We start from the raw sequence: 115,343 nt of genomic DNA on the forward strand, positions 1-115,343 counted from the left end.
CAGTGATAGGCTTTCTTCATAGTGTTTGCTAAGGGTCTGATAAAAGAGTTGCAATAGGTCTCTACCCGTTTTACCTTGTGCAAAATAATCGGATATATCTTTATCCTTTTTAGTACCTGAAAGAGGTAAAACTAAACGAAATACTTCTAAAGGTGCTAATTGGGCTTGTTGCTCTAAGGAGGCTCTTTTACCTGTTTCGTCGCTATCAAACAAAAGGACTAAATGTCGGAATCGCATTTTTAGCTTTTGGAGTTTTTGTAAAGGAATGTGGGCTGTTTCGCTATTGAAACAGATAGCCGAAAAGCCTCTACTGGATAAACTCATTACATCTTTTTCACCTGCGGTGATAAAGAGAATGTCGCCTTGTAGAGGTAGCTGAGACTCACCAAAACAATAGTTTTCGGGATTACCTCCATAGAGAAAACGCAGTTTAGAAAAGGGACGATAGACCTTTAAATGCTTTTTAAAAAGGTAAGCAAACATCCACTCATTATAGGTGGAGGCAATAGTGTAAGGTTTGCCGTCTTTATTGGTGCTTGAATAGCTTTGCAGAGAGATCACGTTGTATTTTTTTAGGATTTCTTGGGTGATGCCGTATTTCTGCCAATAGGCTAACTCTTCTTGGGTAAAAGGTTTTTGGGTGAATTGGTAAGAGATAGATTTTTTGGTTTCTGGGGTAGTACTTTCTATGGTGATAGTGGGAGGTATTTGAGGTTTTTGTGTAATTATAGAGGTGGATTCCTCTAAACCCAGATGTAAATCTCGATTGATAATTTTTAGGATTTCGATAAAGTCAGAGGCATTTTGGCAGTCCAATTGATAGAGGTAACCTACCAAGAAAAAACAGTCACCCCTGAAAGTATCGTTGCCAAAATCTTTCATTTTATAAATGCCTTGTTTGTCCTTATAGATATTGCAGGAAGCATTTTTATCGTCATAGAAAGGGTTTTTAAAGTTTTTACCTACTCGCCAGTTGCCTTGTAGATAGTGCTGGAAGACCTGTAGTCCTCCTTCGGTTCTACTTAAAATATCTTGCTTTTTCAACATAACCTTTGGCTTTTTGAGTGAGAGATTGCAAGTAGCTTTCAGTGTTTTCTACCGATTGACTGATAAGGAGTTTGCGAATGCTTCCCAAAGTATAGAAATATTGTCCATAGATTTTGGAGTAGGTGATTTCATTGCGTTTGCGCATTCGCCATAGGGTTTTCTCACTTAGGTGGAGATATTGACAGATTTCTTTTTGGTTGAGCCACAAACTATCCCACTCAATAGGCTCTTGCTTGAGTTGGTTTTCAATGCTTTGGAGTTGCTCCATAAGGGCTTTCCAAGCGGATTCTTCAATGGTGATTAAATTCATTGCGTATAGGGTTAAATTCTCGGCGGCAAAGTTCTGACAAATACAAAACATAAACTGCCAAGTACTACCCATTGAAATGTGCATTTTAACGCAGTTGAAGTGATTTTTATTTATTACGTTGATTGTAAAGAGATTAATAGGTGTTTTGGAAGATATTAGAGATGTTTATAGGAAGAAATGTCTAAAAAATGCCAATGGGCTATAATGGGCTTTTTTTGAGAAATGGAGGTAAAAGTGTGTAGGGAGTTTCTATAGAAGAGTTAAATTGAAAATAATGAATATAATATTTGATTATAAATCCTTCTCCCTAAAAAAGGGAAACTGTCTATTTCCCTAAAAAACTGATTAAATAATGGTTTAAACGTTTTTATTTGAAGTTAGCAAAACTACTTTTGGTCGGAGTTGTTCATATAAACCAGTAAAGAGGCTTTTACTTCATCAAGGAAAGGGGTGAGACTTTTTGAACGTCCTTTCATACGATGGAAAACATGGTACTGCTCTACTAATTCTACGTTAAAGAGCTTCTCGAAGACTTTGGTAATCTGACTAATAGGGAGTTTTCCATAAGAGATACATCCAACAGAATGCAATCCATAGATGAGTTCTACTAGTTGGCTTTTTTTGCCTGTCCACTGAAGATTTAGTGCTTCTAAAAGTAGTTTTTCTTCTTTAACTTCAGTACGAAAAAAAAAGATAATCGGAGAGTTCCTTGACAGCCCCTATCTTAGCAACTTCAAAGCTACGACAGGTAGAAAAGGCTCCATCAAAAGAAAACAAATACCCCTCATTGCTTTGAGGAAGGTAATCATAATTGCGAGTAAAATACTCTACATCGCGATTAGTTCTTCCTAAAGCAATATAACTAAAGAAATCGGTTGCTTCTAAAGTCTCTGACTCTTTAAACCATTGGGTTTCTTTGTCTTTTAGAAACTTTTTAGCAGCCTCAGTAGAGAGCAAAGTTGCTTTACTTTCTATCTGGTAAACCTCATTGTAGAAAATGAGTCTGCTAACAATTTGAGGTTGTACCTCGCGGAAGAAATGTATCTCTTCTGCTTGGTCCGTAAAACCTCGTTGCTGTACCTCTTCCTTGACCTTCCTTAAGAGGTCTTTTAGGAATTGTACCATTTCTAAAGATTCTTTAACCACGGCGGATCCTTCCAGCGTGGTTTGGCGTTCTCTTACAGCCAACTGATTCAAAATTTGTTGAAACATAGAATCAAATATTTAAATGATTTATTGCGCTATATTACAAAAAAACAATGATATACGCAAACTAAAAAAAATCTTCATTTTTTAAACAGTTGGTTTGCAGAATATTTACAATTAGCTCCACGCAAACGTGCGCTGCTGCATAGGCTTCTACAGAAGCCTATGCAGCAGCGCACGTTTGCGGGTGCAAAGGTAAAATTTTTTGTTTATATTGTCAAGATGTTGTACCTTTGCACCCAGAAGTTACTGAGAAAATAGGTATAATCAAATGAAATAAGAACCATTACTAAATCGTTACCTACTCTTATTGTAATCCCTGTATCTTCTTTATTTTGAATAGATTATAAAAGTAGTTTCAATTTTGGCTAAAAATAACTATTTCACAAATCGAGATATTGTAAAGCAATACCTTCAGGCTTTGTTAAACCCTTGGAAGAAAAACATCCTCAATGCCTATTGCCGTTGGATAGAAGCTATCAACCCTACTGCTGACGAAGTAATTGAAAACCAGCATATTCTATTTTCAATACTCAGCTTAGGCAATACAGCCCTCATCAACTTTGCGATGAAGCAACTGCAAAAAGCTGCTAATGCTTCTGCTTTTGATTTTCAGTCCTTTGCGGATAACTTTACCTTGTGTTTTGCTATCCCTAAGATAGCCAAATCACAGCTTATAGGTTTGGATATTTTAGAAGAATACTATAAAAAACAAGCGCCCACTAATACTGAATACCGTGAGCAACTGGCTGTACTCTTTACTGTGCCTGAGGTGATATTACAAGAGAAAGTAGCAGGACTTTTAACTACTTACTTTGCAGAAGAAGGATTGGCGGAAGTAGTGGCACCCTATAGAGATTATTTGAAGATTCCTACCCCTGTTTCTCTCCCCCAAGAGGAGGAGCCCCTTAATAAGGAGGCTTGCCAAGATAATATTTCATCTTCATTTGAGAATCATTTTCCTTTGGAGGTTGACAAACTTGAAGTACCTACTACTGCTGATGCCTTGTTGTTCTTATTAGGGGATTGCCTTCGTGAGCGTACTGCGGGGACTATAGACCTCTTTTTTGAGGGGCTTGTACAGCTGCAAGAGAGCCTTCCTGCTAATTACACTAAAGAGTTGGCTCCTTACCTTAAAAAACTGATGAAAAATCATTATTTGGATAGTGTAACAACCATAATAAAGGGCTTTTTGTACTGCTACTCACATCAAAAACCTCTTGAAATACCTTCTTATCAATACACTTATGAGGAGAGTAATGCTTTGAGAGAAAAACTTGATGAAGCCGCTTTTGAGGAGTATCTTCTTTGGGGTAGGCTGTATAATCATAAAACTTTTATGCCATTCCTCTTTCACAAGGCACAACTCACCTTGAAATATCTTAATGAAAAAGAGGTATTGCTATTCCTTTCGACCCCTACGCACGAGCCTTTTTATATAGAAGCCGAAATATTTGTAGATAAACTACTACAATATGAAGCTGTGAATAAGCAGCCAGACCTTCACGACCTTATAGTGGCTTGTAATAGACTGTTATTTAGAAATGTTTCGGCAGCAGCCAAAGCAAAAGCCCAAAAACTCAAAGGTATGTATGCCCCTGCTATTCAGTATTATTTAGGTATTACTGATAAAATACAACCAACTGAAGAATTCTTACCACTTTGGACGCAAATCACTCGTATCAAGCACCCCGATAGAGAATTTCCAGAATTTGAAACCACTTCAGCTAAAGAGATTCCCAGTGTAGTAAAACCTTATTACATAGGTTATGGATGGACAAAATGGAGAGACAGAGATATATTTACCTTTCATAATTACGATATAGGTTATGATGAGAAAAGCGAAAAAGGCTATTGGATAGAGCACTATCGGAACTCTTTTTCGCCCCTTTACTACAATGCTTGTGGAGGTAGTACCCCCCTATCGACAGAGGTGAATTACCTATTGAGTTTGAACCCTCATTACCCTGATGCTATTCTGTGCGGTTATATAGCCAATAATGCTTGTGGGGCAGAAGAAATACGCAATATGCAGCTACCATTAGAAGCTATTTTGCGTTATGATTTGCGCATGCGCCACAGTGGTTGGCTGTATATAGGTGCGTGTTTGTTATACGACAAACGTCCGTCGCGAGATTTGGCTTATGAATATATACTTCAAGCCCTTACAAGAGGTGAGGATTTACATTATGTAGCACGCTATTTAAGTGATGCGTTGGCTATGCATTTTAGTCCAATCAATCGGTTTGTAGAGTTTTTAGACCGACCTACCCGCGACCCTAAAGTAAAGGCTTTCCAAAAGAAAGTTGTCGCCCTTTATTTAGAAGAAGCGAAAAAGCAGAACAAACTCCCTCGCAATCACAAAAAATTAGTAGAATTTAGTCATTAGTCATTGGTCACTTAATTATGAATAAAGAATTAATCTCAGCCATTAGAGAAGAAAATTGGGCAGAAATCCGTCGCATCGCCTTTGCTTTACCCGAAGAAGAAAAAGCTTTTTTCAAGGATAAGTTCACCTATCACAATGTTCAGGAGATTTATCCAGAGACACCCAAAACTCATCGTTATGGAGCAAACAAGGAGTTCGCTGTAAGCTATGCAATGATGTGTATTTGTACTAACCTCAAAGAATTGGCTGAAGTAGAAAACCGCTTAGACTTTGGTTTCTATGGGCGTCGTTATTATCAGCAAAAATACCTATTCTTATTTCTGATTTCTCAGCAAGCTCAAGCCTTTATAGACTTTCTACACACACCACAAGGTGCTTATATGGCAGAAGGCGCCCAAAAGATGTATATAGAATACCCTAACTACCTCTCTTTTGAGATGCTTTTAGCACTCTACAAAGAAGGATTGCTCCCTTTCAATGAAGAAATATTTGTAAAAAGAATGTATGCTATGGAATATCATCGTACCCAAGAGGAGCTTGTTGTACAATTGCTTAGTCAAAATCCTGAGCTGGCAACGCGCGTGATTCCTCATACGGCTAAGTATATAGATTATACACTTGGATCCAACTTGGAATGGAAAAAAGTCTTTACCCTGCTTTGTAAGAAAAATTATTTCCCTGATAAGAGCTTTATAACCAGCTTTGTAGAAGTACTACTCAACCCTTGGAAAAAGAATGTATTGGATATGTACTGCCGATGGATTGAAGGACTTGCCCCCACCGAGAAGGAGTTGCTCCCAAGCCAGCACACGCTCTTTGCCTTGCTAACCTTGGACAAGTCCTCGCTTATCAACTTTGCGATGAAGTGTATTGCTCAAATAAGTACCCATCCTGCCTTTGATTTCCAAGCCTTTGCCGACAATTTTGCACTTTGCTTTACCGTGCCTAAAATCGCTAAATCCCAACTCATAGGAGTTGAAATCTTAGAAAAATACTACCAAAAGCAAGCCCCTACTAATCGGGATTACCGCGAGCAATTAGCGGTACTTTTCACTGTGCCCGATACCAAACTTCAAGAGAAAGTCGCCAGTCTCCTCACCACTTATTTCAGTGGAGAGGGCTTAGCGGAAGTGGTAGCACCCTATCAGGATTACCTAAAAATTCCTACCCCCGTTCCCCCTTCCGAAGGAAGGGGGGCAAGCCTCAACAGCACTCAAGAAACAGCCACTACCCCACCTACGTTGTCTCCCTATTCCGAAGAGAAGGAAGTAGCCACTACGCTACTTGCGTTGTGTCCCCCTTCGGGAAAGTCTGCGAGAGCAGAGTATGTGGAGGGGATGCTCTTCCTCCTCGGCGACTGCCTACGCGAGCCTGCTGCTCATACAATAGATGTCTTCTTGGAGGGACTGATCACTTTGCAAGACGACTTCCCCGCCGATTGGGCAAAGTCTCTTTCACCCTATATCAAACAGCTTACCAAGCGAAAGGGCAATGAAATCCCTACAGATACTATTCTCTTAGGAGTCTTATGTGCGTTGATTGACCAACGTCCCTTAACTCTTGACCCCAAATGTAGCTATACATGGGAGGAGATGAATCAAAAGCGCAAAAAGCTCTCCGAAAAAGAGTTTGAAACCTATACAAGGGATTATTACTTAGACAAGGCTCGCCAAGTCCTGCCGTTTCTTTTCCGTAAGGGGCAAATGGTCATTGATGCTATCCTTGAGCACTGCCACTTGCCATTGCTCTCTACCCCTACTCATCTGCCTTTCTATATAGAGGCGGAGGTACTGGTAGATAAGCTCTTGCAATACGAAGCGCAAAGCAAAGCCCCTGACCTTGACGACCTCATTGTAGCTTGCAATCGTTTGCTCTTTAAGGAGGTTTCAGCAGCAGCGAAGGAAAAAGCAAAACAACTCAAAGGGGATTATGCTAAAGCTATTCAGTATTATTTAGGTATTACAGATGACATACAACTAACCGAAGAGCTTCTCCCGCTTTGGGCACAAATCACCCGTATCAAGTACCCCGATAGAGAATTTCCAGAGTTTGCTACCACTTCAGCTAAGGATATTCTGGGGGTAGTAAAACCTTATCTTATTGACTATGGTTGGCAGGAAGATGATGGCCATAAAGAATTTACTTTTGGACACCACACCAAGTGGGTAGGGATAAGTTATACAGACCTAAAGAATGCTTTCCCATATCGCTATTACAATGCCAATGGAGGGTGCTCGCCTATCAGTACTATTTTTGAATATAAGCTAAGCCTCAATCCTCACTACCCCGATGCGATGTTGTGTGACTATATTAGCACTTGGGTTACGGGCAACGAGGTGCGCGAAGTACGCAATATGTCTCTTCCTTTGGAAGTGCTTTTGCACTACGACATTAGGGTACGCCATAGCGGTTGGCTCTATATAGGAACTGCTTTGTTGTTTGAGAAACGTCCCTCTCGGGATTTGGCGTATGAATATATCTGTCAGGCCATCGCCCACGGGGAAGACCTCAGCTACCTAAAGACCTATCTCGCTCAAGTATTGGCTTGGGACTACCTGCCTATCCCCCGCTTTATAGAGTTCTTGGATCGCCCCAATCCACCAGCGGTAAAAGCCTTTGGAAAGGAAGTAGTAGCGCTCTACTTAGAGGAAGTGAAGAAGCAGGAAAAACTCCCTCGCTATCATAAGAAATTAGCAGCTTTTGGTGATTAGATTTCAAAATCAAAATAAAATCGCTATCTTTGCCAACTAATCCGATTACTTGGTCTATATTCAAAACTTAAAACCCTAAAAGAAAAATGAATCAACCCCTCATTACCGCCATTGCCGAAGGGGATTTCTCGGCTATTCTCAATATTACGAGCCAGCTCACCGATAGTGAGCGTTACGAAACCATCGCTGCTATCAAGGGTTTAAGCCCTTATTCAGAAACAGATTTCCCACAAAAGAACGTGGATAAAAAGGATACTTATCGCCATAAAGATAGAGTTTTTCACGCGCTTAACTACGCTCTTATCACTATGGTGCGCGAAGAAAGCGATATCGCCAAAGTGATGATTGATAAAGAGAATTATTTTGGTGAACCTTATCAGAAAAACCCTTATGCCATCTTAGGTTCTTTCTATTTTGAACCTGTAATCAACTACTTTACACAATTTCCGCCAGATAACTATATCAAAAAAGTACTTAAAGAACGATATAATAAAGAGATCGATGGATTGTCCTTTGGTTTCCAATGGTATTTCTATAAAAAAGGCTGGATTCCTTTTGATGAAGAACGCTTTGTAAAAAACCTTCTTGAGGTCTCTATGTTCAACCGATATGTAACCGCCGATGTAAACTTCCTCTTACAAAACCCCGAAGCCATTGAAAAGGTACTCCTACAACTCTACCGTATTGAGACGAAAGTACTCGACCTTTCCAAGTGGAAAAGTGATAACCCCTCAAGCAAAATCAGTACCTCTGGTGTTGCCAAAGTAACTACCTATTGGGATGAGGTATTTGAATTATTGGTGCATTATGGCTACCAAATTCCTCGTAGTTTTGTAGGGCAACTCTTGGAGTCACTACTTAACCAATGGAAGAAACCCCACCTTGATTGGCATTGTCGTTTGCTCAAATGGCTTGCCCCTACCCAAGAGGAACTTTTGGCTCATCAACAAACGCTCTTTGCCGTTTTAGGCACTGGAGTAGGTAGTGTAGTGAAGATCGTTATGGAATACATCGTCTCTATTGCTAATGCGCCAAAGTTTGATTTTGAGAGCTTTATGCAACAATTCCCACTTGCCTTCACCATAGAGAAGCAACCTAAAACACTCCTTCAAGGAGTAGAGATTTTGGCAAAGGAGTTCAAAAAACATGCTCCTACTGACCTGAGCTACCGCGAACAATTAGCGGTACTCTTTACCCAACCCGATGTGAAGCTACAAGAAGCTGTAGCTGAACTACTCACCACTTATTTCGCTGATGAGGGCTTAGCGGAAGTGGTAGCACCCTATAAGGACTATCTAAAAGGCAAAGCCCAAGAACTTCTTGTCACCCTAAGTCCTTCAGAAAATTCTGAGAACTCCCAAACTGCTTGTGCGGCTCGCACCCTAACACCTATAACCCATAATCTAACACCTGAAAAACTTCTTTTCTTCCTTGGCGATTGTATCCGTGAGAAATCAGCCGCTACTATTGATGTTTTCTTTGATGCGCTGGTACGCTTACAAGACCAAATCCCTGTGGATTACCCAGAGCAAGTAAAGCCCTATCTCAAGCAGCTCCTCGCTCGCGAATGGTCTATGGGTACAATGCCCTTACTATACTTATTTTTAGACTCGTGGAGTAACCAAAGTATCGAACCCCTTATCTATGATATAGATAAGGAATGGAAGGAGATTCGTAGGCTCTACAAAGAGGAAAAATATTCACAAGCCGACAAACTCGATAGAATAAGAGATATACACGAAGGTGCTAATCAAGCAAAAGAAACCTTCCCCTATCTCTTTAATAAAATAGCACGTACGTTCGAAAAACTCAAAGAAAAAGATACCCTACCGTTCCTCGCGACTCCTACACACGAACCCTTCTATATAGAGGCGGAGGTATTGGTAGATAAGCTCTTGCAATACGAAGTGCAAAGCAAAGCCCCTGACCTCGACGACCTGATTGTGGCTTGCAACCGTCTGCTCTTTTGGGAGGTTTCGGCAGCAGCCAAAGAAAAAGCTCAACAGCTCAAAGGCGACTATGCGCCTGCTATTCAGTATTACTTAGATCTTACTGATAAAATACAATTAAACGAAGCACTTTTACCATTATGGACGCAAATCACCCGCCTAAAACACCCCGATGAGGAGTTCAAAGTATTTGAAACTACTAAAGCAAAGGATATCCTTAGTGTAGTAAAGCCTTTCTATATCCGTTATGGTTGGGAGAAAAGAACTTATGCCAATGGTGAAGTAGGCGAAGAGTTCACCTATCACTGCAATCATTATTACAAATATGGCAAAGATAAAAGCCGTCCTGCCCTTTACAACTATTACAATGCCAATGAAGGGAAATGTACTTCGGCTCAAGAGGCAGAATATAAACTAAGCCTCAACCCCCACTATCCTGATGCGATATTATGTGCTTACATAGCGCTCTGGGCAACAATGAATGAGGCTGACCAAGTGCGCGATATGACCCTACCCTTGGAGGCTGTACTGCGTTACGACCTACGGGTACGCCACAGCGGTTGGCTGTATATAGGGGCATGCTTGCTCTTTGAAAAACGTCCGTCACGGGATTTGGCGTATGAATATATCTGTCAGGCCATTACTCGTGGGGAAGATCTCACTTACTTAAAGACTTACCTTTCCCAAGTACTGGCTTGGGACTTTCTGCCTATTCCTCGCTTTATAGAGTTCTTAGACCGCCCCAATCCACCAGCAGTGAAAGCCTTTGGGAAGGAAGTAGTAGCACTCTACTTGGAGGAAGTGAAGAAGCAAGACAAGTTACCGAGAAATCACAAGAAAATGACAAGTATAGTGACTAACGACTAATAACTAATGACTAATGACAAGTAACTAATAATTAGTTACTTATCACTAGTCATCGGTCATTGGTCTCTGATTACTAATTACTCGTTTTGTATCATATTAGGATTGGATTCCATTTCGGCTTTAGGAATTTGGTAAATCCATTTTTCACTTTCTGCGGGTACTTCTACCTTGAGCAAGTGGTTAGAGCCTGCCTCATAGCGGTTAATACCTGTCTTCCAGCGTTTCCAATCGAAGAAAGATGTACCCTCTCCCCATAGCTCTATACGACGTTGTAGGCGTACTTCCTGGCGAAGTTGTTCTTGAGTGGTAAGAGCAGAAAGGTCATAGGCTGCATCGTCTCGGTTGTCCTTTACCAAATATTCCAATGCTCCTTTTGCTTCATCTAAGAGGTTGTTTTCTACCAAGGCCTCTATATAGAGTAGGTAAGGATCTTCCCTACGAAGGTAGCAATAGTCGCTGGTAAAGTCGGTATTGGTTACATACTTCACATTGGCATACTTAGGCAAGTGCGGATTCATGGCTCGGTACTTAGCTGCTATATCAGGAAACAAGGTTTCGTTGATATACAACTTTTTACGTACATCTTGGTCGCCTATTTTTGCATAGAGATTGCTATAGATAAGCTTGAAAGCACCCCCACCTGCATAACTACTAGGTATACTGTTGTCCATGTGTGCATAGAAAGAATTCCAATAGGTTCTTGTCTCTTGGGTGATGTCAAATCCCCATAACCAAGAGTTCATACTGATATCCCATTTCCCAGCTTGTACGTCCGCGCTGGAGGTAAGCGAAGGAGTTGGCCCTTCGGTAGCAATAAGGGCATAGCGCTGTACCTCTGTCCAATTTCCTTGGCAGGCATAGATTTTGGCCAAATAGGCAGCCCCTACTGCCTTGTCTGCATCTGCTTTATTGTCAGGGGTAATCTGAAAGCGAGCATCATCCACCACCGTTAAGTCTGCTATCATTTGGTCATAGACCTGTTGCACCGTAGCACGAGGAAGCTTGTCGTCCCCAGGGTTAAGCATAAGGGGCACTCCTAAACTTCCCTGATTCCCTACATAGGTCTTGGCAAAGGTATTTACCAAATAGTAATAAAAGATAGCGCGCATGGTCTTAAGCTCTGCATATTTTTGGTATACCTCTTGCTCTGTATTTGTATCAGGAGCTGTAGGAAAATAGTCGGCCAAAACGGTATTGATAGAACTGATCTGCTTGTATAAGAAATTCCAGACAAAGGCAGGACGACGGAAATTGGCTTTCTTATTATCAAAATTATAGTCAAAGATAAACCAGCTACGAGAAGCCTGTACAAGGTCTAAGCCTGTATGGTCAAAACCTGCATCTACCGCCTTGAGACCAAAACCATCGTGGTTGGAATTCTGTGTGGCAGCATTGTTATTATAAATCCCTCTGAGTTCTATCTCCAAGAGTTGTTTTTTATTTTTTGCATTGCCTTGGAGTTCTTTTTTCCTTTGGTCGGTCAAATATTCATTCACCTCTGGGTCAAAAAAGTCCTTAGCACACCCTACAAACAAAACAGAGAGTAGGGCCATGGAAGCTATTTTCTTTATTTCTTTTTTCATAGGTCAAAATTTTAAAAACTAACAGATAATCCCATAGAAACAGTACGAATAGGGCTATATACTGCATAGGTATTGGTTCCTCCTATACTTGCACGAGGATCTAAGCCTTGGCGCTTACTCCACAAATACACATTATCGGCAGTGATATAGTAGCGCAATCTGCTTAATTTGAGTTTTTCAGTCACCTCAGGACCAAAATTATAGCCCAAACTCAAGTTTCTTAAAGAGAGATAAGAAGCATCTATAAGGAAACGATCGGAAGTTGCTACTATATTTTGGCTATTGAATTGTAGGCGAGGCACATCGGTATTGCGGTTCTCCGGTGTCCAACGCTTGCGAATATCGGTATGCCAACCTCTACCATTCCCACCTGTCTGCATAAGTCCTAAATACTGAGAATCATAGAACTTACCACCCAACTGGTAAGAGAATTGCAAGGCCAAATCAAAGTTATAGAAATGTAGCGTAGTACCGAAACCTCCTTGCAAATCAGGTATGGCGCTACCTGCATACTGCAAGCTATTGACAGACTCATAATCAGCACTTTGCTTTAATTCAAATTGTCCTGTTGCTTGATTCTTTATCCAATATTGAGCATCTCCATTATCAGGATTTACCCCTGCCCATTTGACCATATAGAAGTCGTAGATACTTCCTCCTTCTTTCATAATCTGGTTGCCACGAGTAAAGCCCTTTTCTCTGAGTTCGTCAGGAAGTCTTGTAACTGTATTCTTATAGTGCAAACCGTTGAAATTGACAGTCCAAGTAACCCTATCGGTCTTCACTGGAGTTAGCCCTATGGAGAACTCAACCCCTTGATTCTTCATATCCGCCACATTGCGAGGCTCAGAGGTAAAACCAGTGGAAGCTGGTACAGGCATATTGAATAACAAATCATTGGTCTTTTTATAGAAAAAGTCAGCTTCTATAGTTAGGCGGTTATCCCATAGGGCAGCTTCCACCCCTGTATTGAAGTTGCCACTCTCTTCCCAAGTAATATTTCTATTACCTTTGTAGAGTGCCTTAAGCCCCGGATTTTTACCATCAGAACTCACACTGTACAAGGACATATAAGGAGTATAAGAACGAGTACTGGTTCCAGGCAAATAAATATAGTCATTACCCTGTACCCCATAGCTGGCTTTAAGTTTCAAGCTATTGATAAAGCTTACCTTTTCCAAGAATTTCTCATTGCTCAAGAGCCATGAGCCACCCACTGACCAGAACGTACCCCAGCGATTTTCAGGCGCAAATACGGAAGAAGCATCGCGACGTAAACTGGCAGAGAGGAAATACTTCTGTTTGTAGTTTCCGTTGAGCTGTCCAAAATAACCTTCCACTGCATAAGTACGGTCATAGGACGAAAGACCTGTAGTTACTGCCGCATTGTCAAAGGCGGAATTGCTCGGATCCACGAAATTATTCTTGGTTCCTTCCATAGTACCCAAGCGTTTTTTATAGGTTTCGTGTCCTAAGAGAGCTTCTAGGGCATAATCAGTCCAATCCTTGTTATACCTTAGGAGTTGGTTGAAGGTCATCACTATATCATTAGAACTCTTCTTAGTAGAAGACCCGTTATAAGTCTTTCCTGCACCTCCTATAGGGGTCGTATATTCGTTGGAATTATAGAAATCCCCATAGAAATTTCCTGTTGTGGAGAACTTCAATCCCTGCACAATACTCATATCCAAGGAAAGTGCTTGGTTGAAATAGTAGTCCTTATATAGGTCAATGTCCTCATTCTGGGTAGCCACAGGGTTGGTATTTTCGTTATACTTACGTGATTCCCCAAAGTCATACTCTCCTGTAGGATTGCCATTGGCATCATGCTTATATACAGGATAGATAGGAGCTATATTACGTGTCCAAGAGAAAGGATTGGAATAAGAGTTTTGTTTCTCAGTCCCTTGTTGTTGCGTATGAGAGAGCATAGAAGAGGTATTAACCTTGAGCCATGGAGCTATTTCTCCTTTGTAAGAAAAGCGCATGGTATATCGATTAAAATAAGAGTTCATATTGTAGCCCTCATCACCTAAATAACCAAGGGAGAAATAGAAACTATTGAACTCTGTTCCTTTGGTTAGGCTTAGGTTATGTTCCTTACGTACGCGAGTGTTGAACAAGGCTTTTTCCCAGTTGTTAAAATCAGCATCTTTGTAGCGCAGTGTAGCCTGTGGGTTGAGCTTTCCGTCGGCTCCCACTAGTTGGTTATCTGGCACATTATAGATATTGTAGCCCCTTCCCACATTAGGAATAAGGTTTTTAGAGGCAAAAGCAGCCGCTGCAGCCGCATCTCCTCCCCCTCTAACTTGGAAATAGCTTTGGTTATAGAGTGCATTCCAAAGGGTCTGGTAATATTCGGCAGGAGACTTGATGATGTCATACTCAGGAATACCGCGATAGTTGAACCCTACACGTGTATCCACTTGTATGGAGAGCTTGCCTCGTGCTCCTGATTTGGTCGTGATGATCACCACTCCGTTGGCACCACGTGCCCCATATAGAGCAGAAGAAGCCGCATCCTTGAGCACATTAACCGACTCAATATCGTTGTTGTTAATAGCACTCAAGCTCCCTGCGAAAGGCACCCCATCTACAATAATGAGAGGGTTACTGTTGGCATTGATAGAGCCAATCCCACGGATACGGATACTACTGCTGGAACCAGGTTGTCCTGTAGAAGTAGAGATCTGCACCCCAGAGACACTCCCTTCGAGCGCCTTGGCCACGTCGGTAGTTTGTTTGTTTTGTATCTCTTCGGCTTTCACGGTAGCCATAGAACCTGTAAAGGATTTCTTATCGGCAGTACCATAGGCTACAGCTACCTTCTCAAATCCTACCAGTTCCTCTACATCGGGAAACATCACCACTTTTAGATGGGTGTTTTTCCCTACTTTCACCTCCTGTGTTGTGTAACCCACACTTGAGAACACAAGCACATCGTTTCGGTTCACTTTTAGTTCAAAGTTACCGTCATTATCCGTGGCCACTCCCTTGGTAGTCCCTTTGACTACCACAGAAACGCCCAACATACCTGAGCCTTCATCGTCCTTGACATTCCCTTTTATTTTCATCTCTTGGCCTAAAAGCCATAAAGGGAAGAAGACTAAAATCAATAGTAATCCTTTTTTGTTGTTCATATTCCAGTTGTTTAACAATTAAAAAATGCTTTGGTAGTGCTTTTTAAATAGGTTATTGATAAATATTTGTTTGTTATTAGCGTTTTTATAACTTATTCAAAAATCCACAAAACCTATTTAGGAGATAAAAATACGTATTTATGCCACAAAAATACGTTTTTTCTTGGATAAAACAAACAAAATACTACTTTTTTTTATATCTAAGACAAAAATATTTTTGTCAAACATATTAACTTATTGATTTTCTTATGTCTATCTTTTGATGTTAATAATTCAATAAGTTAATTTATTTGTTTACTAATTTGCTATTTTGCCAATTATATCCTATATTTGCACTCAAAACCAAAAAATCAACACTCAAAACTAAATCATGCTTGTACTCTCTTTCCTCTTGTCCTATATAGCACCCTTACTGCCTGGGGAATATATCCTCCCCTCCGAGCAGATCAATGTGATTGCCTTGGACACTACCGATGGAAAAACCTCCTTCTACAAGCAGCAAGGAAAGGCTTTTATTGCGTATGAGTTGGCATTTAGGACTGAAAAAACCTATACAGAACACAATGCTTTTAACCGACCTTATAAGACCTATAGTGCTTTTTGGAAATCACAAAACAAACCTCTCTCCTTAAAAACAATTTCAAAGAACAAAATTCTTATCTATACCAAAGATATCCGCCCTACCTTATATAGTGATTTTCAAGGGAAGGTATGGACCATCAAAACCGAGAAATCAAACCTTACAGATATTTTTCGCTTCTTAAACCCCTCTACTATTGCGTGGCAAGCGCTAAGAGAAGGTAAGGAAAAAGGAGCCTTTAGCTATGAGATACCAACAACTCAGGGTACAAAATACTTCTTCAGTAATCCCACTATAAGTAGAAAGCGTGAATACTACCTCTATGACTTTGGCGTACTTACCATGGACTTTGGCGCTGGCAAAAGAGCCTATTTCTATTGTCCTCTGATAGAAAACCCTGATGTGGAGAGAGATCCGCCTATCTATAGCTTTATTCCACTTGAGGAGCAAACCCTCACTTTTCCCTATTATGGCCGTTTGGAAGCGGTCGCTACGGAGGTTAATTATTGCATTGATTTAGACCATAATCCCATCAATTCCTTTCTGAGGGTCTGTGAGGGAGGCAGGTGCAATCTTATCAATCACTTTGGACAAAGGTTACTCCCTAAGTCCTACCCTTATATATCTACAAATGACTATATCATCATAGCTAAAGATAGCAAGGATATAGACCTCTATAATGGGTATCATCAAAAAATGAATGTAGGGACAGTGAAAGCTGCTCACTTCTATGACAAAGGAGTGGAAGTGCTTAACGAACATGGGGTCAATTATTACAATGTCTTTAGCCAAGCGGTAAAAGAATTCCCCGATACTAATATCCCCATGTGTGGTACAGGAAGTTGGGACTATTCTCTTATAAAGTACAAGGATACAGGCTATAGCCTTGAAAGAACTTTTGGAGCTTATAAGCACCTGCTTACTGACCGCTCCCCCGATGAGGAGGTACAAAAATTAGAAGCTATCAAAGGGAATGACAACACGGCTCAAGTCTATCTTCCTGTTGAGAAAAATGGCTGTAAAGGCCTTTATATATACAACTTCACTGAAGGGAAAGATGAAAAAATTACTGGCCGCGAGCTACTCCCTATGGCTTATGATGCGATATACTACCATGCTACTTTTAACCATCAGCCTTTCTTCTATATAGAAAAAGAGGGTAAAAAGGGTTTCTATCCTCCCCAAAAAGACCCTATCTATGACCATTTAGAGCAAGTAAGCGCTTCTTTCTACCGCTTTGAAAGAGATGGAATAAAAGGCTACTTAGATGGCACTTCCTTTAATGAGATAATGACCAATGACTAACGACTAATGACTAATGATTAACGATTAATGATTAACGACTAACAATTAAAAATGAATGATTTTCAATACGCTTATCCGTTTGCCTCTGTGATAGAAGAGGGGACGGCACACCAAAAGAATTTTATTTTTTCTCACTGTTCGGAACTGAAAGAAGACAATGCGGTGCCTTGCTTTTTTTGGGGTAATATCACTCAACCTTTTGTCGTGGCTAAGTGCTTGGCTACACTCGCCAAGACGGTAGCCTCCCAGTTTGCTATCGCCCCAGGGGTGTTGGCCAAGCTGCGCGACCCTATCATATCGGTAGGGAACCAACAGCTGCTTTTTGAGGCTTTTTCCTCCTGCAATAGCGTATATGCACGTGTATCGCTTCATAATGAGGTACTCGATGGGGAGTTTCTCAAAAGTGGCTGTACCAATATTGACTTCAATGATGCTACTGTACGTGCTTTCAATGCCGTAACCGCCTCAGAGCAAATGATCTTGGGCGTGGGACAAAAACAAACCCACTTTATCACTGACAAGCATAAAACAGTAGAAAAGAAAGTAACCCTTCCCAACCGATGGATTAAAGGATTGGGCAATGTACAGGTGTATCTTTCAGAAATGGAACTAGCCTATCGCCTGAATAAGGCCGAGGCTATACAGCTCTTCCGCTCCTTGCCCAAACAAGCAGTAAAGACTGATTATTATTTAGTCAAGCGGGGTGTCAGCTATGCCTTTGCCCCTACCCCTACTGCTGGAGCTATTAAGATAGGAGGCGCACACCGCCTGAACCTCTTACAGGGCTTACTACTGCTTGCCGATAGCCTTTTTATCTACCGCAATCCCAGTGAGCAAACAGTAGCTTTTGTGCTCAACTTCAAGGGGGTAGAGATGCTTTTCTTACTTTCGGACAATGTATATCGCGGTTTTTCAGGAGATGGGCGCTATTTAGAAAATATGATAGAGGATGTACCTATGGAGTGGCTGGTAGGTATCAACAACTTCTTCAAAACCAATGAGGTATTCTCCCCTACTATGGTTTCTATTGAGAACGATATTAATTTGGGAACCATGAATACGCTGCAAGCTTCCTTATCTAGTATTGGGCTATTAGGCTATAATCTTTTGGATAGGAATTATTTCTACCGTCGCCTGCCTTTCAAGCCAGAGCGCTTGGCAAGCCTCAATCCACGTTTGGAAAATGCTAAGAAACTCACTAAGAACAACGAGGTACAAATCATAGAACAGCACGATGATTTTGTCAAAGCCCATGTAAAAGGTACAGGAGGTGTTACCCATACGGTCATCATAGATGGCGACCATGCCCAATGTACCTGCAATTGGTATACCAATCACCAGACAAATCGCGGTCTGTGCAAGCATATCCTAGCCACTAAAATGATTGTCAATGAGACAGTAAGCTGATTGGCTAATGAGTATTATTTGTTAGGTGTTGTAATATGAGGGTGCGTACCTCTTCGCGTAGTACTTCTTTGTCCTCAAGGGTTTTGCCCTGAGTGTAGATAGGAGCTAATACATCTACCCGCATAACACCCATACTACCTGCAAAGCAACGAAAAGGGAAACGCTTTTTAGCATCATAGAAGACCATAGGTACTATGGGAATTTGGCACTCAATAGCAATGCGGAAAGCCCCGTCCTTAAAACTATCCAAGACGATCGACTCATCATCGGGAACACCCCCTTCGGGAAAAATGCAAATGCTCAGCTTATCAACTATACGCTCCTTAGCCTGCACATATACCTGCTTTCTACTCTGTGGGCTTTTCCTATCCACTAATATAGCCACTCGCCTGTAGAAGTAGCCAAACAAAGGCAAGGCAGCTAATTCCTTTTTCCCTACAAATACAAAAGGATTCTCACTACAATAGAACATCAGCATAATATCCATCATACTACAATGATTGGCCACGAGCATATAGCTATTATGGTCATTAGCTACCTTATATTCCCTTCTGATCTTGGGCAAAAAGCCCATGCCATAAAGGATAGGAGTTGCCCATAGGTGTCGCATAACCCAATACAAGGCACGATACCACTGCCTATGTGCAGTAAGCAGGAACAAGAGTGGCAATAGAAGTACTATAAGAGTGGTTACCAATATATAAAACCAAGCTCTCCAAAGTAGCCAAAAGAGGTATTTAGGCATTAGGGGGTAGGTTAGTGATTAGTGATTAGTGGTTAGTGATTAGTGGACTTTTTTAGGTAACGGTTAAAGAGGTATATAAAAAAGGCGGTAAGTATACCCATTGCGAAGATTATATACCAAAACTTATTAGGGTGATATGTGTTCCATAATAGGTCTGAAAGCTCCGTAGCGGAGAGGTGTAACTTTTCTTGGGCTTGTTCAAAGTATTCCTTTTTGTTGAGGCCTTCAGGTAAGGTGATCGCCCGTTTGTCCAATTCCATTTTAAGCAAAGAATGCTTATCTGACCACTTATCATATAAGTTTCCTGAGAAAAAACCTGTAATATAGCTGCCCACCGCTATAGGTAAGAAATAGGTTCCTTGGTAGAGCGCTTCCTTTCCCTTAGGGGTGATTTTTGCTATAAAGGCAGAAATAGTAGGCCCTACGGCTATTTCCCCTATGGCAAAAATAGCTGTTCCCAATACTGTAAAAGTAACTTCCTTAAACATAAAAGTAAGGGTAACCCCTATGGTCATCACTATAGTTCCGCGAATCATGGCTGAGACCTGATCCATTTTCATTACAAAATAGGAGATAGACATCTGGGTTAGGATAATCATTATACAGTCTATATTGCCAAACCATTCCGCTTTTATCCGTCCGTTTTCGGTAAAAGTAGTTCCCAAAAAAGATATATTACGATTGATCCAATCACTTTGCTTAGAGGAATCCACCCAATCTTCTATAAAATTGGGCAAAGTATAGAACAATTGATTAAAAACCGTCCAAAACCCTACCATAAGAAGCAACAGTATTGTTAGTTTCTTATCTTTTAAGGCTCCAACTATGTTCTGTACAGAGCCTTTTATCTCGGTTAGTAAGGGGATATTGTATTTTCTTTCCGCTTTGGGTTCCTTATAGAAGAAGAGAATCACAATAAGATTAAAGATAATTACCACCACTGCCTGTATAAAAATCACCTTCCACCCCATAGTAGTACGCAGGTAGGACGACATGGCAGGCCCTAATAGACCTCCTATATTACCCATCATATAGAAAAAACCGAACCCTAAGGTGCTATTACCCTCATCGGTATGGCGTGCTATGATCCCTTGTACTACAGGACGAAAAAAGCTACACCCCACAGAAGCTAAGAGAAAAGCAAAATAGGTATCCCAATAGCTACTGGCAACACTCATCAGATAATAGCCTCCTCCCATGATGACACAAGAAATAAGCAAAGAGAGTTTGTAACCAATCCTATCGGCAATTACCCCAAAGAACAATGGTAAGAGATACAGAATAGCGGTAATATGCGCCATGATATTCCCCTTCTGGGTATGGGTAAGGCCTAAGCCCCCCTCATCAGTACCTGCTACCAGATAGAGAGCAAGCAGTGAAAAGATACTAAAATAAGCCCAACGCTCCGTTAGTTGTAGTAAATTCCCTACCCAAAAGGTAGAGGAAAATGATTTGAGAGTTTGTGTATAAGATCTTTTTTGTTCAGTCATCAAAATTAATGTTTAGGGTTTAGGGGGTAGTGGGTAGTGGTTAGTGGTTAGTAACTGACTGCTGACTACTGACCACTGACTGCTGACTACTGTTTTTTCACGACGATTTTATTATAGATAAAAACAGAGATAGCGGTAAAGGCACCCATAGCCAGTGTTATATACCACAACTTATTGGGCTGATAGGTATTCCAGAGATAATCCGTAAGCTGAGTATGGGTCATTTGGAGTTTTTCTTGTGCTTGTTCAAAGAACTGTCGCTTACTCAAGCCCTCAGGAAGAGTTATCTGGCGAGAGGTAAGTTCCCGCTGAAGGAGAGAATACTTATCCGACCAAAGCTGGTAGAGGTTGCCTGTAACAAAGCCTATGAGGTAATTGGCCACTGCCACAGGTAAAAACAAGGTACCCTGATAGAGCGCTTCTTTTCCCTTAGGGGTAATCTGTGCTACATAGGCATAGAGGGTAGGACCTGCCATCATCTCCCCAGTGGCAAAAATTGCCGTACCTATAATGGTAAACCATACATTGTTAAAAACAAAAGTAAGCACCACCCCAAGTGTTGCAATCACTGTACCACGAATTAGGGCGCTGACCTGCTTCATTCGCATAATTATATAAGAGATAAGCACTTGGAAAATGATAATCATCACCGAGTCCAAATTACCAAACCATTCGGCTTTGATCTGTCCATTCTCAGTAAGGGTTGTCCCTAAGAAAGGAATATACTTATTGATCCAAGCACTCTGAGTGGAGGAATCCACCCAGTCCTCTATAAAGTTGGGCAAGGTATAAAAAAGCTGGTTATAGACCAACCAATAACCCACCATCAGAATCAGAAGTACCGAAAGCTTGGTATCCTTGAGCGCCTCGATGATATTGTGGAAAGATCCCTTTATTTCGTCCAAAATAGGGACATTGTATTCTCTATTAACTTTTTTCTCTTTATAGAAAAAGAGCACTACTAAGAGATTGACTAAGATCATCGCAGCCCCCTGTAGGAAAATGATACGCCAACCCATAGTGGTACGCAAGTAAGAGGAAAAAGCAGGGCCGAAGAAGCCCCCTATGTTGGCCATCAGATAAAAGAGACCAAAACCCATAGTGCTCGTCTTCTCATCGGTAGTGCGAGCGATAATTCCAGAGGCCACAGGCTTGAAGAAGCTCCCTCCCATAGCAGCAAACAAAAACGCTAAATAGATTGCCCAATAGCTATCAACCGTACCCATGAGGTAATAGCCTACTCCTATAATCACAAAGGCTATTATAAGAGAGAGCTTGTAACCAATACGGTCGGCTATTACCCCAAAGAAAAGTGGTAGAAAGAACTGTATCGCTGTTACATTGGCCAATATGTTTCCTTTCTGTATATGGCTTAGTCCTAATCCCCCCTCATCAGTGGAGGCTACTAAGTAAAGACCCAAGAGGGAAAAAACACCAAACCATGCGCCACGCTCGATGATTTGTAAGAAATTTGCCACCCAAAAAGTAGGGTTGTAAGACTTAATGGTCTGTATGAAAGACATCTTTTTTAATTGTTAATTGTTAATTGTCAATTGTTAATGATTAGTGGTTAGTGATTAGTGGTTAGTGATTAGTGGTTAGTGATTAGTGGTTAGTGATTAGTGGTTAGTGATTAGTGATTAGTGATTAGCTGCTGACCGCTGACTACTGACTACTAACCGTTGACTACTGACCGCTGACTACTGACCGCTGACTACCGACTGCTGAACATTGAGTACCTGGCGGGTGATCTTCTTATAGAAAAACGGATAGGTAAGCCAATAGAATAGCCAGACAATAGGCATGAGTATCCATATAGCAAAATATAGATAGACATGAAAGCACTTGAGAAGGAACTTTCGGCGGGGACTTCCGTAAATGAGCCTTGCCCATATACCAAAGAGACGATTGGCTTTCTTCTCGGCTGAGAGTAGGAAGGGTTTTACTTGCACTCCTCCTTGAGCGACTATCTCTTTTTGTAAAGCAGGGCTGTAATCTGCTATTTGCTTGTGCTTTAATACAATTTCTCCATATTGGGTAGCGCTGGCAATATCTCTGTCAGATACCCCAGGAAGGGGGAAAATACGCAAATACCTATCTTTTTCCCCTGTAAAGAGCCAATGAACGATGGTCAGCACGCTGATATGGTTATGATGCCTATCCGTCAGAGCGATATTAGCCACTATAGGTGCGTTGTACTTTTGAAGCATCTGTCCTATTTTCTCTTGGGCCTTGATCCACATATTGCGCGTACCAGAGAGGGTAACCACGGGCTTTCCACTAAGCAAGTGCGCAGCCTGCTCACTCTTGAGGAAGGAGGTTATCGGGATAGAGGGTGAAAGGTACCACACCTGATAAGCCAAGACGACAAGACTATACTGCTGCTCCATTATAGCGGCAGGTAGAGGCTTTATTGGCTGGGGAATCTGGAGGAAAGACTCAGGGAAAGCCCCAAAGAAAGCCTCGTTGTTCCATGGAAAGGGAAAGGGAGTTTCCATTTCTATCTCATAGTAGTCCACTGATATACCTGCCCCTATGAAGGGAGCCACAAAGTGATCCACTATCTGTTTGAGCTGACCCGATTGGGAGTAATATACCACTAATATCCGTTCCATCGGCTATTGCTGTTGCGCATTCTGAGCTTCTATCCACTTACGAGCATTGACAAAGGCTTCGAGCCATGGGGTTACCGCTCCTCTTAGCCCTACATAATAAGGCCATTGCCAAGGGAATATGGAGCGCTCTATATGGGGCATAGTTACCAAGTGTCGGCCTGTCTTATCACAGAGCATAGCCGCCTGATAGTCAGAGCCATTCGGATTGGCAGGGTAGCCCTCGTAGGTATATTTACCCACTATATTATAATCCTTTTCTTCCATAGGTAGGTAGAACTTACCCTCACCATGGGAGATCCATACCCCTAAGGTAGTACCTGCCAAAGTAGAAAGCATCACCGAGTTATTCTCGGGAATCGTTACTGAGACAAAGCCCGTTTCGTGCTTATGGCTATCGTTGTGCTTCATTTTGCCGTGCTCGCTATGTTCGGGGTTAATCAGTTCCAATTCCATAAATAGCTGGCAGCCATTGCAAATCCCCACAGAAAGCGTGTCGGGGCGCGCAAAGAAATTGTCCAGCGCCTTCTTTGCCTTTTCGTTATAGAGCAAGGCACCAGCCCAACCCTTGGCACTACCCAGTACATCGGAGTTAGAGAAGCCCCCTACGGCACCTATAAACTGTACCTCTTCGAGGGTCTCACGGCCAGAGGTCAGGTCGGTTGTATGTACGTCCTTCACATCAAAGCCTGCCAAATAGAGCGCATTGGCCATTTCGCGTTCGGAGTTGCTACCCTTTTCACGGATAACAGCAGCCACAGGTCGCTTGCCCTGAGGTCTCACTGGTTTTTCCCCTGTAAAATGCGCAGGGAAAGTATATTGCAAAGGCTGTTCTGAGTAGTTTTGGTAACGCTCAGTTGCCTTGTCATTAGCCGTTTGTTGTTTGTCTAACAGATAAGAGGTCAAGTACCATACATCACGGCACTCGGCTATATTGAACCTATAGGTTTGTCCCTGATGTGTAAGGATAAGCTCCTCGCCTTGGGTCACTGTTCCTATCTTAGCATAGCGAACCCCTTGAGCCTTGAGATCGTCCTCTATGGATTGATCCGCTTGGAGTACCACGGCTACATTCTCGGCAAAGAGCACTTTGAGAAGATCCTCTTCCGCTAAAGCCGTTAGGTCAATCTCGGGAGCCAACTCATTGTCGGCAAAGCACATCTCCAAGAGAGTAGTAATGAGTCCCCCACTTCCTACATCATGTCCTGCCTGTATCTTCCCTTCGCTGATGAGCGCTTGTACGGCATTGAAAACCTTTTTAAACTCAGCGGCATCCTTCACAGTAGGTGCTGTAGCTCCTACTTTACCTAATATCTGTGCAAAGGCCGAACCACCCAACTGATAGTTATCACCAGAGAAATTGATATAATAGAGCGCACCGCCGTCCTTTTTCAATACAGGTTCCACTACCTTCTGTATATCAGTACAATGGGCAGCAGCCGAAATGATCACCGTACCAGGGGCCATCACATCGCCCCCATCAGGATATTTTTGTTTCATAGAAAGGGAATCCTTACCTGTAGGAATATTGATACCCAGCTCTATAGCAAAGTCAGAAGCTGCTTGTACAGCCTCGTACAACCGAGCGTCTTCGCCAGGATTGCGACAAGGCCACATCCAATTGGCTGAAAGAGAAACTCCCGCCAGTCCATTTTCCAAAGGAGCAAAGAGGATATTGGTCAAAGCCTCCGCTATAGCGTTGCGGCTACCTGCGGTAGGGCTGATAAGGGCAGTTAAGGGCGAATGACCAATACTGGTAGCAATACCCTCTTTGCCCTGATAGTCGAGTGCCATTACCCCCACATTGTTCAGCGGTAGTTGAAGCGCTCCTACGCATTGTTGCTTGGCTACCTTGCCTCCCACACAACGATCCACCTTGTTGGTCAGCCAGTCCTTACAAGCTACACTTTCGAGCTGTAGCACTTGGCTTAGATAGGTGTATACTTGGCTGGGGTAATAGGTAAGATCCTCGTACTGAACAGACACTTTTTTGTCCGTCATTACCGTTTTGGGCGAACTACCAAAAAGGGCAGAGAGATCTAAGTCCATAGGACGAGAACCTTTCTTTTGGGAGGTGATACTAAAGTGCTTATCGGCGGTTACCTCTCCCACCTCATACATAGGGGCACGTTCTCGCTCGGCAATAGCCTTAAGCTCATTCAAAGCCTTTTCGGGCAATACCAAGCCCATACGTTCTTGGGATTCGTTGCCGATGATCTCCTTATCCGAGAGTGTCGGGTCACCTATAGGAAGTGCATCCAAGTCGATACGCCCCCCTGTCTCTTCTATCAGTTCGGAAAGACAATTGAGGTGTCCGCCAGCCCCATGGTCATGGATAGAGACAATCGGGTTTTCTTTGGATTCCACAAGGGCACGAATGGCGTTGGCCACACGCTTTTGCATCTCAGGGTTGGAACGCTGAATAGCGTTCAGCTCAATCCCAGAGCCGAAAGCCCCTGTATTGGCTGAGGAGACAGCTGCGCCTCCCATACCAATACGATAGTTATCCCCACCAAGAATCACAATTTTGTCCCCTTCGTGGGGAGTATGTTTGATAGCTTGGGAAGCCTTGGCATAGCCCACGCCCCCGGCCTGCATGATTACCTTGTCAAACCCTAATTTGCGTCCGTCCTCCTCATGCTCAAAAGTAAAGACAGAACCAGCGATGAGTGGCTGACCAAATTTGTTACCAAAATCACTTGCTCCGTTGGAAGCCTTAATCAGTATATCCATAGGTGTTTGGTAGAGCCAAGCGCGCTCGGCCATACCCTTTTCCCAAGGGCGATCTTCCTCCAAGCGAGGGTAAGCTGTCATATAGACTGCTGTTCCTGCCAGCGGCAACGACCCCTGTCCGCCTGCCAATCGGTCACGAATCTCTCCTCCTGAACCTGTAGCCGCTCCATTGAAAGGCTCCACTGTAGTGGGGAAGTTATGCGTTTCCGCCTTGAGAGAGAGCACCGCCTCGAAGGGCTGTACTTGGTAGAAATCAGGCTTATCCGCGCTCTTAGGTGCCAACTGTTCCACGGTAGCCCCTTTGATAAAAGCCACATTGTCCTTATAGGCAGAGACGATACCATTGGGGTGAGTCTGGGAGGTTTTTTTGATCAGCTTAAAAAGCGAAGAAGGCTGCTGCTCTCCGTCTATGATAAAAGTACCATTGAATATCTTATGGCGACAGTGTTCGGAGTTGATTTGTGAGAAGCCAAACACCTCAGAATCGGTGAGCTTACGCCCCAACTGCTCGGAGAGTTTTTCCAAATATGCCACCTCTTCAGAACTAAGGGAGAGCCCCTCCTGCTGGTTGTAGGCAGCAATATCATCAATCTCAATCGTGGAGAGCGGTTCTATAGCTATAGTAAATATATCTTGCCCCAAGCCCTTATATTTTTCAAAGAGCATGGGGTCAAAGTCGGTAAAATCGGCCGCTACCTCGTGGAATTCCTCTATACGGCTGATGCCCTGAATATCCATATTCTGGGTAATCTCCACCGCATTGGTACTCCAAGGAGTAACCATGGCGGCACGAGGGCCTATGAAAGTCCCTTCAAGGGTCTTACTTGTGAGTTGCTCGGCATTGCCAAAGAGCCATTGGAGTCTTTCCTTATGACTTTCGGTAAGTGTAGTTTCTGCCGCTACGGCATAAATAGTATTTTGTGTGTTTTTAAAAAAGAAAAGCATTTTGATAATGATTAATGATTAATGATTAATGACTAATGATTAATGGTTAATGATTAATTAACTATTGTTAGTATTAATCATTACTGGCATTAATCATTGATTACTGTTTGTACGCTACTTTTCCGTCCACGGAAAGTTCTTTAGTTTGAGCGTTGTAGGTGTATTTACCATTCTTGAAAGTGCCGTCGGCTTCCTTTTTTAGAATAGGGTTCTGGTCTTCACCTGTGATAAATAGCTCTACTTGGCTGTTGTCACCCTCTTTGCAGACAATAAAAGCACTGATTACAGCCTCTTCCTGCTCCACATCCACAGGATTAAGACGGGTACCTACTTCAAAGACTTGGATACACTCCCCACGGAGGGCACTCCACGAGTAGCCTGCACTGCCTATACAACCATGCTCATCTCTGTCACCCCCTTCCAACGTTTCCTGCTGTGGTGTTGTAGGCTCTTCAGCTGCATTGTCTGTCTGCTGTGGTGTGCTGTTGTTACATGCAGCAAAGGCTAAGGCTACTACTGACAAAGTAAAGGTCTTTTTCATATGGATTATACTTGGTATTAAAACGCAAAGGTAATAAATAAATATCAAATAGCTGCGATAAAAAAGTTTTTTTTAATTTTTTCACTAAGCAAAAAATATGTATATTTGTAAAATTTTTCACCTCATGAATTTTCTCTACACTCTTGCCATTCGCTGGGTGGCTTGTATGTTGCCCTTATTGACTGTATTCAACCGAAAAATCAGACTCTTCTACAAAGGACGCCGAGAGAGCTTTCGGATCTTGCAAACTCACATAGGTGCTGACGATCAAGTGATTTGGCTACATGCAGCTTCGTTAGGCGAATACGAACAAGGACTGCCTATACTCAAGCGCCTCAGGGAGCTATATCCTGAGAAAAAACTCGTGGTTACTTTCTTTTCTCCCTCAGGCTACGAAGCCAAGAAGCATAGCAAAGAGGCCGATGTGATCCTCTACCTACCGCTCGACCTACCTAGGCGAGTGGATCGTTTTCTACATCTGTTGCACCCTCAGATGGCTATCTTTGTCAAATATGAGTTTTGGCCGAACTATTTGCTAGCCTTAAAAGATAGAGGCATCCCTACCTATTTGGTCTCAGGCGTATTCCGCAAAGATCAGTTGTTCTTCAGGAAAAGGAGCTGGGGTATGCGTGCGGTACTTCCTTGCTTTACACACTTTTTTGTACAGAATGAAAGCGCCAAACTTCTTTTACAATCCATAGGAATTACCAATATTACTGTAAGTGGTGATACCCGTTTTGATCGTGTGATGGAGATTCTCTCTCGTGACAACAAGCTGCCTTTTGTAGAGCGCTTTCTCTCTGGGGCGCCTTGTATGGTTTTTGGCAGCTCATGGCGGGAAGACGAACAGGTATACATACCTTTCCTAAACGCTTATAAAGGCAATATGAAATTCATCATTGCTCCCCATGAGGTACATGACAAGGAGAAAATACATGCACTAAGAGATAGTCTACGCAAGCATGTGGCTATACTCTCCGAGGTAGAAGGCAAAGATCTCTCCCCTTATGAAGTACTTATAGTGGATAAAATCGGGCTACTTACCAAGATTTACAGTTATGCAGCGATTGCGTACGTAGGTGGAGGCATGGGAAACAAAGGTTTGCATAACATTTTGGAACCTGCTGTGTTCAGTATTCCTGTTGTTATCGGTAAAAATTACGATAAGTTCAACGAAGCCAAAGAACTTATTCGTCGTGAAGGTGTTTTTTCTATCAAAAACACTGAAGAATTCACCCAAATTGCTACTTTTCTCTTCACAGACGTTATTCAACGAAAGAAAGCCGGCATACTTAACTACAATTATATAGTTTCTAATACTGGAGCAACAGAGAAATTTATATCAATGATTAATGCCAATAATGATTAATGATTAACAACCACTAAGACGCTACAAGATTACAACATTTAGGACGGGGAAGTCAAGGAAAAGAGAGAGGAGAAGTAAGAATTTATACAATAAAAAATGGTATTAAGTATTTAACAGTGGTTAGTGGTTAGTGGTCAGTTGTTAGTCACAATAGACTGACCTCTGACTACTAACAACTAACCACTGACGACTAACAACTAACCACTGACGACTGACTACTGACCACTATTTCAGTATTTTACGTATATAGTTAGCTTCTTTGATATCTTGGGTAATACTGTCTGCTTGGTCGGTCTCGAGCAGGTGTTTGAAGTTTTCTAAGTTTTTAATGTATTCGGTGAGGGCTTTAAGGACATTGACCTTATTTTCCAAGAAGATAGGTGTCCACATCTGTGGGTGACTCTTGGCCAAACGGACGGTAGAGGCAAAACCTGTGCTGGCCAAATCAAAGATCTGAGCTTCATCCTTTTCTATCTCCAATACGGTCTTTCCCAACATAAAGGAACTCACATGAGAGAGGTGGGAGACATAAGCGGTGTGAAGGTCATGGTCGGTGGGCGACATCATCTTTACCCGCATATTGAGTGCTTTGCTAATATCCAAAGCCCTATCCAAGAGCTTCCAATTGCTCTTCTCCACCTCGCACAAGGCCATTACCTTGCCATCAAAAAGGTCGTATAGGGCTGCCTGTGGCCCAGAGTGTTCAGTTCCCGCCATAGGGTGAGCGGCCACAAACTGGCTGCGACGAGGGTGCTCAGCAAGTTCGGCACAGATAGGCGCCTTGACCGAACCTGCATCCATGACCAAGGTGTTCTCGCCCACATGATCTAAGACCTTATGGACTACCTCAGCGGTGCGATCCACAGGGACTGCTACCAATACCACATCGGCATCGGATAGCGCTGTGTAATCCACCGCTTGGGAAATAATCCCTAAATCAAGTGCCTCTTGCACATGTTCGGGATTTTTATCTATGCCTACCACGGTGTATTGTAGGCGTTTTTTGAGTTCTAAGGCAAAGGAACCTCCAATGAGTCCTAAACCAATAATCACTGCTTTTTTCATGGTTAGAAACAAAAAAGACTACTCATCTGGCATGAATAGTCTGCTGTGTTATGATCTTTATAACAGGAAACAACAAGAAAGCCCTTATAAAGGGCTTACTTATTTCTTTTTTAAGAATTCTTCTGCTAATTCAGGAGCCATTACACCTTCTACGAAAGTATAAGCACCTGTTTTGGGTGATTTCACCATTTTGATTACTTTGGTCAATCGCTTAGATTTACCCTGTAAAGTTGCTACTGTCTTCTTTGCCATAATATTACTTATTTAATTTCTTTATGCACGGTAACTCTCTTTAGGATAGGGTTGTATTTCTTAAGCTCCAACCTATCTGGAGTATTTTTTTTGTTTTTAGTAGTGATATATCTTGAAGTTCCTGGAAGTCCAGAATCCTTATGTTCAGTACATTCTAAGATTACTTGTATTCTATTTCCTTTTTTAGCCATGGTATATAATTTTTATAGGTTATTTAATAAATCCTTGCTTTTTAGCTTCTTTGATTACCTCAGAAATTCCCTTTTTGTTGATGGTTTTGATAGCGTTTGTAGAAACGCGAAGGGTTACCCAACGATCTTCTTCAGGAATATAGAAACGCTTGGTTGTCAAATTCGCTTTAAATTTTCTCTTTGTTTTGTTCATGGCGTGAGAAACATTGTTTCCACCCATTGCTTTTTTACCTGTCAATTCACAAACTTGTGCCATTTTATCACTTTTTAGTTCATTATTTTATCGGGGTGCAAAGTAACGAACTTTTATTGAAACTACCAAATTTTTTTCGTTATTTTTTTTGTTAGCCATCAGTGGTTAGTGGTCAGTGGTTAGTCACTAGTCATTTGTCACTAGTCACTAGTCATTAACCTTCCGTCTTGCATGGTAAAGGTCTTATCGGCCATTTGTGCCAACTGGGTATTGTGGGTTACAATAACGAAGGTTTGGGCAAAGGCATCACGCAGGGAGAAGAAGAGCTGATGCAATTGTTGGGCGCTCTCCGAGTCAAGGTTACCACTGGGTTCGTCGGCAAAGATCACCGCGGGCTGATTCATCAGTGCACGGGCTACTGCTACACGCTGTTGCTCCCCTCCTGAGAGTGCATCGGGCTTATGAGAGAGCCTATGGGAAAGCCCCAAATAGTCCAGTAGCTCCTTTCCTCTACGCTCGGCCGCTTGGCGTGAAGTACCCTTAATAAAGGCAGGAATACAAACGTTTTCCAAAGCGGTAAACTCTGGCAGTAGCTGATGAAACTGGAATATAAATCCTATATGCTCATTGCGGAATTGTGCCAGCTTCTTAGCTGAGAGCTTCTTAACATCTATTCCATTGATAATAAGACTACTCCCCTCAGCCTCGGTCATCGTATCGAGCGTGCCGAGGATGTGTAGCAGGGTTGTCTTCCCCGCTCCAGAAGCACCCACGATAGAGACCACTTGAGCTTTCTCCACATGGATATCCACCCCTTTGAGAATCTCTACTTGGCCGAATTTCTTATGTATGTTGGTTGCTGCTATCAAAATTAATGAAAAGTGAAAAGTGAAAAATGAAAAGTGAAAAAGTTGTCATAAACTAACAACTAACCACTAATAACTGACCACTAAAACTTTATTTAGGTACTTTAATTACATAGGTTTTTCCTGACTTGTTTTGGAGGGAGAAATCTCGTATCCAAGGGTTGAGCAGGCGTATGGTCTTGTAATTGGTCTTATAAAGTTTGGCGAAAGAAGCTAAGTTGTTTATAGTAGAATCCACAGTGATGTACTGCACGGGTTCTAAGTTATATAACTGGTCTTGCTTATAGTAAAAGCCATACTTCTTTGGGTTTTTCATAATCTCCTTAACGGCCAAGATACGGAAGACATAGCGGCTGGTCTCATTGTTCAAGTGCAGGTCATAGTAGCTACTAACCTCCTGCTTATTTAGTTGGTTACGAATACCCGCTTTACCTGCATTGTAAGCGGCTGCCGCCAGTGTCCAGCTGCCCATTTCTTCTTTGGCTTTTTTCAGATATAAACAGGCCGCTTCGGTAGCCTTTTCTAAGTGAAAGCGCTCATCTACTGTATCTTCCATCTCCAAGTCATATTCCTTGGCGGTGTTCTTCATAAACTGCCAAAAGCCTGCCGCTCCTGAGGGAGAAACCACATTCATCAGGCCGCTCTCTATCAGGGCTAAGTACTTGAAATCGTTGGGAATATCGTATTTGTGTAAGATCGGTTCTATAATCGGGAAGAACTTATGTGCTCGCTTGATGAGCAACAGTCCATTGGACTGCCAATATACATTGACCAAGAGTTCTCTATCGAGCCGTTCTCTGACATCGGATAATTGCAAAGGTACTGCTTCACCTGCAAAATCCAGCTTTTTAGGCAGGTCAAAAGCACGAACCTGATACATAGGCAAGCTATCTCTTTCGGAAATCGCCTCCACCATGATAGGGTCATCCGCGCTGAGAGTCAGCACTTCCGATTCCGCTGGAGAAGCCACCGCATTGATCAATAACAAGGCTATGGCAAACACTCCTATCCAGCTGAATATCTTTTGACAAATAGAAAAAAACTTACTCATTTTCAATAGTTTATATTACACATAATCGCTCTTTCCTTGTAGGTAATAGACAAGAAATACAAGAGTTATTTCTGCGCACAAAGATAAAGAAAAAAGTAGAAAGTAAAAGTTTTTTTTATCTCAACTTTTTTCACTACCTTTGGCACTTGTAAAAATCACTAAAAAACCATTACTTCAGATGGATAACCGATATGCCATGCGTGGGGTCTCCGCTACCAAAGAGGAGGTTCACAACGCCATTAAGAATATTGATAAAGGACTCTTTCCCAAGGCTTTTTGTAAAATTATCCCCGATTACTTAAGTGGAGATAGTGAGTATTGCTTGGTCATGCATGCCGATGGGGCGGGCACTAAGTCCTCCCTCGCTTATATGTATTGGAAGGAAACGGGCGACCTCTCTGTATGGAAAGGCATCGCTCAGGACGCCCTAATTATGAATATTGATGACCTGCTCTGTGTAGGAATTACTGACCATATACTGCTCTCCTCTACCATTGGCCGTAACAAAAGGCTCATTCCAGGGGAGGTGATTGCCGCTATTATCAACGGTACAGAGGAACTCATTGAGGAACTAGGCCAGCATGGAGTTACTATCCACTCCACTGGGGGGGAAACAGCTGATGTGGGTGATTTGGTACGTACCATTATTGTAGATTCCACCGTTACAGCACGTATTAAGCGCAGCCAAGTAATCGACAATGCACGTATTGAGGCAGGAGATGTTATTGTAGGCTTGGCCTCTTTCGGGCAGGCTACTTACGAAAAGAGCTATAATGGCGGCATGGGCAGCAATGGCCTTACTTCGGCACGGCACGATGTGTTCTCCAAGGCCTTGGCCGAGAAATACCCTGAAAGCTATGATGGCGGGCTTCCTAAAGAAGTTATCTATACAGGTAGCAAAGCCCTGAGTGATGCTGTTGAGGGGAGTCCTCTCAATGCAGGCCTATTGGTGCTCTCCCCTACCCGTACCTATGCCCCTGTGATTAAGCAAATCCTCTCCCAATACAGTCCCACTGACATTCATGGTATGGTACACTGTAGCGGAGGCGCCCAAACGAAAATCCTACATTTCATAGATAAGCTGCACGTAATCAAAGACAACCTCTTCCCCGTACCCCCTCTCTTCCAACTCATTCAAGAAGAGTCTAAGACCAATTGGAAAGAAATGTATCAGGTGTTCAACTGTGGCCATCGTATGGAACTCTATGTACCTGAAGCTATTGCTGCTGATATTATCCGTATCTCCCAATCTTTCAATATAGACGCCCAAATCGTAGGCCGTGTGGAGAAATCAGACCACAAAAAGGTTACTATACAAAGCGAATATGGCACTTTTAATTACTAATGACTAGTGACAAGTGACTAATTTGTTGTTAAAAAGATTTGTCACTTGTCATTTGTCACTTGTCATTATTTTCGTACTTTTGCAGCTGTTTTTAATTTAAGATGTGTCCATAACCATGGCAAAAACCAAATCCCCAGAGACTGAGAAAGAGAAAGAAAAAGGAAAAGAGAAAGAAAACAAAGGCAAACGAAACACCCTACTAGAGCGAAGAGTCTCTATAGGTGTGGTTCTTTTGTTCATATGCGTTGGCCTATGTGCTGCTTTTATGTCGTTTATTTTTTCCTGGCAAGCAGACCAAAGTCTTTTGAATGAGCTTTCTGACAGAAGTGTACAACCCCAGAATATTCTCAATAAAATAGGCGCTTATGTGGGCAACCTATTTATATACAGAGGGTTCGGCATTGCTACCTTTATTCCTCTTGCCCTTTTGGCACTTACTGCCCTAAAACTCATATTGGACACCAAGACCAAACTGCTCAACAAGTGGTTTTGGGGGATCTTATGGATGCTCTTCCTTTCGGTTTCCTTTGGCTTTTTCTCCTCCGATGCTACTATTCTCAGTGGTATAGGCGGATATGAGCTTAATTCCTTTTTGAGTGATTACATAGGCCACTTAGGAACTGCTTTGGTACTACTGGCTATACTTTGCGTATATCTGGTAGGAAGGCTTCATATCACCCCTGATAAAATCAAAAATTCGATAGATACAGGTAATAACTGGATTAAAAACCATAAAAAACCTTCCTTTTCCACTAAGGGCAGAATTGTCCCTCTAACCCCTACAGACACCCCTCCAGCTGGAGAAGAATCCTTTGTCCCTGATCCTACAGGCTTCGAGAGTGAAAGTGGACAAGCTGCCGACAAAAAGATAGATGTCTATACTCACCGAGATGATATTCCACTCTTGCACCCCGAAGAAGAGCGCCAACCTACAGGGAAGCCCTCTACCCTTGAAGGAGAAGAAGACAGTGATTTCAAGGTAGAGATCAAGCAAGAGGCCACTGTAGATCCTGCCGATGTTGCCCGCCGCTTGGTAGAAGACTTTGGGGAGTTTGACCCTACTTTAGAACTCAAGTCCTACCAGTTCCCTCCTATAGACCTCCTTCAGGAATACAAGAATGCAGGAGTGGTACGCAACGATGAGGAATTGGAGGAAAACAAGAACACCATTATCCAGACCCTACGTGACTTTAAAATAGAGATTTCCCGTATTACCGCTGTGATAGGCCCTGCGGTTACTCTCTATGAGATACAACCTGCCAAAGGTGTTAAGGTGTCCCGTATCAAGAACTTAGAGGACGATATAGCGCTTTCTTTGGCTGCTTTGGGGATTCGTATCATAGCCCCTATCCCCGGGAAAGGTACCATAGGTATAGAGGTGCCAAATAAGAATGCTACCATGGTACCTATGCGCTCGGTAATCAGTTCTGTTAATTTCCAAAAAGCAGAAATGGAGTTACCTATTGCCTTTGGAAAGACCATTAGCAATGAAACTTTCGTAGCCGATTTGGCCAAAATGCCACATATGCTTATGGCAGGGGCTACTGGTCAAGGGAAATCGGTAGGGCTTAACGCCGTACTTACCTCCCTACTCTACAAAAAACACCCTGCTGAACTGAAATTTGTCCTTGTAGACCCTAAAAAAGTAGAACTTACCCTCTACAACAAGATAGAAAAACATTACTTAGCCAAACTTCCTGACAGCGAAGAGGCTATTATCACCGATACCACCAAAGTAGTCAATACCCTCAACTCTCTTTGTATAGAGATGGACAATCGCTATTCGCTGCTTAAGGATGCGATGGTGCGCAATATCAAGGAATATAATGCAAAGTTCAAGGCACGACTGCTCAACCCCAACGATGGACATAGGTTCTTGCCTTATATTGTCCTAATTGTAGATGAGTTTGCCGACCTTATCATGACCGCAGGCAAGGACGTGGAGCTCCCTATAGCCCGCTTGGCACAGCTGGCACGTGCAGTAGGTATTCACTTGATTATCGCCACCCAACGTCCTTCGGTCAATGTCATTACAGGACTTATCAAGGCCAACTTCCCCGCCCGTGTAGCCTTCAAGGTGTCACAGTCTATTGACTCCAAAACCATCTTGGACGGCCCTGGTGCGCAACGCCTTATCGGTAAGGGAGATATGCTCTATACCCAAGGTAATGACCTGATACGTATCCAATGTGCTTTTGTGGATACCCCAGAGGTAGAGCGTATTGCCAACTTTATCGGTTCCCAACGTGGTTACCCCGATGCCTTCCTACTGCCCGAATATGTAGGTGAAGGAGGTGAAAACGGCCCTATTGAAGTAGATATGAGCAAGAAAGACCCACTACTGAAGGATGCCGCTGAACTGGTTGTAAGCAGTCAGCTGGGCTCTGCCTCCATGCTACAGCGCAAGTTGGAGATAGGTTTTGCTCGTGCAGGCCGTATCATGGATCAGCTCGAAGTACTCGGTGTGGTAGGTGCCAATAAGGGTAGTAAGGCACGTGATGTGAATTTCCCTGACCTTATCTCTCTACAACAATTTTTAGACGAAAAAGGTATATAATAGTATATTACAAACGCAATGAATCACCCAAAAATAGCGATTATCGGATTGGGATATGTAGGCCTCCCCTTGGCACGGCTCTTGGCTACTCGCTACCCCGTAGTGGGGTATGACAAAAAAGCCTCACGTGTGGAAGCCCTACAAAGAGGGGAAGATACCACCCTTGAGGTAGAAACAAACCTATTACGAGAAGTCCTAACCCCAACAAACCCTACTCTTGGACAAGGACAGGCAGGGCTTTTCTGCACCCATACCCCGGATAATTTAGCCCAGTGTAACTACTTTATCGTTACAGTACCCACCCCTGTGGATAAGCACCATCGCCCCTTACTCACACCCCTACAGTCGGCCAGTGAAGTGGTAGGAAAATACCTCAAAGCAGGTGATATCGTTATCTACGAATCTACCGTATATCCAGGCTGTACCGAGGAAGAGTGTGTGCCTATCTTAGAACAAGTCTCAGGCCTGAAGTTCAACCAAGACTTTTTCGTGGGCTACTCCCCTGAGCGTATCAATCCTGGGGATAAGCTCCATACGGTAGCGCAGATTCTTAAAATCACCTCAGGCTCCACCCCTGAGACCGCCCAAAAGGTCAATGCCCTCTACCAATCGGTCATAGAAGCAGGTACTCACTTAGCCCCCTCTATCAAGGTTGCTGAAGCCGCCAAGGTGATAGAGAACTCCCAACGGGATATTAATATTGCCTTTGTCAATGAATTGGCTAAAATATGTAACCTATTGGATATTAATGTACAAGCCGTATTGGAAGCAGCTGGAACCAAGTGGAACTTCTTGCGCTTTTCCCCAGGGCTTGTAGGAGGCCATTGCACAGGGGTAGATCCCTATTACTTAGCCCAAAAAGCCCAAGAGGTAGGCTACCACCCCGAAATCATCTTAGCGGGTCGCCGTATGAACGATTCTATGGGTAAGTATGTAGCCGATCAGGTGATCAAGCTGATGATTGCTCGTGAAATCCCTATTCATAGGGCACGCGTCTTAGTACTGGGAATTACTTTTAAGGAAAATTGCCCCGATGTACGCAATACCAAGGTTACCGATGTGGTGCGTCAGCTCGAATCCTTCCATACTGAAGTGACGGTATATGATCCTTGGGCACGCCCCGAAGATGTATGGGAAGAGCACCAAATCCGCTCACTCACTACCCTACCCGATACACAACCCTATGATGCTATTGTATTGGCCGTTGCTCACAAGGAGTTCCTCTCTTTACCATGGAAACAGCTAAGAAAGCCTCATAGTATCCTCTATGATGTAAAAGGCGTACTGCCAGAGGCAGACGGACATCTATAAAAAAAGCGTAGGAGACTACGCTTTTATTTTTTCTTTGGCCAAACGGACAATCTGAGAGACTACCTCATCAAGGGAGGTATAAGAGTTGTCTATCTCCACGGCATCGGAGGCTTTCTGTAAGGGCGATTCTTTGCGATGGGTATCTTGATAATCACGCTCTTGTATATTCTTAAGCACCTGCTCAAAAGTAACCTTTTCACCCTTCTGCTGGAGTTCCTCAAAGCGTCTTTGGGCACGTATCTGCTCGGAAGCAGTCATAAAGAGCTTTAGCTCCGCATTGGGGAATACGACCATACCTATATCACGCCCGTCCATAACCACGCCTTTCTCTTGTCCCATTTGGCGTTGTAAGGCTACCAAATAGGCGCGTACTTCGGGGATTTTGGCCACTTCGCTTACATGGTCTGCTACCGAGAGACTGCGTATTTCTTTCTCAATATTTTGCCCATTGAGGTAGATTTCAGAAGCCCCTACCTGAGGATTGTACTCAAAGCGAATGCTACTCTGCTCAAGGGCTGCCAGTAGGCCGTCCTTATCAATAGACGAGGAGACGAATCCTCTCTGGAGTGCTAAGAAGGTAACTGCCCTATACATAGCTCCCGTATCTATATATACATATTGTAAAGCCTTAGCTACACGCTTAGCAGTGGTACTTTTCCCTGTGGAAGAATGGCCATCTATGGCGATCATTATTTTTTTCATGATGTTTAAAAAAATAACTTACCAAAAAACAAGTGCTGCATTTCGGTAAGTTATGCTATAAAGTATGATTTTAATTATTGTTCACTATTTTACTAAAAAGGTTTGCTTTCTGCCTCAGTACGTATTTTCTTAATAAGAAGCTTAGCCATACCCACAATCGCTGTATCGTCCAAGATCACATGGTCTAAGACCTTTTTGCTCTGCAAAAGCCCAATCAGGTGTGTCTGCCCCTCATATACCAAGCATACATCATCTACTATTTTATTGGTTAGTCCCTCTGTATTTTCAAAAGAAAGTACTGCATTTCTAAAGATTTCTACCTGATAAGAACTAGCCAAACGGTTATCCACTCCAGGGCGTGCTTTGTAGGCTACAATAGAACCATCAAGGGTACTTACCAATGAAACAGAGATCACCCCTGGCACGTTTGCGAAGAGCTGTGCTGCGTATTCGTTTAGAAATTGTTCCATGGTTTTATACATTAGCTAAAAAATAATTTTCTGAAATGACTTTCCTTTTTAGGCGCTTCGGAGGTAACCTTTGTATAAAGTTCTGTTTGCAAGGTGTTAAAGGTAACCACTTGTGTCATAGCTGCATAGCATTGCTTATGGATTACACTCAAGACGCCATAGTTCACCTTGGTTGCATCTGTAATGATATGAATCAAGTAATCAAAATCTTTAGAGACATAGATCACATGGGTCTGCTCATTATTGGAAATCGTAATCTCGCGAAGAGAGTCCTCATTGATACTGTCTATGTACTTAATTTCCTGAAGCGCATTTTTGGCTATTTCAGCCTCAAATTTTGCTGTGGCCGAGTAATCCAATCCGCTAAAAGACTGATTGTATAAGATCTCGCCATGTTCTGTACCTATAAAGCTAACTGATAGGATACCAGAGAGTTGGGATCCCATTTGGTCAGTATATTTTTTAAATTCTTCTAAAATCATACTTTCAATTTTTAGTAGGTTACAACAATGCAAAGCTACGATGTTTTTCCCTAAATTGCAACTTTTACATCATAATATATTCAACAAAATCACTTTTCCTGTTGATATCTACACAAAACACTCTCACACAATACTTTATACAAAAACTCTATGTATCTTTTGTAAATAACTTTATCCTAAGTTAGAAACCAAAAATTTGAGCGTCTTCTTTATTCTGTTTGTCTCTGGCTTTTTTCTTTGCCTCGTACTCTATATCCTTATACCTATCATAAAAGCGATAAGATAAACCAATACCACCCATATAGCGAGTAGGAGTTGTCTTCCAGCTGGCGCCTATAGTAGCATTTATTTGAAAGTTTTCATCTATGAGATAGGAAACACCTCCTCTTAGGAGAGAATCCTTATAATAATCGCTTGTAATCCCCTCATTCTCCAGATAGATACTCCATCGGTCATCATAAAGGTTATGAGTAAGGGTAAAGATGTAGCTATATTGGGCGTGCTGTGAGGCAATATTACTTCCTATAATATTGAGAACCAAGGCTACTTCCTTGAGCGGGTGGCTCTGTAGGATAATCATTGCCTTGGGTGTCGCTATGGGATAGCTCTCATTCATCACCTCATAGAGGTAACGATTTTTCTCCAAAAAGATTAACCCCTGCATAGAGGGAGATAGCGGGAATGAGTTTTCTCCACTTGAACTCGGCATTGGCCTTCCAGCTATAGACATTGATATCGCTAAGAAAGACAGGGTCATAGAACATATATTTCACCCCAAAGGTCGTGCGCTGGAAGCCTATTTTCCCAGAGGAAACCTCATCGGTAGAACGATTGCTATAGAGCAGGGTACCGTCGCCTATGATTTCAAACTGGTCTCTCCATACTCCATAACGCACCATATAGTTCAGCCCCACATTCTCCTGAGAGAGTCCCAGCAGGTCATGCTTATTGGTTTCGTAATAGATATCCGACTCCACTTGTGCTACCTTTCGCCCTACTGCATAAGCCCCCATGGAGCGTCCTGGCTTGTTGGAATTGATAATATCAGTATATTGAGCCTTAGTGGTTATAGTGGATAATAACAAGAAAAAAAGTAGTGTTTTTTTCATAAAACAAACTTGTTTTTAGGTAATACATCTTATAATTGGCACTGCTCCCCTACTACTTTTTGTGCAACCAAAGTAACTTTTTTTCGGGAGGTTATAACTTAGTTTTATAAGGTACAAAATTAAAAAAAATATCATTAAAATCAAGGATTTACCTTAAAAAACTTTTTAGCAAAAACGGCAATAGGTTTCCCCATTGCCGTAAAAAATATAAACTATGAAAAAATTTTACATTTCTGTGATGATAAACTCACTACGTCTGTTTTGTTGGTGTTCTTCTTCTGTACAAGGAACGCCATTCTTACAGCCATTTACCAACTGTGTTTCTCCATATCCCTTAGCGGTAAGTCTGTTCTTAGCGATTCCTTGACTTACGATCCATGCCATAGTAGCTTTGGCACGTTTGTCAGAAAGGATAAGGTTATACTTATCAGAGCCACGGCTATCGGTGTGAGAACGAATAGCGATCTTCATAGTAGGATGATCCTTCATTGCCTCTACGATTTTAACCAATTCAGCAGCTGCATCAGGACGAATATTATATTTATTAAGGTCAAACTTGATTTCCTTTATCTGGAAGATCTTAGCTAAATCATCACCTTTCTTAAGTTTTTTCTTGGTGGTTTTCATCAAGATTTCTTTCTCAATAACAGTACCTTTTTCACGGATACTCACTTGTTCTTCTACCACTGCATAGTCCTCACGCTGAGCACGAAGGAAAACGAAAGTATCATCACAATTCACTGTCTTAACACCGAAGTCATAATCCCCGTTAGTCTTGTTCTCTATCTTGGCCATTTCTTTTTGGTCACTATCGGAAAGAGTAAGCGTTACGTGGCCAAGTACTTCTTTGGTATCTATATCCTTAACAATCCCCTTGATAGTCTTTTTACAATCAAATTCCAAAGGTCTATTTTGTACAAAGTAGTAGATATCATCTTTTCCTTTACCTCCTGGACGGTTAGAAGAAAGGAAGCCTATACTTCTGTCTTCGTCAAGTACGAAAGCAAAGTCATCATCAGGAGTATTACCTGGACGGCCTATGTTCTGTAGTCTCTTGAGAGAGCCATCTTGCTCTATCTTCACTGCAAAAATGTCTAAACCTCCCAAGCCTGGAAGGCCATCGGAAGAGAAGAACAATACATTCTTAGAAGAGATAAAAGGGAAAGTTTCTCTACCTTCGGTATTGATAAGATCACCTAAATTTTCAGGCTTTCCGTAGGTACCTTTCTTATGGTTGATACGTACTCTGAAGATATCGGACTTACCACGAGTTTCTTTAATATCGGCAGCGAAGTAGAGCCATTTTCCATCAGGCGTGATAGCTGGATGCGCTACGCTGTAGCCCGTTACGTTGAAAGGCAAACGCACTGGGTCTGTCCATTCATTATTCTTTCTAACAGAACGATAAAGTTCCAAGAGCACTTTCTCTTCAGCTTTCTTTTTCTTTTCTTCTTTAGAAAGAGGCACTTGGTAGTTACGAGTAAAGTAGATCGTATCCATAGTTCTTGTGAATACAGGGCTGGATTCGTTCAAGAGGGAGTTGAGCTTAGAAGAGAAAGGCTCTTCTTTGGAAAGTTGTCCATTGCTGAATTTAGCTCTGAAGAGGTCATAATAGCCCTCCCCAGTCCAGTTGGAGGTACCACGAGCCGATGTTTTACGGCTTGCTGTATATACTACCTCATCTTTTCCATAGAAAGCGGTACCATATTCAGAGAATTCGGTATTGATTTCTACAGGTTTAATTGTTAAGCGACCTGAATTATCTTTGATTACTTGCAAATAATCCGCATGTTCTTCCAATTTGCGAGCGCGTAGGTCGTCTTTGCCAGTTAGTTTCACGAATTGATCCAAAATAATCTTTGCTTCGTCGTAGCGCTCTACCGATTTAAGGCATTGTGCATAACGATAGTAGTATTCTGGAGTAATTTTGTAGTTTTCGCTATCTTTTTTAGCGTTTGCGAAGAGCTTGTCATACCATTTCAAAGCTGTTGTATAATCAGCATTGAAATAGTAAGAGTTTCCTAAGTTCTCTAAGATGTTTTGATCTACATATCCTTGTTCAGCTATACGTTCGTATATCTTGATGGCATCCACATAGGCGTATTTACCATAGAGATCATTAGCCTTTTTAATTTTACTTTCATTTTCTTTCTTCAGTTTCTCTTGGTCATCTACTTGAGCGAAAACGACAGAAGTGGAACAGAAGAGTAGAAAAATAGCGGTTATTTTCCTTATCATTTTTTATTTTTTTAATTGATTAGTTACACTATTAGAAGAAACGAGGAGAGATAATCTTTTGAATATCTCGAACGAACTCGTAACGCAAGAAGATTTCGTGAGAACCATTGTTATACTTGCTTAGTTTGGTAGTTTCCCAGTCAAAAGCATAGCCAATGAACCAGTTTCTATCTATCTGGAAACCAGCCATAGCACTCACAGCAGCACTCCAGCGATAAGCAGCTCCTAGGACAAAGCGATCGTCATACATAAAGTTAGCCGAAAGGTCTACCTGCAAGGGGCTACCAGATACCATTTTCATCAAAGCCGCAGGCTTGAACTTGAAGTCAGGTGAAAGGTCAAACACATACCCCCCCATAAGGTTGTAGTGTTGCTTTTCGTTGACATCAGTAATCTTTCGCTCATCTGTCTTGGAGAATGTTTTGGTATCCAAGAGGTAAGGAATAGAAAAACCTACATAGTATTTTTCTCCATAGTAGTATACCCCGGCTCCTATATTAGGTAAGAAGGTATTTGCCTTTCCTTCAAAAGCGGCATCATTAGGATAAAGCAAGTTAAGTTTGTTCCTATCAAAGTTATAGAAACCTGCTGCAGCCTTGAGACCGAAAGCCAGCTTAGATTCGTCAAATTCCAAAGTATAAGAGAAATCCACATCCACTACATTGGTAGATTGTGGCCCTATACTTTCGTGATAAATGCCTGCACCTATGCCTATATGTTTCTCCTCAAAAGGAGTGTGGAAGCTCAAAGAAGCCGTTTTAGGTGCTCCGTCCAAGCCTACCCACTGATTACGATAAAGAGCAAAGATGCTTGTACAATCACGAGAACCTGCATACGCAGGATTAATCATCATTGTGTTATACATGTACTGTGTATACTGGGAGTCCTGTTGTGCTGTTACCCGATCCCCAAGCAATACCAATCCTAATAACACAATTAGTCGCATTTCTTTTTTTAACATATTCTTTTCATTTAAGAGTGTGCAAAGATACAATAAAAACCAATGATTATACAAATATTTTCTTTTTATATTTCTTATATTCTTATTGATTTTTTTAATACGTATTGTAAATCAACCACTTAACCCTCAAAAAGTTATTAACAATGATAGTAATAATTATTAATTGTTAATTGTCATTTGTTAATTAGAAACTAACAACAAGTGACAAGTGACTAATCCTAATTGTGGATACTAATCACTTGTCACTCGTCGTTAGTCATTTGTCACTTGTCACTATCTAACGCCATGCATCATGCGTTCTATCACTTTGTTAAGGGATACCATAAGGATACCCAAGACCATTACAAAGGCAGAGATAGAGGCAAATACCGTACTTGCACCCAACTCTACTACATAAGAGGAGATAAGTCCTGCAAGCATATTGGCAAAGGCAGCAGCCATAATCCATACGCCCATGAATAGAGAAGCAAAACGTGCTGGAGAAAGTTTGGTTACAATAGAGAGTCCCACTGGTGAGAGGGAAAGCTCCCCTATGGTGTGTAATAAGTAAGTGAGAATCATCCAAATCATACTGGCTTTAACCATGCCATCAGGGTTATCTATGATGTTAAGGCCTCCTTGCCAAGTAGCACCTCTTTGGAAACCAGCAATGAGCATAAACCAGAAGCCTATACCAAGTACTATAAGTCCGAGACCCATTTTCAAAGGCGTGTTAAGCGCTTGTCCTAAACGAGTATTCCAGAAATAAGCAAATACAGGTGCTAAGACAATTACAAAGAATGGGTTAATCATCTGAAGCCAAGCGGTAGGTATCTCATGACCGAATATGGTTCTATCTATATATTTGTTAGCATATAGGTTAAAGGAAGCACCTGCCTGTTCCATACCAGCAAAGAAAAAGACAGCAAAGAAGAAGAAGATAAAGATCACCGCAATACGTTCTTTTTCTTGACGAGTAAGTGGTACTTTTACTTCCTCGGTAGAAGATTCTGCTAACTTGGCAGCACCCTTAGGCTCCATACCTATATTTCCTAAATACTTATTACTTAAAAATACGAACAAGAGTTGTCCCAAAAGCACCCCTACAGCAGCTGCTAAGAAGCCATAACGATAGCCATGTGTAATCTGAGTAACTCCATTGGCATCTACGAAAGTAGTAGCGAATACATTATCGGCCAAAAGTCCTACGATCAGTGGAGCGATTACCGCACCCAAGTTGATCCCCATATAGAAGATAGAGAAAGCTGAATCCAAGCGTCTGTCTCCTGGCTCATACAAATCCCCTACTATGGAAGAGATATTAGGCTTGAAGAAACCGTTCCCGATAATCAGTAAGAAAAGACCAGCAAAAAGGCCTACCCTACCAATAAACTCATTATGAGCCAACTGCTCAGGGGTCATATTGGGGGAAACAGTAGTGAAAAGCTCAGGTGCAAAGAGCAGGAACTGCGCCAATACCATAATAAAGCCCCCTATAAGAATGGACTTGCGTTGGCCTAAGTACCTGTCGGAAAGCCAACCTCCGAAGAGTGGTGTGAAATAACAAAGCCCTGTGGCCAAACCATAGACGGTTGTACTGAACTTTTCATCATAACCAAGCCCACCATTAAGCCAAGTAGCTGTTAGGTAAAGCACCAAGATACCGCGCATCGCATAGTAGCTGAAACGCTCCCACATTCCTGTAAAAAACACGAGGTAAAGCCCCGCAGGATGTCCTTTTTTTTCTGTATTCATTATCTGTCTAATTAAATTATGTTATGTATTATAAATTATTCAATATGAATTGGGTCATCTTCTCATATAGGTGATGACGTGTATTTCCTCCGTAGATACCATGATCCTTATCTGGATAGATTGCCCAGTCGAACTGCTTGTCATATTGTACTAAGGATTCTATCAGGCGCATGGAGTTCTGTACGTGTACATTGTCATCGGCTGTCCCATGTACCAAGAGGAATTTCTTATTGAGGTTCTTGGCATAGGTAAGAGGGGAATTGTTATCATATCCCTCAGGGTTTTCCTGTGGCGTCTGCATATAACGTTCGGTATAAACGGTGTCATAAAAACGCCAGTTAGTTACAGGTGCCACCGCTATGGACATCTTGAACACCTCGCCTCTTAAGATACAGTTGGAGGCCATAAATCCACCAAAACTCCAGCCCCAAATACCTATACGGTTCTTATCTATATACTTGTAATTGCCGACAATCTTAGCAGCTTCCACTTGGTCTTCCAATTCATATTTACCCAATTGTTTGTAAGTACATTTCTTAAAGGCGGCACCCTTATAGCCTGTACCACGTCCGTCTACACAGAGAACGATATAACCCTTTTGAGCCAACATATAATACCAAAAATCATCGAAGCCTGAGAAGGAGTTGCTCACTTGTTGAGAACCAGGACCTGAATATTGGCACATGAAGAGTGGATATTGCTTGTTTTCATCAAAATCGGCAGGCTTGATCATCCAAGCATTGAGTTTGTCTCCATTTTTGGTAGTAATCTCAAGAAATTCCTTAGTTGATTTCTTATAAGTAGCGATTTTCTGTTCTAACTCATTATTGTTGAGTATTTCCTTGACTACCTTTCCTGTTTTACTATCATTAAGGGTATAGAGGTTGGGCTTCTTCACGCTTGAAAACTCATTGATAAACAAGGAGAAATCGGGGCTAAAGGTAGCCTCATTAGTACCAGCCTCTACGGCCAAGGCTTGCTTATCCTTGCCTGAAAGCGCGATGCTATAGATACCACGATTAATAGAGCCAGGTTCAGTGGATTGGTAATAGATACGCTTAGCCTTAGGATTATAGCCATAGTACTCGGTTACCTCCCACTTTCCTTGGGTAATTTGTCTTAAAAGCTTACCTGTTTTGTCATAGTGGTAGAGGTGATTATAGCCATCTTTCTCAGAGGTAATGATAAAGCTATTGTCGTCCAAGAAAGTAAGGTCATCTGTAATACTTACATAGGCCTTATCCACTTCGTGGTATACGGACTTAAATTGCTTAGTGGCAGCATCTACAAAGAGGATATTGAAATCGTTCTGATGCCTATTGAGTGTTTGGATACTTAGCACATTAGCCTCATTTGTCCATTGGATACGAGGGATATAGTAAGCATCCACAGGGATTTGGGTGTCCTTCTGCCCATTTACATCATAAAGATAAAGGCTTACCACTGAATTCTTTTCCCCTGCTTTAGGATACTTGAAAGTATTTTGGGTAGGATAGAGTTTAGTGCCAAAGACATCCATAGAAAATTCAGGTACTTCGCGCTCATCAAAACGGATATAAGCTAAAAAAGTACCGTCAGCATTCCAATCAAAAGTTCTTACAATGCTGAACTCTTCTTCGTATACCCAGTCGCTAGTACCATTGATAATCTTGTTTTTCTCCCCATCAAAAGTTACTTGTTTTTCTTTTTTGGATTGGGTATCATATATATAGATATTGTTCTGATACACATAAGCCACCTTATCCCCCTTAGGAGAGAAGAGTGGTTCTTGGATCTTCTTATCAGTTAACTTAGAGAGTTCTTGTTTTTTAAGGTCAAAGACATAGAAATCTGCTGAAAAGGAACGCCTAAAGATAGATTCCTTATTGGTTGCAATTAGGATTTTATCCTCCTGTTGGTTAAAAGTATAGCTATTGATACGCTGGATTTGGGGATAGTTTTTGGTATCAAAAAGCGTTTTTTCCTTTTGCAAGGTCGCAAAATTATACAAATCAATAGTATAATTGAGGTTTGTATAATCATAATTGAGCACTGTATACTGGTTGGTATGCTTCAGTGCGGAGAGATTAGTCATTCCACTGGGATAGAAAGCATAATCTGTCCAAATGTCTTTTAAAGTAATCAGCTTGTTTTGTGCACTCATATTCAATGAGATAGCCAGCAAAAACAGCCAAAAATAATTCATTTTAGTTCTCATCTTTAATATATTTTTTGTAGCTACAATTTTACGTTTTTTTTCTGATATAACCACAACTTTTTTGTTTTTTTTAATTCTAACAAAAAAGCGACCTGTTTTCAAGTCGCTTGATAGAATAATTCAGTCCCTTATACTTATATACTTAGTTATTTAAAGAAAGAATGAGCGGTAACATCTACACGTTCGGTTCCTTCTTTTGAGAATTTAATCAATTGTTTTACCCAATAGAAGAAAAAGCCAAATAGCACTACGAGCATAATCCATGTAGCAATATTGGCTCCCCACCAAGAAGAAAGCTCTAAATGTCTTAGATAGTCATAAGGCGCAAAAGCAATTTCTTCAAAAAAATACTTGATTCCTTTAAAAAATGCTGTCATAATCTTTTCTTTTTTAATGGTGCAAATATACAACTTTTTTTATTAACTTTCTATCTTTAAGCAAACTTTTTTTTCTTTCTCTATTTTTTCAGTATGTTTTACATATACACGTCCCTCTACTGTCCTACACACTAGCAGGTAATACGCCCCCTGAAAGTAGCAACCCTCCACGGTTGCTTGCCATGGAGATTGAGCTACCACTCTTAGTTGGTGAGGGTAATACAATCGCCACTGTCCTGCTACTTGTACCTTATTGACCAAATCAAAAAGCGAAGCTACATATTCGTTTTGAGAATAATAAACCCTTTCAGGGGTATCTATCAGCAGCTGCTTGCCCTCTCTGAGGATCATAATCCTATCGGAAAAGCCTAAGGATTCTTGGCTCTCATGGGTAGCGACAAGAGTGGTAATCTGGTGTGCTTTGACGAAGGCAAATAGATTCTGGCGTATATTATTCTTAAGGAAACTATCGGTTTGGCTAAAAGGTTCGTCCAAGAGCAGCACCTCAGGCGCCTGTGCCAAGGCCTGCGCCAAGCCTACCCGCTGTTGTTGGCCTCCGCTGAGCAAAACAGGCTTTACCTTGGCATAGTCCTGCATCAGGGTCATCTCCAGCAGCTCTTGTACACGAGCGCGCTTTTTACGCAAGTCAAGGTTAGAGAGGTACTTCCCCACATTTTCCTCCACTGTCATATAAGGCATCAGACCGAAATCCTGCGCTAAGTACTTCATCTTGGCAAAACCAGGCACCAGATTGTGCGAAAGCCCTAAGACTGGTGTCCCTCTCCAAGAAATCTTACCTTGCTCAAGGTCAAATAAGCCATAGATAGCCTTGAGCAAGGTCGACTTGCCCGAACCACTTGCGCCCACTATGGAGAGTACCTCCCCTGGGGCAAGGGAGAAGTGAATACTGTCAAGTACCTTAGTATCGGTATAAGTATAAGATAGATTTTCAACAATAAGCATCGGCAGACTATTTGGTGGGGCAAAAATAAGAATTATTTTCAAGATAGCCACTTATTCATTTGTTTGTTGTATCTTTGCCAAAAATTTTTCTTTATGAAAGCATGGCTCAGTAGGCTCAAACCATTCTTGTATGTAGGTGGTTTGTATATAGTTATCTCTTTTATCCTTAGAATCATCTTTATGGGGCACCCCATTACCAGCACCTCCTTTTCGTGGGGTCAGGTCTTGGGTATGCTTCTGGTGGGCACCCTGAACGATGTGTTTATCATCATCTTGGCCAGTAGTATCTTAGTGCTTTACTTCCTTTTTATTGCCAATGTAAAGTACCAAAAGCCCTATGGCTATATTATCCTTGGGGCAATGCTCTTGCTCTTGGGCTATATAGAGTTTGTCCCCAACAATATTTTCTACCAATATGGAGGCTCGGTTGAGGAAATCGCCTTGTACTTCTTTGGGACAAAGACTCTTTGCTTTGCAGCGATGCTCTTTGCGGGCAAGTGGCGCAAGCAAGTGCGTAATGTACTCTATTTCATTACGTTATTTATCTATACCTTTGCCATAGTGATGAATGCTGTTAGCGAATATTTCTTTTGGAATGAGTTCGGCATACGGTACAACTTTATCGCGGTGGATTACCTCATCTACACCACGGAGGTCATCGGCAATATTATGGAGAGCTACCCTGTGGTACCGCTCTTTTCGGGTGTCTTTGTTGTGGTGCTTGCGCTAACTATTTTCTTTTATAAAAAGACAAAATCTACCCTTGAGACTATCCCTAACCTTAAAGAAAAAGGCTTGTTCTTGGGGGGCTACGTGGCATTGTTCCTCTTGAGCTTGTGGGCTACCCCCAAGTTTGACGAGATTAAGTCCAACAACGTATTCGTTCAGGAGATACGCGCCAACGGGGTGTATAAGTTCTATTACGCTTTTACCCATAGCGAGTTAGACTTCTTCCAGTTCTACCCTACCCTACCCGAAGAGGAGGCAAGGACAACCTTTTTGAAACATTTTAAGACATTGATGGGAGAGCCCCCTGTTCCAAGCTGTGGGGTACGAGACTATATTTCTGTTAAGCAGCTACCTTATTCCGTAGAAGGAAATGATATTGAAGAACATAAGAATGTGGTGCTTATCTCGGTAGAGAGCCTTTCGGCCGAATATATGGCGGCTTATGGCAATACTGAGGGCATTACTCCGTTCCTCGATAGCTTAGCACAAAAGAGTATTTTCCTGACCAACTTATACGCTACGGGCAACCGTACTGTACGCGGTTTGGAGGCTCTGACCCTTTGTGTACCTCCTACCCCTGGTGAGAGTATCGTTAAGCGCAAGGATAACAAGGACAAATTCACCACGGGGAGTGTCTTCAAGTCCAAAGGGTATAGTGTCAAATACCTCTATGGGGGGTATAGCTATTTTGACAATATGAAAGACTTCTTCGCTGGTAACGGCTACGATATTATAGATAGAGACAACTTTACTCCTGAGGAGATTACCTTTGCCAACATTTGGGGAGTAAGTGATGAGGATATGGCGCGCAAAGCCATTAAGGAGATGAATGCCCAAGCGAAAACAGGCAAACCGTTCTTTAACCACTGGATGACTGTGAGCAATCACCGTCCTTTTACCTATCCAGAAGGTCGCATTGATATCCCAGGTACGGCTAAGTCGCGTAGTGGTGGGGTCAAGTATACCGACTATGCACTCAAACTATTCTTTGAACTCGCTAAAAAAGAAGCGTGGTTCAAGGATACCGTATTTGTGATTGTCGCTGACCACTGCGCTTCAAGTGCTGGACGTACTGAATTGCCTTTGGATAGGTATCGTATTCCCTGCCTTATCTATGCTGATTTCTTAGAAGCCGAACAGATAGATAAACTCGCTTCTCAAATAGACGTAATGCCTACCGTAATGGGACTCTTAAACTTTTCTTATGAGAGCAAGTTCTTAGGTCAGAATATTCGCACATGGTATTACCAACCGCGTGCCTATATAGCTACCTACCGAGAGTTAGGCTACCTCACCCCTGACACTCTTTCTATCATCAAGCCTTTGCGGGAACAGATACAATATAAAATTGTTCCAGAGGCGGAGCAACCTAAAGCAGAGCTCCCTATCTTTTACCAACAGCTCAAAGTAGCTCAACCTGATGAAAAACTGATGAAAGAATGTATTTCCGCTTATGAGACTACCTATTTCTTGCTAAAGAAGGGGGAACTGAATAATTAATGAGTCGATTTGCCGATTTGGCAATGAGTTGATGAATTGAGACGTGATTTATTGCGTTTTAACTAACGTGTTAATGGATTTAGAACTGAGTACTTTTATCCCTATCATCAAGGAGATGGTATACCATATCTCTATTGATGATTATGCTTCCATAGAGCGCAAGGGTCAAAATGGAGATATCCTTGTAGAGGATTTGGCGTATGTGATCCATTTGTATCCTTATAAAATAATTCCTTTGCCTGATGAAGCCTTTGACCTAGCGGAAAGTTACTTTATAGAGGAGAAAAAGAGCCTTGATGTATATATTCCCTTCTGGACAAAAGAAGAGGGAAGAAGTGACCTAATACTTGCTCTTTCCTGTTATATGAACGATGGGATTAAGGAAGTTATTATCTATGATGTATTTGTACCTTAAGAAAGTCTTTGTATAACCATGTTACGAGTACTATGAGAAGGTAATGCCTCTTTACATGTTCCGACAACTCTAATTATAAAATATATGAGGTTCTTTATTTGTGCAGCACAAGTATATGCTTATAAAAAATACAAGGTCTTCCACGAAAGTATCCACTACATAAGGGATTATTTAGAGGGCGACTGGCAAGATGCTATAGGAGGTATCCTTATAAAAGAATGGAAAGATAAGGATAAGATACTCAGACCTGCTGCAGAATATCCTGATGAAATCTTTATACAATATCCCGATAAGGTATATGATATAATGAAATTTAATTACTTTGAGAAGGTAAGCCTAGTCATAAGGGTATTCCCTAGAGTTACCAAATGTAAGACTTATGCCCGTTATTACAAAAAGGAAGAAGTCATTGGGGAATATACCATAAAGAAAGAATACCTCCATATAGACCCTGTGTTCATAGCTGAAGACTATGAGGAACTGAGCAATGAGGAAATACACAAGAAATTCTGTGATGATCTTTACGACCTCTTAGCGTACTATCTGCTAAAGTATAAGAAACGTTTTACAGATTTTGATGCAGAAGCATTTCTCCCTTTTCTTAAGGAGAGACTTCTTTCTATCAAGGAACGTAAATTTCCTACTTGGGAAGAAAAAAAAGCCCTTAGAGCACAGCAACCTAAAGTAGAAGTAATCCCTGACAAAGGAAATATTTTCGAGAACAAAAAGAAAAAGAAGACCTCAAAACCTTGATACTTTTGAAGTTATAAAACCTTTTTTCCAGCTACCACTATGACAAAGGTAGCTCTGATATACTGAAGCCTATTGGGTTAAATATTCTTAATAAATTATCGTATCTTTGCCCCATAGATGTATTCCAAAAGAACTATCACTTAATGATTGATTTTGAACCCTTTATAAAAGAAGTACTTGAGAAGAAAATTCCCAAAGAGAACCTAAGGTTTTTCGGGGAGGATAACGAGGGCATAGTGGTAGATTTCGAAACCGAAACACACCTAAAAAGGTTCACGGTGTGGAGGGATTCCCAGCGTTGTGATTATGAGGCGTTGTGTATAGCTACTGATGCGCTAAGTGTATATAAGAGTCAGGAGTTTGATAGCGTAGGGCAGCTTATAGGTATCTTTAACCGATTCTATCATACCGCCTACTCGGAAATAGATACATTCATCAACCAACTTTATGAAGACTATCTAGCACACCTGATAGAGAGGGAGGAAATAGCAAACATTATACGAGAAGACCATTGTAGCAAGTACAAAGGGGAGAATTATCCGTATGAGAAATATCTGTCACTCCTTTGGAAAGAAGAATACCTGAACGAAAAGGATATAGACCTATTAGACCTTTGTTTATTTTACCAGTACATAGGTGAGGAGATAGAAATATTAGGCTATTGGGTAACCGGTCATGGAGGAGGTACCTATGAAAAATTTGAAGCAAAAGGCTCCTTTGAGGTACTGAAGCCTAAAATACAAGCCTTTGTAAATCGGTGCTACGAACGCTATGAGGAGGTAATGCAAGTATATCTCCAAACTCCAGAAAGATTTAAGAAGAAATAAACCATTTTATGCCCGCTTAGGCTTATGAGAGTTTAACAAAAAAATAATTTACTATGTTTGATATAGATGAGAGTAAAGCTATTAACAGCATTCTCTTTGTTTTAAATGAGTTAGGTGACAAAAAATCTGATGCACATAAGGTCTTCAAAATTCTGTATTTTGCTGACCAAAAACATTTGGTAACCTATGGGCGCCCTATCACAGGAGACACTTATTTGAAGATGACCTATGGTCCCGTACCGTCCTTTATCAGAGATGTTTCCGAGGGAAAGAAAAAGGAGGGATTTATCAATAAGACAAAAAAACACTTCCTTACGACTTCTTATCCTTACGATAAAGATGATTTGTCTGAGTCTGAAATAGAATGTCTAAAAGAGGCTATTGATGAGAATAAGGATCTGTCCTTCAATGACCTTACCGAAAAGTCTCACGATAGTGCTTGGCAGAAAGCACAACGGGATATTAGCTATATAGATATGGCTAAAGCCGTTACTAGTGACCCTGATATACTCAATTATATCAAGGTTAACGCTTTAAATGAACAAATTATCTTTTAGATTATGGATTTAGGTGATTTTTTCCCACAGGAAATAAAAGATGATTTTGCCAAACGAAATATAGAAATAGGAAAAACACTCCTTATAGAAATTCCTGATTTTAATATTCCTTATAAAAAATATCTAATTATAGTAGGTATTAACAAGTTGCGTCTTGCTGGGGTAATCATTAATACTGGGGTAAATCTTAATTTTGCTCGGAATGAAGCTCTTAGAAAGCTACATCTGCTGATAAAAAGTAACGAACATCCTTTTTTGAAATATGATAGTTATGTAGATTGTTCCAAGCTACACAAAAGACTTATATCAGAGATATGCGGTGCCATAAAGAAAAAACCAAGCATTGTAATCGGTAATGTTAGTGAAGATTTTTTAAGAGAAGTTACCTCCACTATTCTAGACGCTAAGACCATATCTATGAAAGATAAAAAAGATTTTGGTTTTCTACCAAACCAACACTAAAAACTACCATTTTATGCCTATCATCAGAGAAATTAGGGGAAAAGCCCCCATTATAGGAAAGAACGTATTTATAGCCGAGACAGCTGCCCTTATTGGCGAGGTTACCCTCGGTGAGGATTGTAGTATATGGTACAATGCCGTCCTTAGGGGCGATGTGAATGCTATTGTTATCGGCAACAAAGTGAATATACAGGACAATGTCATGGTACACTGTACCTACCAAAAGACCTCTACTACTATCGGTAACAATGTTTCCATAGGACACAACGCCATCATACATGGCTGTACCCTCAAGGATAATGTACTTATCGGTATGGGGGCAATTGTCTTGGATGGCTGTGTGGTAGAGAGCAACTCTATCGTAGCGGCAGGGGCAGTGGTTACCAAAGGTACTCATATAGGGTCAGGTGAGGTATGGGCAGGTGTCCCCGCTAAGAAGATTAAGGACATATCCCCTGAACTTACCGAAGGAGAAATAAACCGTATCGCCAATGCTTATGTGAAGTATGCACAGTGGTACCAAGAAAGTGAAGAGTGAAAAATGAATAGTGAAAAATGAATAGTGAAAAGTAAAAAAATGAAAGAAGAACAAATCCTTATCAAAGGAGCTAAATTACATAATCTTAAAAATATCAGTGTAGCTATTCCCAAGGGGAAATTAGTGGTAGTAACGGGGCTTTCAGGCTCTGGAAAATCTACATTGGCCTTCGATACTCTCTATGCGGAGGGACAACGGCGCTATGTGGAAAGCCTGAGTTCCTATGCCCGCCAGTTCTTGGGTAGGCTGGACAAGCCTAAGGTGGATTTCATTGAGAACATCTCCCCTGCTATTGCTATTGAACAGAAAGTCAATACCAGCAATCCTCGCTCCACTGTGGGTACCTCCACTGAAGTGTATGACTACCTAAAGCTACTCTTTGCACGAGTGGGGCATACCTTTTCCCCTATATCGGGCAGAGAGGTCAAGAAAGATACCGTCTCCGATGTGGTGGATTTTATCCTTTCTTTCCCCGATGAGCACAAGCTATTGCTCCTCTCTCCTATTATCCTTAGTGCTGGGCGTACCTACGAGCAGACGCTCCGCCTATTGGAAGAGCAGGGATATGCCCGTATTAAGTACCAAGGGGAAGTCGTACGCCTTAGTGATTTGGATTTCAAGAAGGTTAAAAGCGACTTTCAATTAGTCATAGAGCGTATCGTAGTGGATCATGAGGAAGAGACCGCCCAGCGCTTGGCCGACTCGGTAAGTACCGCTTTCTTTGAGGGAAAAGGCGTTTGCTCTGTGGAAGACTTGACCTCAGGAGAGGAACGCCACTTCTCCAACCAGTTCGAAGCTGATGGAATTACCTTCTTGGAGCCTAATGTACATCTGTTTAGCTTCAACAATCCTTATGGAGCTTGCCCTGTGTGTGAGGGTTATGGTGATACCATAGGGCTTGATGAGACCCTCATCGTACCCAACACCTCCCTTTCGGTATATGACAACGCGATTTATCCTTGGCGTGGTGAGACCTTGTCCTGGTTCAGAGATCAGTTGGTCAATAATGCCTATAAGTTTGATTTTCCTATTCACCGCCCTTGGTACGAGCTTACCGAAGCCCAAAAGCAGCTCATATGGGACGGCAATGAGTACTTTACAGGGCTTACTGCCTTTTTCAAAGAATTGGAGGAAAAGAACTATAAGATACAAAACCGCGTACTCCTTGCTCGCTACCGTGGTAAGACTACCTGCTATGCCTGTGGAGGCAAGCGACTCCGCCCCGAAGCCAATTATGTACGCGTAGGGGGCAAATCCATTTCTGATTTGGTTTCTATGCCTATCTCCGATTTGGTGATTTTCTTTGACAAGCTCACCCTCAGCCCATACGAACAAAAGGTCGCTGAACGTCTCTTGAGGGAAATACACAACCGCCTACACTACTTATTGGACGTTGGTTTGGGCTACCTTACCCTCAACCGCAAGTCCAATAGTTTATCAGGGGGAGAGAGTCAGCGTATCAACTTGGCTACCTCCTTGGGTAGTAGCTTGGTAGGCTCCATGTATATCTTGGATGAGCCAAGTATTGGGCTACACCCTAAAGATACCGAACGCCTTATTCACGTACTTGAGACACTTAGAGACTTGGGCAACACCGTCATCGTCGTGGAGCACGATGAGGATATTATGAAAGCCGCCGATTATATCATAGATATAGGCCCCGAAGCGGGTACCCTAGGCGGAGAAGTAGTTGCCACAGGTACCTATGAGGAGATCCTCAAGGCTCCTACCCTTACCGGAGAATACCTCAGCGGCAGGCGTACTATAGAAATGCCTAAGAAAGCACGTACCTCCAAGGACTTTATCGAAATCAAAGGCGCCCGTGCCAATAACCTAAAGAATATAGATGTTACCTTCCCCTTGGATATGCTCACCGTAGTAACCGGTGTATCTGGTAGCGGGAAGAGTACCTTAGTGAAGCATATCCTCTACCCTGCCCTTTTGCGCAAGCTCGACCAACCTACGGACAAGATAGGCGAGTACAGCAGTATGGACGGAAAGTTCTCCCATATCAAGCGGGTTGAGTTTGTCGACCAAAACCCCATAGGAAAGTCTACTCGCTCCAATCCTGTAACTTATATCAAGGCTTACGATGATATTCGTCAGCTCTTTGCCTCCCAGAAGCTCGCCAAGATGCGTGGCTATACGGCCAAACACTTCTCTTTCAATACCGAAGGAGGCCGCTGTGAGACCTGCAAAGGTGAAGGAGAGGTAACCATAGAAATGCAGTTCATGGCCGATGTACATCTGACTTGTGAGGCCTGTGATGGCAAGCGATTCAAGCCTGAGATTTTGGAAGTTACTTTCCAAGGGAAGAACATACACGACCTACTGGAGACCACTATCGATGATGCCGTGGCCTTCTTTACCGAGCACAAGCAGGAAAAAATTGCCCAAAAGCTCCTTCCCTTGCAGGAAGTAGGCTTAGGTTATGTAACACTTGGCCAACCCTCCTCTACCCTCTCTGGCGGGGAAGCGCAACGTATCAAGCTAGCCTCTTTCTTAGTAAAATCATACCAAGAAACCCCTACCTTATTTATCTTTGACGAGCCTACCACAGGGCTTCACTTCCATGATATAGGCAAGCTACTGCGTTCCTTCAATGCCCTGATTGAGCGCGGGCACTCTATTATCGTGATAGAACACAATGTAGAGGTCATTCGCCGTGCTGACTATATCATAGACTTAGGCCGAGAAGGCGGAGCACAGGGAGGAAACCTCGTAGTCACAGGTACCCCAGAGGAAATTAGGAAAAACAAAAATAGCTATACAGGACAATATATATGAACAAGAAAGCCCTCCGCACCCTCTACAAGCAAAAGAGAGCAGCCATTCCCGCTGAGCAACAAGTCCTGCTGAGCCAGCAGATAGCTCTACAAACGCTACAGCTTCCCATTTGGGATAAGCAGGTTTTCCATAGCTTCCTTTCTATCATCTCTTTTGGAGAAGTGGATACCAGCTACCTTATCCGCCTTTTGCAGGAGCGTGAAAAGACTCTGGTCGTTTCTCGTACCCTAATGGAGACGGTACATATGGAACATTTCCTATACGATCCTAACCAGATAGAGGCCAATAACAAATGGCATATCCCGGAACCACAAGGAGGGATTCCCATAAAGAGTGAAGAGATAGAGGTCGTTTTTGTACCCCTCTTAGCCTATGATATCGCAGGCAACCGCATAGGCTATGGCAAGGGCTTTTATGACAATTTCTTAGAAGAGTGCAAGGCAGATACTCTCAAAGTAGGACTATCTTTCTTCCCCCCTGAACCTCTCATAGAAGACATAAGAGAAGGCGATATTCCTTTGGACTATGTAGTAACACCAAAGGAAGTTTTTGAGTTTTGAGTTAAGGAGTATAAGAATGAAGAAACATCTATTGGAAGGAAAAGTAATAGGGATACCTTTGGGTGAGCAGCTGTTTCTGACAGGCTTAATAACCCGTCAGAATAAAGACATTCTATTAGGTTACTTTTTTAAACAGACCTATAGAAACTTACCCACTATTACAGAGTGGAAACCGTCAGAAGTCTGCCTAATATGCTTATTTAGCGCATTGGGTATAAAAAACAAGGAATGGGAAATTATTGGAGACTTCCCTATGTGGAATAGGCAAGAATGGGAAGTACCCACTTTCAAACTAAGAGACCCTATCAATGAAAGCGTATACTATGCCATTGCGTACGATGACAATATCATTTCTTCCAAAAGATACCGCATAACAGAAGAAGAAGCAGAAAAATATTATAGAGATGGGATCTATGGTTATAAGGCTGTAGAGGCTGTTCTATCTAATAAAATCTAACCCAATGATTCATTAGTTATGAAAGAAATAGAATTGTTCAAACATATAAAGGATCTCCTTGGCTTGTTTGTACCCAATAGCACCTATGACAATTATGTACCACTTATTATTGGCTATGATTTGGCTAAGGAACATACGCTGCTGAAAGGATTCAACGAATGGTTAGCTTCTAAGTATAAGTTACCTCCTAACTTTGTTTTCTCTCAACAGATCAAATATTACCTATTCGAAAAAGAATTTGCCAAGACTTTAACCAAAGAAAATGAAATACTCTTAATCAATTGTTTGTATGAGAAATTAGTAGAATTTTGTCTTGATAAAGCTCTATTTGATTCATCTATTCCCAAAAATTAGATTAAGGGAACAAATTCTGCATGTATTATGAGTAAAATAGATGTTTTTACTGTAGAAAAGTTTATAGATAGATTAGAAAAGTTTGTTAAGCCTAACTTACCTACTGACGAACTTATCTCCTATGTGACAGCAATTATCAAAGATGCAAGAGAACTTATCTCATTTGGAGAGAAAAGATTAGCCTTAGATATTCTATTAGAAAATCTCATAGAAGAAAAGATCATAATAGACAAAGAAACTTTATCATTATTAGCTACTATTGAGGATGAGGAGATACGTTCATCCATATCTTACTTATGTAGTCTATCAGACAAAGGGTAATGCGTCAGCTGTATTGTTCAGACTTCTCCCCTTTCCTATCCATAGCAAACCCTCCGCTGGCGCGAGCTTGCAGCTCGTGCCTATGATTATGGAGCTTGTAGCTCCCATAAAGAGCCAAAGGCTCTACTTAATAGTAGGTACGAGCTGCAAGCTCGCACCAGCGGGGGGAATCAATAGTTAAAAATATCTGTATAATCTAATTCGTTAAGACGCAATAAATTGCGTCTCTACGGATAACTACGCTCATCAGTAGTTGTCCTAGCCAGCGTTAGAGTAGAGACGCAATTTATTGCGTCTTAGAAAGTTAGCAAATAATATTTTAACGTGAGTTCGATATAACGAAAGCTCCCACTGATTTTCACGGATTTCACAGATTTTCTATGTTTGTGTAATTATGTTGTTGCGATTTACACAGATTTTTATAAGGCCTTTGGCCTTATTTATCCGTGGAAATTAAGGAGTTATACTTAGTTGTTGTATCATTCTCTCCGTGAAAATCCGTGGAATCTGTGGGAGAAAAAATATAATTTTGCTTATGTCGAACTCACGTTATTTTAACTATTGATTCGAATTTCTAATCTATGAAATCTCTAACATCTAAAGTAAAAGCCCTAAGTCTTACAACTTAGGGCTTTCAAGAGAAGTCTTCTCATGTACTTATTATCCTTAGAGACAAAGTTATAGATTGAGGTTCTCCCTTTAATCACTAAAAAACCTTGATTTCTAAGGAATAAATTCGTACATTTGTGTTGTCATTGAAAATCGGTGATGACGACATCAAGGACGGCTGGGTTCCTTGAAACCTAAAACAAAAGAGATGCGCTTAGAACTCCAAATTAAGTGTAAATCCTATAGATTAGTCTTAAAAGTTTTGATTAGAAAACTAAGACTTCTTTAGTGATTTATGAGTTGAGGGTTGGCGCCCTCAACTCGCATCTCTTTTTGTTTTCGGGGCAAAGATATAAATAATTTTTTGAACTAACAACTAAAAACCAAAATTATACTTATGAGAAAAATGTTACTATTTTTAGGAGCTATAACCTTTCTAAGTTCCTGTAGTCCAAATTCCAAGTGTATACAGTAACTCATACAAATGAGGATGTACCCCTCTGCTGGCGCGAGCTTGCAGCTCGTGCCTATGATTATTGGAGCTTGTAGCTCCCATAAAGAGCCAAAGGCTCTACTTAATAGTTGGTACGAGCTGCAAGCTCGCACCAGCGGGGGAGTGCAAGGCAGATACCCTCAAGATTGGACTATCTTTCTTCCCTGCTGAACCTCTTATAGAAGACGTAAGAGAAGGCGATATTCCTTTGGACTATGTAGTAACACCAGAAGGAGTTTTTGAGTTTTGTGCTGAAAAAAAATAAGGATTGAGTCTATCAATCCTTATTTTTTTTTTAGCGTATAATAACAGATATATCTACTCTTCGCGCTTTTTCTTTATCCACTGAATCGTCTATTCCTCGAAAAGCGGTAAGTATCCGTTGCAATGCGATTCCTTGCTTTTGAAGTAAACGCGCTACACTTTCTGAACGCTTCATTGACAACTGATTATTGTACGCTGCTGTACCCACATTGCTGGCATATCCTTCCAATAGAATGGATAGCTCTGGATTATTGCGGAGCATAGTTACTATTTGATCTATAGCATCTGTATCATGTGGTAAGGGTACATATGCATTGTTTGCAAAGTAAATAGGTGTCTTTTTATTCCCATACTTAGCCAATAAATCCTCTAATGTACGTCTTCTTTCTTCCGAAATAACCGAATTTCCTCCATTATTCTCTGTTGTTTTTACATTTTGTACAATAACAGAGGTTTCTTTAGGGGCTTGTACATTATTCTGATCCGCTTGCTTTTTAGAAGCCAACAAAATAGAGTCTATACGCTGTTGGATTTTGTCAAGCTTATCCTTGTTGTTCAATGTTGCTAATGGAACCATCGCAGCTGCCAATAGTTTTTGCTGATCACTTAAATCTTTTATTGATTTAGCTATCATATCCAACTGCTTTTGTAACATAATATCCTTATCAGAATCATTAGCTACATGTTTTGATCCATTAGGATTATTTTTAGCTACCTGCCTTGTCGCATTAGGATTATTTTTAGCTATCTGCTTTGCTGCATTAGGGTTATTAGCTACATAATTTGCTCTATTGAGATTACTATTGGCCACATACTTTACCGTATCTGTCAAATGAATAACCGATATACTGTCTTTTTTCATCATATAAGCCAATAGGATATCCAATTTTCTATTTACTTGCTCTATGTCTGTATGTGTAGAGTCCATATTTTGAGCTAAATAGTAAAAGTTTTTTACCTCATTGGATTCATATATGTTTGAAACAGCCTTTTTCTGTTGAGATTTATGCAAATTAGCCAGTTTTTCTCCTCTTATTTTTCTCATTTTAGCCTCTGCAACCTTTTGTAAGAGTAATTGTAGTTCCTCTTTGGATAAGACAATCTCTTTCTGCTGATTGTATAGTTTATCTTGAGCAAAAATAACAGTTGGAACAAACACTAATATAAATATAATCCCTTTTTTTATGACATTATTCATATTTTTGGGGCTTTTTTATTTAGTTCCATTTTTTGTTGTATTCGTTTTTTGTCCTGTGGGTACAACGACATTTGTTTTTTGGATATTTCCTTCCAAATTCTTAACCGCTTCAAGTATAGACTGATTCATTTTTTGTTGTTCTTCTATCTTCTTATTATCATTATTAATCTCTAGCAACAATTTTTCGAGTCTATCAATACGTTGATCTGGTGTTTTTCCTTCGCCTTCTTCTATTTTATTAACTATTTCAGAAATCAAGGTTTGTAATTGTTCTGGCGTCATTCTCACCAAGTTTGCTTGATTCTCAGAAGGGTAAGGAATATGCTCTGCCACGTAATTATTGCGTAACTCTTCCCATTTTTCCTTTTCTTTTAGCAATGAAGAAGCGTTATTTATATCATTCTGACGGTAAGCAAGCTGTATTTGTCTTTCAACAGTTGCAATCTGTGCATTGAAATAATCTATATCTTTTTGTTTTTGAGATATAGGTGTTGCTTTTGTATCGTTTTGACCCTTTGCTTGTTCTTTTCCTTCCTTCATTTCTGTAGTCTGAAGTTCGTTAACAAGGTCTTGATAGGTATATTTTTCGTTTTCTTTAGCAAACTTAATACGAATACCTGCATTGTAAAAGACATTACCTTGCAACTTATTAGGTGATTTTAGTGCATTATCTGCACTCTCATTACCTGTGGTATATAAGAGATTAGCCACTCCAAACAGCTCTAGATGTTTGCTTAAGGGGATAGCCAAGCCGAGCCCTCCTTTTGCAAAAATACCTGATCTATTCTCAGCTGTGGAGACTTTACCTTGATAGTCTTTGCCTACGTTAAGATATCCTGCCCCAACGGTAATATAAGGAACTACTCCGTTAGAGACATTGAGCCGTGCTAAAAATTCGGCACCATACAATGAGAGTTTATCAAAGTTTAATGATACTTTTTCTTCCTTCATTGCTTGATAATAAAATCCTCTTACTCCTATGTATTCGGTAAAGTCAAAACCTAACGAAGCACCTGCTAAATAAGTGTTACGAAAGTTATTATCATCGTCAAAATCAATATATCCGATTGCAGGAGCCACTACGACCTTAAAATTCTTAAGATTCGTATAAGAATTGTCCAATTCTGTAAGCTCGTTAGGATTACGCCCTCCTAGATACAATTGTAAGCCTGCCTGAAGAGACCAATTTAACATCTTCTCATTAGAGATATTATCTGTTATCCATTGGTTATAAGTACTTGTTCTCGCTTCAGAAGGCTTATAAAGGATATTAGAGGCATCAGAATTAAAGTAGGTTCCTTTTGCCTGAAGATTGAGGGTAAGGCGTCTTGTCAAATTGAATTTAGTCCCTAAACCAAAAGCATAATAAATGGCATCTTGTTTTGTTTCATTTGCTTTTATTGTTTGTATCCCAGCCCCCAAGGTAACATAAGGCTGAAAGGAGTAAGTCATCGGTATATTACCCTTGAGTTCTCCTCCCCAACGATGAACATCTACATCAGAGGAAGTAAATGCATCCTTTATATTATCTGGTACAGAAAAACCATCAATTCTCGATTTCAATCCTAATGATTGGCTGTATGAACCGAGCAATTCTAAGTTTCTACCAAAACCAAAACCTACATACCCGCCAACCATAAAACCATTTTGAATGGCTGATTTCTTATTCCACAAGACATATTCTCCTGTGGGGGCTATGGCAAAACTAATATCCTTAACTTGTGCTACTGCATTGAAACCTAATGTAATAGCAAAAAAACTTGTGAAAATTTTTCTTTTCATAAAATAATAATTTTTTCTATTTCCTTATAATAGATTATTTCTATTAATCGGGGGCAAAAATACAAAAATATTTATATATACAATAAAAAACTTTTTTATTCAAGTTTCACAAACTGGGTACAATATAATTCAAGTTTCGCAAGCTGTTTTTAGGCTATTATTATACTCATAATCAACTAATATTCAAGTGTCTGTACCCCCTCCAAAGGATAGCCAGCGAGTGCCTACAGCTTAGTTAGAGTAAGAGTTTGGAAGGGTTACAGATAGATAAAATCCCCTTACTATTATCTGATATTTTTTACATCATTAAAAAAAAACACTATTTTATTTTTTTATAATAGAAAAAAAACGTATTTTTGCAGCCTATTTCAAAATCAAACTTTATTTAAAGATGAGAATAACTAATTTTTTGTATGCATTGTTGTTATTAATAGCAGTGCCAGGCTATGCACAAGCCCAGACTAAAGAGGTTTCGGGAGTGGTGCGTGATGCCTCAGGAGCAGAATTATTGGGTGTAGCTGTGATTGTACAGGGCACACACCGTGGAACACAGACTGACCTTAAGGGACACTACAAGATTAAGGTTCAGAAAGGCGAGGTTTTGGAGTTTTCGTCCTTGGGACTAAAGACCCAAACTTTTAAAGTGGGTAATAGCTCACAGATAGATGTGATATTAGTCGAAGATGTACAGGACTTGGACGAGTTCGTCGTGGTAGGCTATGGCTCAGGTCGTAAGATCAGTTCTGTCGTAGGTTCTGTGGCTCGTGTAGGGGAAAAGGATATTGCCCAACGCCCATCGGGAAATGTAGTAGATGCTTTACAAGGGAAAGTAGCAGGCTTACAAGTGTCTATCAGTTCAGGAGAGCCTTCTGGGCTTTCAAAAATCCGCTTGGATGGGGTAGGTTCTTTAGGAGGTGCTACCAACTCTCCACTGTTTGTTTTGGACGGAATTACAGTGAGTGATGCCACTGTCCGTGCCCTTAACCAATCGGATATAGAAAGTATCTCTGTACTTAAGGATGCTTCTGCTACCTCTATCTATGGATCTCGTGCAGCCAATGGAGTGGTATATATCACCACCAAACGCGGTAAGAACAACACCAAAGGGGAAATCTCTTTCAGTACCCAATATGGTATCTCGGATATAGCCGACAGAAGACACTTCGAACGCATGATGAATGCCGATGAGCTAGCTGCTTTCTTAGTAGATATAGGACGCTATAGCCAAGCCAAAATGGATGAAATCCGCCGAAAAAATCCTTATGATACCCGTTGGCATAAAGTCTATTTCCGTGAGAATATCCCTATGGAACAGGTAGATCTATCCGTATCAGGAGGTAATGAAAAAACTACTTACTATGTATCAGGCTCTTACTTCAACCAAGAAGGGCTCATGTATCGCTCAGGCTTTGACCGCCTCACCCTTAGGAGTAATATAGACAGTCGTGTGAATAATTGGCTTAAACTAGGTGTATATTTCAACACAGCTTATTATACCATACAAACCAATCCTTTTGCTGGAGCCAATAACCCTGATGGCGGACTTAGCTATATGTTAGAGCCTTTCTATTCTCCAGTAGATGAGAACGGAAAGCGAAAAGACTATATAGAAGGGCTTGATCGCTACCATCCTGAATATTATGCAGAGAATAATCTATCCAGTATTTCAGCACTTGATTTTATTCCCTCTGGATTTGTAGAAATAACCCCTATAAAAGGACTCACTTTCAAAACCAATGTAGGTGTAAGGTACACTAATGCACTTACTTCATCCACTCGTCTTCCTTCATATAAGGGGAATCCTGGTGATGGTACTACCTCAGAGAAATATGATAAAGTACTCATTAGAACCCTTACCAATACTTTGGAATACAAATTTGATTTGGCACAGAAACATAATTTTGTAGTACTATTAGGGCAAGAAAGTGTCAAGAACGAAAGCAGTAATTTCTCAGCCTCAGGGTCTGGGCTTATCAATGATGACCTTACCTTGCTTTCCAATACCACTAAGAACAAAAATGTTGGTGAAGGGAAGAATATCAGCACCATTAATTCCCTTTTTGGTCGCTTAGAGTATGATTATGAGGGAAAATATTTTGCCGATTTCTCTTTGCGTCGTGATGGTTCTTCTAAGTTCAGTCCTGATTATAAATATGCTAACTTTTGGGCTACAGGGATCATGTGGAAACTCAAGAAAGAAAAATTCTTGGAAAACAATCAAAAAATCAATGACCTTAGCCTCAAGTTCAGTGTAGGGACATCTGGAAACTCTGATATAGGGGACTATACCCATCAGGCATCGGTAGGTTCTGGATAGTATAATAGCAATACCACCTATTCGCTAAGCAACTCAGGAAACCCCGAACTTACTTGGGAAAAGCAAAGAAAATACACCATAGGACTTACCTCAGCCTTCTTTGACAATCGCTTAAGTGTAAATGCGGACTTCTATAGCCGTATCACTGAAAGTATGCTTATGAGTGTACCTGTAGCCTACACAACTGGTTTTACAACCATAAGAAAAAATATAGGCAAACTCCAAAACAGAGGAGTCAACATAACCATCTCCGCTGATGTTTATAAGAACAAGGAACAAGATATCTTGGTAACCCCTTATGTAAACTTCGGTTATAATAAGAACAAAGTATTGGAACTTTTCTCAGGGAAGACCTATTGGAAAAATGTAAATGAGATGACCGCTTATATGGTAGGAGAATCTGTCAAATACTTTACCCCTATATTCAAAGGCGTGAATCCGAACAATGGAGAACCCCAGTGGTATGCCAATGATCCTGCACATCCTGAAAACACCCTTAAGGATGATAACAAAATCGTAGAGGGTAGTTTCTCGGCAGACTTAGCTCAAAATACTGGCTATGACCGCTATGCCCCTATCAATGGAGGTTTTGGATTCTCTGCTTCCTATAAGGCAGTTTCCCTACAGGTAGATTTTGCGTATTCTATCGGTAAATATACCTACAACAATGATAGATATTTCAATGAAAATCCTACCAAATTCGGAGGATATACCTATGATAAAAATGTAAGAGACTATTGGAAACGTCCTGGAGATGTTACCCAATTTCCTAGAAAAGGGAGAGACTTCACCCAACGCGATTCACGCCTAATAGAAGATGCCTCTTTCCTTCGCCTGAAGAATATAACTCTTTCCTATTCTCTTCCCAAGGATGTGGTTAAGGAAGTTGGCTTCTTTAGCAAGGTACGATTCTATACTACTGGACGTAACCTGCTTACCTTTACAAAATTCACTGGTTTAGATCCTGAAATAGATGATGCCCTTCTTTCAGGAGATTATCCTGGTACAAAACAATATGTATTTGGTGTAGAACTTAAATTTTAGAACAGATGAAACTAATATATAAAATTACTTTTGCCATGGCAGCTGTAGCATCCCTAAGCAGCTGTGAGAATTTGGAACAAGATCCTTATGATAAGATCCTAACTAAGAATGCTTTTAAAACACCTGATGATGCCCAATATTGGCGCGATGGTTTCTATAATACACTTAGGGACAACTATACTTATTTAGAGAAGCGTACAGATATACAATCCGATTTGCTCAATGCTACCATTAATTTTGAGAATCGAGAAGGTTTTTTCCAAGCTTGGTCTATACTCTCTGATCACGGAAGTATAGCCAGTGTATGGCAAAGTCGCTATAAGCTATTGGCTGACATCAACCTAAGTATAGAGAAATTCCCTACCATTGCTACTACAACAGCTGCTGAACAGGCACAGATAAACCAATATTTAGGAGAGGCCTATGCGCTTAGAGCCTATACCTATTTGCAACTGGTACAGCGTTTTTCTCCCCAATATACTGATGCCAATAAGGATACACCTGACTTAGGCCTACCTTTGGTAACGACTTTTGATATTAAGGCACTTCCTGCTCGTGCTACCTTAGCACAGACCTTTGACCTTATCTATTCAGATATAGCACAGGCCAAAACTCTCTTAACCTCTAAGGTAGGAGTACAAGGGGCTACCACCTTTACTATAGATGCCGTCAGAGCCTTAGAAGCACGTGCTGCTCTTACCAAAGGAGATCATCCAAGAGCCTATCAGGCTGCTACTGCTGTGATTGCCACTGGCAAATATCCATTGGTAAGCACCGCTGCGGCCTTGGATGCAATATGGCGTACAGATGCCAAGGGAGAGTCAATCGTACAGCTCTTTACCTCTGCCAATGAAGCTACACCTAATTTTGGACTCTATCAATACCTTAGAAGAGCTACTGGTAAGTACACCCCTGACTTTATCCCCTCCCAATGGGTAGTGGATTTGTACCAGGGGAATGACATCCGAAAAAATGTCTATCTCAAAACCTTTCCTACTGCTTTTAAGACTGGTAATTTTACAACCGCTTTGGTAAATAAATATCCTATAGGTAGCTATGGTTCCGCCAATAGTTATGTGCATGCAGCCAAGATCTTCCGAGTAGCTGAGCTATACCTTATTGCAGCAGAAGCTGCTTACAAAACAGGGCAAGAGACACAGGCTCAGGACTATCTTAACCGCCTGCGTCGTGCACGTATCACTGGAGTTACCGATATTACAGCGACAGGAGCGACTCTCTTTGAAGAGATTAAGACAGAACGTATCCGCGAACTCGCCTTTGAGGGCTTCCGCTTGGATGACCTCAAGCGTTGGGGTGATCCTGTAAGACGCCACGATCCCCAAGGAGGTACCAACTATATCATTATAGAACCTGCTAGTCAGTTCTATCTGCTAAATAAACCTGCTGATGACCCTATGTTCGTGTGGCCTATTCCTCTTAATGATACGGATATCAATAAGAATATCAAGCAAAATCCTGGATACTAAATAGCAACTAGTGATTAATGACTAATTAGCACCAAAATTAACAATTAGCCCTTTACAATTAACAATTAAAAGTTGTATTTTTGCCGCTTGTAAGCCACAAGTGGCAAAATACAACTTTTATGTTATTAGATGATCTGAAAAAGCGCAGTGGAAACTGTTGCGAACTATGTGGAAGCACTACTTCCCTAAGTATCTACCAAGTGCCACCTTCCAAAGTAGGAGGCGTAGATGATAGTCTTTTGGCTTGTGAAACCTGTATCTGCCAAATCAATAACCCTGAGACTATGGACAGCAATCATTGGCGTTGCCTCAATGATAGTATGTGGAGTGAGCACCTGCCTGTAAAGGTCATGGCTTGGCGTATGCTCAACCGTCTCAAAGCAGAAGGCTGGTCATTAGACCTACTCAATATGCTGTACCTTACAGATGAGGAATTGGCTTTTGCTCAAGCGCTTAATGACCACTTGGAGGAAGGTGAAAAAGTCATCCACAAGGATAGCAATGGAGCTATACTTTCCGCTGGGGACAATGTGGTACTTATCAAAGACTTAAAGGTAAAGGGCAGCAGTATGGTCGCCAAGCAAGGTACCATTGTGCGCAAAATTGCCTTAGACCCTGAAAACGCCCAATATATAGAGGGGAAAGTAGAAGGGCAACAGATTGTAATCCTTACCCAATATGTCAAGAAAACTACTTAACCCCTTTCAAGTGGTAAGGTAGCCTTTTTCATTGTATATCCAAATGAAACAAACCCTACTCCTATTCTTTCTTATAGGCAGCTTACTCTCCTGCGAACAACGCAAAAAGCCAGCAATATCCCAGAGACAAGAGGCCAAAAGTGTATATATCAAGAAATACACCTATCCTGAACTGAGCGAAGAAGCCGCCCAGAATATACGTAATTGGTATGAACTGAAAACCATTTACCAAATACTACTGAGTATTTCCCCAGAGCGACAAACTGTTCCTATACTAAAGAATACCAACCCTGACTCGCTCTATGTATATAAGCGGCTCTATGCTACCGCCAAAGAAAATATCCAAACCAATGGGAGCATCATGCAGGATTGGCGTGACTTAGAAAGCAAGTCCGACACCGCTTACAAGTTTGTCAAGCGCAAGACGGACGAGGGAGCATCCTTTGCTTGGGAAGCGATTTTGCTTAAAGATCTTCCCTATACTTTCTCTGTGCGTATGTACCCCTCCTCTGGCATCAAAAAGGTAAAGCTGGAAATCATACGCCAAAAGGATCAGAAGGTTATACGTGAGCAGTTCTTACACTTGGACAGCCTCTCTCTCAATACCTTAGCCCCCTATACCAAGCTCACTCCTGTAGATGATGGTTGGCTCAAGGTAGATATGCAGGTAGAGACACCCCTATATGGCGAATACTCCTTTGCTATCAACTATGATGAGAAGGAAGTAGCCGAAGATTACATTTCCTTCTATCGTTCTGAGCTTCTTTTACCTGTAAAGTACCAGGATGAGATAGAAAAATCAAGCGAAAAGCTACTTGGAAAGGAGAAAAATATCAAAAGCTCGTATAACAGTATCTATTTTTGGCTCTTCCAGCTTGAAGATGAGCTCAGGCAGCTATGGGCAAAGGACAATTTCCCTGAAAAGCTCCGCCGAAATGAGATCAAAGCCCGTCTGAAACTCTTTGAGACCTATGTACGTCGGCTCTCTAGTGAGGTCAAAGAAAACCCCAGACTTACCAAGGAGGAAGTACAACAAGGCATCTTAGACATACGAGAGTCCTTTGCCTCTGTGATTCGTTATATCAACTTCCTTAACAAGGAAAAGTTGGACGACAAGCTCGACACCTTGCTCAATAGTTCCGATACCCTCACACTCAGCCCCAATCACCTACTCCCGCCCCAATGATACAAACCAAGGCCATAGTCCTTTCTGCTATTAAATTCCAGGAAACAAGCCTTATCGTACGTTGTTATACACTAGAAGGGATACGCTCCTACCTGCTTAGGGGCGTACTTAAGCATAAGAAAAAAGCCATTACCCCCGCCTATTTCCAACCCTTGAGTCAGTTGGAGGTTATCACCACTGACCGTAATGATGGCACACTGGAGTATATCAAGGAAGTGAAAGTCAGTTATCCTTATAAGAACTTGCACCAAAGCGTGATCCGTAGTTCGGTATTGTTTTTCTTGGCCGAGATAGGGGGGAGTGTATTACAGGAGGAAGTACCTAATGCTGCCCTTTTTTCCTTTTGGGAGAAGAACCTACAATGGTATGACAGGGCAGAGCACTTTGCCAACTTTCACCTAAAATTCCTCACTGACCTTACTTTCTACTTAGGAGTATTACCCAATACAAGTGCTATAGAACTCCCCTTTTTTGATCTAGAAGCAGGGGTATTTGTCGCCATGCACAATGGCCATTTTCTGATGAGCGAGTCCGAGAGTCTTCTTTTGAAATTCTTCCTCACCCACTCCATAGAGGAGGTTAGCCAACTGAAAATGAGCCGAGAAGAGCGCAATGACCTCTTGGAGCAACTCTTAAACTATTACCGCTGGCACCTGCCCGCCTTCAAGACACCCCACTCATGGGAAGTGCTCAAAAGCGTGTTATAGACTTGCTTTCTAAGGAATTTTATTGTACTTTTGTGGCGTGGTTAATTTGACCCAATGATTCTATGAATGCAAACCTGAATCCAGAAAAGAGTAACCTCTCTCCCCAAGAGTTGGATATAGAGCGCGCCTTACGGCCACTTTCTTTTGATGACTTTACGGGGCAGGAGGCTATTTTGGAAAACCTTAAAATATTTGTCAAGGCGGCTAATCTCCGTGGAGAAGCTCTCGACCATACCCTCTTCCATGGCCCTCCTGGACTGGGGAAAACAACCCTTGCCAATATCTTGGCCAATGAACTGGGCGTAGGCATCAAAATCACCTCAGGCCCAGTGCTGGACAAGCCTGGGGATTTGGCTGGGCTTCTGACCAATTTGGAACCTCGTGATGTACTCTTTATTGACGAGATTCACCGCCTTAGCCCCATTGTAGAGGAATACCTCTATTCGGCTATGGAGGATTATAAGATAGACATCATGATAGAGTCCGGCCCCAATGCTCGTACGGTACAGATTAACCTCAACCCCTTTACCCTTATTGGGGCTACTACCCGTTCGGGCTTACTTACCGCACCTATGCGAGCACGTTTTGGTATCCAAAGTAGGTTGCAGTACTACACTACCGAACTGTTAGCCTCTATCCTCCAGCGCAGTGCCTATATCTTGGGGACACCTATCTCCGAAGAGGCTGCCATAGAACTGGCAGGGCGTAGCCGAGGTACCCCACGTATTGCCAATGCACTGCTCAGGCGTGTACGCGACTTTGCCCAAATAAAAGGTAATGGTAAGATAGATATAGAAATCACCCGCTTTGCCTTAAAAGCCCTCAATGTAGATGCGCACGGCTTGGACGAAATGGACAATAAGATACTCCTTACTATCATTGACAAGTTCAAGGGCGGCCCTGTAGGTATCACTACCTTGGCCACGGCTGTTTCTGAAAATGCCGAAACCCTTGAGGAAGTATATGAACCCTTCCTGATCCAACAAGGATTTATCATTCGTACCCCCCGCGGAAGAGAAGTTACCGACCTAGCTTATAAACACTTAGGAAAAGTACGCTTCCATGATGGGCAACCGACATTGTTTTAAGTGAAGAACAAAAAATATTGTTAATAATTAATCATTCATCATTGCTCATTAATCATTATTTTGTACTTTTGCCCTCATAAATCTATATAAAATGACCGAACAAGAACTCATCCGTCGAGAGAAGCTCGCAAAGCTCAGGGAATTAGGTATCAACCCATATCCTGCTGAGCTGTTCCCTGTGAACTTCCTCGCCAAAGACATAGAAACCCAATACGAAGAAGGTAAGGACGTGATCGTAGCTGGCCGCCTGATGTCCTTCCGTATTCAGGGGAAAGCCTCTTTCGCTACCTTGCAGGACAGCTCTGGTCGCGTACAACTCTACTTCAAGCGCGATGACCTCTGCCCTGGGGAGGACAAGACTCTCTATAATGAGGTATTCAAAAAGCTCCTAGACTTAGGCGACTTTATCGGGGTAGAAGGTACCCTCTTCACCACCAATATGGGAGAAAAATCCATTGAGGTAAAGCAGTTTAAAGTATTGTGTAAGACCCTACGCCCGCTCCCCCTCCCTAAGGTAGATGCCCAAGGAAAGGTACACGATGAGTTCAACGATGTAGAACAACGTTACCGTATGCGCTACGTGGATTTGGTAGTGAATCCGCAGGTGAAAGAAGTATTTCTCAAACGTAATCGCCTATTCAACGCCATGCGTGAGTACTTCAACAATCACGGATATATAGAAGTAGAAACCCCTATCCTTCAGGCGATTCCTGGAGGAGCTTCTGCGCGTCCGTTTATTACCCATCACAACGCTTTGGATATTCCGCTCTATATGCGTATTGCCAACGAACTCTACCTTAAGCGCCTCATCGTAGGGGGCTTTGATGGAGTATATGAGTTTGCCAAGAACTTCCGCAACGAGGGAATGGACAGAACCCACAATCCTGAATTTACAGGAATGGAAATATATGTGGCTTACAAGGACTACAACTGGATGATGGAATTCACCGAAAACCTCTTGGAATACTGTGCTAAGGCGGTGAATGGTACTACCAAAGCTACCTTTGGCAAGCACGAAGTGGATTTCAAAGCGCCTTATCCGCGTGTTACCATGACCGAAGCTATCAAACGCTTTACAGGCTTTGACATTACAGGAAAGAGCGAGGACGAACTTAGAGTTTTCGCCCAATCCATTGGCATAGAAGTAGATGATACCATGGGCAAGGGTAAACTCATTGATGAGATATTCGGAGAAAAGTGTGAAGGCAACTTTATCCAACCTACTTTTATCACCGACTATCCTAAAGAGATGTCGCCACTTACCAAGGAACACCGCAATGACAAGAACCTTACCGAACGCTTTGAACTCATGGTATGTGGTAAGGAGATCGCCAATGCCTATTCCGAGCTAAACGACCCTATCGATCAGCGCGAACGCTTTGAGGCACAAATGGCGCTCTCCGAACGTGGAGATGACGAAGCAATGTTTATAGACCAAGACTTCCTCCGCGCCTTAGAGTATGGTATGCCGCCTACTTCAGGATTAGGTATTGGTATGGATAGGCTTATTATGTTCCTAACCAACAATGAGACCATACAGGAAGTACTCTTCTTCCCACAGATGCGCCCTGAACGCAAGGAAGTAGAACTCTCCGATGACGAAAAACTAATCCTTGACCTGCTTAAAAAGGATAACAAGTTACCTTTGGAAGACCTCAAGGCCAAGACCGGATTTTCCAATAAGAAATGGGACAAGGCGATCAAGGGACTTACCGCTAAAAAAGTAGCGGCTGTCAGCAAAGAGGGGGAAACGCTTTTTGTATCTATTAATAGCTAGTGGTTAAACTGCCAACTGAACTGATTAACATAACAAAGCCCCAAGCTGTAAGGCATGGGGTTTTTGTTTTTAGAAGGTTATAGTCAATCATATTTAACGTGAGTTCGATATAACGAAAGCTCCCACAGATTTTCACGGATTTCACAGATTTTTTATGTTTGTGTAATTGTGCTGTTGCGATTTACACAGATTTTTATAAGGCCAAAGGCCTTATTTATCCGTGGAAATTAAGGAGTTATACTTAGTTGTTGTATTATTCTCTCCGTGAAAATCCGTGGAATCTGTGGGAGAAAAATATAATTTTGTTTACGTCGAACTCACATTACTTTTAGTTACATACACTTGTCCAGCTTTTCTTCTATTCTTCTGTCAGCTCATTAAAATTCATGTCATCATGAAGACTAAGTATACAATTTGTCTACCAGTTCCTCTGCCAATATTCCTGATTCTGTCAGTTCATAATCTTTATCAAAGCCATATATATCAAGATAATCTAATGCTAAATCTCTTATTTTATCCATATCATCTTCAGATAACTCAATAATGACTATATGATTATCCTTATAGAAAACGTTAGTAATTATAGATTGTTTCATTAAATCTTGCAAAAAATAATATTGTTTTATCGTTAATTTCACTCTTTGCATAATCTTTTTGCTTTTTTAGTTGAAGTTGATTAACAGATATAATTTTACCCGTTGTTGGATTAATAACTACTTCTGCTTTTCTACATAGAAGGACAATACATCACCATAGTTATAGGGATCACTTATGTATTCTATCACTATATTTTTATTAGGAAATTTATGTTTAAAATAAATATTCCAAGAAAATTGTATGAATTCACCTATCTTTCTAAATAATTTATCATCTATAGTATCCGTACAATGAGCAAATAAATCATATAACTTTAATTTATTTATCTCAAATTCTATTTCTCTACTATTGTTATATCTTTTCTTGAGATTCTTATAAAGAAGGTCATCAAAATTATCTTTTAGAAAAATACAATCCTCAATTTCTATAATCTCAGGAAATAGTAATTTACCTATGATTAAAATATCATCAGGATGGATATTAAAGCTTATATATTGATACATGTCAATATTATCTTTCTTAGACCATCTGTCTTTCCACTTTATATATTTGTCAATTTCTTCCAGATTCATATTAAATATTTTTATAGAATTTTTCCTACCTCTGATAGCCAAACAAAGTTCTTCATTATGTAGCATGTATCTAAATAAATAGCGCTTGTAACACTATAATATCCCCTCCTCTACTTGTTCTAAGATATAACTCCACCAAGTATTTGGCTCCAAACATGGAGTGTCTATTTTAAAAAAGTGGCTTTTTATAGTTTTTAGCTTTTTCAACCGTAATGTATCACTGTATTCTTCTTGAAAATCAAAGTTTTGTATAAAAAACAGCAAGCAATCTAAGAGTTGGTTCAAGGACGAATTTATAAAAAGAATACTCTCTGATAGAGAATAAACAGAGTGGTTGCTACTGCTAACCCCTATTTTATCCTCGTAATCAACTCCTATAATATAAAAATCACCTTCTGTATAAACAGGAAGTTTAAAAGAAAGCCCTATAAAGCTAAGGTCTAAAAAGTTTCTTATTATTTTCTCTATTTCTAATTTATCCATTTCTATTTAGATAGATTGGTTTTTATTGAATGTTCCTTATTTCTAAAAATATTCCTATCTTCTAAAGAAAAAAGACGGGGTGTTTGTAGTGTTTTTACTAATTTCATTTGTGCATTGACTTCATCTCTGACAATACTCTTATCCATATTATCAAAAAGATACCCCCATTTGTACGAGGCGATGATATACGAAATAACTTCCATAGGCGCATGGATAGCACGCTCTCCATACCTTTCTGCCTTTTGTTTTATCCCTCTGTAAATCTCATCAAAGCGACCTATTAAGAGAAGAATACACAGTTCAGGAAATATTTCATCATCATAACTTTCGTATTTTTGCTGTAAGATATTCTTAGGATTTATAATTTTTCCTTGCTCATCTATTACAAAAGGATAGGTTTGTTCAAAAACAGACACTAACACTTTCCTTTTTTCATCTACCTGATATAACATTTCCCAACAAGAAAAATACATCTCACTAAATAGGGCGTATTCCTCTGGATACGTCTCTTTATAAGAGGCTAACACATCAAACGGATAGGATATATTCCACAAATTCCAAAACAGTATATTATCCTTAGTGATATACTGAAATTCACGTTGTATATATTCCTTATATTCTTTATATTCCAAGAATGCTTCTGTTCGCGCTTCTTCTGTCATTTTAATTTGATGCTACTTATTGAAAATATTGAGGATTTATTACCTAATTATGGCAGAGTGGTATGCTCTAAAATGGTTATAAACTCACTGAATGTATCGCATACAAAATAGGTATTACAATCGCTATTGGAAGCCTCAAAAAAATGAGAATGGTCATAAAAATAAATCCCTTTGGAGAAATCACCCACGTCTGTGGTTACTAAAAGGAGCATCCCTCCTCCTGGATCTGTCCCAATGACAAGGCTTTTGTCGGGAAAATCCTCATGGAACTCTTCATAGGTTTCTATACATTCTTCTATATCATAGAAAAGCTCAAACATAATGTATTCCTCTATATCCTTTACATAGAAATAGGCTTCATCAATGGTAGCACCGTCATTTTGGGCTAAAAAATTAAAATAATCATCAGGCAAGGTAAAGCCTAAAAACTCCTGAAAAGCAAGGGCTTTTGCTTCACTACCTTTGTTAATTGCTTCTATTTTCATACTAAAGCTGTTTAACCTTTTTAGAGGTGTAAAAGTTCCTCAAATTAATAATTTTGGTACAAAAAGAGAGCACTAAAACTCAGTAACTTTGGGCAAAGATACAATAAATAAACGGATTATTTCTTTTTTAAGTGTAGAAAAAAGAGAATCTAAGAGCAATAATGTCCTATTACTACTTGAACAAATGGAGTAAAACGGGAGCTTTCAGTGAATATAGTTGGATCTATTAAGGAAGAAGAAATTAGACTTAGCTTACGTTCAATTGGATGGAAGCCCTAAAACTGGAAATCACAATGATTTATTAGGGTTTATCTCCCATTTTCTTAAAAAGATGTAACAATTTTTAACATTCCGTATGTCGCATAATATCTAATTTTGTTGTATTTTTGTGATAAAGAATTAACAACCATCTTCATTAACCAAAAATATAAAAATGAAAAATATTATCCTATTACTATTCTTAGTCGTTAGTGCCACTACTGCTGCACAGACTACTTTTAGAGGCACATTGGTCAACCCCGATCAGAAACCCGTCAGTGATGCAAATATTATCCTGATGTCGCTCCCTGATTCTACCTTAGTAAAGGGAGTTATCAGCAATGGACATGGTTCTTTTGAACTACCCAATCCCGCTAATAGCAAAAAGGTGCTTATTAAAATCACACATTTGGAATACCAAGAGAAAGTATTGTCTCCTACAAGTAGTAATTTAGGTACGATTGTTCTAATTCCCACTTCTAATGAATTAGATGCTGTGGTTGTTACTGCCCGCCGCCGTCCTATTTTGGAACAGAAAGGCACTCGCATTAGTACCAATGTAGCACAATCTACCTTGCAAAAATTGCCCACTACCGATATGCTATTGAACTTCCTACCTGGGGTTAGTACTTCCTATACAGGCGGTGGCTTCGAAGTTTTTGGCAAGGGGAATCCCATCTTCTATATTAATAATCGCAGGGTGCGTAACCTTGATGAAGTGTATCAGCTATCTCCAAAAGATATTGAGCGTATAGAGATGGAAACCCAACCAGGTGCCGCTTTCGATAATACAGTAGGCGCTGTTATCTACATCATACTCAAAAAGAAACCAGGAGATGGACTTAGTGGGGCAGCTGAAAACACCTTCTATTTCTTCAAAAAAGGCATAATGGATGAAACTTGGCTAAGCCTCAACTATCGTAAAGGGAAAACCGACTGGTTTACAAGTATAAGTAATGATAATCATTTTAACCAAGAAGACTATAATGTAGCTCAGGATTTGCAAGTATTTACCCAAAATAACCAGTGGCGAGTACTCAATGATGAAACCCGTCAAAATCAGCACAAAAACATTAAAACAAAGATAGGATTTGCACACGAATTCTCTGAAGAACACTCTCTGGGTATGAGCATAAGAGGGAGTATTATACCTTTCAGCGGACACAACTTTAGCACTCAAGAAACGACCACTTATAAGAACCAATTGCTTACTGCTCAGGGGCGCAATGAGTATGACCAATTTGAGCAAGACAAAAAACTCAGTGTCAATGCCTATTACGAAGGCAAACTCACTGATGTACTAAAAATGCAAACTGATGTGGATTATATCGGTCTGCGTTCTGATAATACTTCAGACATTGTCGAGCACAACCTCCTTAATACAACCTCTCGCAACGTACACACGCATTCCGATGTGATTTCTAATTGGTGGGGGCTCAAGACCACTTTCTTTCAACAGTTAGGCAAAGGGACTCTTGGCTATGGTGTTGAGGTAAGTAACCTACACCGCACTGAGAATTACCAAGACAATGTACTTTCTGCCTTCAATGCTAAAAATAACGAAACTCGTTCGGATGCTTTTCTTAGTTTTTCCTATCCTATCAAAAAGGTAAATCTAAAACTTGGCACACGCTATGAGTATGCTGATTTTGATTATTATGAAAACGAGCAGAAAAGCGAAGCGAAAAGTAAGACCTATCGAGATTGGTTGCCTAATGTATCGGTAGCTTTCCCTTGGGAGAAAACTCAAATAACTTTCAGCTATGCGCGCAAGATTAAGCACCCTACCTTCCATGATCTCAGTGACTACAATAGCTATGTTTCTTCTTTCCTGTACAATCGCGGAAACCCTTATATTACACCTCAACTCACTGATGAGTGGAATACGCTGGCCACTTATGGCCCTGTATCAGCTTCCGTTACTTATTCCCTTATTCACAAGGGAATTTATGCCGATTACCAACTCTCTTCTATCAACTCCGATGCAGTAGAAGAAATCCTTCGTAATTATGACGATTTTAGCCTACTGAAATGTGCACTTAATGCTCAAAAACAAATAGGAAAGTGGATGCCTAAACTTACCCTTACCTATGAAAAACCTTTTGCTGATAAGGTGTTTTACAAAAGTGAAGGACTTTTTTCAGTAGAATGGATGAACCAAATCACCCCTTCAGAAAATTGGCTTTTTTTAGTTATGCTTCTCTATAAGAGCAAAGGATCTATGCAAGAAGCCTACTACATATACAAGCCTGTAAGTGGTGTATTTGTAGGAGTAGCACGTGCATTCTTCCACCAATCACTTTCTGTATATGCTGTAGCCTCCGACTTTTATAATGGGCTGAACCGACATGCCCGTATACAAAACTCATACATCAGTAACAGTACCGCCTATAGCTACAGTAATTTTAGTTTCAAGATAGGGATAAGCTATAACTTCAACACTACCCGAAGCAAATACAAAGGAAAAGAAATAAGTGAGGAGGAAAACAACCGGATGTAATTTAAGAAAAACTAATTTCCACTACAAACCCCTCGTGTCCACGTACATTAAATACCGTATTATCCTCAAAGAGGAGGTATTGCCCTTTGATTCCCATAAGCCTACCCTGATATTGTAGGGTCTTGGGCATGGTGAGGCTTGTCACTTTGGTAGGATACCTAAGGACGGGATAGTTGATATGATAGATAGGTACTTCTTCACTGAAGTAAGACAAGGTCTCTTGGGGTAGAAACGCTTTTAAGCCTTGTTTGATAGTATTGAGATCCACTACTTGTAGGGTATTGGTGACCATCTTGCGCCAATTGGTCTTATCGGAGATATGCGCTTTGAGGGCGACCTCCCCTATCCCTGCCAAGTAGCGGTTGGGTACCTCCAACATTACCAAGGCCTCATGAGCGCCTTGGTCTATCCAGCGGGTAGGCATCTGTGTTTTGCGGGTAACGCCTACTTTCACCTCACTGGAGTTGGCCAAGTAAAGCAAGTGCGGTTGTAGCTGTACCTGCTGTTCGTAAGCCAAATCCCTATCCTCTATACCCAGATGTGCCTTGCTCAGCTCTGGGCGGATGATCCACTCCCCTACCTCTGGGGCTTCAAAAAAACATTTCTTACAGAGTCCCTGCCTGTAGATCTCCTTGGGTTGCCCACAGTGCAAACAGTGGTAACCCGCAAAGCGCAGGGTGAGCTGTTGTCCTAATAGGTCGTTCATGGGTAGCTCTCCTTCCTCTAAAGAAAGATAATATTGTACAGGCGTTTGTGCCTCGGTTCGCATTTTTCTTAAAACCGTTTGGTAGGTATTCATATTTTTTGTACTTTTACGTCCGCTATAGAATGAGAGTCCTATGTAAGTAAATTACTTATTTCTGTATTTGCTCCCACAGATCTTCACGGATTTCACAGAGAAAAATACAGGTAACCACTAAGTATAATATTGTGATTTTCACAGATAAATAAGGCTTTCAGCCTTATAATAATCTATGTAATCCGAGAAAATCCGTGGGAGACTCTCATGATTGACAAAAGTAGTAAAAATAAACCAAACTCCGAACATCTTTTTTAGAAAATATGGCTTTAACGATTATCCATTCCATTGCTTCTTGGTTCTTGCGCAAGCGTATAGACCAGATAGAAGAATTCATCAAACGCCCTCATGAAGTACAAGAAAACGTATGTGCCAAGCTCTTAGAAGCCGCACAGAGTACCGAGATGGGCAAGCAATACGACTTTATTTCCATTCGTAACTATGAGGATTTTGCCGCACGTATCCCCATCTCTATCTATGAGGATATAGAGCCTATGATAGAGCGTGCCCGTCGTGGGGAGGAGAACCTTTTTTGGCGTACCCCTATCAAATGGTTTGCCAAGAGTAGCGGTACGACCAATGCCAAAAGCAAGTTTATCCCTGTAAGTGAGGAAGCGCTTCAGTATTGCCACTATAAGGCAGGCAAGGATATGCTTTGCTTATACCTGAATAACAACCCCGACTCCAACCTCTTTACAGGAAAGAGCCTACGCCTTGGGGGCAGTAAGGAGTTATATGAGGAAAACGGCACTATCTTTGGCGACTTATCCGCTATACTCATAGACAACCTCCCTTTCTGGGCTGAGTTCAGCTGTACCCCCTCCACCAAGGTGTCGCTGATGAGCGAGTGGGAAGCCAAGATGAAGGCTATCATTGCGGAATCCTCACGAGAGAATGTAACCAGCCTGGTAGGTGTCCCTTCATGGATGATGGTGCTCCTTCGACAAGCGCTTGCCTATACAGGCAAAGAAAACATATTAGAGATATGGAAAAACTTAGAGGTATATTTCCACGGCGGGGTGAGCTTTGTCCCTTACCGAGACCAATATAAGCAACTTATTCCCTCCGATAGTTTCCGTTATTATGAGACCTACAACGCCTCCGAGGGTTTCTTTGCCATACAGGACAGAAATAACAGTGACGAAATGCTGTTGATGCTGGACTATGGTATATTCTATGAGTTTATCCCTATGGACAGCTTTGGTACCCCTTCCCAAAAGGCTATTCCCCTATGGGAGGTAGAGATAGGTAAGAACTACGCCATGGTGATTACTACCAATGCAGGGCTTTGGCGTTATCAGATAGGCGATACAGTACGCTTTACCTCCACCTCACCCTATCGTATCAAGATTACAGGACGCACCAAGCACCATATCAATGTATTTGGGGAAGAACTTATCATAGAAAACACCGAGGAAGCGCTCAAAAGAGCCTGCCATGAGCACCATTGTAGCGTGATAGAATACACCGTGGCACCTATCTTCATGCAGGGCAACAAAAGCGGCGGGCACGAGTGGATCATTGAGTTCGAAACCGCCCCTGAGGATATAGAAGCCTTCACCCGCACCTTGGACACTGAACTAAAAGCTCTTAACTCCGATTACGAGGCCAAGCGCTATAACGATATGACCCTTGCTATGCCCAAGATACACATTGCCCGAAAGAACCTCTTTCACGATTGGCTTAAAGAAAACGGCAAGTTAGGAGGCCAACATAAGATTCCGCGCCTTTCCAATACCCGTGATTACTTTGAGGCAATCTGGAAGCTAAAGGATCATAATACCAATTAATAGTAGGAGATGATGGTATAGTCTCATTCGTTAAGACGTAATAAAAATTACTATGAAGAAAAATATCACCAAAATACTAATTACATTAGGATTGTTGCTCTTTATTGTATTTGATATTATGTATCTTATGGGGTGTTATGTATCCCTAAAATTCCAAATAGAAGACAATGTTAGCTCCACAACCACAGATGTAATATACAATTTTGTTGATAAAGTTGCCGTTTTTTCAATAGTCAATGCTTTAATCATCTTCCTATTGGGGGGATATATTCTTTTTAGAAACAAGAGAACCATAGTTGAGAGAAAAAATAAGTCTATCCCTATTTTTGCTTGTATATACATTATCCTGCAATTATCAGTTGTATTTTATAGCTACTATGGATTAAAATCCAATAGCCAACAAGATATGATAGGAACCAATGTTATGAAAAGTATAAACGATATGACCATAGGACTTTTTACATCTCTCATTTTTAGCTTGATTATATGCTGTTTGATGCTTCTATTTATCCATAAAAGGTCTATAACTAATGGTAGGTGATTCAATAAGAGTTTTTTGGAAATATAATATTTCAATAGCCATTGTGCTTTTTGGCGTCTATCTTATGAATTACTTTGTATTCCACTAATAGCTATGTATGGAATGGCGCAAGGAAATTAAGATTTTACTTCTGTACAAATTAAAATAGATTAAAAAAATAAAAATTTATGAATAAAGATTTAGAAAAAAAATTCAGAAAAAATATAAATTCAAGAGTTTTTTGGGATTGTTCTTTTGAAGATTTAGATTTAGAGAAAGATAAAATCTTTATCATCGGTAGAATTATGATGAGAGGAACAGATAGGGAAATCCATTTTATAGAAGATAACTTTTCTTTGAAGGAGATAAAAGAAGCTGTGGAAAAATCTACTGAAACCGATGATGTATGTATAAATTATTACCAAAAATTATACAACTATGGAGATAAAAGACAATAAAGCTGTAGGAAAATCTCAAATAGAGTTACTTAAGAAATTAATGTCATTAGAGGAACTTTCCGAATATTGTTTGGTTGGAGGAACTAATCTGGCTCTAAGATATGAACACAGAATATCAATAGACTTAGATATATTTAGATATAATCCTTCTGCTAATATAGAAGAAAATATGGCGATCTCAAATATGATTAAAAAGGTTTTCCCTACTGCTGAGATTATTAGTATTAATAAAATAGGTATTTTCATGTACATAGGTGAGGTAAAAGTTGATATCATTGAATATCCTTTCCCTTTTTTCGAGGTAGAAACAATAAAGGGGATTCGCTTAGCCTCAAAATCTGATATCAGTGCTATGAAAATTAGCGCCATAACCAACAGAGGTTCTCGTAAAGATTTTTATGATTTACATGAATTATTAAAAGAATTTACCTTAAAAGAGATCATTGATGACTATCAAAGAAAATATAATATTGATAATTTGGAAATGGCAAAGAGGTCTCTAATATATTTTGAAGATGCAAATAATGAAAAAGAAAGAAATAATAAAGTTATTAGCCTTATAAATGAAAGTTGGGAAAATATAAAAGATGATATAGAGAGAAAATACAACGAATTATTTCGAATCTCCCATAAAAATAGACAAAAGAAATGATTTTTATGAAACCCCTTAGTATCTTGTTTTACTTCCTCTGCTTTCCTGCTTTTATGTATAGTCAAAATGAACCTTTTTTGAATGTAACACTAAGAGTACAAGGATATACACCCCTTATGGAGATTAGAAATACCACTGCGGATACCATACAGCTCTTTTCTAAACTGAAAAAAGAAAGCAAAGAAGCAAGTACTCATATCTTGGGCTTTAGGTAAGAGGGAAAACACTATACTGAAGGGGTATTGTATAGCTGCTATGAGTGCCTTGAGGATTATTTTTATATAGGAAATACCAAAAATAACACCATAAAGATAGCACCTCAGAGCAGTATTAGCACTTATTTTCCTTATTTATCTTCTGGAACCTATTATTTTGAGATACAAACTTTCTATATTTACCAGAAAAAGCGTTATGAATTGAAGGTAACGACCCCTGAAATCAATATCAACTAAGTTTTCCTATAAAAATATGACAATGTACCTATACCTTTTCCTTATACCTTTCTTTTTGGGTTGCCAGCAAAGAGTAACCTTTGATAAAGATAATAACACTACTATCTTAAATACTGAAGAAGCATCTAATAGGCATACCCAAAGAATAATCAAAAACACAGAAAAGGAAGAAAAGATTAATGATACAGAACTCTCCTCTTTTCTGAAAGAACTTCAGGTGTGCTTATCACAAGGACAGGTCACAAAGATAGCCGATACTATGATACATTATCCTCTCAAAGACGAAGGACCGCTTTATGAAATGTTATACGGAGATATCGTCTATAGAGATGACTTTACAACAGAAGACAAACCCATTGTCAGAGAAGACTTTATAAAAATCTACCACAAATTATTTCCTAAGAAGTATATAGCCCTTTTTGAAAAATTAAGCATAGAGGAGATTGTCAAAGAGAAAGAATTTAAGTGTTGGAATAAGGAAAAAACTACCCTTATTGACTTTTCTTTCCTATCGGAAGATTCTTTCCAGATAAGTATCAGTTTTATGGAAGAGGATGTTGTAGGGGGATATAGCATCAAATATCTTTTTAAGAAAATCAATGGAAATATCCTATTATATTTGGTACGCAGTATATAACCTATCTTCCTAAAACAAGGGCAAAAACTCTTTGCAAAGCCCAAAGAAATATCTTATCTTTGTGCCTTAAAGAAAATAATCTGAAATAGATAGTGTAACTTACTATTAATCAGACTCTTATACAGAATAAAAACATGAAGAATTATCAGAACGTAACTGATTTGCCTAATAATAATACCATATTCTTGGTATGGACCTTCAAAAAAGAGGCGGACAAAGCTCAACTCAAGGCTGCTTTCTCCAAGGTATGTGGTTTGGTAGGAAACCTTAACAACTCGGTAGCCGATCGCTTCCCTGAAGCCCGTGCAAGTGTAACTATTGGTATTAGCCATAGCGGATGGCTTACTTTGGGCTTACCTACCCCCCTGCCTAAGGAACTCAAAGATTTTCAACCTATCAAAGGCAGCAAGCATACAGCCGTAGCCACCGAAGGCGACCTACATTTTCATATTCGCGCACATAACCCAAGTTTGGCTTATGATATGGCTGCCGTTATTACTGAGGTGATGCAGCCTATAGCCGATTGTATAGTCAATGTACAAGGGTTCAGGTATTGGGACGGACGTGCTATCATCGGTTTTGTAGATGGTACTGAAAATCCTCAAGGTGAGGAAAGAGAACAATTTGCCGTAGTAGGTGAAGAAGATCCTGATTATCAAGGAGGCAGCTACCTATTTGTCCAAAAATATGTACATGATATGAGTGCATGGCATGCGCTCCCTGTAAGCGAACAAGAAAAAGTCATAGGTCGCAGCAAAGAGATGGATATAGAGATGGACGATGATACCAAGCCTTCCAACGCCCATTCTGCGCTTGCCAATGTGGGGGACGACCTAAAAGTAGTCAGAGACAATATGCCTTTCCATGACCCTGCGAGCCACCAGATGGGTACTTACTTTATTTGCTATGCAAACACCTTCAGTACTGTAGAGAAAATGCTTACTAACATGTTTGTAGGCGACCCCGTGGGCAATTACGATCGCTTGTTGGATTTCAGTACAGCCCAAACAGGTACCCTCTTCTTTGTCCCTTCATTAGACATGTTGGACGACTTTGCTGGCTAATCATAGAAAAATATCAGAACCACACCAAACACATTGCACATGAACTATTACAATATCAAGCATAAAGACGAAATCGTCTCCTTCAAGGAAGCTACCCTAAGAGGATTGGGAAAGGACAAAGGACTTTTTGTTCCCGAACATATCCCTACCCTACCTGCTTCTTTCTTTGAGGAAATTACTCAAAAAAACAATATAGAAATCGCTACAGAGGCGCTTTACCCCTATGTCAATGACAGTTTTTCCAAAGAGGAACTCCAAAAGGTTTTGGAAGAAGTCTTTGTCTTTGATACGCCTGTAAAGGAACTCTTAAGTAATACCTCTGTATTGGAACTATTCCATGGGCCTACCATGGCCTTCAAGGATGTAGGAGCACGCTTTATGGCACGTTGCTTAGGCAAATTCTCCGATAAGGACAACCCCACTACGGTAGTGGTGGCGACCTCTGGTGATACGGGGAGTGCCGTAGCCAATGGCTTTTACAAAGTGGAGGGAGTAAGAGTGGTTATTCTCTTCCCCAAAGGAAAAGTAAGCCCTTTCCAAGAATACCAAATGACCTCCTTAGGCGCCAATATACAAGCGGTAGAGGTAGAGGGTACTTTTGATGACTGCCAAGCCCTTGTAAAGCAAGCCCTTTCCGATGCATCTCTCAAGGCAGAACGCGTGCTGAGCAGTGCCAACTCTATCAATGTTGCTCGCTTTCTCCCCCAAATGCTTTACTACTTCTTTGCTTACAAGCAGGTAAAAGACCTCTTAGACGGCAAAGATTGGGTGGTGGCTGTCCCCAGTGGAAACTTTGGTAACCTCACCGCTGGCCTATATGCTCACGCTATGGGGCTACCTGTAAGCAAGTTTGTAGCCGCCAACAATGCCAATGATACCTTTGCCCAATACTTACAAACAGGAAGCTATCAGGCCAAAGCCTCAGTTGCAACCCTCTCCAATGCCATGGACGTGGGGGATCCGAGCAACTTTGTACGTATCCAAGAGCTTTTTGGACATAGCCTTGAGGCCATTCGCAAGATGATTACTGCTGTGGTGATCTCTGACAAAGAAACTTTGGACGAAATCGCTTATATACATAATACCTTAGGCTATACCCTTGATCCTCATTCGGCAGTGGGACACTTAGCTTTGCAAAAAGCCCTACTTCCTTCCCAATACGGCACCGTACTAAGTACCGCCAGCCCTAAGAAGTTTGACCAGGTGATCCGCCAAGTAATTCCTTCTTTTCCTGTCCCAGAAGTGGATTTGAGTACTTGTCATAAAAAGAGTATTCCCAATTCTTATAAGGATTACAAAGAGTTGTTACTTAGTTAGTTACTCATCATTGCTATAGGCCATACAGGCAAAACTCACCTTAGCTCCTGCCTTTATAAGCAAGGCTGCACACTGGGCGAGGGTGGCGCCGGTGGTAACTATATCATCTATAATAAGCACATGCTTGCCTGCAACGGCTTTGGGGTCAGTAAGTACAAAGGTCTCGGCAGAGGTTCTTTGTCGCTCCAACCAGTGTTTTTTGGCCTGAGCCGAATTATACGTTTGTTTGAGCAAAAGATCCTCACGATAAGTCACTTGCAAGGCATCGGCAAGCGTACTACCAAAGAGTGTTACTTGATTGTAACCTCTTTTTTTCTTTTTCTTAGGGTGTAGAGGAACAGGCAGGGCCAGCTCCACTTGTGAGAAATAGCCATTGGCTACCAGCTCTGTAGCGTACCACTGTCCCAGCCAAAGACCTACCTGCTCCCTATCATGGTACTTGAGGGCATGTATCAGTCGCTGGGAGACGGCTCCCTTATCATAATAGAGTAAGGCAGAGGCTTTCTGTACCACTACCCTCCCGAAGAACTTCCTAATCATAGGGTTACGCTCATCAGGGAGTAAGTGAAAGTGGGTTTGCCTAAGCTCATGGCGGCAAGTCACACATAGGAATTGTTCTTGGCGGCTGATTATTTGACCACAGCCCAAGCAATAACGAGGAAATAAGAACGCCCCTATATCCTTAAAAACAGAAAAAAGCGTCATAGTAATAGGTGTTTATATGAAAAAAACCATCTCACAAGGAGATGGTTTTCGCTTTAAATCCAAAATCTATGAATAAAACTTTAGTTATTTTCGGCTACTATTTCAAAAGGTAGTGCAACGATTACCTCTCTGTGCAAACGTACAGAGGCCTCGTACTTACCTGTTTGCTTGATATTACCCCCAGCGATATAGATATATTTCTTATCTACTTGGTGTCCAGCCTTAAGGAGTTCTTCAGCAAGGTCATCGTGGTTTACAGAACCAAACAATTTGTTACCTGCACCTACTTTAGCAGCAATTTTTATTTCTAACTGTTGGAGAGCCTTAGCCAATTGCTTAGCATCTTCAATAATTTTCTTTTCCTTGAAAGCTCTTTGTTTTAAGTTCTCAGCCAACACCTTTTTAGCAGAAGGAGTAGCCAGCTGAGCAAGGCCTTGAGGAATAAGATAATTACGCCCATATCCGTTCTTCACGGTTACTATATCGTCCTTAAACCCTAGGTTAGGGACATCATTTTTAAGTATAATTTCCATTGATTCCTTGAATTAATTATTTTAACAAATCGGCTACATAAGGCAATAGAGCTAAGTGGCGAGCACGCTTAACGGCTACTGCGATCTTTCGTTGAAACTTCAGAGAAGTACCAGTGATACGACGAGGCAACAACTTACCTTGTTCGTTAATAAATTTCAATAAGAAATCAGGGTCTTTGTAATCAATATATTTGATACCTAACTTTTTGAAACGGCAATATTTTTTGTTTTTGTTGGTATCTATATTCAGTGGGGTTAGATATCTGATATCTCCCTCTTTTTTTCCTTTTGCTTGTTGTTCGATAGACATGTTTTAGGCTTTTTTACTGTTCAACTTTGCTCTTCTTTTCTCAGCCCAAGCGATTGCTTCTTTTTCGAGCTTCACGGTGAGGTAACGCATCACGCGCTCATCGCGGCGGAATTCTACTTCAAAGCTCTCGATAATATCGCCAGGTGCTTTGAATTCAAATAAGTGATAAAATCCACTCTTTTTGTTTTGAATGGAATAGGCCAATTTCTTTAAGCCCCAATCTTCTTTTGCTACCATTTCAGCACCCTTTGAGGTTAAGAAATTTTCAAATTTCTCAACTGCTTCCTTTATCTGTGCTTCAGATAAAACGGGATTCAAAATGAAAACAGTTTCGTAATGATTCATAAAAACTTTTTATTTAATTTGAGGTGCAAAGATATAACATTTTTGGATATACACCAAATTTATTTTGAACAAATTTCCTCTTTGCCTAACTTATTGCTGTCCTTCGGCAGGTGTTTCTGTACTATTGCTCTCTGTATCAGCAGGTTGCTCTTGAGGTTGCTCCTTTACAACGACATCACCTTTTTTGGTTTTTAGACTACCTCGATAGTCCTTTTGGAGCTTTTCGAGGGTCTGGCTAACGAGTTCTTTGGTAACAAAGTCTATTTCCTTAGCCCCATAAGCACGCTGAAGAGAACGGAATGCCTTCTGTGGTTCCTGAATACGCAAGTAGTAATCCCCCTCTAAGTAGTCAGGTAAGGCGGTATCCTTATAATAAGGCTTGATATACTTGACTAATATAGGAATGGATTCGAAATCGGCATTCTTAAGGATAGCGGCATAGATTGCCTTGACATCCTCCAAGAGTGGCTCCTTGTCTATACCATATAAATCCTTGATTTTCTTATATTTATCTTGCAAATACTGGGTGGTATTGTTCTGTATCTTGAGTACTTTTTCCGCATACTCTCGCATGGAGATAGGGCGGTATTCCTCAAAGAAGAGGTTCAAGGCCTCAGAGATTCCCATGATAGAGACGGTACTGGTAGTAATTTGGGGAAAAGGTTGAGAAAAATAGAAACTATGTTCTAATTTTTTGACACTCATAAGCTTGTCCAAGTCGGTTATCTTCTTCAAGGTTGCATTGTCCTCGTCCTGTGTCCAACCGAGATAGTAGAAGATAGGTGTCTTGAAAGAAGCCAATTGTTCTGGGATAGAGTTGGTTATTTTCTCCATTATATTGGGAGAGAGGGAGATATAAGCGTTAAAAAGCGAATTTTCCTTGAGCAAGTAGTAGTTAATAAAGTTGGCCGCTTCGCCATCGGCAATGATTCCTCTAAAGCCATTGGTGGAATATTTGCTTTGCACACGAGGAATGACTGTTTGTCCGACGAACTCAAAGAAGACCGCTGTATCATTAAAGGGTACCCCTGTTTCTTCAGGTACAGTTACATCGTCTTCATCGTTATAGATCCCTACAATGATAGAGGGAGGTACCTCTCCTGTACGAGAGAAATAGCGAAAGCTTGTTACCGTAGGCTCCAGAAGTCGGCTAGCATTGAGCACCACAAAGAGTGGATATTTTTCACGTTTGTCATAGCCGTCGGGCAGTACGACAGTTACTTTACGAGTACCATCCATATCCTTGGAACCCAAGTTTTCGGAGGTTATTTGTGCTCCCATACGAGCAGAGAGGAGCACCAAAAGCATTAGTAATAGCTTTTTCATCTTATAAAAGTTTATAGGTTTCAAAATAAAAATCAAAGGCATGTCTTTCGTCCTGAGGGTGAAAGTCCCGTCTTACGCATTGCCAGCGTTGTAGGTCAATCTCAGGAAAGAAAGTATCTGCCTGAAAGTGTGCTTGTACATGTGTGAGTTCAAGGGTGGTTGCATAAGGCATCGCTAGCTTATATACCTCTCCCCCCCCTATAACAAAGGGCTGTTCGTCCTGCTCCTGTGCTATGGCAATTGCCTGCTCTATAGAGGATACTACCATACAATGCTCCCTGTGATAATTCTTATCACGAGAGAGTACAATATGAGTACGCTTTGGCAGTAACTTAGGGAGGGACTCCAAGGTCTTACGCCCCATAATCACACAATGCCCCATGGTGAGGTGCTTAAAGTGCTGAAAATCATCAGGCAAGTGCCATAGTAGTTGGTTTTCCTTGCCTATACCATTGTCAAGGTCTAAGGCAGCTATGAGCGTTAAGGACATGGTCGTGATTTTAAGACGAGGCAAATGTACAATTTTTTATTTAATTATAACCTTTTAGAATGTTAAATTTAGTGATTAGAAGTTGTGAATAAAGATTAGGGGGTAGTGAATAATGATTACAGGTTAGGGGTTAGTTAAGACGCAATAAATTGCGTCTCTATGGAAGACTATGCTAAGCAAAAAAATTGTCTTAGCCAGCGTTAGCATAGAAACGCAATTTATTGCGTGTTAAGAAGTTAGTAAATTATATTTTAGTTATTGATTTACATTATTTACCCTTTACTTTTTATCTGTCAAAATTTTCTCTATATCAGGGTCAGAGGGGCGGGGGGCATTGGGATTGACAATATGACCCTGCTTGTCTATGATAAGGAAGGTAGGAATTTGGTTGATCGCATAGTCACGAATAAACTGAGAATCAAAAGCTTTGTCGGCTATGAGTTGTACTCCCTTGAGCTGTTTTTCCTTTACGGCCTTACGCCAAGCCTCTTTGTCCTCGTCTATAGAGATACTTACAAACTCAATATTCTTCCCTTTGAGCTTGTCATGTAAAGCCTTTAGTGCAGGAATTTCAGCCAAACAAGGGCGGCACCAAGTAGCCCATACATCTACATATACTAGTTTTCCTTTGAAATCAGAGAGTGAAGAGGTACCTCCATTGATATTTTCATAGCCTGTAAAAACAGGAGAGGGTGCGCCTACAGCGAGCCTTGTAATCTTGTCATAAGTCTCCTGTGCCTCTTTAGCTACTTTTTCATCCTTTACATTGGCAACTACAAAATCCAATACCTCTTTGTTTTTGGTATTGCCTGGGAGAATTAGGGTAGCCAATTCTTTAGCAAAATCGGCACGAATATTTTCGGACTTAAGTGCTGATACAAGTTTTATAAAGTTTCCTACCTGTTCTGGATCGGAGGCATCACTTAGCTGAGAATAATATTTACCTTGTACCAAATCCCTATAAGCCTCGTCGGTCTCATATTCTTTAGCATTATCAAAATCCACTTGGTCTCTCTCAGCAAAAAAATCCTGAGGTAGAGAGGGTTGGTTGCCTGAGAAGGACTCATGCGAACTAGGATAATCCGTTAGTGCCCCTATATACTTATATTGGATCCATTTTTGCTGGTTTTTCACAAAATCCTCATCAAAGTTATAGCTCTTCAGCTTGGTTTCGAGTTCAGCAAAGAACTTTTTAAGGCTTTCCTTAAAAGTCTGTGGTTCTTGCTTGAATAGGGCACCATCGGAACGGAATATTTTATCATTGACAAAGAGTTCTCTCTCTATAAAGTACTGGGTTTGATCGGCTTGAGTACCAGAGAGAGTAACCTTGGAGAGATCTTGGTTGAGTGTGAACTCTATTTGGGTTCCTTTATCTAAATAAAGTGGTACTAACAATGCTGGGTTCTCAAAGAGATAATAAGCATGATTGTCGGTTATTGCGCGTATGGTATCACGGAAAGTACCATCAGGAGCTATAGCAATGTCCTTAATCACCTCGTTATTGTGGACAAGCTGTAATTTCTCGTTTTCAGTAACCGATACCTTTCCTGAGATCACAGCATAATCAGCTTTAGGTTGCTCAGTCTTTTTACCACAAGCAACTACTAGGCCTATTATTGTTAGGCTTGTAATGATTTTTTTCATCTTATTTATTTGTATTTTAATATTTTATAATTCTAAACAGGTCACTAATTACTATCAAAAATCCCCATAATTCACTTGGAAGCAAGGCAGGTGTAAGTCCTTGCGCCACATCTCCACGACTTGGTTGCGGTCATCTAAGAGGAACTCTATGAAGTACTTACCCGCTATTTCCTGTTGGAAAAGTTCTTTTTTGATCACATTGTCCTTTCTATAATCATTGGTCGTACGCATGAGTAGTAGGTCATAGGCTATTTGGTGTTTCAAAAGAAAACGCTCAGTAGGCTCTCTGTAGAGCTGCTCGCGCCCTGAAAGGAGGATCACCTTGTAACCCTGTGCTTTGGCCATAGCAAGTACACTTGCTACAGGGGCATTAAGTCCATCTTCATCGGCTGAGGAAGCATCATAAGGGTCTCGACCATTGAGCAAGGAAAGCGTACCGTCCAAGTCACAAATTATGGCCTTGGGCAAAGAGCTATCCTGCGTGGCATAAGTAAGAGTGGCCTCTTTTATGGCACGAGGAATCGGCTTAAAATCGAACTTTTCCTTGGTATATTGCAATTGGGTTACATGCTTTTCTATAGCACTCTTGGGGATAAACTTACCCGTTTGTTCGCAACGCTTATCACAACGCTTGACTAGCTCCTCCACCGAGAGATCAAAGACTTTAAAGGAAATATCGGCATACTCGGTGTAGGCTTGTATCATATCTTCAAGGGTACGCAAAGAACAGTTGGTCGTATCTATAATCACATTGGTATGATGTTTCAGAAGTGTAATAACGGAAGCCTCCACCATCTTGGTAATACGTTCCTCATAGAAAGGCGACATAAGAGTATCGCCAAACTGCATTAGGCGGAAATCATCACGATTGACCCGTACCCAATTGTCCTCGGTACGGATAAAGTAGCGCGCGAAGGTAGATTTACCTGACCCTGGTGCTCCCACCAGAATAAGGAGTTTAGGAAAGTAATGGGAATTATTTTTGGTACTCATAGTCTGCTATCTAATTGGTTTTCTATTTCTTCACCTAATATACGGTCAAGCACTAAGTTTTTCAGTTCGTAGTTTTCCTCATGTAACTCACTATAAGGAATGGCCAATAGCTTGGCATTGATTGCCCAGTCATTGATAGAACAACGGAGTTTCCCTTTGATGTTTCTCTTGGCGATCTGCTCTTGTAGTCTATCTTGGAAATCCACCCCATAGACTAAGGTTAGGTAATCATTATTACGTATCTTAAAAGCAGGAGGCATGCTAGGGAGGAAAGCCGTACGTGGCTTAATGACCACTCCCTCCTCGTCACTCTGATTGACCATGTCCACCCAAGCGCGTATCTCTGGGTACTTAGCCTGAAAGTCTGCCTCATCAGTGAAAAGGTAATGTAAGCATTCATCATCATTGACCTGACGAAAACTAAGATTGTCATTGACAAAGTGCTCCGTACCATCACTATGTACCTCCTTTAGGATATTGAAAGGCTTGAAGAAAAGTTCGGCTTCCTTACCAAAGATATCCAATTGCCGCTTGAAAAGCGCTATTTGCTGCTGGTAGTGCGGCAAATCCAAAAACTTGAAATCGCGTACTGACTGGTATTGGCGAATGATATGGTTGGGATATTTCTCCTTCAACTCCTTGTCAGAAAGCACCTTAGCATCTAAAACGAAAGCCTGATACTCAGGAGTCTGTTGTATCTTATGGAGTTTGTCATACAAAGAACTCTGTTCCAAATAATTGGCATGTATCTCATGAGAGATATAATAAGCCGCAAACTCGTTATTTATCAATCCCTTCCCTAAGACTGACCATGGCATCAGCTCCGATTGGATAATCCTTAGTGTCACTCCCTCCCAAGAAAGACGAGCGTGCAAGGGACGTAAAGCAGCAAGCCATTTTTCCCTATCTAAATAAGTAATTTTATACCCGTTCCTACTTACCAAATAGCTCTCTTCCAAGTGCTTATGTAGGTAAATATCACAATAGGAACCCATGTATTTTTTCTCAATGACCACCTCATGTATGCCATTGCGGACAAACCATAATAGCCCCTCATAAAGACTCTCTATCTCATTGCGCTCCACCGACTTAGGTGCTGGAGAAATGGTTGGGGAAAAGGCATTGATTTTGTTCCTACAAAACCAATCTATACGTTTTTTGAGTAAAGTTTTATCTTCCACTTTTATAATGATTAATGGTTAATCATAATGTAACTACTTGTTTTTATTGCCTATAGCTCGGTAATCTCTTGATACAGATCATCAGGAAATATGCCTTGCAAGCTGCTGTTCAAACATGAGTTCTTTGTTTTACGTGTGCAAAGATACGATGTCGCTGCGCAATGTTTTTGCATAAGCAAAAGTTTAGATGTTTTTTAACTATTAGAAGTAGAGGAATACAGTAGTTTAGATACCTCGCTAGAATACTGAACCCTCTTTACTTTTCACTTTTTACTTTTTACTTTTTACTTTTTACTTTTGAGAAAAAAAAGACTGCCCTTGGGGGACAGCCTTCTTATTAGGTATAAAAATTATGTCTATTACTTTTTCAATAATCCTTCTAAAAGACCTGTGATCTCATCGCTTGAAGGACGTGGTGCATCAGCATTGACTATTTTACCTTCTTTGTCTATGATAATAAAAGTAGGAATTTGGCGGATACCATAGTCTTGGATAAACTGAGACTCAAAAGCATTTTCAGCAAAAAGTTGTACCCCTTTTAGGTCTTCGCTCTTAACGAACTCTTTCCATTCGTCTTTGTTCTGATCTATAGAAATGCTTACAAAAGCAACATCTTTGCCATGGAATTTCTTTTCCAATTCCTTAAGAGCAGGAATTTCTCCACGACAAGGTAAGCACCAAGTAGCCCATATATCTATATAAGTTACTTTACCTTTGAAATCGTCCAAAGAGGTAGTACCTCCGTTGAAGTTTTCATAGTTAGAGAACTTAGGAGAAGGACTGCCTGAAGTTAGCTTAGTAGCTACATCATAGGCTTTTTTAGCAGCTTCTTTCACCTTTTCATCAGTTACATTCTTATTGATAAAATCAAATATTTCCTTGTTCACTGTACTACTAGGAGAGATTAATTGAAAAGTCCCCTTGGCCAAATCAGCACGGATATTGTCGGATTTCAAAGCATTCACCTCAGAGATAAATTTCTTTATATTCTCTGCATCATTAGGATTATTAATAATGGTATAGAACTTGCTACGCACTAAATCACGATAAGTATCTATGGTGCGGAACTCTTCAGCATTGTCATAGTCAATACCATCTCTTTCTGCATAGAAATCATCAGGCAAAATAGCTTCATCGCCAGAGGTATATCTGTGATAAGTAGGGAATATAGTTAGGTATTCTACGAACTTGTAGTTTGTCCATTTCTCTTGGTTCTTTACAAACTCTTCGTCAAAGCCGTAAGCCTTTAGTTTTTTGTCAAGTTCTGCAAAGAAAGCCTTGACATTTTCCTTAAATTCTTGTGGTTTTTGCCCAAAGAGGTTGGAATCAGCCCCATTGATTCGGTCATTAATAAAGCTATTACGCTCTATTAAATATTGGGTCTGCTTAGTCTGGCTACCAGACACCATAGTCTTGCTCACTTCTTCATTAAGCGTAAGCTCCATATTGGTACCATTGGCCAGATAGAGAGGCGTCTGTACTGCAGGATTCTCTACAAGATAGTAGAAATGATTGTCTCCAATTTCGCGAATGGTATCACGGAAAGTACCATCGGCCTGTACAGGAATCTCCTTTACAACCTCATCATTCTGTAATAGAAGTAATTTTTGGTTTTCCCCTTTGGCATCTACAGAGGAAACTTTACCAGAGAGTACTGCATAATCAACCTTCCCCTCAGCAGCTTTTTCGCCACAAGCAGCGAGCAAACTAATAACAGCTATACTTGTAACAATTTTTTTCATATTCTTCTTTTTCTATGTTCTAAACTGAACTACAAAATTATAAAAAAAAATTGAAAACACCAACAATAGATAAAAAATAATTTCACATATACCTTTAACCAATTGATTATCAACAAGTAAAAGTTTTTAACAAAATTATAAAAACTGTTCATATCTTTAAATTGCATAAAAATTAGTATATTTGCTCTCCCTTAGAACAACCCTGTGACAACTGAAAAAACACTTAGTCAGCAGTGGGAAATCCTCACCCAAAAGCTTAAGGAGGATTTCTCTCTGCCTATGCAGTTAGATATAGATAGAATCCTCTATTTGATTGGTATTCAAGAGCTTGGAAAACCTCATGAGGTCTTCTCCAAGGAGGACAAAATCAACCTTATTCATATAGCCACTTGCTGCGTACTAGCTCCTTTTGGATATTACTTTTTGGAGTACAAAGACAAGGAAGGTTGGCCTTTTTATAGAAGAGTAAAGGATCACCTGAGCTTGACAGAACAGGAGCAACAAGTGCTACTCAAGGAAGCGATCCTATCTTATTTTAGAAATATTGATTACTTAACCCTTTGACAAAGAACATTTTACTAATTCTTTAAATAATTCACTTATGAAAATACTTACTAATGAGCAAATGCGCGCTGCGGACGAGCGCACTATTGAGGAACAACAAATTACCTCTTGGGATCAGATGGAAAGAGCCGCCAACAATCTTATGGCATGGATCAAGAAAAACCTTCCCAATGATAACCCTTACCATATCTATGCAGGGGTAGGCAATAATGGCGGCGATGGCCTAGCGCTGGCACGCCTACTTTCGCAAGCTGGTAAAAAAGTAAAAGTAACTATTGTTCCTTTTAGCGAAATTCATTCGGCTGACTTTACCAAAAACTTAGAACTGCTTAAGGAAAATTTCCCTCAGGTAGAAATCACCTCCGTCTCCCAGCCTACGACCTCCGAAGACTATCTACAAGCCAACGACAAACACTTCCAACCCATCAAGGGCAAACCCGCTAAGGGCTTTGAAGACTTTGTCGCTAACAAATACAATGGTACCCAGCCTATCACCATTGATGCTATCTTTGGTATAGGTCTCTCTCGTAAGGTTTCCCCTTGGGTACAACGCGTTTTTGAAGAAATCAACCGCCAAAAAGGACTCATCATCAGTATAGATGTACCTTCAGGTCTCTTCTTAGGCGGTGATAGAGAGGACAAAGATGTATTCGTAACCCCTCATGTGGTACTAACTTTCTTTGCGCCCAAGCTCCCCTTCCTTCTTCCCCAGACAGGCCGCTATATCCCCTATTGGGAAGTGCTACCACTGCCTCTCTCCTTTGACTATCTCAAGGAAGTCAATACCGAATACGACTATACTACGGAGAAAGAACTCAAGCGCCTACTACGTACCCGCCACCGCTTTACCAACAAAGGCACCTATGGCCATGCCTTTATCGTAGGAGGCAGCTATGGCAAGATAGGCTCCGCTGTTCTTAGTGGTAAGGCCACCCTACGCAGTGGTGCAGGCCTGCTCACCCTACTGTTGCCTAAGTGTGGCTATCAAATCGCACAAACAGTCCTACCAGAGGCTATGGTGCTGACCTCCTCCCAAGAAGAAGAACTTGCCCCTACTGATATTCCTTTCTCTCCCAATGCTATAGGTATAGGTATAGGTATGGGGACTTCCGCCTATGCACAGGGAACTTTAGCCGCCCTGCTTAGAACATTCCCTAATGTACCATTTGTTATTGATGCCGATGCACTTAATCTTGTTGCTTCCAGCGAAGATCTACAGCGTGCACTCCCTAAGAATGCGATCCTCACTCCACACCCCAAGGAATTGGAACGCCTCATTGGCAAATGGTCTGATGACCTTGACCGTCAAGCAAAAGCCAAAGAGTTTGCCAAGAAACACAAAATCATCTTGGTACTCAAAGGAGCTTTCACCATGATTACTGACGGGGATCACTTCTGGGTGAACTCCACCGGAAACCCTGCCCTTGCCACCGCAGGCAGTGGTGATGTACTTACAGGGGTCATCACGGGGCTTCTATCTCAGGGATATACCCCTCTCAATGCTGCTATTGTGGGAGTTTATATCCACGGAAAAGCTGCCGATACCTACGTAAGGAATACCAAGAAAAGTACCATGATAGCTAGCGATATCATTGATTTCCTTAGTTAGTAACAAATGACTAATGACTAATAATCTACAACGCCGATAATCCTTTTTTATTATCGGCGTTCCTCTTTTAAAGACAGAGAAATATGAGTGAATTTGATGAATATTTTGAATGACTATATCAATCAAAAAGTAACTTTTATGCAACAGAAAATAAAGATATTAGAAGACTTAAGGGATAAATTATACCTTTGGAAATCATATAATGAGGAGGATTTGGAAAAAATAACGTCTGCTTTTGAAAGATTCCCAAGAAAAGAGTTTTCTACATTCTACATTCCCATACTAACAGACGCTATTTTGGCGGAACACTTAGTTGCCATAGGGAAAACATTCTCAACCAATACATGTATGCTAATTAATATTATATCAAGTATAGGGAATATGGTTTGGCGATATAAGCTATATCCTTCTGACAAGGTTTTTAATTTCTTTAAGGAAGCTACCTCTCTCAAAAAGGTAAATTACTATGTATCATTAAACATTTCCTCTTTCCCTCAATATAACTCTTGGGAGGAAAGATGGGACTATTTGATTTCGATACCTAATATAAGCCCTAAAAAGAAATCAATTGAAAATTTTCATACAGAAGTAAAAAAAATACTATCTACTAAAGAAAAAATTCCTTTCCAAGTAACAAAAGAGTTATTGACTATATTAAAAAACCATATAAATACAACAAAAATAAGTGATTATCTTATAGAAAATTACTTAAACACAATTCATAAATTAGAACAAGAACTTAAATACTCTTATGATAGCGTAAGTTTGTAACTTATACTTCGTAATATACAGCAAATAGAAACAAAAATACTATAACATAAATAACACTATCCTCTAACGTCTATTCTTTTTAAACAAAATCTTATAAATGAAAGCATCCTTATAAAAGTACTGCTACATATGCCTCATAAGGTTTTTATTGAATTAACTGAAAAAGATATGGACACCAATTTAAAAACACAGAACAGATAGATTATTGAGTATACTATACAATATAACTCTCATTAACAATCAAATACCCAATAAAATGCTATATACCATAGGTACTTCCAATAATTATCCAAATAGAGCATATGGTGCTTTTCAGTCTGTAAAGGGTTCTATTACTGATTATTTGATGTTTGAAGATCCTGAACCTATACACTTGAACATTCGAATTGACTTTAGCGACTTTGAAGCTATTGCCGCCAAATGGGATTGTATATCCATTGATAAAGTCTATATCTATTTGCTAAACAAAAGAGCCATGGATTTCTTTGAAAAACAGTGTCCAGGGACATTTGAGTGGGTGCCTGCGAAGATATATTCCTATAATACCCTGATAGAAACAGAGCACAAGTTACTACATATCACGAATCACTCTAAAGAAGGCACTTTTTTCTATAACAAGAATAGCCTTCGTAGCATATGGGTAGAGGAAGCTTTTATGAAAAAGTATAAGAAAGAGAAACTCAAAGGCTGGACTTTTTATCCAGAAGAATGTTAGTGTCTTATCTAATGCTTTCTAAAGACAATATCTATCAGTACCCCAGTGATGATAACCACACCGCCTATCACCAAGGAGGAGGTAAGTGCTTCTCCGAAGAGTCCCACACTGATAAGTACCGCCACAATAGGCTCAAAGGCCCCCATAATCGCCGTAGGAGTAGAGCCTATATAGCGTACTGCATACACTAAGGCTACTAAGGAAAGGGACGTAGTAACAAGGGCAAATAAAGTAATGTCTCCTGCTAAGGATAAGGAAGGAATCGCAATACTTCTTCCTAAGATAAGCGCTTTAACTAGGAAATACAGCGAGGAAAACAACATGGAATAAAAAGAGACTTTCACTCCAGAGGCTTCTATACGTACCTTATTGATAATTAAGATATAAAGCGCATATACCAAAGCACCAAGCAAAGAGATACCCAACCCTATATAGTTGATCACAGCTCCCTCCTTGATACTCAGTACTCCTACCCCGACCACTACCAAGAGTAGAGAGAGTACTGTTGGCAAGGTAATCCTCTCCTTATAGAAGAGTACCAATACCAAAGCTACAATAATAGGGTAACAGAAAAAGATAGTAGAAGCAATCCCTGGGCTGAGGTAGTCATAAGCTAAGAATAGAAATTCTGCTGAAAACGCATAGAGCAAGCCCAAGACACTCATAATAAGCCCTTCACGAAAACTTATACCAAGCCTTTCCTTCTGATAGAAAAGGAATAAGAGAATAGATCCGCTGGCGATTAGGAAGCGGTAAAAAAGAGTGGCATCTACCGAGAATGCTTCCGCTTTCTTGATAGGAATCATAAAAAGCGGAATCAGTCCATAGGTAAATGCCGAGATAAAGGCACATAAGTAGCCTTTGACAATATCTTTCATAATAAAAAGCCGCTGAGGCTATAGCAAATCCTTAAAATAAGAGAGGTACCAATCAATGGTCTTGACAATCCCTGTTTCAAAGTTTTCCTGAGCACGCCAGCCAAGTTCGGTTTCGAGTTTGGTAGCATCAATAGCATAGCGACGGTCGTGTCCCGCACGGTCTTTGACAAAGGTAATCAGGTCTTTGTAAGACTTGCCTTCTGCCAAGGGGCGTTTTTGATCTAACAATTCACAGATATGCCCTGCAATAAAGAGGTTATCACGTTCGTTGCGCCCGCCTATATTATAGGTCTCCCCTGCTCTTCCTTTGTGGAAGACTAAGTCTATCCCTGTACAATGGTCTAAGACATAAAGCCAGTCGCGCACATTCTTTCCATCTCCATAGATAGGAATAGCTTCTCCCTGTAGGGCCTTGCGAATAATAGTAGGAATCAGTTTTTCCTTATGCTGCTTAGGCCCATAGTTATTAGAGCAATTGGAAGTAGTTACATTCATACCATAAGTATGGAAGTAAGCCCTGACAATCATGTCCGAAGAGGCTTTGGAGGCACTATAAGGTGAATTAGGCGCATAAGGAGTTGTCTCAGTAAAGAGACCTGTCTCCCCCAAAGTACCATATACCTCATCGGTAGAGATATGGTGAAAACGCGCCTCTTTATAGGCTTCTTTGACTACAAAAGGAGCCTCCATCCAGTGGTGGCGTGCTACATCCAAGAGGGTAAAAGTCCCATGTATGTTGGTAGTGATAAACGCATCAGGATTAGCGATAGAGTTATCCACATGAGATTCGGCTGCAAAGTGAATCACTCCTTGGAAATCATATTGCTTAAAGAGAGACTCTATGAGTTTTCTATCACAGATATCCCCCTTTACAAAAGTATAGTTAGAGGCATGTTCTACCTCGGTAAGGTTCGCCAAATCCCCCGCATAAGTGAGTTTGTCTAAATTTACCAAATGATAATCGGGATATTTCTGTGCAAAATACACTACGAAGTTAGCCCCGATAAAGCCTGCTCCGCCAGTGATTAAAATATGCTTCATCTTATATTAATGAGGTATTTTGAGACATCAAGGATATTAAAGAATCTCTCCAGTAAGGAATAAAGAAATTGAAATCCGATTTGAGTTTGTTTTTATCCAATACAGAATAGGCAGGACGTGCTGCAGGTGTTGGGAAATCTTCTGTTCTACAAGGAATTACCTTGCAATCGCTACCGGCAAGCTTAAGTATTTCTACAGCAAAATCGTACCAAGAGCACACCCCTTCATTAGAGAAGTGATATACATCTTGTCTGCCCCTATATAGCTTATTTTCAATCACAAAGATAATAAAGCGTGCTAAGTCTTTGGCATAAGTAGGTGTACTTACCTGATCAAATACCACTTTGAGTTCTTTGCGTTCTTTGCTGATACGCAAGATATTTTTTACAAAATTGTTTCCAAAAGCAGAGTAAAGCCAAGAGGTTCTTAAGATTAAGAAATCAATATCGGAATGTTGCAAAGCACTCTCTCCCAATAACTTGGTTTGTCCATAAGCTCCTAGAGGAGAAGTGGCATCGGTTTCTGTATAAGGGGTATTCTTATCTCCTGCAAATACATAATCGGTAGAGAGGTGAATGCAAGCACTCTTGTGTTCTGTACATGCTTGGGCGATATTTTTTACAGCCAAGTGATTGACCAAGTTAGCTGTTTCTTTATCTATCTCAGAACCATTGACATTGGTATAAGCAGCACAATTGATCACAAGCTCTATGTTATGCTTTTTAAAAAAAGCATTGATCTTGTCTACATTGGTTACGTCCAACTCATTTCTTGTGGTAAAAATATAGTGATTTGTAGCGGACTTAGGTAATTCTTGGTGAATTTCCATAGCAAGTTGTCCACTTGCTCCTGTGATGAGTATATTTTTCATATATGTTTTAATATAATTTTTCTTTGTAATCAAATAGCCAAGCATCCTTTAGAAGAGGACTTTGCTTGTCTTTCTCTGATAGAATAATATCTTTTGTTGGAATTTTCCAATCTATGGCAATAGTCGCATCGCTCCAAAGAACACTACCCTCATGGGCGGGTGCATAATAAGCATCACACTTATATTGGAAAACAGCTTCTGGACTTAGCACTACAAAACCATGAGCAAAACCGCGCGGTATAAAGAACTGTCTCTTGTTCTCTGCTGTAAGCTCTACCCCTACATAACGACCAAAGGTAGGCGACCCTTCGCGTATATCGACTGCTACATCCCATACGGCACCACTAACTACTCTAACAAGTTTAGACTGTGCATAAGGTGGCTTTTGAAAGTGCAATCCTCTAAGTACCCCATAGGTAGATTTGGATTCGTTGTCTTGCACAAAGGTCGTACTACACACGTTTTCTATAAATCTTTGCTGAGAGAAAGATTCAAAGAAATAGCCCCTCTCATCGGCAAAGACTTTGGGTTCTATGATAACAACTCCTTCTATATCTGTCTGTATAACATTCATTTTTAGCTATTTAGATTTATTTTACTAAGTCTAACAAATACTGCCCATAACCATTCTTAGAGAGCTCCTGGGCCAGTTTCTTCAGCTTTTCCTTACTAATCCAACCTTTTCGGTAAGCAATCTCTTCCAAACAAGAGATTTTCAATCCTTGTCGTTTTTCCAAGGTCTCTACAAAGTTGGTTGCTTCGGTCAGTGAATCATGTGTACCTGTGTCCAGCCAAGCAAAACCACGCCCTAAGAGTTGCACTTTAAGTTCTTTTGCTTGGAGGAATGCTTGGTTTACCGAAGTAATCTCCAATTCTCCTCGTGCAGAAGGCTTTATCTGTTTGGCTACCTCTACCACTTTGTTAGGATAGAAATATAGGCCTACAATAGCATAATTAGACTTTGGATTTTTAGGTTTTTCTTCTATTGAAAGAACATTACCTTCCGCATCAAACTCAGCCACACCATAACGCTCAGGGTCTTTTACATAATAGCCAAAGACGGTTGCCTTTTGCTCCTCTTGCACATTGACTACTGCCTGAGAGAGCATTTGAGAAAAGGACTGTCCATAGAAGATATTATCTCCTAAGATCAAGCATACATCGTCCCCTGCGATAAATTCCTCCCCAATGATAAAGGCCTGGGCCAAACCATCAGGTGAAGGCTGTACAGCATAAGAAAGATTAAGTCCCCATTGACTTCCGTCCCCAAGCAAACGATGGAAAGCCGCTGCATCCTCAGGGGTAGTTATAATGAGTATATCTCTAATACCAGAAAGCATCAGCACCGATAACGGATAGTAAATCATAGGCTTATCATAGATAGGTAGCAACTGCTTGGAAACCCCTTTGGTGATAGGGTAAAGCCTTGTGCCTGAACCTCCTGCTAAAATAATTCCTTTCATACCGAATTTTTCGCAAAAGTAAAATAAAAAAATGAATTAGTAGCCAAGTTTAAGTTTTATTTATGAATAAAATTAAGACTCTTTAATAAGAGGTTAGTCGTTAGTGGTTAGTATTGGGTCTTTTTAGAGTTTAGGATTAAAAACAGTAAGGGCGAATTGCCATTCGCCCTTACTACTATTATTCCCTATCCTACATCCAGTAAGTAGCAGAATCATGTTTATCTCGTGCTTCATCTATAAGCGCTTTTACTCTTTCAGGAGTAATGCTATAGTAGTCAGCTATCTCTTTGTAATAGCGAGCAGTGTCTTCTTTCCCTCCAGAGGAGATAGAAGTAATCACTTGCACTGGTATCTTCTGAGAGAAATCGGTAGTACTACGTGCTTTCAACTCATCACCAGGAGCATTAAAAGCATAAAATTCTCCTTGTTGATTATTCTTATTTTTAGTTCCTCTTAATACATGGAAAAGACTTACTCTTATATCATATTTTGCATAGGCTTTTCCAGGAGCAAAATAGCCTTTCAATCCCAAAGGATTGTCGGTAAGTACAGAACGTTTGGTACTATTTTTTTCATCAATTAGGTCTCCGATAGGTACTTGTTCTGGATCTGTATCACGATAGGTGTAAGTAAATAAAGAAGCTGTATCAGTACTTTCTTGTTGAGTTTTGGTATCGGTATAGCTCTTTACTTCAAAGAAGTGCTGGTGAATAGGGAGCATCTGTGCACTTGTAAATTCGTGGTTCATACGCTCGCCTTTGCTATTGTAATAGACAATTTCCATGGCATAGTGTGCCCCCTCTATCATTACCACAGGAGAGGCCTCGGTTAGTATCTTCCCATCCATATCCTTACGTACCCAGTTTTTGGTCGTTTGATCCAGTTCAAACTTGAACCTCTGTACAGGTGCTATGATACTTTCAGGATCTCCATGGAAGCGTACCCCATGAAGGTGTCCTCTGCGGATAACAAATTCTACTCTAGTGGGATCCTCATGACCTTTGTCCTCTTTTTCATTGTTAGGTTTCTGTGGATCTTTACTACATGAGGTAATTGCTACCCCTAAAAGAGTAGCTGTTAGTACTGTCCTTAGTGTGCTTAATAAGTGTTTCATCTTGTTGTTTTTTTAATTTTGTTTTAAGTTGTTTGTATAATCAGCAGGTCGGTTAAACTCAAAGGAAAGTTCGTAAGTATTACTCTCGCGCTTGTATTTTAGCTTCACAATAGGCGTATTCTTTGCTTTAGAGCTTTCCACAGCAGGCTTATTAGGATTTGCATTCCAAAGGATCTCTGCGTCTGTTTCTTTTAGCTCCTTGTTAGAAAAAGTAGCGTAGAACTCTTCCTTCGTAAAGTTTTTCACGGAATACCCCTTATCATCATTTTCTCGGATATATTGATAAGGTTTGCCACTGAAGAAAGAGATATACTGCTCAAAATACTCAAAAATCTCTTTAGGCTGATCATTTTTAGCTTCTTCTCCTGTAGCATCTAAGGGAGTGATGGTAATACTATCCACTCCTTCATAGCTTTGATAAGGGCGAATATCTAAGTCAAATACATTCGCAAAGCTAACCGCTACTTTATATTTTGCAAAAGGTGCTTCTTGGCGAGTGGCCTCATACACCAAGGGTTCAAAAGGATTGGACTGCTCATAAGCAACATTCCCATTGCTGAATTTGGCTATAAAATCGTCCTTCTTTAGAGCAATACTTTTGTTTAACACTCCTAATTGCAAGGTTGCAAGTGAAAGAGTCTCATTCTCGGTAAAATCTCTTTTCTTCTCTACCTTCAAGACCTCCTTGACAGAGGTTGTTTGACCTTTTTGGTCGGTAACAGAGAATAAGAAGTCATAATTTCCCTCTTTGGCATCGGCAGGAATATCCACATGTTTGTGTATTTTTCCTCCTTTTTTCCCTACAAATTCAGTAGAAATCTCCTCTATCTTGAAAGAAGACTCCCCATTGGCATAAGTAATCTGTAGTTTGGTCTCCTTAATCATTCCTTCAGCAGAGAAGAGGGCTTCTATATGTACATCATCACCTATGTGACCTATTTTAGAGTTTTCATGTCCTAACTCCAATTCTTCTATTTTAGGAGCTGGAACATTTTCATCATTTTTATCCTCTTTGGAACAAGAAAAGAGTAAAGCGGCAGAAAGTGCTATGAAAGAGAACTTTCTAAGTACATTTGTTATTTTTTTCATTTTTTTCTAATTTTAGTATTCAACAATATTTTTAAAAATTATAATTCAACCTCAGATATACATTGCGCCCTAAGTCGTGGGCGTAATAGCGGAAACGATTGGTGTATTCCTTATATAGCTGATTGAAAAGGTTTTCACAAGAGAGCCGTACCGAGAGGGGCTGCTGCTCCCCTATGGCTATGGTACCTCCTATGGCTGCCTCAAAGAGATGATAGGCATCGGGGGTGGTGGCTACCAGTTCCTGAGAAGGCTCAAAGCGCGTCTGCTTGGCTACAAAGGTATGACCTATACTTGCTTCCAAGGTCTGAAATAAGCCTTTGGGTTGGGCTTTCCATTCCAAAGACTGGCTCAGGCGTGGGGCAGGTATAAAAGGGAAATACCTATCTGTCTTTAGCTCATTGGCAAAGACTACCGACCCTCGTAGCCCATAGGAAAGACGCTGAGCGAACGCTCCCCACTGAGCAAGCCTTAGCGAAGCATCTATATCAACTCCACGGAAGAGGGCATCGGCTTGGGTATACTGGAATATAGGATATACCCCAGAGAACAAGGTGCGTGTCTCCCCTGTAGGATAGTCATAGATATAGTTCTTAATGAGCTGTACATAGGCATCGGCTGTAAGATATATACCTCTCTCTGGGTGGGTATAGCTTAGAGAGGTAATCCATTTGGCGCCTGTTTCAGGACTCAGTGAGGCCTCACCCAGATTATAAGTCCCCGCTCCGTGATGCAAGCCACTGCTATAGAGTTCGTTGACCTGAGGTGCTCTCCAGGCCACGCCTATGTTGCTACTGAGTGCCGTGTGAGGAGTTGCTTGCCATGCTCCCCCTAAGCTATAGGTGATATTATGAAAATCATGTTCGCCCCCATAGCGTTGGGAATACATATCATAGCCATCGGCACTGAGGTACTTATAGTCATAACGCAAACCCGCCTCAGCATTCCAATTGTCCTTATGATACTTCTCTATTGCAAAAGCCCCATAGCCCACTGAAGCAAAGTTGGGAATCACAGGTACCACTCCCGTTCCAGGTTGGTTATAGTTATCTTGTAAGGAAAAACTACCTCCTACCAAAGTTTTCCAATATTGGGTATCCATATTCTCCCAAAAGACCTCCGCCAGATGGGTAGTTAACCACATATTAAGGGCTGGAATACGCGTTCTATCCAATCGGCGCACACTGAATTCCTGTCGAATATCCTTTTGGAAAGCATATTGGGCTGTGAGTTTTCCTCCGAAAGGAAGAAAATAGTAAGCCTTAGCCTTGAGCAGATGATGTATAACTTTCTGCTTAGGAGCTTCTATACTATAGGAAAAAGGATAGGTGGTAAGTGGCCGACCAATTTCAAAGCGTGCTAATAGGTCATCCAAGTTGCCTATATGTGATCCATAAAAGACACCACTCTCATTCTCATATCGACTATAGAACAACTCGGCACTACCTGCTTCCTGTCGCATACCTATAGCTGCGGAAAAGTTGGCCTCGGCAGCAGCGGTATTGTTCAGCATATAATCGGCTGTGTGTATATCACCCGAACGCTTGAGCGTTCCCTGCACACGCCATGCCCAGTGGAGCAGCCCAGGCAGCCCACTTTCCAGCTTGAGGGTCGTGGCCGACTTTCGTCCATTGGAGGCAAAGGAAGGAGAGAGCTGCCCGTGTAGCCCATCACCATAAGGAAGCTGGTTTGGTGCAATCACCACTACGCCTCCCAAGGCATCGGAGCCATAACGCACCGCATCGGCACCCTTGATCACCGTAATCTTATCGGCTACAGCAGGGTCTATCTCAGGGGCATGGTCAGCCCCCCATTGCTGTCCTTCTTGGCGCACCTCGTTGTTGAGAATCAAAATACGGTTACTATGTAGCCCATGAATAACAGGTTTGGCTATGGTAGCTCCTGTTTGTATCATAGAAACCCCTGCCACTGTAGTGAGTACTTTGGCCAACTCCTCTCCTGATTTTTGTTGGAGCTTGGGCTTATCTATAGCCACAGAGGCTGTTACAGGTTTGGCTACATGTCCAATAAGGGTAGTTCCTGCAAGCTGATTGACTTCCTCCTGCATGACCACTTTATAAGGATTAACAGCAGGAATGGCAACGATTGCCTCGTAGTCCAAAAAACCTAAGTAATTCACCTTGATAGGATATTTCCCTTTGGCTAAATTGGGAATATTCACCCTACCTTTGGTATCACTTACAAAGTGCTTTCCTACGAAATGGACAACCGCACTGGGCAAGGGCTGCCCTGCTTTGTCTTCTACTATTAGGCTGAGGGTCTCTTGCCCATAGAGGGAAAAACCCATAACTAAGAGAAAAAGACTTAATAGCTTTTTCATAATGATTAATGATTAATGCCAATAATGATTAAGGTCAATAATGATTAATGATTAAGGTCAATAATGCCCTATGATTAATAGCCTAACGAAAACTTGGTTATTAATCACTAATCATTGATCATTAAACATTATAGAAAGGAGGACCTCTTAAGAGAAGTTGGATAGAAGAAGATTGTGTTTTTTCTTCTTTTAAGAAAAACACAAGGGTATCATTCGCTGATAGAAGATAATAGACAAAAGTAGTAAAGACGAAACTTTGGTGCAACTGGAAAAACATGCAGTCGTGATGCTTTTCCGCCTGCGAGATATGGGTATCATGTTCGCACTTTTTACCATGTGCATAGGTACATAATTCCTTTCCTGAGTGGTGATTATGGAAAAATTCACCGACAGGAAAAGCTATTTTTAACATGCTCAATAGCAGTAAAAAAGCAAAGATACGAATATGTAGCTTCCTCTTTTTCATTGGGAGCGCAAAGTTACAAAAATAATACGAAAAAAGCAAGGATTTTTTTTAATACTTCACTTCTTTACGACTTGAGACAAGCAGAGCTACTAATAGACAGACAATGGTAGTAAAGGCTACATTGATCAAGGTCTTTTTCAAGCAATAGAGCCATAGCTGCCACTGGAAGGTATCTAATAGAGAGAAAATCAGATGAAAGATTAGCGAGAAAGAAAGTACATAAAGTACTCGCAGGGTAGAGCTTACTTGTAACAGATTGACCGGTTGGTCTTCAAAACTCTGCCCGAAAAACAAGCGAATGAGCAAAGGACGAAGAAAGACCACACAAAGGGTCGCACAACTATAAAGTCCACTAGTGTTGGAGAGTGCATCTATAGCAAGACCAGAGAGGGCGGCCAATAGCAGCAAAAGTGCCCTATCGGCTACCGCAGGATAGGTCATAAAGAAAAGCAGGTATAAGGCAGGATTGGCATACCCGAACAGGTTCATGTTGTTCAGCAGTATGCCTTGCAAAAGTACCCAGCCTATGAGCTGTAAAATATAAGACAAACTATTCATTGGCTTGCTCTTGTATCTGTTCTTCTAATTGTTGGATAGGGACTTGGTCTTTGTTTTTGATAATATACACATGTTGCAGCTGTTGCATATCGGTAAATAACTTCACTTGGGAGAGTAGGGAGTTATCCCGTGTATTGGCATTGACACTAAGTACACGCCCTATAGGAATCCCTTTGGGGAATATACTCGAATGACCTGCGGTAACAATGGAGTCACCTACAGAAATAGGTGCTAGGCTAGGTATATCGGTCAGTTGCACTATGGTAGGGTCTTTCCCATCCCAAGAAAGGGTACCATAGTAGCCTGATTTCTTATGGGTTGCACTGATTTTAGAACGTGTATTAAGGACAGACTGCACTGAGGCATACCGCGTGGTTGCCTTGTCTATGATTCCTACAATTCCTCTGGGAGAAACCACTCCCATATCCTCACGGATACTATCGCGTAATCCTTTGTCTATTATCAAGTAGTTCTTGGACAGATGACAACTATTCTTAATCACCTCCGCCCTATAGACGGCATATTGCTCTGGGGAGTACAGCAATATAGGATCCTTAGAAAGTTGTTCCAACTTCTGGGCGCGCTCTCTGAGCAACTGTTCGTGCAACTGTTTGTTCTCTTTGGTCAACTGTTCATTCTGCTGCTTGAGAGAGAAATACTCCTGTACCCCAGTGCGCAAGAGATAGATATCCCCTACTACATCGGAGGCTATATATAGGAACTTGGACTGCTGGAAAGAATTCCCTCCGAGCACAAAAGAAAAAGAAAAAGCAAATAAAAGCAGGAAAAGCAGGAAATCTTTTTGTCGCTTAAAAAACAATAAAATCAGCCGCATCTATTTCATCAAGATAGTTTTGAACTTCTCTATATTTTTCAGTGTAATTCCTGTTCCTCTTACCACAGCACGTAGTGGATCTTCAGCTACATACACGGGCAAGTCCGTACGCATAGAAATACGCTTATCAAGCCCACGAAGCATGGAGCCTCCTCCTGCCATATAAATACCTGTATTGTAGATATCGGCAGCGAGCTCTGGTGGCGTCTGGGAGAGTGTTTCCATAATAGCATCCTCTATACGTAGGATAGATTTGTCCAAGGCCTTAGCCACTTCACGATGAGAGATTTCTACCTGTTTGGGTTTTCCGGTAAGTAGGTCGCGACCTTGTACAAGCATAGGATCAGGCGGAGAATCAATATCCTCAATAGCCGCACCTGTGTTGATCTTGATATTCTCAGCTGTTGTTTCCCCTATATAAAGGTTATGACGGGTACGCATATAGTAGATGATATCGTTGGTAAAGACATCTCCTGCAATCTTTACTGACTTATCACAAACAATGCCTCCTAAGGAAATCACCGCAATCTCGGCTGTACCGCCCCCTATGTCAATAATCATATTCCCTTTGGCTTGCATGATATCTAGACCTATCCCAATGGCAGCGGCCATAGGTTCATAAATAAGAAAGATCTCTTTACCATTGACCCTCTCACAGGATTCGCGTACGGCACGCATCTCTACCTCGGTAATACCAGAAGGAATACATACCACTATCTTAAGCGAAGGAGAGAAAAAGCGCCTTTTAAGCGGCGGAATACTTCTGATAAAAGCATTAATCATCTGTTCGGAGGCATCGAAGTCGGCAATAACCCCATCCTTAAGCGGGCGAACGGTCTTGATACGTTCGTAGGTCTTTCCCTGCATCAGTTGTGCTTCTCTACCTACTGCGATAATCTTGTTAGTGCTTAAATCACGTGCCACTATGGAAGGGCTATCCACTACGACCTTATCCTTATGAATAATAAGTGTGTTTGCTGTCCCTAAGTCAATGGCTATCTCTTCTGTTAAGAAATCGAAAAATCCCATCGTAAAATCTTTTATCTATGTTAAATAAATATATACTATTGTCGGCTATTGGGTCTCTTCTCTCACTATTGGAGAAGAGACATTTTTTAGCCGTCAAAGGTAAGAAAAAAAAATCAAAGAAAAACCTATAAAAATGTTTTTCTTTGATAAAAAATCAACCGCTCTTATTTAAGAAAAAACCGCTCCCCTATAGGGAACGGTTTTTGAAGCATGATGAATGATATAAAAAATGTGTAACGTTTAATATCCTTCGTTTTGAGATACTCCGCCACTGTTAGGGCTATCTACTTCAGACTTAGGTATAGGGAATGCCAGTAACTTATCTCCTATATTTCGGCTTCGGACAACATTGCCTGCACTGTTAAGTTGCGGAATGGCTGCTGCCCAACGGAGCAAATCCCAATAGCGCTGTCCCTCACCTACGAGCTCTCTTACACGCTCTTTCTTAAGATCGTCCAAGGTTACAGCACTAACATCCGAAAGGCCTCTTTCGTGGCGAAGGGTGTTGTAATACCCCTTGGTCTTATCACCTGTACCTGCTGGATCATCGGTATTGAGATGGGCTTCTATGGCATTGAGTAAGACCTCTTCGTAACGAATGACCTTGATATTATTACTTCCTTGTGTACCATAGAACTTATTATTAAGAAAATACTTAGTTTGTCCTCCTAATCTACCTGAGGTAATCAGATTCTTTCTCACATCTCCTGCTTCATAAAGATTTACTGCCTGCTCAGATACTGCCAATTGTGCATAACCTGGGGAGTAGTGTACTAAAAAGTCATAAGAATCAGAGCTCAAAGAGCTGGTAGTACCTACGGTAAGTTCAAAGACGCTATTTTCCGCATCGGGTTTGGAGAAAGTTCCTTGCAAATCATCTTTGGCCGCTACGGCATACTTCCCTGAAGAGATAATCTCTTCGGAGAGTTCAGCTACCTTGGCATAATCGCCTTTGTAGAGGTAGTAACGAGAAGCGATGGCCTTGAGTGCCAAGGGAGAAATATAGTTTTTCTCGGACGAACTGGTCTGCTCTACCACATCACCTATGGCCTCAAATAAGGCATTGGCCCGATTAAGGTCGCTTTCTATCTGTGCCTCTGTCTGTGCTACAGTGGCACGAGTAGAGCTGGCATTAGGATCGTACTGCAATGGTATAGGCACCCCTAGAGTACCCCCAGCATATTGCTGACCATAGAGGCGAAGCAAGTCAAAGAGTGCCAAAGCTCGTACAGTATAAGCTTGTCCTTTGAGTCGCTTGATCTCATTGGCTGTCTCCTGTGGATCATTACTTCCTCCCCAAGTGAGGTTATCGGCTGCATTGATGGCAATATTGGCATTTCCAATTACCCTATAGATGGCCTTCCAAGTACTTTCCGCCTCTTGTTCGGTCGTCTTCATCGTATAAGTAGAGACCCCTAAGAGACGCCCCGTCTTCTCGGTGTTGTACATCTCATCGGAGCGTACTTCCCCATAGGCGCGATAGTAGGTGCCTAAGTAATTGACATCACGCATTTTCACATAAGTCCCGTTGACAAAAGAGGTAAGCTGCTCTACGGAGCTGAGCGGTGCCATTTGTTCCCCTTGGTGAAATTGGGTTTCTGTAAAGTCCTTACTGCAAGAGGTCAGTGCAAAGCCTGTAGTAAGAGAAAGGAGGGTATATATAATTTTTCTCATTGTAAATCAGTATTATAGGTTAACATTTACTCCAAAACTTACGGTTCTAAGGGAAGGAAGTCCAAATGCTGTTTGTCCTCCTACTGAATAGTCAGGGTCTCCCTTGAAGTTCTTATCAAAGTTATGTGTCCAAAGGTTGTCGCCTAAGGCATAGAACTCTAAGCCCTTGAAATAAGTCTTCTCTAACCATTCAGTTTTAAGTTTGTAAGAGAGCTTTACAGTCTGTAAGCGCAAGTAGTCGCCTTTGTATAAGAAGCGTGAGGAAACAGCTGTAGAACCTGTATTTTCACCCCATATAGGTTTTGGATGGTCGGAGTTGCGGTTCTCAGGTGTCCAATAGTTGTTATACTGAGACTTGTAACCTGGGTAGATATGGGTAATTCTACCGTCGCTACGTCCGAATTGGCCTAAAGCATCATAGATTTTGTTCCCAAAACCATAAGAGAATTGTGCCAAGAGTGTCCAGTTCTCATAAGAGAGCTTGGTATCGAACCCACCATATAGGGTAGGAATGGCGCTACCTTGTATAGCTTCGTGAGCCTCATTATAGTTTTCAGTGGTCGCTCCTCCTTCTCCATTGATATACCAGCGAGGATTTCCGTTTTCAGGATTGGCACCTGCCCATTTCTTAAGGTAGAAAGAGTTCACGGCTTCTCCCTTACGGATGATACGACGACCTGTGATGATATCATTCTCATCATACATCTTGGTAACCTCATTCTTTAGTGTACTGATATTTCCACCAAGGCTCCAGTTAAGTCCGTTTTCGCTTTCAAGTATTTTGGCATTGAGCGTAAATTCAAGTCCTTTGTTGACCATTTCCCCTATATTGATGAATCTTACTGCATCCTCTGTCTTTTCATCATAAGCCCCTTGAGCAATAGAAAGTGGAGAGGCAAAGATCATATCCTTGGTTTGCTTATTAAAGTAAGCCACAGACAAGGTAATTCTGTCCTTGAACAACCCTAAGTCAAAACCAATATTAAGAGGAGAGAGTGTTTCCCAACGCAAGTCCTTATTATTTACCCCTACAGGATAAGCCCCTGGGGCATTGTTATAGTTGTAACTATATCGGTATAGCGCATAAGGAGAAACATCCACCAAGTTACCTACCTGTCCATAGGAGGCTGAGAGTTTCAATTGGGATATCTTCTTCCATTGTTTGAGTGCTTCCAAACGGGCAAAATCCACCCCTGCTCCTACAGAACCAAAGTAACCTGTCTGGTTATCTGTCCAGAAGTTGGACACACGGTCTTGGCGGCCAGAGAGGTCAAGTAGGAAGAACTTATCATAGTCATAGTGAGCAGTGAGCGCATAACCGCCACGAGAATCCACATTGTCAGTACCTGTAGTACCTACAGGAGAGATAAAGTTGTACAAAGATTTGAGCTTATCGGAACCTACTTGTTGTGCTTTAGCTCCTAAGACTTGCTTATCGGTACGGTAAGCCTCTTGGATGAGATTCACAGAGAAATTGTTCTTATCCTTGATCTTAAAGTCATAGGAGAGAATGTTCTGTACGTTGAAGCTAAAGATACGCGTGGTATACCAAGTACTTTCTCCTCTGGTTTCTTTCCCATCACCATGTAAGGGAGAGAGGTAACTCTTTTGGGTAAGGTCTATATACTCAGGGGCGAAAACAAACTTATAAGTAAGGTTGTCCCAAATCTTGTAATCGGCTTGGAAGTTACCAAAGCCTCTGACTGTTTCAGCCTTATACTGGTTGATGCCTTGTAGGGCAGCCACATTGTGGAGTCCATTCCTCAATTCCCCATTAACCCCATAGTTGTAAGTACCATCGGGATTATAAGCTCTATCAATAGGCTGCAAGAGGTATTGCCCTAAGATAGGGTTTCCATAGTTAGCCCCATCAAGCTGGGTTACGGTTTGCCCATAAGAGAGCTGAATAT

Annotated in this window: 106 protein-coding genes (1 of these 106 running past the window's edge); 45 read left to right on the forward strand and 61 right to left on the reverse strand. The window is 41.0% G+C overall.

The features are described from left to right. From HMPREF9331_RS08940 to HMPREF9331_RS13445, 4 genes are all read right to left on the reverse strand, one after another. A partial coding sequence (locus tag HMPREF9331_RS08940; protein ID WP_016420648.1) for a toprim domain-containing protein occupies positions 1-1,047 on the reverse strand: 1,047 nt, incomplete at its 3' end. Next, positions 1,019-1,429: a helix-turn-helix domain-containing protein gene (locus HMPREF9331_RS08945; RefSeq protein WP_016420649.1), complete on the reverse strand. Its 411-nt coding sequence runs from the start codon at positions 1,427-1,429 to the stop codon at positions 1,019-1,021. The genes HMPREF9331_RS08940 and HMPREF9331_RS08945, both read right to left, overlap by 29 nt. Before the next feature lie 314 nt (positions 1,430-1,743). Beyond that, a complete protein-coding gene (locus tag HMPREF9331_RS13440) occupies positions 1,744-2,073 on the reverse strand; it encodes an RteC domain-containing protein (protein WP_081638607.1) in 330 nt (109 codons plus the stop codon). Then, on the reverse strand, positions 2,033-2,569 hold the full coding sequence (locus HMPREF9331_RS13445) for an RteC domain-containing protein (protein ID WP_016420650.1): 537 nt from the start codon (positions 2,567-2,569) through the stop codon (positions 2,033-2,035). The genes HMPREF9331_RS13440 and HMPREF9331_RS13445 overlap by 41 nt, the downstream gene beginning before the upstream one ends. A 355-nt stretch (positions 2,570-2,924) precedes the next feature. On the opposite strand from HMPREF9331_RS13445, the gene HMPREF9331_RS08960 reads away from it, so the two are divergent. The 3 genes from HMPREF9331_RS08960 to HMPREF9331_RS08970 all read left to right on the forward strand — a co-directional run bounded on the left by HMPREF9331_RS08960 (position 2,925) and on the right by HMPREF9331_RS08970 (position 10,479). Continuing rightward, on the forward strand, positions 2,925-4,952 hold the full coding sequence (locus HMPREF9331_RS08960) for a DUF6493 family protein (RefSeq protein ID WP_317042415.1): 2,028 nt from the start codon (positions 2,925-2,927) through the stop codon (positions 4,950-4,952). A gap of 17 nt (positions 4,953-4,969) precedes the next feature. Continuing rightward, positions 4,970-7,663, forward strand: coding sequence for a DUF6493 family protein (locus HMPREF9331_RS08965; protein ID WP_016420652.1), 2,694 nt, complete (start codon positions 4,970-4,972; stop codon positions 7,661-7,663). An 86-nt stretch (positions 7,664-7,749) separates the two neighbouring features. Then, positions 7,750-10,479 carry a DUF6493 family protein gene (locus HMPREF9331_RS08970; protein WP_016420653.1) on the forward strand — a complete coding sequence of 910 codons (2,730 nt, stop codon included), beginning with the start codon at positions 7,750-7,752 and terminating at the stop codon, positions 10,477-10,479. A gap of 77 nt (positions 10,480-10,556) precedes the next feature. On the opposite strand, the gene HMPREF9331_RS08975 is transcribed toward HMPREF9331_RS08970, so the two are convergent. Next, positions 10,557-12,062 carry a RagB/SusD family nutrient uptake outer membrane protein gene (locus HMPREF9331_RS08975; RefSeq protein ID WP_016420654.1) on the reverse strand — a complete coding sequence of 502 codons (1,506 nt, stop codon included), beginning with the start codon at positions 12,060-12,062 and terminating at the stop codon, positions 10,557-10,559. 11 nt (positions 12,063-12,073) lie between these two features. Beyond that, positions 12,074-15,202, reverse strand: a complete 3,129-nt coding sequence (locus tag HMPREF9331_RS08980; protein WP_016420655.1) for a SusC/RagA family TonB-linked outer membrane protein — start codon at positions 15,200-15,202, stop codon at positions 12,074-12,076. Positions 15,203-15,572: 370 nt separating this feature from the next. Here HMPREF9331_RS08980 and HMPREF9331_RS08985 point away from each other — a divergent pair, with 370 nt between their 5' ends. Then, the gene (locus tag HMPREF9331_RS08985; RefSeq protein ID WP_016420656.1) at positions 15,573-17,087 is read left to right on the forward strand and encodes a hypothetical protein; all 1,515 of its coding nucleotides are present in this window, start codon (positions 15,573-15,575) and stop codon (positions 17,085-17,087) included. A 51-nt stretch (positions 17,088-17,138) separates the two neighbouring features. Next, a complete protein-coding gene (locus tag HMPREF9331_RS08990; RefSeq protein ID WP_016420657.1) occupies positions 17,139-18,494 on the forward strand; it encodes an SWIM zinc finger family protein in 1,356 nt (451 codons plus the stop codon). A gap of 4 nt (positions 18,495-18,498) precedes the next feature. Here HMPREF9331_RS08990 and HMPREF9331_RS08995 read toward each other — a convergent pair whose 3' ends face one another. From HMPREF9331_RS08995 to HMPREF9331_RS09020, 6 genes are all read right to left on the reverse strand, one after another. Beyond that, positions 18,499-19,239 carry a lysophospholipid acyltransferase family protein gene (locus HMPREF9331_RS08995; protein WP_016420658.1) on the reverse strand — a complete coding sequence of 247 codons (741 nt, stop codon included), beginning with the start codon at positions 19,237-19,239 and terminating at the stop codon, positions 18,499-18,501. A 32-nt stretch (positions 19,240-19,271) separates the two neighbouring features. Then, complete coding sequence (locus HMPREF9331_RS09000; protein ID WP_016420659.1) at positions 19,272-20,729, reverse strand: MFS transporter; 1,458 nt, start codon at positions 20,727-20,729, stop codon at positions 19,272-19,274. Between the two features lie 86 nt (positions 20,730-20,815). Beyond that, positions 20,816-22,252, reverse strand: coding sequence for an MFS transporter (locus HMPREF9331_RS09005; protein ID WP_016420660.1), 1,437 nt, complete (start codon positions 22,250-22,252; stop codon positions 20,816-20,818). 177 nt (positions 22,253-22,429) lie between these two features. Further along, positions 22,430-23,344: an NADPH-dependent FMN reductase family protein gene (locus HMPREF9331_RS09010; protein ID WP_016420661.1), complete on the reverse strand. Its 915-nt coding sequence runs from the start codon at positions 23,342-23,344 to the stop codon at positions 22,430-22,432. Positions 23,345-23,347: 3 nt separating this feature from the next. Further along, entirely contained in the window at positions 23,348-27,019 is a 3,672-nt protein-coding gene (gene purL, locus HMPREF9331_RS09015; protein ID WP_016420662.1) for a phosphoribosylformylglycinamidine synthase, read from the reverse strand. A gap of 100 nt (positions 27,020-27,119) precedes the next feature. Continuing rightward, positions 27,120-27,560, reverse strand: coding sequence for a hypothetical protein (locus HMPREF9331_RS09020; RefSeq protein ID WP_016420663.1), 441 nt, complete (start codon positions 27,558-27,560; stop codon positions 27,120-27,122). Positions 27,561-27,684: 124 nt separating this feature from the next. On the opposite strand from HMPREF9331_RS09020, the gene HMPREF9331_RS09025 reads away from it, so the two are divergent. Continuing rightward, positions 27,685-28,929 carry a 3-deoxy-D-manno-octulosonic acid transferase gene (locus tag HMPREF9331_RS09025; protein ID WP_016420664.1) on the forward strand — a complete coding sequence of 415 codons (1,245 nt, stop codon included), beginning with the start codon at positions 27,685-27,687 and terminating at the stop codon, positions 28,927-28,929. A 225-nt stretch (positions 28,930-29,154) separates the two neighbouring features. Here the strand turns inward: HMPREF9331_RS09025 and HMPREF9331_RS09030 are convergent, their stop codons facing one another. The 6 genes from HMPREF9331_RS09030 to HMPREF9331_RS09050 form a co-directional block, all read right to left on the reverse strand. Further along, positions 29,155-29,994 (reverse strand): prephenate dehydrogenase, encoded by an 840-nt coding sequence (locus HMPREF9331_RS09030; RefSeq protein ID WP_016420665.1) that lies wholly within the window; start codon positions 29,992-29,994, stop codon positions 29,155-29,157. Between the two features lie 99 nt (positions 29,995-30,093). Beyond that, positions 30,094-30,246 carry a DUF4295 domain-containing protein gene (locus HMPREF9331_RS12850; protein ID WP_002670441.1) on the reverse strand — a complete coding sequence of 51 codons (153 nt, stop codon included), beginning with the start codon at positions 30,244-30,246 and terminating at the stop codon, positions 30,094-30,096. Between the two features lie 8 nt (positions 30,247-30,254). After that, positions 30,255-30,437, reverse strand: a complete 183-nt coding sequence (gene rpmG, locus HMPREF9331_RS09035) for a 50S ribosomal protein L33 (protein ID WP_009641682.1) — start codon at positions 30,435-30,437, stop codon at positions 30,255-30,257. 19 nt (positions 30,438-30,456) lie between these two features. Then, positions 30,457-30,693 (reverse strand): 50S ribosomal protein L28, encoded by a 237-nt coding sequence (gene rpmB, locus HMPREF9331_RS09040; RefSeq protein WP_009641728.1) that lies wholly within the window; start codon positions 30,691-30,693, stop codon positions 30,457-30,459. Between the two features lie 137 nt (positions 30,694-30,830). After that, positions 30,831-31,499: an ABC transporter ATP-binding protein gene (locus tag HMPREF9331_RS09045; protein ID WP_016420666.1), complete on the reverse strand. Its 669-nt coding sequence runs from the start codon at positions 31,497-31,499 to the stop codon at positions 30,831-30,833. Positions 31,500-31,587: 88 nt separating this feature from the next. Continuing rightward, a complete protein-coding gene (locus tag HMPREF9331_RS09050; RefSeq protein WP_016420667.1) occupies positions 31,588-32,547 on the reverse strand; it encodes a lytic transglycosylase domain-containing protein in 960 nt (319 codons plus the stop codon). 178 nt (positions 32,548-32,725) lie between these two features. Here HMPREF9331_RS09050 and HMPREF9331_RS09055 point away from each other — a divergent pair, with 178 nt between their 5' ends. The 3 genes from HMPREF9331_RS09055 (at position 32,726) to HMPREF9331_RS09065 (ending at position 37,760) form a co-directional block, all read left to right on the forward strand. Next, positions 32,726-33,892 (forward strand): AIR synthase related protein, encoded by a 1,167-nt coding sequence (locus HMPREF9331_RS09055; RefSeq protein WP_016420668.1) that lies wholly within the window; start codon positions 32,726-32,728, stop codon positions 33,890-33,892. A gap of 115 nt (positions 33,893-34,007) precedes the next feature. Further along, complete coding sequence (locus HMPREF9331_RS09060; protein ID WP_016420669.1) at positions 34,008-36,449, forward strand: FtsK/SpoIIIE family DNA translocase; 2,442 nt, start codon at positions 34,008-34,010, stop codon at positions 36,447-36,449. 18 nt (positions 36,450-36,467) lie between these two features. Beyond that, on the forward strand, positions 36,468-37,760 hold the full coding sequence (locus HMPREF9331_RS09065) for a nucleotide sugar dehydrogenase (protein WP_016420670.1): 1,293 nt from the start codon (positions 36,468-36,470) through the stop codon (positions 37,758-37,760). Positions 37,761-37,775: 15 nt separating this feature from the next. On the opposite strand, the gene cmk is transcribed toward HMPREF9331_RS09065, so the two are convergent. The 11 genes from cmk to HMPREF9331_RS09115 all read right to left on the reverse strand — a co-directional run bounded on the left by cmk (position 37,776) and on the right by HMPREF9331_RS09115 (position 48,993). Further along, positions 37,776-38,462, reverse strand: coding sequence for a (d)CMP kinase (gene cmk / locus HMPREF9331_RS09070; RefSeq protein WP_040357373.1), 687 nt, complete (start codon positions 38,460-38,462; stop codon positions 37,776-37,778). A 92-nt stretch (positions 38,463-38,554) separates the two neighbouring features. Next, positions 38,555-38,932 (reverse strand): hypothetical protein, encoded by a 378-nt coding sequence (locus HMPREF9331_RS09075; protein ID WP_009641693.1) that lies wholly within the window; start codon positions 38,930-38,932, stop codon positions 38,555-38,557. A gap of 11 nt (positions 38,933-38,943) precedes the next feature. Then, positions 38,944-39,414, reverse strand: coding sequence for a hypothetical protein (locus HMPREF9331_RS09080; RefSeq protein ID WP_009641680.1), 471 nt, complete (start codon positions 39,412-39,414; stop codon positions 38,944-38,946). 181 nt (positions 39,415-39,595) lie between these two features. After that, positions 39,596-40,060 (reverse strand): transporter, encoded by a 465-nt coding sequence (locus HMPREF9331_RS13450; RefSeq protein WP_016420672.1) that lies wholly within the window; start codon positions 40,058-40,060, stop codon positions 39,596-39,598. Beyond that, the gene (locus HMPREF9331_RS13455; protein ID WP_016420673.1) at positions 40,035-40,523 is read right to left on the reverse strand and encodes a transporter; all 489 of its coding nucleotides are present in this window, start codon (positions 40,521-40,523) and stop codon (positions 40,035-40,037) included. Before HMPREF9331_RS13455 ends, HMPREF9331_RS13450 begins: the two co-directional genes overlap by 26 nt. A 225-nt stretch (positions 40,524-40,748) precedes the next feature. Beyond that, entirely contained in the window at positions 40,749-42,761 is a 2,013-nt protein-coding gene (locus tag HMPREF9331_RS09090) for an OmpA family protein (protein ID WP_016420674.1), read from the reverse strand. 31 nt (positions 42,762-42,792) lie between these two features. Then, the gene (locus tag HMPREF9331_RS09095) at positions 42,793-43,722 is read right to left on the reverse strand and encodes a PorP/SprF family type IX secretion system membrane protein (RefSeq protein WP_040357375.1); all 930 of its coding nucleotides are present in this window, start codon (positions 43,720-43,722) and stop codon (positions 42,793-42,795) included. Between the two features lie 273 nt (positions 43,723-43,995). Further along, complete coding sequence (locus tag HMPREF9331_RS09100; protein ID WP_016420676.1) at positions 43,996-45,456, reverse strand: peptide MFS transporter; 1,461 nt, start codon at positions 45,454-45,456, stop codon at positions 43,996-43,998. Positions 45,457-45,484: 28 nt separating this feature from the next. After that, positions 45,485-47,653: a S9 family peptidase gene (locus HMPREF9331_RS09105; RefSeq protein ID WP_016420677.1), complete on the reverse strand. Its 2,169-nt coding sequence runs from the start codon at positions 47,651-47,653 to the stop codon at positions 45,485-45,487. Positions 47,654-47,799: 146 nt separating this feature from the next. After that, positions 47,800-48,030: a DUF6341 family protein gene (locus HMPREF9331_RS09110; RefSeq protein ID WP_009641705.1), complete on the reverse strand. Its 231-nt coding sequence runs from the start codon at positions 48,028-48,030 to the stop codon at positions 47,800-47,802. Positions 48,031-48,072: 42 nt separating this feature from the next. Further along, positions 48,073-48,993 carry an ABC transporter ATP-binding protein gene (locus HMPREF9331_RS09115; RefSeq protein ID WP_016420678.1) on the reverse strand — a complete coding sequence of 307 codons (921 nt, stop codon included), beginning with the start codon at positions 48,991-48,993 and terminating at the stop codon, positions 48,073-48,075. A gap of 93 nt (positions 48,994-49,086) precedes the next feature. On the opposite strand from HMPREF9331_RS09115, the gene HMPREF9331_RS09120 reads away from it, so the two are divergent. From HMPREF9331_RS09120 to HMPREF9331_RS09180, 15 genes are all read left to right on the forward strand, one after another. Then, entirely contained in the window at positions 49,087-51,222 is a 2,136-nt protein-coding gene (locus tag HMPREF9331_RS09120) for an LTA synthase family protein (RefSeq protein WP_016420679.1), read from the forward strand. 73 nt (positions 51,223-51,295) lie between these two features. After that, positions 51,296-51,637: a DUF7668 domain-containing protein gene (locus tag HMPREF9331_RS09125; RefSeq protein ID WP_016420680.1), complete on the forward strand. Its 342-nt coding sequence runs from the start codon at positions 51,296-51,298 to the stop codon at positions 51,635-51,637. A gap of 84 nt (positions 51,638-51,721) precedes the next feature. Further along, positions 51,722-52,390, forward strand: a complete 669-nt coding sequence (locus HMPREF9331_RS09130) for a hypothetical protein (RefSeq protein WP_016420681.1) — start codon at positions 51,722-51,724, stop codon at positions 52,388-52,390. 143 nt (positions 52,391-52,533) lie between these two features. Next, positions 52,534-53,217 (forward strand): immunity protein TriTu family protein, encoded by a 684-nt coding sequence (locus HMPREF9331_RS09135; protein WP_016420682.1) that lies wholly within the window; start codon positions 52,534-52,536, stop codon positions 53,215-53,217. Between the two features lie 53 nt (positions 53,218-53,270). Then, a complete protein-coding gene (locus tag HMPREF9331_RS09140) occupies positions 53,271-53,774 on the forward strand; it encodes a Panacea domain-containing protein (RefSeq protein WP_016420683.1) in 504 nt (167 codons plus the stop codon). Positions 53,775-53,777: 3 nt separating this feature from the next. Continuing rightward, the gene (locus HMPREF9331_RS09145) at positions 53,778-54,236 is read left to right on the forward strand and encodes a hypothetical protein (RefSeq protein ID WP_016420684.1); all 459 of its coding nucleotides are present in this window, start codon (positions 53,778-53,780) and stop codon (positions 54,234-54,236) included. A 13-nt stretch (positions 54,237-54,249) separates the two neighbouring features. Beyond that, complete coding sequence (locus HMPREF9331_RS09150; RefSeq protein WP_016420685.1) at positions 54,250-54,774, forward strand: gamma carbonic anhydrase family protein; 525 nt, start codon at positions 54,250-54,252, stop codon at positions 54,772-54,774. Between the two features lie 39 nt (positions 54,775-54,813). After that, the gene (gene uvrA / locus HMPREF9331_RS09155) at positions 54,814-57,561 is read left to right on the forward strand and encodes an excinuclease ABC subunit UvrA (RefSeq protein WP_016420686.1); all 2,748 of its coding nucleotides are present in this window, start codon (positions 54,814-54,816) and stop codon (positions 57,559-57,561) included. Further along, the gene (locus HMPREF9331_RS09160; protein ID WP_016420687.1) at positions 57,558-58,121 is read left to right on the forward strand and encodes a 5-formyltetrahydrofolate cyclo-ligase; all 564 of its coding nucleotides are present in this window, start codon (positions 57,558-57,560) and stop codon (positions 58,119-58,121) included. Before uvrA ends, HMPREF9331_RS09160 begins: the two co-directional genes overlap by 4 nt. Before the next feature lie 16 nt (positions 58,122-58,137). Beyond that, entirely contained in the window at positions 58,138-58,578 is a 441-nt protein-coding gene (locus tag HMPREF9331_RS09165; protein WP_016420688.1) for an Imm26 family immunity protein, read from the forward strand. 18 nt (positions 58,579-58,596) lie between these two features. Then, complete coding sequence (locus HMPREF9331_RS09170) at positions 58,597-58,932, forward strand: hypothetical protein (protein WP_016420689.1); 336 nt, start codon at positions 58,597-58,599, stop codon at positions 58,930-58,932. A 27-nt stretch (positions 58,933-58,959) separates the two neighbouring features. Beyond that, positions 58,960-59,253 (forward strand): hypothetical protein, encoded by a 294-nt coding sequence (locus HMPREF9331_RS09175; RefSeq protein ID WP_016420690.1) that lies wholly within the window; start codon positions 58,960-58,962, stop codon positions 59,251-59,253. A 13-nt stretch (positions 59,254-59,266) separates the two neighbouring features. Continuing rightward, positions 59,267-59,434 (forward strand): hypothetical protein, encoded by a 168-nt coding sequence (locus tag HMPREF9331_RS12990; protein ID WP_155848681.1) that lies wholly within the window; start codon positions 59,267-59,269, stop codon positions 59,432-59,434. 825 nt (positions 59,435-60,259) lie between these two features. Then, a complete protein-coding gene (locus HMPREF9331_RS13535) occupies positions 60,260-60,337 on the forward strand; it encodes a lipoprotein (protein ID WP_159429624.1) in 78 nt (25 codons plus the stop codon). Between the two features lie 61 nt (positions 60,338-60,398). After that, entirely contained in the window at positions 60,399-60,620 is a 222-nt protein-coding gene (locus tag HMPREF9331_RS09180) for a hypothetical protein (RefSeq protein WP_040357378.1), read from the forward strand. A gap of 30 nt (positions 60,621-60,650) precedes the next feature. Here HMPREF9331_RS09180 and HMPREF9331_RS09185 read toward each other — a convergent pair whose 3' ends face one another. Together HMPREF9331_RS09185 and HMPREF9331_RS09190 are read right to left on the reverse strand one after the other, a co-directional pair. Continuing rightward, complete coding sequence (locus HMPREF9331_RS09185) at positions 60,651-61,817, reverse strand: OmpA family protein (RefSeq protein WP_016420691.1); 1,167 nt, start codon at positions 61,815-61,817, stop codon at positions 60,651-60,653. A 15-nt stretch (positions 61,818-61,832) separates the two neighbouring features. Further along, complete coding sequence (locus HMPREF9331_RS09190; protein WP_016420692.1) at positions 61,833-63,599, reverse strand: outer membrane beta-barrel protein; 1,767 nt, start codon at positions 63,597-63,599, stop codon at positions 61,833-61,835. Positions 63,600-63,990: 391 nt separating this feature from the next. Between HMPREF9331_RS09190 and HMPREF9331_RS12625 the strand changes: the two genes are divergently transcribed. From HMPREF9331_RS12625 to lysS, 8 genes are all read left to right on the forward strand, one after another. After that, a complete protein-coding gene (locus tag HMPREF9331_RS12625) occupies positions 63,991-65,916 on the forward strand; it encodes a SusC/RagA family TonB-linked outer membrane protein (protein WP_081638608.1) in 1,926 nt (641 codons plus the stop codon). A 159-nt stretch (positions 65,917-66,075) separates the two neighbouring features. Further along, positions 66,076-66,960 (forward strand): SusC/RagA family TonB-linked outer membrane protein, encoded by an 885-nt coding sequence (locus HMPREF9331_RS12630; protein ID WP_016420694.1) that lies wholly within the window; start codon positions 66,076-66,078, stop codon positions 66,958-66,960. A gap of 5 nt (positions 66,961-66,965) precedes the next feature. Next, the gene (locus HMPREF9331_RS09200; RefSeq protein WP_016420695.1) at positions 66,966-68,447 is read left to right on the forward strand and encodes a RagB/SusD family nutrient uptake outer membrane protein; all 1,482 of its coding nucleotides are present in this window, start codon (positions 66,966-66,968) and stop codon (positions 68,445-68,447) included. 119 nt (positions 68,448-68,566) lie between these two features. After that, entirely contained in the window at positions 68,567-69,145 is a 579-nt protein-coding gene (locus HMPREF9331_RS09205; protein WP_172539815.1) for a PhnA domain-containing protein, read from the forward strand. 43 nt (positions 69,146-69,188) lie between these two features. After that, positions 69,189-70,331 (forward strand): hypothetical protein, encoded by a 1,143-nt coding sequence (locus tag HMPREF9331_RS09210; RefSeq protein ID WP_016420697.1) that lies wholly within the window; start codon positions 69,189-69,191, stop codon positions 70,329-70,331. Then, a complete protein-coding gene (gene recO / locus HMPREF9331_RS09215; RefSeq protein ID WP_016420698.1) occupies positions 70,328-71,038 on the forward strand; it encodes a DNA repair protein RecO in 711 nt (236 codons plus the stop codon). Before HMPREF9331_RS09210 ends, recO begins: the two co-directional genes overlap by 4 nt. A 62-nt stretch (positions 71,039-71,100) precedes the next feature. Beyond that, positions 71,101-72,126, forward strand: coding sequence for a Holliday junction branch migration DNA helicase RuvB (ruvB, locus tag HMPREF9331_RS09220; RefSeq protein WP_009641697.1), 1,026 nt, complete (start codon positions 71,101-71,103; stop codon positions 72,124-72,126). 91 nt (positions 72,127-72,217) lie between these two features. Further along, the gene (lysS, locus tag HMPREF9331_RS09225; protein WP_016420699.1) at positions 72,218-73,903 is read left to right on the forward strand and encodes a lysine--tRNA ligase; all 1,686 of its coding nucleotides are present in this window, start codon (positions 72,218-72,220) and stop codon (positions 73,901-73,903) included. 401 nt (positions 73,904-74,304) lie between these two features. On the opposite strand, the gene HMPREF9331_RS09230 is transcribed toward lysS, so the two are convergent. From HMPREF9331_RS09230 to HMPREF9331_RS09250, 5 genes are all read right to left on the reverse strand, one after another. After that, a complete protein-coding gene (locus HMPREF9331_RS09230) occupies positions 74,305-74,550 on the reverse strand; it encodes a hypothetical protein (protein WP_016420700.1) in 246 nt (81 codons plus the stop codon). A gap of 66 nt (positions 74,551-74,616) precedes the next feature. Then, on the reverse strand, positions 74,617-75,072 hold the full coding sequence (locus tag HMPREF9331_RS09235) for a hypothetical protein (RefSeq protein ID WP_016420701.1): 456 nt from the start codon (positions 75,070-75,072) through the stop codon (positions 74,617-74,619). Between the two features lie 93 nt (positions 75,073-75,165). Next, the gene (locus HMPREF9331_RS09240; protein WP_016420702.1) at positions 75,166-75,555 is read right to left on the reverse strand and encodes an SUKH-4 family immunity protein; all 390 of its coding nucleotides are present in this window, start codon (positions 75,553-75,555) and stop codon (positions 75,166-75,168) included. A 2-nt stretch (positions 75,556-75,557) separates the two neighbouring features. Beyond that, the gene (locus HMPREF9331_RS09245; protein ID WP_016420703.1) at positions 75,558-76,217 is read right to left on the reverse strand and encodes a hypothetical protein; all 660 of its coding nucleotides are present in this window, start codon (positions 76,215-76,217) and stop codon (positions 75,558-75,560) included. A gap of 47 nt (positions 76,218-76,264) precedes the next feature. After that, a complete protein-coding gene (locus HMPREF9331_RS09250) occupies positions 76,265-76,702 on the reverse strand; it encodes an SMI1/KNR4 family protein (RefSeq protein WP_016420704.1) in 438 nt (145 codons plus the stop codon). 433 nt (positions 76,703-77,135) lie between these two features. Between HMPREF9331_RS09250 and HMPREF9331_RS09255 the strand changes: the two genes are divergently transcribed. Next, on the forward strand, positions 77,136-79,460 hold the full coding sequence (locus HMPREF9331_RS09255; RefSeq protein WP_016420705.1) for an outer membrane beta-barrel family protein: 2,325 nt from the start codon (positions 77,136-77,138) through the stop codon (positions 79,458-79,460). Position 79,461: 1 nt separating this feature from the next. Here HMPREF9331_RS09255 and HMPREF9331_RS09260 read toward each other — a convergent pair whose 3' ends face one another. After that, complete coding sequence (locus HMPREF9331_RS09260; RefSeq protein ID WP_016420706.1) at positions 79,462-80,259, reverse strand: DUF2797 domain-containing protein; 798 nt, start codon at positions 80,257-80,259, stop codon at positions 79,462-79,464. 263 nt (positions 80,260-80,522) lie between these two features. Between HMPREF9331_RS09260 and HMPREF9331_RS09265 the strand changes: the two genes are divergently transcribed. From HMPREF9331_RS09265 to thrC, 8 genes are all read left to right on the forward strand, one after another. Beyond that, complete coding sequence (locus HMPREF9331_RS09265) at positions 80,523-82,049, forward strand: GH3 auxin-responsive promoter family protein (RefSeq protein ID WP_016420707.1); 1,527 nt, start codon at positions 80,523-80,525, stop codon at positions 82,047-82,049. Positions 82,050-82,101: 52 nt separating this feature from the next. Next, a complete protein-coding gene (locus HMPREF9331_RS09270; protein WP_016420708.1) occupies positions 82,102-82,590 on the forward strand; it encodes a hypothetical protein in 489 nt (162 codons plus the stop codon). Between the two features lie 167 nt (positions 82,591-82,757). Then, entirely contained in the window at positions 82,758-83,027 is a 270-nt protein-coding gene (locus tag HMPREF9331_RS09275) for a DUF6922 domain-containing protein (RefSeq protein WP_016420709.1), read from the forward strand. Continuing rightward, the gene (locus tag HMPREF9331_RS09280; protein ID WP_016420710.1) at positions 83,008-83,679 is read left to right on the forward strand and encodes a nucleotidyl transferase AbiEii/AbiGii toxin family protein; all 672 of its coding nucleotides are present in this window, start codon (positions 83,008-83,010) and stop codon (positions 83,677-83,679) included. Before HMPREF9331_RS09275 ends, HMPREF9331_RS09280 begins: the two co-directional genes overlap by 20 nt. Positions 83,680-83,684: 5 nt before the next feature. After that, a complete protein-coding gene (locus HMPREF9331_RS09285) occupies positions 83,685-83,894 on the forward strand; it encodes a hypothetical protein (RefSeq protein ID WP_144267032.1) in 210 nt (69 codons plus the stop codon). Positions 83,895-84,147: 253 nt separating this feature from the next. Then, positions 84,148-84,768, forward strand: a complete 621-nt coding sequence (locus HMPREF9331_RS09295; RefSeq protein ID WP_234945874.1) for a hypothetical protein — start codon at positions 84,148-84,150, stop codon at positions 84,766-84,768. A gap of 134 nt (positions 84,769-84,902) precedes the next feature. After that, positions 84,903-85,832 carry a Dyp-type peroxidase gene (locus tag HMPREF9331_RS09300; RefSeq protein WP_016420713.1) on the forward strand — a complete coding sequence of 310 codons (930 nt, stop codon included), beginning with the start codon at positions 84,903-84,905 and terminating at the stop codon, positions 85,830-85,832. 39 nt (positions 85,833-85,871) lie between these two features. Then, entirely contained in the window at positions 85,872-87,149 is a 1,278-nt protein-coding gene (thrC, locus tag HMPREF9331_RS09305) for a threonine synthase (RefSeq protein ID WP_016420714.1), read from the forward strand. Here the strand turns inward: thrC and HMPREF9331_RS09310 are convergent, their stop codons facing one another. The 10 genes from HMPREF9331_RS09310 to HMPREF9331_RS09355 form a co-directional block, all read right to left on the reverse strand. Next, positions 87,150-87,854, reverse strand: a complete 705-nt coding sequence (locus HMPREF9331_RS09310; protein WP_009641708.1) for a ComF family protein — start codon at positions 87,852-87,854, stop codon at positions 87,150-87,152. A gap of 80 nt (positions 87,855-87,934) precedes the next feature. Beyond that, positions 87,935-88,387, reverse strand: a complete 453-nt coding sequence (gene rplI / locus HMPREF9331_RS09315) for a 50S ribosomal protein L9 (RefSeq protein WP_009641694.1) — start codon at positions 88,385-88,387, stop codon at positions 87,935-87,937. Positions 88,388-88,403: 16 nt separating this feature from the next. Continuing rightward, positions 88,404-88,697: a 30S ribosomal protein S18 gene (rpsR, locus tag HMPREF9331_RS09320; protein ID WP_002670530.1), complete on the reverse strand. Its 294-nt coding sequence runs from the start codon at positions 88,695-88,697 to the stop codon at positions 88,404-88,406. A 3-nt stretch (positions 88,698-88,700) separates the two neighbouring features. Then, complete coding sequence (gene rpsF / locus HMPREF9331_RS09325; protein ID WP_009641717.1) at positions 88,701-89,042, reverse strand: 30S ribosomal protein S6; 342 nt, start codon at positions 89,040-89,042, stop codon at positions 88,701-88,703. Positions 89,043-89,132: 90 nt separating this feature from the next. After that, positions 89,133-90,368, reverse strand: a complete 1,236-nt coding sequence (locus HMPREF9331_RS09330) for an alpha/beta hydrolase (protein ID WP_016420715.1) — start codon at positions 90,366-90,368, stop codon at positions 89,133-89,135. A 1-nt stretch (position 90,369) separates the two neighbouring features. Further along, positions 90,370-90,858 carry a dihydrofolate reductase gene (locus HMPREF9331_RS09335; protein WP_040357386.1) on the reverse strand — a complete coding sequence of 163 codons (489 nt, stop codon included), beginning with the start codon at positions 90,856-90,858 and terminating at the stop codon, positions 90,370-90,372. 279 nt (positions 90,859-91,137) lie between these two features. Beyond that, positions 91,138-92,502: a TlpA family protein disulfide reductase gene (locus tag HMPREF9331_RS09340; RefSeq protein ID WP_009641691.1), complete on the reverse strand. Its 1,365-nt coding sequence runs from the start codon at positions 92,500-92,502 to the stop codon at positions 91,138-91,140. Positions 92,503-92,556: 54 nt separating this feature from the next. After that, a complete protein-coding gene (locus HMPREF9331_RS09345) occupies positions 92,557-93,495 on the reverse strand; it encodes a phosphatase domain-containing protein (RefSeq protein WP_016420717.1) in 939 nt (312 codons plus the stop codon). Next, entirely contained in the window at positions 93,492-94,676 is a 1,185-nt protein-coding gene (locus HMPREF9331_RS09350; RefSeq protein ID WP_016420718.1) for a hypothetical protein, read from the reverse strand. The genes HMPREF9331_RS09345 and HMPREF9331_RS09350 overlap by 4 nt, the downstream gene beginning before the upstream one ends. 359 nt (positions 94,677-95,035) lie before the next feature. After that, positions 95,036-96,418, reverse strand: a complete 1,383-nt coding sequence (locus tag HMPREF9331_RS09355; protein ID WP_016420719.1) for a TlpA family protein disulfide reductase — start codon at positions 96,416-96,418, stop codon at positions 95,036-95,038. Positions 96,419-96,622: 204 nt separating this feature from the next. Here HMPREF9331_RS09355 and HMPREF9331_RS09360 point away from each other — a divergent pair, with 204 nt between their 5' ends. The 4 genes from HMPREF9331_RS09360 (at position 96,623) to HMPREF9331_RS09375 (ending at position 100,077) form a co-directional block, all read left to right on the forward strand. Continuing rightward, on the forward strand, positions 96,623-96,982 hold the full coding sequence (locus tag HMPREF9331_RS09360) for a hypothetical protein (RefSeq protein WP_016420720.1): 360 nt from the start codon (positions 96,623-96,625) through the stop codon (positions 96,980-96,982). Between the two features lie 37 nt (positions 96,983-97,019). Continuing rightward, positions 97,020-98,591 carry an NAD(P)H-hydrate dehydratase gene (locus tag HMPREF9331_RS09365; RefSeq protein ID WP_016420721.1) on the forward strand — a complete coding sequence of 524 codons (1,572 nt, stop codon included), beginning with the start codon at positions 97,020-97,022 and terminating at the stop codon, positions 98,589-98,591. A gap of 138 nt (positions 98,592-98,729) precedes the next feature. Then, positions 98,730-99,362, forward strand: coding sequence for a hypothetical protein (locus HMPREF9331_RS09370; RefSeq protein ID WP_016420722.1), 633 nt, complete (start codon positions 98,730-98,732; stop codon positions 99,360-99,362). 256 nt (positions 99,363-99,618) lie between these two features. Beyond that, entirely contained in the window at positions 99,619-100,077 is a 459-nt protein-coding gene (locus tag HMPREF9331_RS09375) for a hypothetical protein (protein ID WP_016420723.1), read from the forward strand. 8 nt (positions 100,078-100,085) lie between these two features. On the opposite strand, the gene HMPREF9331_RS09380 is transcribed toward HMPREF9331_RS09375, so the two are convergent. The 14 genes from HMPREF9331_RS09380 to HMPREF9331_RS09445 form a co-directional block, all read right to left on the reverse strand. Continuing rightward, positions 100,086-100,955 (reverse strand): DMT family transporter, encoded by an 870-nt coding sequence (locus tag HMPREF9331_RS09380; protein ID WP_016420724.1) that lies wholly within the window; start codon positions 100,953-100,955, stop codon positions 100,086-100,088. 18 nt (positions 100,956-100,973) lie between these two features. Next, positions 100,974-101,996 (reverse strand): dTDP-glucose 4,6-dehydratase, encoded by a 1,023-nt coding sequence (gene rfbB / locus HMPREF9331_RS09385; RefSeq protein ID WP_016420725.1) that lies wholly within the window; start codon positions 101,994-101,996, stop codon positions 100,974-100,976. A 1-nt stretch (position 101,997) separates the two neighbouring features. After that, positions 101,998-102,867 carry a dTDP-4-dehydrorhamnose reductase gene (rfbD, locus tag HMPREF9331_RS09390; protein ID WP_016420726.1) on the reverse strand — a complete coding sequence of 290 codons (870 nt, stop codon included), beginning with the start codon at positions 102,865-102,867 and terminating at the stop codon, positions 101,998-102,000. Positions 102,868-102,874: 7 nt separating this feature from the next. Beyond that, positions 102,875-103,441: a dTDP-4-dehydrorhamnose 3,5-epimerase gene (gene rfbC / locus HMPREF9331_RS09395; RefSeq protein WP_016420727.1), complete on the reverse strand. Its 567-nt coding sequence runs from the start codon at positions 103,439-103,441 to the stop codon at positions 102,875-102,877. A 16-nt stretch (positions 103,442-103,457) separates the two neighbouring features. After that, positions 103,458-104,330 carry a glucose-1-phosphate thymidylyltransferase RfbA gene (rfbA, locus tag HMPREF9331_RS09400; RefSeq protein ID WP_016420728.1) on the reverse strand — a complete coding sequence of 291 codons (873 nt, stop codon included), beginning with the start codon at positions 104,328-104,330 and terminating at the stop codon, positions 103,458-103,460. 190 nt (positions 104,331-104,520) lie between these two features. Further along, entirely contained in the window at positions 104,521-105,444 is a 924-nt protein-coding gene (locus tag HMPREF9331_RS09405) for a hypothetical protein (protein WP_016420729.1), read from the reverse strand. A gap of 12 nt (positions 105,445-105,456) precedes the next feature. After that, positions 105,457-106,533: a DUF4625 domain-containing protein gene (locus tag HMPREF9331_RS09410; RefSeq protein ID WP_016420730.1), complete on the reverse strand. Its 1,077-nt coding sequence runs from the start codon at positions 106,531-106,533 to the stop codon at positions 105,457-105,459. Positions 106,534-106,564: 31 nt separating this feature from the next. Continuing rightward, positions 106,565-108,871: a TonB-dependent receptor gene (locus HMPREF9331_RS09415; protein ID WP_016420731.1), complete on the reverse strand. Its 2,307-nt coding sequence runs from the start codon at positions 108,869-108,871 to the stop codon at positions 106,565-106,567. Between the two features lie 121 nt (positions 108,872-108,992). Then, the gene (locus tag HMPREF9331_RS09420; protein ID WP_016420732.1) at positions 108,993-109,337 is read right to left on the reverse strand and encodes a hypothetical protein; all 345 of its coding nucleotides are present in this window, start codon (positions 109,335-109,337) and stop codon (positions 108,993-108,995) included. A gap of 48 nt (positions 109,338-109,385) precedes the next feature. After that, positions 109,386-109,895, reverse strand: coding sequence for a hypothetical protein (locus tag HMPREF9331_RS09425; RefSeq protein WP_009641714.1), 510 nt, complete (start codon positions 109,893-109,895; stop codon positions 109,386-109,388). Continuing rightward, positions 109,888-110,730 carry a rod shape-determining protein MreC gene (mreC, locus tag HMPREF9331_RS09430; RefSeq protein ID WP_016420733.1) on the reverse strand — a complete coding sequence of 281 codons (843 nt, stop codon included), beginning with the start codon at positions 110,728-110,730 and terminating at the stop codon, positions 109,888-109,890. Before mreC ends, HMPREF9331_RS09425 begins: the two co-directional genes overlap by 8 nt. After that, complete coding sequence (locus HMPREF9331_RS09435; protein WP_009641709.1) at positions 110,731-111,759, reverse strand: rod shape-determining protein; 1,029 nt, start codon at positions 111,757-111,759, stop codon at positions 110,731-110,733. Positions 111,760-111,999: 240 nt separating this feature from the next. Further along, entirely contained in the window at positions 112,000-113,433 is a 1,434-nt protein-coding gene (locus HMPREF9331_RS09440) for a RagB/SusD family nutrient uptake outer membrane protein (protein WP_016420734.1), read from the reverse strand. Positions 113,434-113,445: 12 nt separating this feature from the next. Beyond that, a protein-coding gene (locus HMPREF9331_RS09445; RefSeq protein WP_016420735.1) for a SusC/RagA family TonB-linked outer membrane protein crosses the window boundary here: on the reverse strand, positions 113,446-115,343 show its 3' portion. 1,186 nt of this gene lie beyond the right edge of the window; 1,898 of the gene's 3,084 nt are visible here — the last part of the coding sequence; its start codon lies beyond the right edge, outside the window; its stop codon occupies positions 113,446-113,448.

Source organism: Capnocytophaga granulosa ATCC 51502 (genome assembly GCF_000411115.1).
Taxonomy (GTDB): Bacteria; Bacteroidota; Bacteroidia; order Flavobacteriales; family Flavobacteriaceae; genus Capnocytophaga; species Capnocytophaga granulosa.

Excerpts from the sequence above, each read along its gene's own strand:
- HMPREF9331_RS09210 (WP_016420697.1), top strand. The coding sequence starts at position 69,189 with ATGAAACAAACCCTACTCCTATTCTTTCTTATAGGCAGCTTACTCTCC.
- HMPREF9331_RS09165 (WP_016420688.1), top strand. The coding sequence starts at position 58,138 with ATGAAGAAACATCTATTGGAAGGAAAAGTAATAGGGATACCTTTGGGT.
- HMPREF9331_RS09330 (WP_016420715.1), bottom strand. The coding sequence starts at position 90,368 with ATGAAAAAGCTATTACTAATGCTTTTGGTGCTCCTCTCTGCTCGTATG.
- HMPREF9331_RS09095 (WP_040357375.1), bottom strand. The coding sequence starts at position 43,722 with ATGTTAAAAAAAGAAATGCGACTAATTGTGTTATTAGGATTGGTATTG.
- HMPREF9331_RS09375 (WP_016420723.1), top strand. The coding sequence starts at position 99,619 with ATGCTATATACCATAGGTACTTCCAATAATTATCCAAATAGAGCATAT.
- HMPREF9331_RS09335 (WP_040357386.1), bottom strand. The coding sequence starts at position 90,858 with ATGTCCTTAACGCTCATAGCTGCCTTAGACCTTGACAATGGTATAGGC.
- HMPREF9331_RS09250 (WP_016420704.1), bottom strand. The coding sequence starts at position 76,702 with ATGAAAATAGAAGCAATTAACAAAGGTAGTGAAGCAAAAGCCCTTGCT.
- HMPREF9331_RS09160 (WP_016420687.1), top strand. The coding sequence starts at position 57,558 with ATGAACAAGAAAGCCCTCCGCACCCTCTACAAGCAAAAGAGAGCAGCC.
- HMPREF9331_RS09415 (WP_016420731.1), bottom strand. The coding sequence starts at position 108,871 with ATGAAAAAGCTATTAAGTCTTTTTCTCTTAGTTATGGGTTTTTCCCTC.
- HMPREF9331_RS13445 (WP_016420650.1), bottom strand. The coding sequence starts at position 2,569 with ATGTTTCAACAAATTTTGAATCAGTTGGCTGTAAGAGAACGCCAAACC.
- HMPREF9331_RS09075 (WP_009641693.1), bottom strand. The coding sequence starts at position 38,932 with ATGGAACAATTTCTAAACGAATACGCAGCACAGCTCTTCGCAAACGTG.
- rpsR (WP_002670530.1), bottom strand. The coding sequence starts at position 88,697 with ATGTCTATCGAACAACAAGCAAAAGGAAAAAAAGAGGGAGATATCAGA.
- HMPREF9331_RS09275 (WP_016420709.1), top strand. The coding sequence starts at position 82,758 with ATGAATAAAGATTTAGAAAAAAAATTCAGAAAAAATATAAATTCAAGA.
- HMPREF9331_RS09340 (WP_009641691.1), bottom strand. The coding sequence starts at position 92,502 with ATGAAAAAAATCATTACAAGCCTAACAATAATAGGCCTAGTAGTTGCT.
- HMPREF9331_RS12630 (WP_016420694.1), top strand. The coding sequence starts at position 66,076 with ATGAGTGTACCTGTAGCCTACACAACTGGTTTTACAACCATAAGAAAA.
- HMPREF9331_RS09170 (WP_016420689.1), top strand. The coding sequence starts at position 58,597 with ATGAAAGAAATAGAATTGTTCAAACATATAAAGGATCTCCTTGGCTTG.
- HMPREF9331_RS09435 (WP_009641709.1), bottom strand. The coding sequence starts at position 111,759 with ATGGGATTTTTCGATTTCTTAACAGAAGAGATAGCCATTGACTTAGGG.
- HMPREF9331_RS13455 (WP_016420673.1), bottom strand. The coding sequence starts at position 40,523 with ATGAAAAAAACACTACTTTTTTTCTTGTTATTATCCACTATAACCACT.
- HMPREF9331_RS09380 (WP_016420724.1), bottom strand. The coding sequence starts at position 100,955 with ATGAAAGATATTGTCAAAGGCTACTTATGTGCCTTTATCTCGGCATTT.
- HMPREF9331_RS09425 (WP_009641714.1), bottom strand. The coding sequence starts at position 109,895 with ATGAATAGTTTGTCTTATATTTTACAGCTCATAGGCTGGGTACTTTTG.
- HMPREF9331_RS12625 (WP_081638608.1), top strand. The coding sequence starts at position 63,991 with ATGAGAATAACTAATTTTTTGTATGCATTGTTGTTATTAATAGCAGTG.
- HMPREF9331_RS09420 (WP_016420732.1), bottom strand. The coding sequence starts at position 109,337 with ATGAAAAAGAGGAAGCTACATATTCGTATCTTTGCTTTTTTACTGCTA.
- HMPREF9331_RS09025 (WP_016420664.1), top strand. The coding sequence starts at position 27,685 with ATGAATTTTCTCTACACTCTTGCCATTCGCTGGGTGGCTTGTATGTTG.
- HMPREF9331_RS09260 (WP_016420706.1), bottom strand. The coding sequence starts at position 80,259 with ATGAATACCTACCAAACGGTTTTAAGAAAAATGCGAACCGAGGCACAA.
- HMPREF9331_RS09205 (WP_172539815.1), top strand. The coding sequence starts at position 68,567 with ATGTTATTAGATGATCTGAAAAAGCGCAGTGGAAACTGTTGCGAACTA.
- HMPREF9331_RS08995 (WP_016420658.1), bottom strand. The coding sequence starts at position 19,239 with ATGCCTAAATACCTCTTTTGGCTACTTTGGAGAGCTTGGTTTTATATA.
- HMPREF9331_RS09410 (WP_016420730.1), bottom strand. The coding sequence starts at position 106,533 with ATGAAAAAAATAACAAATGTACTTAGAAAGTTCTCTTTCATAGCACTT.
- HMPREF9331_RS08970 (WP_016420653.1), top strand. The coding sequence starts at position 7,750 with ATGAATCAACCCCTCATTACCGCCATTGCCGAAGGGGATTTCTCGGCT.
- uvrA (WP_016420686.1), top strand. The coding sequence starts at position 54,814 with ATGAAAGAAGAACAAATCCTTATCAAAGGAGCTAAATTACATAATCTT.
- rpsF (WP_009641717.1), bottom strand. The coding sequence starts at position 89,042 with ATGAATCATTACGAAACTGTTTTCATTTTGAATCCCGTTTTATCTGAA.
- rpmB (WP_009641728.1), bottom strand. The coding sequence starts at position 30,693 with ATGGCACAAGTTTGTGAATTGACAGGTAAAAAAGCAATGGGTGGAAAC.
- HMPREF9331_RS09365 (WP_016420721.1), top strand. The coding sequence starts at position 97,020 with ATGAAAATACTTACTAATGAGCAAATGCGCGCTGCGGACGAGCGCACT.
- HMPREF9331_RS09135 (WP_016420682.1), top strand. The coding sequence starts at position 52,534 with ATGATTGATTTTGAACCCTTTATAAAAGAAGTACTTGAGAAGAAAATT.
- HMPREF9331_RS09010 (WP_016420661.1), bottom strand. The coding sequence starts at position 23,344 with ATGGAACGGATATTAGTGGTATATTACTCCCAATCGGGTCAGCTCAAA.
- HMPREF9331_RS09090 (WP_016420674.1), bottom strand. The coding sequence starts at position 42,761 with ATGATAAGGAAAATAACCGCTATTTTTCTACTCTTCTGTTCCACTTCT.
- mreC (WP_016420733.1), bottom strand. The coding sequence starts at position 110,730 with ATGCGGCTGATTTTATTGTTTTTTAAGCGACAAAAAGATTTCCTGCTT.
- HMPREF9331_RS09440 (WP_016420734.1), bottom strand. The coding sequence starts at position 113,433 with ATGAGAAAAATTATATATACCCTCCTTTCTCTTACTACAGGCTTTGCA.
- HMPREF9331_RS09065 (WP_016420670.1), top strand. The coding sequence starts at position 36,468 with ATGAATCACCCAAAAATAGCGATTATCGGATTGGGATATGTAGGCCTC.
- cmk (WP_040357373.1), bottom strand. The coding sequence starts at position 38,462 with ATGAAAAAAATAATGATCGCCATAGATGGCCATTCTTCCACAGGGAAA.
- HMPREF9331_RS09370 (WP_016420722.1), top strand. The coding sequence starts at position 98,730 with ATGCAACAGAAAATAAAGATATTAGAAGACTTAAGGGATAAATTATAC.
- rfbA (WP_016420728.1), bottom strand. The coding sequence starts at position 104,330 with ATGAAAGGAATTATTTTAGCAGGAGGTTCAGGCACAAGGCTTTACCCT.
- HMPREF9331_RS09110 (WP_009641705.1), bottom strand. The coding sequence starts at position 48,030 with ATGACAGCATTTTTTAAAGGAATCAAGTATTTTTTTGAAGAAATTGCT.
- HMPREF9331_RS09020 (WP_016420663.1), bottom strand. The coding sequence starts at position 27,560 with ATGAAAAAGACCTTTACTTTGTCAGTAGTAGCCTTAGCCTTTGCTGCA.
- HMPREF9331_RS09230 (WP_016420700.1), bottom strand. The coding sequence starts at position 74,550 with ATGCAAAGAGTGAAATTAACGATAAAACAATATTATTTTTTGCAAGAT.
- HMPREF9331_RS08985 (WP_016420656.1), top strand. The coding sequence starts at position 15,573 with ATGCTTGTACTCTCTTTCCTCTTGTCCTATATAGCACCCTTACTGCCT.
- HMPREF9331_RS09345 (WP_016420717.1), bottom strand. The coding sequence starts at position 93,495 with ATGAGTACCAAAAATAATTCCCATTACTTTCCTAAACTCCTTATTCTG.
- HMPREF9331_RS09405 (WP_016420729.1), bottom strand. The coding sequence starts at position 105,444 with ATGAAACACTTATTAAGCACACTAAGGACAGTACTAACAGCTACTCTT.
- HMPREF9331_RS09005 (WP_016420660.1), bottom strand. The coding sequence starts at position 22,252 with ATGTCTTTCATACAGACCATTAAGTCTTACAACCCTACTTTTTGGGTG.
- HMPREF9331_RS09080 (WP_009641680.1), bottom strand. The coding sequence starts at position 39,414 with ATGATTTTAGAAGAATTTAAAAAATATACTGACCAAATGGGATCCCAA.
- HMPREF9331_RS09295 (WP_234945874.1), top strand. The coding sequence starts at position 84,148 with ATGACAATGTACCTATACCTTTTCCTTATACCTTTCTTTTTGGGTTGC.
- HMPREF9331_RS09150 (WP_016420685.1), top strand. The coding sequence starts at position 54,250 with ATGCCTATCATCAGAGAAATTAGGGGAAAAGCCCCCATTATAGGAAAG.
- HMPREF9331_RS09355 (WP_016420719.1), bottom strand. The coding sequence starts at position 96,418 with ATGAAAAAAATTGTTACAAGTATAGCTGTTATTAGTTTGCTCGCTGCT.
- HMPREF9331_RS08990 (WP_016420657.1), top strand. The coding sequence starts at position 17,139 with ATGAATGATTTTCAATACGCTTATCCGTTTGCCTCTGTGATAGAAGAG.
- ruvB (WP_009641697.1), top strand. The coding sequence starts at position 71,101 with ATGAATGCAAACCTGAATCCAGAAAAGAGTAACCTCTCTCCCCAAGAG.
- HMPREF9331_RS09105 (WP_016420677.1), bottom strand. The coding sequence starts at position 47,653 with ATGAGAACTAAAATGAATTATTTTTGGCTGTTTTTGCTGGCTATCTCA.
- recO (WP_016420698.1), top strand. The coding sequence starts at position 70,328 with ATGATACAAACCAAGGCCATAGTCCTTTCTGCTATTAAATTCCAGGAA.
- HMPREF9331_RS09285 (WP_144267032.1), top strand. The coding sequence starts at position 83,685 with ATGAAACCCCTTAGTATCTTGTTTTACTTCCTCTGCTTTCCTGCTTTT.
- HMPREF9331_RS09140 (WP_016420683.1), top strand. The coding sequence starts at position 53,271 with ATGTTTGATATAGATGAGAGTAAAGCTATTAACAGCATTCTCTTTGTT.
- HMPREF9331_RS09265 (WP_016420707.1), top strand. The coding sequence starts at position 80,523 with ATGGCTTTAACGATTATCCATTCCATTGCTTCTTGGTTCTTGCGCAAG.
- HMPREF9331_RS09300 (WP_016420713.1), top strand. The coding sequence starts at position 84,903 with ATGAAGAATTATCAGAACGTAACTGATTTGCCTAATAATAATACCATA.
- HMPREF9331_RS08945 (WP_016420649.1), bottom strand. The coding sequence starts at position 1,429 with ATGGGTAGTACTTGGCAGTTTATGTTTTGTATTTGTCAGAACTTTGCC.
- HMPREF9331_RS09115 (WP_016420678.1), bottom strand. The coding sequence starts at position 48,993 with ATGCTTATTGTTGAAAATCTATCTTATACTTATACCGATACTAAGGTA.
- HMPREF9331_RS09235 (WP_016420701.1), bottom strand. The coding sequence starts at position 75,072 with ATGAATCTGGAAGAAATTGACAAATATATAAAGTGGAAAGACAGATGG.
- HMPREF9331_RS12850 (WP_002670441.1), bottom strand. The coding sequence starts at position 30,246 with ATGGCAAAGAAGACAGTAGCAACTTTACAGGGTAAATCTAAGCGATTG.
- HMPREF9331_RS09255 (WP_016420705.1), top strand. The coding sequence starts at position 77,136 with ATGAAAAATATTATCCTATTACTATTCTTAGTCGTTAGTGCCACTACT.
- lysS (WP_016420699.1), top strand. The coding sequence starts at position 72,218 with ATGACCGAACAAGAACTCATCCGTCGAGAGAAGCTCGCAAAGCTCAGG.
- HMPREF9331_RS09130 (WP_016420681.1), top strand. The coding sequence starts at position 51,722 with ATGAGGTTCTTTATTTGTGCAGCACAAGTATATGCTTATAAAAAATAC.
- purL (WP_016420662.1), bottom strand. The coding sequence starts at position 27,019 with ATGCTTTTCTTTTTTAAAAACACACAAAATACTATTTATGCCGTAGCG.
- rfbB (WP_016420725.1), bottom strand. The coding sequence starts at position 101,996 with ATGAAGCATATTTTAATCACTGGCGGAGCAGGCTTTATCGGGGCTAAC.
- HMPREF9331_RS09120 (WP_016420679.1), top strand. The coding sequence starts at position 49,087 with ATGAAAGCATGGCTCAGTAGGCTCAAACCATTCTTGTATGTAGGTGGT.
- rfbD (WP_016420726.1), bottom strand. The coding sequence starts at position 102,867 with ATGAAAAATATACTCATCACAGGAGCAAGTGGACAACTTGCTATGGAA.
- HMPREF9331_RS08980 (WP_016420655.1), bottom strand. The coding sequence starts at position 15,202 with ATGAACAACAAAAAAGGATTACTATTGATTTTAGTCTTCTTCCCTTTA.
- rpmG (WP_009641682.1), bottom strand. The coding sequence starts at position 30,437 with ATGGCTAAAAAAGGAAATAGAATACAAGTAATCTTAGAATGTACTGAA.
- HMPREF9331_RS09050 (WP_016420667.1), bottom strand. The coding sequence starts at position 32,547 with ATGAGTAAGTTTTTTTCTATTTGTCAAAAGATATTCAGCTGGATAGGA.
- HMPREF9331_RS09280 (WP_016420710.1), top strand. The coding sequence starts at position 83,008 with ATGGAGATAAAAGACAATAAAGCTGTAGGAAAATCTCAAATAGAGTTA.
- HMPREF9331_RS09145 (WP_016420684.1), top strand. The coding sequence starts at position 53,778 with ATGGATTTAGGTGATTTTTTCCCACAGGAAATAAAAGATGATTTTGCC.
- HMPREF9331_RS09030 (WP_016420665.1), bottom strand. The coding sequence starts at position 29,994 with ATGAAAAAAGCAGTGATTATTGGTTTAGGACTCATTGGAGGTTCCTTT.
- rplI (WP_009641694.1), bottom strand. The coding sequence starts at position 88,387 with ATGGAAATTATACTTAAAAATGATGTCCCTAACCTAGGGTTTAAGGAC.
- HMPREF9331_RS09310 (WP_009641708.1), bottom strand. The coding sequence starts at position 87,854 with ATGACGCTTTTTTCTGTTTTTAAGGATATAGGGGCGTTCTTATTTCCT.
- HMPREF9331_RS09100 (WP_016420676.1), bottom strand. The coding sequence starts at position 45,456 with ATGAATACAGAAAAAAAAGGACATCCTGCGGGGCTTTACCTCGTGTTT.
- HMPREF9331_RS09060 (WP_016420669.1), top strand. The coding sequence starts at position 34,008 with ATGGCAAAAACCAAATCCCCAGAGACTGAGAAAGAGAAAGAAAAAGGA.
- HMPREF9331_RS09240 (WP_016420702.1), bottom strand. The coding sequence starts at position 75,555 with ATGGATAAATTAGAAATAGAGAAAATAATAAGAAACTTTTTAGACCTT.
- HMPREF9331_RS09190 (WP_016420692.1), bottom strand. The coding sequence starts at position 63,599 with ATGAAAAGAAAAATTTTCACAAGTTTTTTTGCTATTACATTAGGTTTC.
- HMPREF9331_RS09055 (WP_016420668.1), top strand. The coding sequence starts at position 32,726 with ATGGATAACCGATATGCCATGCGTGGGGTCTCCGCTACCAAAGAGGAG.
- HMPREF9331_RS08975 (WP_016420654.1), bottom strand. The coding sequence starts at position 12,062 with ATGAAAAAAGAAATAAAGAAAATAGCTTCCATGGCCCTACTCTCTGTT.
- HMPREF9331_RS09245 (WP_016420703.1), bottom strand. The coding sequence starts at position 76,217 with ATGACAGAAGAAGCGCGAACAGAAGCATTCTTGGAATATAAAGAATAT.
- HMPREF9331_RS09175 (WP_016420690.1), top strand. The coding sequence starts at position 58,960 with ATGAGTAAAATAGATGTTTTTACTGTAGAAAAGTTTATAGATAGATTA.
- HMPREF9331_RS13535 (WP_159429624.1), top strand. The coding sequence starts at position 60,260 with ATGAGAAAAATGTTACTATTTTTAGGAGCTATAACCTTTCTAAGTTCC.
- HMPREF9331_RS09185 (WP_016420691.1), bottom strand. The coding sequence starts at position 61,817 with ATGAATAATGTCATAAAAAAAGGGATTATATTTATATTAGTGTTTGTT.
- HMPREF9331_RS09270 (WP_016420708.1), top strand. The coding sequence starts at position 82,102 with ATGAAGAAAAATATCACCAAAATACTAATTACATTAGGATTGTTGCTC.
- HMPREF9331_RS09200 (WP_016420695.1), top strand. The coding sequence starts at position 66,966 with ATGAAACTAATATATAAAATTACTTTTGCCATGGCAGCTGTAGCATCC.
- HMPREF9331_RS09125 (WP_016420680.1), top strand. The coding sequence starts at position 51,296 with ATGGATTTAGAACTGAGTACTTTTATCCCTATCATCAAGGAGATGGTA.
- HMPREF9331_RS09000 (WP_016420659.1), bottom strand. The coding sequence starts at position 20,729 with ATGACTGAACAAAAAAGATCTTATACACAAACTCTCAAATCATTTTCC.
- HMPREF9331_RS08965 (WP_016420652.1), top strand. The coding sequence starts at position 4,970 with ATGAATAAAGAATTAATCTCAGCCATTAGAGAAGAAAATTGGGCAGAA.
- thrC (WP_016420714.1), top strand. The coding sequence starts at position 85,872 with ATGAACTATTACAATATCAAGCATAAAGACGAAATCGTCTCCTTCAAG.
- rfbC (WP_016420727.1), bottom strand. The coding sequence starts at position 103,441 with ATGAATGTTATACAGACAGATATAGAAGGAGTTGTTATCATAGAACCC.